Source organism: Bradyrhizobium sp. SZCCHNR1043 (assembly GCF_032489675.1).
Lineage (GTDB): Bacteria > Pseudomonadota > Alphaproteobacteria > Rhizobiales > Xanthobacteraceae > Bradyrhizobium.
The window spans coordinates 112,962-225,391 of record NZ_JAUEYN010000004.1; the positions used below are offsets into that span (position 1 = coordinate 112,962).

Consider the following 112,430-nt stretch of genomic DNA (forward strand, 5'->3'; position numbering starts at 1 on the left):
GGTTGCACAAGCCCAACATCGTGAAGGATCTGATCGCAGGTCCGCAGCGTATCCAGGCGGTGCTGCAGCACTTCAAGCAGGCCGGTCGCGGCGTGCTGATCTATCTGCGCGACGGTGCGGCCGGCGTTCCCGTCGAGCCGGTCGAAGAGCCGCACACCGCGGAGGCCGATCGCCATCGTCAGTGGCGCGAGGTCGGCGTCGGTGCGCAGATCCTGCGTGATCTCGGCGTGACCTCGATCCGGAACCTGACGTCGTCGGCGCATGACTACAAGGGCCTGTCGGGTTTCGGCATCGAGATCGTCGCCAACGAGCGGCTTGAAGGCTGAACTTCCAGGATTTAACCTCTAGACTGCTGCGACCCGTGCGCAGCGAGACGCGAAAGGACCATTCATGAGCGCGCGCCCTCAGGCAAAGGACAAGCCGGCCCAGTCGAGCTTCCAGTGGGACGATCCCTTCCTGCTGGACGATCAGCTGACCGAGGACGAGCGCATGGTGCGTGACACCGCGCGCGCCTACGCCCAGGACAAGCTGCTGCCGCGCGTGACCAAGGCCTATCTCGAAGAGAAAACCGACCGCGAGATATTCAACGAGATGGGCGAGCTCGGCCTGATCGGCATCACCTTGCCGGAGGAATATGGCTGCGCCAATGCGAGCTACGTCGCCTATGGCCTCGTGGCGCGCGAGATCGAGCGGGTCGATTCCGGCTATCGCTCGATGAACTCGGTGCAGTCCTCGCTGGTGATGTATCCGATCTACGCCTATGGCGACGAGAGCCAGCGCAAGAAGTATCTGCCGAAGCTCGCCAGCGGCGAATGGGTCGGCTGCTTCGGCCTCACCGAGCCGGATGCCGGCTCCGATCCGGCCGGCATGAAGACCCGCGCCGAGAAGGTCGCCGACGGCTACCGCCTGACCGGCAGCAAGATGTGGATCTCGAACGCGCCGATCGCCGACGTGTTCGTGGTGTGGGCCAAGTCGGCCGCGCATGACAACCAGATCCGCGGCTTCATCCTCGAGAAGGGCATGAAGGGCCTGTCGGCGCCGAAGATCGGCGGCAAGCTCTCCTTGCGCGCCTCGATCACCGGCGAGGTCGTGATGGACGGCGTGGTGGTGCCGGAGAGCGCGCTGCTGCCCAACGTGTCCGGTCTCAAGGGGCCGTTCGGCTGCCTCAACCGCGCCCGCTACGGCATCTCCTGGGGCGTGCTCGGCGCCGCCGAGGACTGCATGCACCGCGCCCGCCAGTACACGCTGGACCGCAAGCAGTTCGGCAAGCCGCTCGCCGCCACCCAGCTGGTGCAGAAGAAGCTCGCGGACATGGAGACGGAGATCGCGCTTGGCCTGCAGGCGAGCTTGCGCGTCGGCCGCCTGATGGACGAGGGCAAGATGGCTCCGGAGATGATCTCGATCGTCAAGCGCAACAATTGCGGCAAGGCGCTCGACATCGCCCGCGTCGCGCGCGACATGCACGGCGGCAACGGCATTTCGATCGAGTATCAGGTGATGCGCCACGCTGCCAACCTCGAGACGGTCAATACCTACGAGGGCACGCATGACGTTCATGCGCTGATCCTGGGCCGCGCCATCACCGGCATCCAGGCGTTCTTCTAGTCTTCGTCGTTGCGGGGGCTCTGCAGGAGTCCCCAACGTCATCGTCCGCCCCGGGTCTCGCCTTTGGCGAGCTTGAGGACAGGCTCCAGCGGACGATCCGGTACTCGGAAACAACAGGATCAGTCGAGATGGTGCGGCGTACCGAATGCCCCGCCTGCGCGGGGCATGACGTCCGAGAAACGGGTCATCAAGTGCCCGTCGAAAGATGAGGCAAGCGATGGCCGAGGAAGACGTCCCGTTCAACCGTCATTTCCCGCTTCCCGCGGGCGTCGTCGAAGAGGTGCGCCCCGGCATTCGCCGCGTCCTCTGCAACAATCCGAGTCCGTTCACCTTCACCGGCACGGTCAGCTACATCGTGGGCACCGGCAACGTCGCGATCATCGATCCCGGCCCGGACAACGAGGCCCATGCGCAGGCGCTGCTCGATGCCATCAGAGGCGAGACGGTGACGCACATTCTGGTGACGCACACCCATCGCGATCACTCGCCGAACACCGGCCGGCTGAAGGCCGCGACCGGCGCCACCGTCTATGCGGAGGGCCCGCATCGCGCCTCGCGGCCGCGCTACGAGAGCGAGAAGCACAATCCGGAATCCGGCGTCGACCGCGACTTTGCGCCGGATGTCACCGTTGCTGACGGCGACGTGATCGAAGGGCAGGGCTGGCAGCTCGAAGCCGTGGCGACGCCCGGCCATACCGCCAACCATCTCGCCTTCGCCTGGGGCGAGCGCGGCACCACTTTCGTCGGCGATCACGTGATGGGTTGGGCGACCTCGATCGTGGCGCCGCCCGACGGCGCGATGGTCGACTACATGGCCTCGCTGGAGCGGCTCGCCGCGCGACCTGAGGAGCTGTATTTCTCAGGCCACGGCCCGGAAATTCTGGAGGGACCACGCTACACGCGCTTCCTGATGCGCCATCGCCAGGCGCGCGAAGCCTCGATCCTGCATCGTCTCGCCAAGGGCGAGGCTGACATCCCGACGATGGTGCGCGCGATCTACATCGGCATCGACCCGCGGCTCACCACGGCGGCGGGCTACTCCGTTCTCGCCCATCTGGAAGACCTCGTCGCCCGCGGCATCGTCGCAACGGAGGGCGATCCGGTGATCGGCGGGACGTATCGGCTGGTGTAGCGAATAGGGAATAGGGAATAGCGAGTAGGGGAAGAGTGCGAGCCGGGAAGACTTCATTCCCTATTCGCTACTCCCTATTCGCCATTCGCCCCGCTCACTTCTTCACCGTCTTCGCATTCCCCTTCGCCGCCACCGGCGGCGGCGTGACCTTCTTCACCGGCTTCTGCGCCTCGGCCTCGCCGGCGTTGGACAGGTCCTCGATCAGCTTGGTCACGCGCGCGGCGTTGCTGCCGATATCGGACTCGAAATAGCGCGAGGCGGAGCGGACGTCGACGCGGGAATCCTCGCCGTCGGGCTGGATGCGGATCGAGATGTCCTCGCGGAAGCCCATGATCGGTGTGCGTGCGACCGCCTCGATGCGGCCGACGCGGCGCGGCGGCTGCGGCGCGCGCTCGTCGACCACGAACCATTTGCGCCGGTTGACCAGCTTCAGGGCGATCGCGTAGGCGCGATCGGGCGGCAGCTCGATCTGCACCGGCTCGATGTCCGGATAGAATTTCTGCTGCTGCTCGGCTGAATACAGCCCGGCATAGACGGCCGTGTTGGTACCGTCGCCGTTGCGGAGCGGCGCCAAAGCCTCGAAGCGCGGCGGATCGATCGGGTCGGTGGTGATGTCGTAGATCTTCGGCAGCTTGCGGTACTGGAGCGCGAGGTAGGCCGGATAGGCCAGCACCACGGCGTCGATCATGAAGGCGAGCAGAATCCGGCTCATGCCGCGGCTGCCGTTGCGCCAGATCGCGACGAAGGCGGCAAGTCCGAGCAGGATCGACAGCGCGGCAAGCCCCAGCGCGCCGAAGAACGTCGCCAGCGCCGGCTTCATCTCCAGAAAATCGAAGCGCAGGATCAGGATCGAGACCAGCACGGCGACGACCGAGAACACCGCCAGATTGCGGGTCCAGGTCGCGAGGCTGGAGATCGGCTCCGACAGATAGGGGGCGTGAAACCTGCGTGCCATCGTGTCAGGAACTGCCGGGTTGGGCCGCTGCCTGCATTGCGCCGGGCGGCCGGGTCATCCGTGTGAGACCACGCGGATGGGGTAAATTCAAGAGGCGTCTGGTCCGGAGAGGGCGGATGATCCGGACACCGTCTCAGGTGCTTTCGCTGGGGCGGATACGCAAGGCCGTCAGCATCAACAGGACGGTCGCGATGGAGAATGCTGCGCCGGTCGTGAACGTCGCCTGCGGCCCATAGGCGTGCCACAGCCAGCCCGCCAGCAGGCTCGCGACGAGCAGCGCACCGCCGGTGACGAGGTTGAAAAGTCCGAAGGCGGTGCCGCGCAAGTCCGGTGGGGCGGTATCGGCGACCATCGCCGAGAGCAGCCCCTGCGACAGTCCAAGATAGAGGCCCCAAAGCGCGACGCCGATCGCGGTGCCGATCAGGCCGGGCAGGAATGCCAGCGTCAGGTCGGCGGCTGTCAGCACGACGAGGCCACAGGTCAGCACGTTGCTGCGGCCGATATGGTCGGAAAGGATTCCGGCCGGCATGGCCACGCCGGCATAGACCAGGTTCATCAGCACGTAGACCAGCGGGATCAGGAATAGGGGAAGGCCGTCGGCCTGCGCCTTGAGCACCAGGAACGCCTCGCTGAAGCGGGCCAGCGCGAATACCGCGCCGATGGCGACCACGATCCAATAGGCGCGTGGTAGCCGGCGCAGCTCGCGCGCATGGATCGGCCAATCGCGGCGCGGCACAGGCGCGGTCTCCACCGGTTCGCGCAGGCCGAACAGGATCAGCAGCACGGCGAGCGCGGCCGGCAGTGCCGACCACCAGAACACCGCGCGGAAGTCGTTGGCGTAGAGCGCCATCAGTGCCACGGCGAGGAGGGGGCCGGCAAAGGCGCCGACCGTGTCGAGCGCCTGGCGCAGGCCGTAGCTCGCGCCGCGGATGCCTTCCGGCGTCACGTCGGCGATCAGCGCGTCGCGCGGCGCCTCGCGGATGCCCTTGCCGATGCGGTCGACGAAGCGCGCGGCGAGGATCTGCCACGACGTGCTGGCGAGCGGAAACACCGGCTTGGTCAGTGCCGCCAGCCCATAGCCGATTCCGACCAGAAGCTTGCGCTTGCCGATCCGGTCCGACAGAGCGCCGGAGAACACCTTCGTCACCGCCGCGGTGGCCTCGGCCACGCCTTCGATCAGGCCGATGGTCACCGTAGAAGCGCCGACCACGGTCGCGAGGAAGATCGGCAGCAGCGCGTGGATCAGCTCCGAGGAGATGTCCATCAGGAGCGACACCAGCCCGAGCGTCAGCACCGTCGACGGCACGTCGCGCCATGTCGTGCGCGCGGTCCGTGGTCCTGTCGTGTTCATCGCGACATTGTAGCGATTGGATCTCGTCGAGCCTTGCGCCACGTCAACGCTGTATGCCGGCTGCAATGCAGAACGGCCTCCCCGGTGATGGAGAGGCCGCTCGTAATGATGCGCCGTTGGACGTGGCCTGCTCAGGCCGCGGCGTTGGGGAAGCGATAGCTCTTGAACTGGTCGCGCAGCGCGGTCTTCAGGATCTTGCCGGTTGCCGTGTGCGGAATGCCGTCGACGAAGGCGACGTCATCGGGCATCCACCATTTGGCGATCCTGCCTTCCATGTATTTCAGGATGTCCTCGCGCGTCGTCGTCTGGCCGGGCTTCAACTGCACGATCAGCAGCGGGCGCTCATCCCATTTCGGATGATAGACGCCGATGACGGCAGCCTCGGCGACGGCGGGATGGCCGACCGCGAGATTCTCCAGGTCGATCGAGGAGATCCATTCGCCGCCGGACTTGATGACGTCCTTGGAGCGGTCGGTGATGCGCATGTAGCCATGTTCATCGACGGTGGCGACGTCGCCGGTGTCGAAGAAGCCTTCCTCGTCGAGGATGTTGCTGTCGACCTTGTAGTAGGCCTTCGACACCGCGGGACCGGACACCTTGAGCCGGCCGAAGGTCTTGCCGTCCCACGGCAGCTCGGTGCCGGCATCGTCGGTGATCTTCATCTCGACCCCGAACGGAGGGAAGCCCTGCGTCTGCAGCACGTCGAGCTTGGCGTCGCCGTCGGCGCCGAGGAATGGCGGCTTCAGGGTGGCGAGCGTGCCGATCGGGCTCATCTCGGTCATGCCCCAGGCGTGACGCACGCCGATGCCCATGTCGAGGAAGGCCTGGATCATCGAGCGCGGCATCGCCGAGCCGCCGCACACCACCATCTTCAGATGCGGCAGCTTGAGGTTATGCGCCTGCATGTGCTGCAGCAGCATCAGCCACACCGTCGGCACGCCGGCGGTGTAGGTCACCTTCTCGGTGTCGAGCAGCTCGTAGACGGACGCGCCGTCGAGCTTGGGGCCGGGCATCACCAGCTTGGTGCCCATCGAGGGAGCGGAGAAGGCAATGCCCCAGCTGTTGGCATGGAACAGCGGAACCACCGGAAGCATTGTGTCTGCTGCGGACGTACCGAGTGAATCCCGGCTATTGGCCATCAACGCATGCAGCACGTTGGACCGATGCGAATACAGCACACCTTTCGGATCGCCCGTGGTGCCGGACGTGTAGCACATCGCGGCTGCGGTGTTCTCGTCGAAGGTCCCCCAGGCGAAATCGCCGTCGGCCTCGCCGATCCACGATTCGTAGGCGACGGCGTTCTTGAGCGTCGTCTGCGGCATGTGTGCGGCGTCGGTCAGCACGATGTAGCGCTCGACGCTCGGCAGCTTGTCGGCGAGCTTCTCGAGGATCGGCACGAACGTCAGATCGGTGATGACGATGCGGTCCTGGGCATGGTTGATGATCCAGCCGATCTGCTCGGGAAACAGGCGCGGATTGACCGTGTGGCAGATCGCGCCGATTCCCATGATGCCGTACCAGACCTCGAGATGACGGCCGGTATTCCAGGCGATGGTGGCGACGCGGTCGCCCAGCTTGATGCCGTCGCGCGTCAGCTTCTGCGAGACCTTGAGAGCGCGGTCGTGGATTTGCCGATAGGTGGTGCGAACGATGGGGCCTTCGACCGAGCGGGTCACGACCTCCTGGGAGCCGTGGATTGTCGCCGCATGCTCGATGATCCGGTGACAAAGCAGGGGCCAGTCTTGCATCAAACCAAGCATCAGGTCGTTCCTCCGGTATTCGCTTGCAGCGAGGGTCTTTTGGTCTCTTTGGTCAATTTTAGCGCGTGCCGCATCCGACGCAAATGGACTTGTGATGGCCACGACGTCGCGCCGGGCGTGATGGTTAGCGCTGTGGCCGTGGCGATCGCATTGAGCTGGCTCATGGCGGCGCCGGCGGCGGCCGCGAAATCAGCGCACGGCAGCCCGCCCGCCGCCTCTGAGCCCGCTGCGAAGCTGGCCGATGGCGTTGCCAAGGTGCCGCTTCCGCAGCCGCGGCCGGCCGACGCGCCGGCGCGGGAGGCGGCCAAGGGCGAGGATGCCGCTCCGCGCGACGAGGCCAGCACCGGTCCAAAGGTGGATGCCAAAGCCCCGCCGCCGCCTTCGGCTTGCAGGCTGGCCCTGACCGAAGAGGTCGCGATCGCGCCGTCGATTCCGCCGATCAAGGGTCCTGGCGGCTGCGGCGGCGAGGATCTGGTGCGGCTGGAGGCGGTGGTGCTGCCTGACAAGCGCAGGGTGGCGCTGACGCCCGCGGCGACCATGCGTTGTCCGATGGCGACTGCGGTCGTCAATTGGGTGCGCAACGATGTGGCGCCGCTGGCCGAACGGCTCGGCAGCGCGGTCACCGCGCTCGACAATTTCGATTCATATCAGTGCCGCGGCCGCAACAATGTCAGCGGCGCGCAGCTATCGGAGCACGGCCGTGCCAATGCGCTGGACGTCCACGGCTTCAGGCTGGCCGACGGCCGCATGATCGATCTCACCGACCGCACCCAGCCGCGCGATTTGCGCGAGGGGGTGCTGCACGCGGTGTGCACCCATTTCTCCACCGTGCTCGGCCCCGACTCCGACTGGTACCACGAGGATCACATCCATCTCGACCTGATGGAGCGGCGGAACAATTACCGGATCTGCCAATGGGACGTGCTCGACCCGCTGCCGAAGGTCGCGCCCTTGATGCCGGCCGCCCGGCCTGACGATGCGCCGCCGCGCGAGACCGAACAGGCCGGCACTGAACGCTCCAGGAAGACCGCGAGCACCCCGGCCGAGCGCAACGGCACCAGTCGCGGCGTCTCGGCGGAGATGGAGGCCGGAACGTCTACCGCAGCGGACGGCACCGCTCCGTCAGCTGACGAGGGGACCGAACGGTCCGCCGTGGAAGAGCGCTCTCCCGCGCAAAAACCAGCTGATTCGGCCCGCAATCGGCGCACGGCGTCAAAGCCGGCGCCCGAGCAGCAAAAGGTCGGAGCCGCTGCGCCAGAGGCGCGATCCTCGACCGCCAAGCCGCCGGCAGGCGGTCCATCCGCAGCGTCGGACAAAACCCGCGATGCAGCCGGGCGCGACCAGCGCGCGCAGACGAGCCAGAATGGGGAGCGAGCCTTGCCCTCGAAGCCGGCGTCGCGGAAGCGCCATCACAGTCGCCGAAGCTGGGATCCGTTCCGTGGATTGTTCTAGCGCGTGATGAGACGAGGTCTGGTTGCTAGCTGCGAACGAAGGTGCGCTCCCTCTCCCGTTTGCGGGGGAGGGCTGGGGTGGGGGTGTTGCCGCGATTGAGGCTGCCCGAGCGGAGAGAGCCCCCACCCGGCGCTTCGCGCCGACCTCCCCCGCAAGCGGGAGAGGTGAAGCGAGCCTGCGGTTAAGTCGATTCAACCAAGAGGCATCGCGCTCTAGCGCCCAAAACAAAAGAGCGCCGGTTGCCCGGCGCTCTCAAAGAAGGATGCTAAACGCGTTTCTCGGCTTTTGAATTTCGTCCGCCGCAGCCGAGGCTCACTGCATCGCAGCGTAGGTGCCGCCGCCCTGCAGCGCCATCTGCGGCTTGTAGGGCGAATCACCCTTCTTCGGATCCAGCACCACGACGATGGTGCCGACCTTCACCCGGTTATAGAGATCGATCGCATCCTCGTTCGTCAGGCGGATGCAGCCCGAGGAGATCGAAGCACCGATATATTCCGGCTGGTTGGTGCCGTGGATGCGGAACAGCGTGTCCTTGCCGTTGGCATAGAGATACATCGCGCGCGAGCCCATCGGATTGTCCGGACCGGCCGCAACGTAGGTCGGGACGCCCAGGCGCTCGATCTCGCTCTTGGTCGGATGCCAGGCCGGCCATTCGGTCATGGCCCCGACCTTGGCGATGCCCGACCACGCCATCGCCTCTTCGCCGACGGTGATGCCGTAGCGAATCGCCTTGCCGCCATCGAGCACGTAATAGAGGTAGTGGCTGTCGGAATCGACCACGATGGAGCCCGGGGCTTCCTTGCGGTGATAGTCGACGATCGCGCGCCGATAGGGCTCTGCCACCGGCGTGTTGGTGTAGCGGATCTTCGCGAGAAGCTCCTTGTCCTTCGGCTTGAAGGCCTGGGTGTTGGTCGCCTCGTACGTCGTGGCCTGCATGCAGCCCGACAGCATCAGGCCGGCGGCCAGGAGTCCGAGTTTCACCTTCAGCGACATGTCACCAATTCCAATCGACAGCTGACGTTGCAATGACACGGCCGCGCCACTGCAGCGCGATTCCACATGTCCCATTATCGTCAAAATCGTTCTCAATTCCAGCCGCTACACGCACAGGTCACGCTGCAGCGCCGCGATTGTTGCTTTTTTGCCGCAAAGTTGCGGGCAGTCATCCACAGCTGTGCTCCGAATGGCACGGTCATGCCCCCCTGGGCGCTGCGCGAGAGGCCGCGGAGCATGGGCCTGAAAAGTCCATGGACCGGGCCCGCAAGCTGCGTCACAAGGCAGCAGCATCCCACCGCTAAGTCCCCGAAATTCACGTTTCGCGATTCGGAGTTTGTCCATGTTCTCGGTGTTCGTCCCGTCGGAAGCCGCGCTGAAGAAGGTGGCGGTCACCGATCCCGCGGCTCTGCCCGAGAATGCGGTGTGGGTCGACCTGGTCAACCCGAGCAATGCCGAGGATCGGGCCGTCGAAAAGCTGGCCGGGATTGCGGTACCGACCCGCGAGGACATGCAGGAGATCGAGATCTCCAGCCGTCTCTACATCGAGAACGGAGCCCGTTACATGACGGCCACGCTGATGTGTCACTCGGATTCCGATATGCCCAGGACCACGGCCGTCACCTTCATCCTGGCTGGCCACCGTCTCGTGACGGTGCGCTACGACCAGCCGCGCCCGTTCGCCGTGGTGGAGGCCAAGCTCGCCCGCAACTGTGCGCCCGGGATCACCGGCGAGATGGTGCTGATGGAGTTGCTCGATGCCGTGATCGACCGCTGCGCCGACATTCTCGAGAAGGTCGGGGCTGATATCGACCAGGTCAGCCACGAGATCTTCGAGCCTAACAATGAGCGTCACGGCCATGCCAAGCAATATTCGCAGATCCTGATCGCGATCGGCCGCAAGGGCGACCTGACCTCGAAGGTACGTGAGAGCCTGGTGTCGATCGGCCGCCTCGTCACCTTCCTGTCTGCGGTGGTCGAGGGCGTGAAGTGGTCGAAGGACATGCGCGAGCAGCTCAAGACCATGCAGCGCGACGTCGCCTCGCTGACCGACCACGCGTCCTACCTCGCGAGCAAGATCACCTTCGTGCTGGATGCGATGTTAGGCGTCGTCAACCTCGAGCAGAACAACATCATCAAGCTGTTCTCGGTGATGGCGGTGGTGCTGATGCCGCCGACCTTGATCGCATCGATCTACGGCATGAACTTCAAGATGATGCCGGAGCTCGAATGGGTGCACGGCTATCCGATGGCGCTGGTGCTGATGCTGATCTGTGCGATCGTGCCGTACTACATCTTCAAATTGAAGAAGTGGCTGTAGTGCCGCTGGCCTGAAAATCCAGGCTCTACGCGAGAGGGACGAATCTGCGCGAGGCCTGCGGCATTGTGCCGTCATTCCAGGCGATGCCTCATTCGCGCCCTGTTGTTAGCAGCGGCGTAGACATGTCATTGATCGATCGTCATGCTGTCCGTCGCTATGCACTTAAGGTGACACAAGCGGTGAGATGCAACACATAATAGGAAATACTTGTTAGGCCGGCTGCAATGCCGCTGCAAAGCCGCCCCAATTCCTCAGGTAAAATTTGATGGGAACGCTGAACGTTTGATCGAAACTTCTCTGCGATAAATCTGCACCAGCATGACAAACAACGAGCGCCTCGGCGCGTGGCATGCAAGGCAGAGCTCGAGGGCGCGTTCATCGCGCCTTATCCAAGAGGCGGCGGCAATGGTTGAGAAACGCATAATGGCATCGAACAACGTGATCGATCTTGCCAGCTATCAGCGCAGCCGCGCCGACATTGTCGTGGCGTTGTCGCCGCGTACCTGCCGCTACTGCGGCGCCGAACTCGAGGACGACGAGCGCGATGATGATTGCTCCAGCGCTCTCAACGTCGAGTCCGACCGCCTGCGCTGGCGCGCCGCGCAGATTCTGCGCGGTTTGGTGTGCGAAGGCTGAACGACCGTTCTCGACCGGGCGGTATTCAGGCAATGCCGCCCGCGCTGCCAATGATCGGAAATTCGGTGCGCCGATCCCATCCCATGAACAGCGTTCCCTCCGGGAGCGCTGTCTTGTTTGTGGTGGTCGGTAGGTTCCGTAGCGATCTTCGGAGATGGCGTTAATCACGCCTTCGCCCGGTCATCCAGAACTTGCCGAACGTGGCAAGCCGCTATGAACCAAATCGCCGCTATGAACCAAATCGAAGACGGGCAAGCGTCTCTGCGTCGATTGCCTCAGACGTGCTGACCGCCGTTGATGTGGATCTCGGCACCGTTCACGTAGGAGCTGGTCTCCGAGCACAGCACATAGATGATCTTGGCGACCTCGTCGGGGGTGCCGAGGCGCTGCATCGGGATCTGCTCCTGGACGATCTTCTCGGTGCCCGGCGACAGGATCGAGGTGTCGATCTCGCCGGGGGCGATCGAGTTGACGCGGACGCCGACCCGGCCGAAATCCGACGCCATCTCGCGGGTCAGGGCGGCCAGCGCCGCCTTGGAGGTCGCGTAGGCCGCGCCGGCGAAGGGATGCACGCGCGAGCCCGCGATCGAGGTGACGTTGACGACGGAGCCCCTGGCCGCCTTCAGCTCCTTGATCAGGCCGCGCGCCATCATGATCGGCGCAAAGAAGTTGACGCGGAAGACGTGATTCCAGGTGTCGAGGTCGGTGTCGACGGTGCCGAGCCTGGCGCCGCCGGCGCCCTTCGGCGAGATCGCGGCGTTGTTGACCAGCGCGTGCAGCTCGCCGCCGTCGATCCGCTGTTTGATCTCGGCGATCGCGCGCACGGTGTCCTCGGGATCGGACAGGTCGACCTGGACATGGTCCTCGGGGCCGGCGCCCCACGGGCATTCTTCGGGAAAGGGGTGCCGTGAGCAGGTGAGGACGCGCCAGCCGGCAGAGGAGAAGCGGATCACGGTGGCATGGCCGATGCCGCGGCTGGCGCCGGTCAGCAGCATCGTGCGCCGTGGCTGGTTGGAAGAGGTCGGCATGAATTGCGTCTTTCACGATCCCGGACGGATCAACTTACCACAATGGTTGGTGTGTTCGGCGCCTGATTCACGCGCGCGATGGCGATTCGTTGGCGCGTCGGACGCCTAGAGGCCGGGCGCAAGCGCGCGCGGCGATCCCCCTACGGATACATCCGCACTTTGGTCCAGGGCTGGCCCGAAGCCTCGCGCCGGAATTCGATGCGGTCGTGCAGGCGGAATGGCCGGTCGTGCCAGAACTCCATGCTGACGGGCGTGATGCGCCAGCCGCTCCATCCTGGCGGGCGCGGCACGTCGCCGATGATGTATTGCGCGGCGACCTTGGCGATCGCCTGCTCGAACGCGAAGCGGCTTTCCAGCGGCTGCGACTGCTTGCTGGCCCAGGCGCCGAGCTGCGCCTGCTTCGGCCGGGTCGCGAAATAGGCGTCGGCCTCTTCGTCGGTCACCGGCGTCACGAGGCCGCGGATGCGGACCTGGCGGCGCAGCGACTTCCAGTGAAACAGCAGCGCGGCCTTCGGATTGGCGGCGAGCTCGCGGCCCTTCTGGCTGGCCTTGTGGCTGTAGAAGACGAAGCCGTCCGCGTCATAGCCCTTCATCAGCACCATGCGCACGTCAGGCAACCCACTGTCGTCGACCGTTGCCAGCGCCATCGCATTCGGATCGTTGGGCTCGCTCTTGCCGGCTTCGGCAAACCACGCCGCAAACAGCGCAAACGGCTCGCCGGCCTGGGTAAAATCGGCCGATGTACCGGATGTTAAGGTTGTCTGGTGTTTGATGCTCGTGGGGTCGGTCATGTGTATGGGGAGTCCGAGTTTTGCGTTCACCCGCGGCCAGGCGCGTGCAAGTCCATTCTGGTCCGGCCCTATATAGGGCATCGGTCCGGCTTGGCCTATCCGCGATCGGTCATGCCGGCACCGCTTTGACACTCATTCTAATCGGCTTGTCCGGCAGCGGCTGCAGCCTGTCGCACCCTGAAACGGCCTTTGCCAAGATGGACGATGCAGAGGTCACCGGCGCGATCAGCCCGCCGCCCGAGCGCGAGCCGACCGAAGCCGATCTCGCTTTTGCCCGCAACGCTGCGTCGGACGTGCTGACCAAGGGGACCAAGGATTCCAGCCAGCCCTGGCAGAATCCGCAGACCGGCGCCCGCGGCTCGGTGACGCCGATCGCCAAGTCCTACACCGCGGACAACGGCCGTACCTGCCGGGATTTCCTGGCGAGCTACGTCAACGGCAAGACCGAGCGCTGGCTGCAGGGCTCGGCGTGCCGGATCGAGCGGGGGCGATGGGACATCCAGACGCTCAAGCCCTGGCAGCAAAGCTAGCTGGGATCGTCTGAAACCCGTTGCAAAAATACAACGGACTCCCCAGATGAAATGCAAAGCGGGCGGGGAGCCCATAGGTTAGTATCTGACTTTCTGTAAGGAGACGTGACGGATGCGCGACCCCTATGAGGTCTTGGGGGTGCCGCGAAGCGCCAGCGCTGCGGCCATCAAGAGCGCCTATCGCAAGCTCGCCAAGAAGCACCACCCCGACAGCAACAAGGATGATCCGAAGGCATCGGCAAGGTTTGCCGAGATCAGTTCTGCCAACGAGATCCTGGGCGACGAGGAGAAGCGCAAGCAGTTCGATCGCGGCGAGATCGATGCTGACGGCAAGCCGCGCTTCCAGGGCTTTCCTGGTGGCGGCGCCGGGCGCGGCGGTCCAGGGGGCGGCTTCGAGAACTATACCTTCCGCAGTGGCGGCGGGCCGGGCGGCGGCTTCGGCGGCGGCGGTTTCGAGGACATTCTGAACAGCATGTTCGGCGGCGCCCAGCGCGGCGCGCGCGGCGGGGGCAGCCCGTTCGAGTTCGACGCCGGCGGTGTCGGCCTCGATCTCGATCTGAAGGTTGCGATGTCGGTCTCGCTCGAGGAGTCCGTCAAGGGCGGCGAGAAGCGCGTGCGGCTGCCGTCGGGCAAGGAGCTCAACGTCAAGGTCCCCGCCGGCGTCACCGCCGGCCAGCAGATTAGGCTGAAGGGGCAGGGCGAGAGCGCGCCCGGACACCGGCCGGGTGATCTCCTGATCACCATCCAGATCGCGCCGCATCCGTTCTTCAAGGTCGAGGGCAGCGACCTCAGGCTCGATCTGCCGATCACGCTTTACGAGGCGGTCCTGGGCGCCAAGGTGAGGGCGCCGACGCTCGGCAGCGCGGTCGAGCTGTCGATCCCGAAGAACACGTCCAGCGGCCGGACCTTCCGGCTCAAGGGCAAGGGCTTGCCCAAGAGCGATGGCTCGGCCGGCGATCTGTTCGTCACCACCCGGATCGTGCTGCCCGACGGCAACGACGCCGAGCTCGAGGCGCTGATGACCAAGTGGCGCGATCGCCATACCTACAATCCGCGCAGCAACCTCTCCTGAGGTTGCAAATTGCGGACATGTCGGCTAGAAGTTGAAGTGCAAGCTGGAAAGCCGAGAAAAAAGTGCGGCCTCGAAAGGGGGACCAGCGCGGTACAAAACCCCAATCGAGGCCGCTTCCGTGTCGATCGGCGGATCGAACACTCCTCATTTTTTCGTGAACATTTGGCGCTATATTGAGACGTGCCGGTGACCGGATTCCAGATTTCCGGTGACCGAATTGCGGCGCCGACCTTGGCGTGTCCCGCTGCGCGGGAGGACGCAGGCACCGCTTCCCCTCGCTCCTCTCCTGCAGCCTGCGAGCAAGCCCTTCAGATCGTATCGGGAATTGTGACGGTACTCGTGGGGGCCACGATCTCCGGCGTCTCGCCGCTAGCCGCCCGTCCGTTCGGACTGATCATAAACAAGGCGCGCAACCTGGGTGAGACGCGTCCGGTCGCTGCTGCCGCTGACGACGTAGCTGACGCCGCGCTCCGCCCAGGACAGCGCAGCGGTGGTTCCCTGCGCCGTATAGCGCATCTCGGCCGCCTCGATCCCGACCTTGGTCGCATACACCGTGAAGCGCTCGCCGGAGGTGCTCTCGTACATCAGGAAGGACGCCGGGCCGGTCGGTCCCGGCAGCAGCCGGCCGCCGACGAGCTTCAGTCCGGTGGTTTCCAGCTCCGGCGCCTGCACGGTGCGGCCGCAGCGCCGCGTCAGCCATTGCTGCAGATGGGCCTTCTCGTCGCCGGGGACCTCGACCGGATGGCGCACCTCCACGACGTAGAGCCGGTGCGCATCGAGCGCCTCGCCGGCGAGGGCCTGCAGCGGCGACGGCGAGGACGCGGCGCCACGCGCGACCCAGCCGACCGCGCCGCCGACCGCGAAGGCCGCCACGCTTGCCGCCATCGCACCGATGACCCAGCGCCGCGGCCGGCGGTCCAGACCGTCGAGGTCGAGCCGCGGCGGCACCGGCTCGTTGACGATCGAATCGTAGCGGGCGTGAAGCGCCTCGGCCATGCTGCGCCAGGATTGCACCCGCTCGGCGTCCGCCGGATGCTCGGCCAGCCAGCGCTCGACGTCGCTGCGGCGCTCGGCCGGCAGCTCGTTGTCGACATAGGCGTGCAGCTCGTCTTCGGTGACGGGAATGGTCGGGTCGGTCATCATCGGGATCTCATGGCAATCGAGCGGCTGCGGCGATGCGCGGTCGCTGCAGGCTTGAGCAGGCGAACATGGCAGGGCGGCTTTTGTGCAGTGGTCATTTCACCCTCCGCAGCGCCGGCCGCTCGCCCTCGAGCACGGCACGGACATGGGCGCGAGCGCGGGCGAGGCGGGACATCACGGTGCCGATCGGGACACCCTGGATGTCGGCGACCTCGCGGTAGCTCATGCCTTCGAGCACGACGAGGAGAAGCGCTGCGCGCTGCTCCTCCACCAGGGTCGCCAGTGCGCGCTCGATGTCCCGGCCCTCGGCCTCGGTGCCGCTGGCGTCGGGATTGTCGTCCCGAAGCGGCATGAAGTGGGGCCGCCGCGCCAGTGAACGCCGGCGGTTCTTGTTCAGATTGGTCAGGATCGTGTACAGCCAGCTCCTGATGTCGCCGCCCAGGAACAGCCGTTCCGAGCGCAGCGCCCGCACCAGCGTGTCCTGGACCAGCTCGTCGGCCGCGTCCATGTCGCGCGCCAGCGCCCGGGCATAACGGCGCAGTGCCGGAATCATGGCCTCGACGCTCTGGCGGAACGCGTTCATGGAATGCCCTGCGGCTGTTCGCTGCGATGACACGGGCGCAGGCCGCAGCCTGTGCCTTGCAAAGATCATAACACCGCGATGACGCGCCTATTCCGGGCCGCAAGCCCTGCGGGGAGTTTGCCACAGAGCGGGCGGAATGGGGCTGTACCGGGCCAGACCGGTGGTGTACGTCCAGTCCTTAATAATCAGTTCGATGGGAAGCCGCATGGCGCAGATTTCAGGTTTGATGCAGGGCAAGCGCGGGGTCGTTCTCGGCGTGGCCAACAACCGCTCGATCGCCTGGGGCATTGCCAAGGCGGCGCGTGCGGCCGGCGCGGAGATCGCGCTGACCTACCAGGGCGACGCGCTGAAGAAGCGGGTCGAGCCGCTGGCGGCCGAGCTCGGCGGCCTCGTGCTCGGCCATTGCGACGTCACCGATCCCGCCACCATCGATGCGGTATTCGACGTGCTCAAGGAGAAGTGGGGCAAGATCGATTTCGTCGTCCACGCCATCGCCTTCTCCGACAAGGACCAGCTCGACGGGCGCTACATCGAGACCACGCAGGACAATTTCTCCAAGAGCATGCTGATCAGCTGCTACTCGCTGACCGCGATCGCGCAGCGCGCCGAGAAGCTGATGACGGACGGCGGCTCGATCATCACGCTGACCTATTACGGCGCCGAGAAATGGATGCCGCACTACAACGTGATGGGCGTCGCCAAGGCCGCGCTGGAGGCCAGCGTGCGCTATCTCGCCGCCGATCTCGGCGAGAAGAACATCCGCGTCAACGCGATCTCGGCAGGACCGATCAAGACGCTGGCCGCCTCGGGCATTGGCGACTTCCGCTATATCCTGAAGTGGAACGAGTACAACGCGCCGCTGCGCCGGACCGTGACCATCGACGAGGTCGGCGACAGCGCGCTGTATCTCTTGTCCGACCTGTCGCGCGGCGTCACCGGCGAGGTGCATCACGTCGATTCCGGCTATCACGTCGTCGGCATGAAGCGGCCCGAGGCGCCCGACATCTCGCTCAGCAATTCCGTCGGCGCCAAAGAATAGCGTTCAAGGAATAACGTCAACGCGCAATGCCACGGCCCACGATCTACTACATCCGCCACGGCGAGACGGAATGGAATGCGCTCGGCCGACTGCAAGGCACGCAGGACATTCCGCTGAACGCGCTCGGGCAGGTGCAGGCGGTCCAGGCCGGCAACATCCTGGCCGAGATCGTTGCGCGCAACGGCCATGATGCGGCGCGCCTGCCTTACGTCGCGAGTCCGCTCAGCCGCGCCCGCGCGACCATGGAGCTGGTGCGGGAGACCCTGAGGCTGCCGGCCGAGGGCTATGCGCTCGATGCCCGGCTGCGCGAGATTGGCTACGGCAAATGGGAAGGGGCGACGCTGCCGGAAATGCAGGCGGCAGATCCCGCCTTCTATGCCAGGCGTCTGACCGACAAATGGTCGCTGGCGCCCGAGGGCGGCGAGACCTATGCCGACGTCGAGCGCCGCGTGCGCGACTGGTACGATGGGCTGTCTGGCGATATCGTGGCGGTCGCCCATGGCGGCACGGCGCGGGCGCTCATGGTCGCCTTGGGCTTCGAGACGCCGCACGGCGCCGTCGACCTGCCGATCCAGCAGGGCGCGGTCTATGTGTTCGGCGAGAACGGGTTCGAGAAGTACAGTTAGTTATCCCCGTCATTCCGGGGCGCCTCGCAGAGGCGAACCCGGAATCTCGAGAGTCCGGGTCTGGTTCTTCGGACCATCCCGGAATGACGGTTTTTCCGATTGGGTGATCAGATCATGTCCTTCAACACCTTCGGCCACATGTTCCGCGTCACCACCTTCGGCGAGAGCCATGGCGTCGCCATCGGCTGCGTCGTCGACGGCTGTCCGCCACGCATTCCGCTGACGGCCGAGGAGATCCAGCGTGATCTCGACCGCCGCCGGCCCGGCCAGTCGCGCTTCACCACCCAGCGCCAGGAGCCGGACCAGGTGAAGATCCTGTCCGGCGTGATGGCCGATCCCGACACGGGAGCGCAGGTCACCACGGGCACGCCGATTGCGCTCCTGATCGAGAACACCGACCAGCGCTCCAAGGACTATTCCGAGATCAAGGACAAGTTTCGTCCGGGTCACGCCGACTTCACCTACGAGGCCAAATATGGCCTGCGCGACTATCGCGGCGGCGGCCGCTCGTCGGCGCGCGAGACCGCGACGCGCGTCGCGGCCGGCGCCGTCGCGCGCAAGGTCCTGCCGGACGTGAAGGTGCGCGGCGCGCTGGTGCAGATGGGCCCGCACAAGATCGACCGCGGCAACTGGGACTGGGACGAGGTCGCGCGCAATCCCTTCTTCTGCCCCGACAAGGACAAGGCGGCGTTCTTCGAGGACTATCTCGACGGCATCAGGAAGTCCGGCTCGTCGATCGGCGCCGTGCTCGAGATCGTCGCCGAGGGCGTGCCGGCGGGACTTGGCGCGCCGCTCTACGGCAAGCTCGATGCCGAACTCGCCGCGGCGATGATGAGCATCAATGCCGTGAAGGGCGTCGAGATCGGCGCCGGCTTCGGCGCCGCCGAGCTGACCGGCGAGGAGAATGCCGACGAGATGCGCTCGGCCAATGACGGCACGCGCTTCCTCTCCAACAATGCCGGCGGCATCCTCGGCGGCATCGCCACGGGGCAGCCGATCGTGCTGCGCTTCGCAGTCAAGCCGACCTCGTCGATCCTCACCCCGCGCCAGACCGTCGACCGCTCAGGCCAGGAGACCGAGATCCTGACCAAGGGCCGGCACGACCCGTGCGTCGGCATCCGCGCGGTTCCGGTCGGCGAGGCGATGATGGCCTGCGTGTTGGCCGATCACCTGCTGCGCCATCGCGGCCAGGTGGGGTAGAGGCACGCGGCCGCCGCGGCTGTTTGCTGTTGTCATGCCGCTCGCTTAATGTCGTCCCATGGACATCCTCAAGCTGCAGGAGATCAAGGACTGGCTGGTCGACGGTGCGCGTTCCGCAGCGACGCCGGGCCAGATGATGTCCGAATGCTGCGAGCGGCTGGTCGGGCTCGGTGTGCCGTTGTGGCGCGTCGGCGTGTTCGTCCGCACCCTGCATCCGGACATTGCGGGCCGCAGCTTCATCTGGCGGCCGGGAGCGGAGGTCGAGACCTCCACCGTTGATTTCGGCTTTGAGAGCCGCCCGATTTACAGGAGCAGCCCGCTCGCGCTCGTGTTCGAGAGCGGGGCGGAATTCAGGGCTGATCCTCGCGGCTCGGAGGCCGAGCGCTTTCCGATCCTGATGGATGTGCGCGCCGAGGGGGCGACCGACTATCTCGCGCTGCCCTTGACCTTCGTCGATCGGGCGATCCATGCCTCGAGCTGGACCACGAGGGATCCCCGTGGCTTCAGCGAGCAGCACGTGAACGCAATCCGGTCGCTGATGCCGGCCCTGGCACGCTACACCGAGATCGTCACGCTGCGCCGGACTGCCTCGATGCTGCTGGACACCTATGTCGGCAACAGCGCCGGCGAGCGCATTCTCGGCGGCCAGATCCGTCGCGGCCATACCGATACGATGGATGCGGCGATCTGGCTGTCGGACCTGCGCGGCTTCACGCCGTTGTCGGACCGGCTGCCGGCCGAAGACGTGGTCGAGATCCTCAACAACTACTTCGACTGCCAGGTTGCCGCGATCCGGGAGCAGGGCGGCGAAGTGTTGAAGTTCATGGGCGACGGTCTGCTCGCGGTGTTTCCGATTCCCGAGCAGGACGGTGATCCGAGCGCGGTCTGCGGGCGCGTGCTCTCGGCGGCGCGGACCTCGCGCGCCAGTGTCGATGCGCTGGAATATGCGGTTGGCGGCCGGGTCGAGCGCTTTCGCTTCGGCGTCGCCCTGCATGTCGGACGGTTGCTCTATGGCAATATCGGCGGCGGCAACCGGCTCGACTTCACCTGCATCGGCCCGGCCGTCAATCTCGCCGCACGGTTGGAGAAGATGGCCGCGCGGCTGCAGCGGACGGTGGTCGCGTCTGAGGCCTTTGCCGGCGCCTGTCCCGAGCCGCTGACCGATCTCTGGACCGATCTCGGTGAATTTCCGATCGCTGGCCTCGCGACCGCACAACGTGTGTATGGGCTGCGTGAGGAAGGGAATTAGTTCGCCGCCGGCTCAGGTCTCCGGCTCGGTAGTGAACAGCAGCGGGTATCCCTTGGCGCGGCCGGCATCGGTCGCGCGGGTCGCCTTGGTCTCGGCAACGTCCTTGGTGAATACGGCCACCACGCAGACGCCGAGCTTATGCGCCGTGATCATGACCTTGTAGGCCTGGTCCTCGGTCATGCGGAATTCCGCCTTCAGGATCATCACCACAAAATCGCGCGGGGTGAAATCGTCGTTGACGAGGATCACCTTGTAGAGCCGCGGACGCTCGGCCTTGGTGCGTACCTTCGTCTTGGGCTTGGTGACGGCATCGTTCATTCTAAGGGCGCGCCTGTGTTCCTGATGCGGCAGTCGGGCCACGATACAGGCTTCGGCTGCTCCGGGAAACCACGGGCTGCATGCCTTGCGCGATGGGCGCACGCAGCTGCCTGACATCCGGGCAACCCCCGGGGACTAACCGGAATGTGAATGGATGTGTGCGTTCCCGCTTTGCTGTCTGCGGATTGCATGTCACCATCATCAGACGCGATTGGAGGGCAGCTCATGCGCTGGTGGATCTCGATCGGGGTGGCGTGTCTGGCGGGCGCCTTGGCCGGCGGCGACGTCGCCACCGTCGTGGCAGCGCCGAGGGCCCAGCCGGCGCAGCAACTGAGCGAGAAGGAAGCGTCCGTCGACGTCGAGCTGATCCTCGCCGTCGATGTGTCCTACTCGATGGATCTGGACGAGCTGGCGATCCAGCGCGAAGGCTACGCCCAGGCGCTCAGCTCGCGCGAGTTCCTGCAGGCGCTGAAGAGCGGCGTGCACGGCCGCATCGCCGTGACCTATTTCGAATGGGCGGCTTCGAGCGACCAGAAGATCATCATTCCCTGGCGCCTCATCGACGGACCTGAAAGCGCCGACGCCGTGGCCGCCGAGATCATGAAGACGCCGATCCGCCGCGCGTCGCGCACCTCGATCTCCGGCGCGATCTACTTTGCCATGCCGCTGTTCGATGAGAATCCCTATCGCGGGCTGCGCCGCGTCATCGACATCTCCGGCGACGGGCCCAACAACAATGGTCCCTCACCGGTGACGATCGCGCGCGACGAGGCCGTCGACAAGGGCATCACGATCAACGGCCTGCCGATCATGGTCAAGGAGCCGTCCTACTCGACCATGGATATCGAGAATCTCGATCTCTACTACAAGGATTGCGTGACCGGCGGCCACGGCTCGTTCGTGGTCACGATCAAGAGCCGCGACGAATTCAAGGAAGCCATCCGCACCAAGCTGCTGATGGAGGTCGCCGGACGTACACCGCCGCCGCGCATCGTGCCGGTCGCCGACGATGCCGACAAGGAGCCGCGCGTGTCCTGCACGATCGGCGAGAAGATCTGGCAGGACCGCTGGGGGCGGTGACCAGCTGGCCCGGGCTGCCGAGCAGACGAGCGCGTGGGGAGGCTTGATTGGTAAGGCGCCGCGATCTCAGCCGGCCGTCGCAGCATGGACCAACGCCTGTTTCAATTCGGCCTCGACCTCCCGCAGGCTGCGGAGCGCCGCACCGAATTCGCCATTGCCGATCGATTGCCAGATGAGCTCCACGCGCGCCGCGAGACCGCCGAGCGCCAGTCCAAACGTCGCGGCCTCCTTGAGCGCACCCTTCTCGTTGATCAGGTAGCGCCCGTTGACCGCAAACAGCACCTGCGCAAGGCAGGCGAGGGCGCGATAGGCGCAGCCCGCGACGTAGGTATGGTCGCCACGCCCGACAGCCAACTCGGCATTATCGATGCTGAATGCGATCTCCCACTGGAAGCGCGCAATAATCGCGTCGCGCAGGCGGCGCGGATAGGGCGTGCAGCGCGACTTCAGTCTCGCCAGCAGTTGCGCGGGATCGTGCAGCGGGCGGCAGAGCGCGACCTCGCCCATCCAGATCGCCGACACGAAGCCATGCGGATGGCCTGGCTGGTAGTGCATCTCGATCCGCCCCTTCCGGCAGTCGTCGATCACGCCGCCGACCGCATCGATCTCGCGATAGAGCAGGTCGACCTTGTGCCCGTCGATTCTGAGCCAGCCGCCGCCGACGACCCACTGTCCCCAGCCGCCGACCGCCGTCAGTTCGACCGTTTGCGGGTCGTCGACGAGCCGCCGCACTGCTTCGCGCAGCGCGTCGGTGTCGAGGTCGTGCCTGGATGCGATGTAGAGCCCGACGTCGTAGTCCGAGCCCGCCTGCGCGGTGCCGCGCGCACGTGATCCACCGAGCGCGATGGCGCGCAGTCCCGGGACATCGGCAAGTTCGCCAAGGATGCGGGTCAGCAGCGGGTCAGGCATTCACGTGTTCTCCCAGCATGACAGTATGAAGTTCTTGCGTGGAAAAACTCCACAGGGCCGCCGTTCAGGCTGATCTGTTGCCATTAAGCCACAATCTTCCAAAAACCATAGGTTGCACCTATCGCAAGTTTCCCTTTGCCACCGTGCTGCCGCGATTGGGCCGCGACCATGAGCGGGTTGAGGCGGAGGCGCACAGAACATGCGTATCATCGACCGGACAGCCCATCCCGCGCAGCGCGTCAGGCGCTCGTCAGTCATCCAAGGTCCGCGTGCAGGGCTCGCTTGCCAACTTCTCAGGGCAGCGCTGGTGTGTGCGGCGGCGGCTTCGCTCGCAGCCTGCGCGCAATCATCGGCGGTCCGGCAGGCGCGCTGGGCGGCGCCGACGAAGCAAGCCGGAGCCGAATTCCGGCCGCAGGTGCAGCGTGCGGAGACGGCGCCGGAGTCAGTGGTGCGCGTCCGGCGGGCCGAGCTCAGCCCGCCGCCGGCGCACTCCGGAGCGTCCGGTCTCGCCAGCTACTATTCGGAAGGCCAGAAGACCGCGAGCGGCGAGCGCTTCAATCCCTCCGAGCTGACGGCCGCGCATCGCAGCCTGCCGTTCGGCACCCGGCTGCAGGTCACCAACGTCAAGACCGGCCGCTCCGTGGTGGTGCGCGTCAATGATCGCGGACCATTCGTGCAGGGGCGGGTGGTCGACGTGTCCTACTCAGCCGCGCAGGCGCTCGGCATGGTCACCTCCGGCGTCGCGCCGGTGAAGGTCAGCGTGGTCAGGTAGACATGTCCTCGTCATCGCGAGCGTAGCGAAGGATCCAGGGCCAAGAAGAATGCCTGCGTTGCTTCGCCGCTTCGCTCGCGATGACGTGCAGGCATCGAGATCAGCTCACCGCACCAGCCGTGCCACCAGCTCCACATGCGGCGTGTGGCGGAATTGGTCGACCGGCACCACGGTATCGAGCCTGTAGCCGCCGTCGATCAGCATGCGCACATCGCGCGCGAACGTCGTCACGTTGCAGGACACCGCGACGATCACCGGCACCTTGCTGGCCGCGAGCTGCCTGGCCTGCGCCTGAGCGCCCTGGCGCGGTGGGTCGAATACGACAGCGTCGATGTCGCGCAATTCCGGCGGCATCAGGGGACGGCGGAACAGGTCGCGCGTTTCGGCCTTGATCGGCTTCAGGCCGGGCGTACCGGCCGCCTTCTGCAGCGCCGCGACCGAGCCGGCATCATTGTCCATGGCGGTGACGCGCACCCGCGTAGCGAGCCGGAGCGCGAACGGGCCGACGCCGCAGAACAGGTCGGCGACGTGCTTGGCTTTGCCGATCCGCTCCAGCACCAATTGCGCCAGCGTTTCCTCGCCTTGCACGGTGGCCTGCAGGAACGAGCCGGGCGGCAGCGTCACCTGCGCCGTACCCATCGTGACCACGGGCGCATTGCGCATCAGCACCAGCTCGCCATGGCGGGTCAGCCGCGCCAGCCGGTGCTGTTCGGCGAGGCGGGACAGGGCCGCGATGCGCGGCGGCGGCAGCGGGCCGGAGCCGCGGATGTCGATGTCGAGGCCGTTGCTGGTCGCGGTCGCCTGGATGTCGAGCGGCTTGCCGGTCGGCTTCAGCGCCTCCGCCAGCGCCCATGCGGCTTCCAGCGCACCGTCCAGCGCGGGATCGAGGATCGGGCAGCGGTCGATCGGCACGATGTCGTGGCTGTTCGCGGCCGAGAATCCGACCCTGAGGACGTCGTGCGTGCCCATCCGGGCGTGGAAGGTGGCCCGGCGCCGGCCGGCGCCGTGGGCATCGATCAGATCGGCCACGTCGCAATCAACCTTGGCGGCCCGCAGCGTCTCGACGACGATGTTGCGCTTCCACTGCTGATAGGGCTCGGGCGCCCAGTGCTGGATGGCGCACCCGCCGCAGACGCCGAAATGCGGACAGAACGGCGCGATCCGCTCGGGGCTCGGAATTTCCACCGCGAGCAGCTTGCGGCGATCGGGATGGCCGGGAACGACGGCCGCCTCGACGGTCTCGCCGGCGAGCGTATAGGGCACGTAAAGCGCCTCGCCCGATGACAGCGAGGCGCCGTCGCCGCGATGGCCGACGTGGTCGATGACGAGACGCTCAACCATGGCGGCGTGCTCCCAGGAAGAATTCGGCGTTGCCGTCGCCGCCCTTGATCGATGATGGGAAGATCTCGATGTCACTGCAGCCGAGCGAGGCGGCGAAGGTGGCGATGTCGTCGCAGACGGCGGCATGCACCGCTGCATCCTTGATGATGCCGCCCTTGCCGTGTGCGCCCTTCGCCTCGAATTGCGGCTTGATCAGCGCCAGCAGGCTCATCGGCGAGGCCGCGAGCGACAATGCGACCGGCAGCACTGCCTTGAGCGAGATGAAGCTGCAGTCGATCACGACGATGTCGGGGCGCTGCGGCAGGCGCTTGCCGTCATAGCTGCGGATGTCGGTCTGCTCCATCGACACGATCTTCGGATGATTGCGCAGCGAGGGATGCAATTGGTCGCGGCCGACATCGATGGCGAATACGACAGCCGCGCCATTGGCCAGCAGCACCTCGGTGAAGCCGCCGGTGGAGGCGCCGACGTCGAGGCAGACATGGTCCTCGACCTCGATGCCGTAATGCTCCAGTGCTGCCGCAAGCTTGACTCCGCCACGCGACACCCAGGGATGCGCCGGCTCCGCCTGCAGCACGGAATCAACTGGGATGCTCTCCGAGGCTTTGCCGACCTGCTTGTCGTTTGCGAACACGAGCCCAGCCTCGATCGCCGCCTGCGCCCGCGCGCGGCTCTCGAACAGGCCGCGTTCGACGAGCAGGATATCAGCGCGTTTGCGGGCAGGGGGCATGAGTTTGATCAGTCGTCATGAATTGTTGAGCACGCACACCAAATTCAGTGTCGTCCCGGGCAAGCATCAGCGCGCATCGCGCGTTGATGCGCCGACCCGGGACCCATAACCACAGGACTTAGTTTGTAGGGAGATGGCAACTACGAGTCTGCCCAACATGACGTCCTGTGGTCGGGTCCCGGCGCCGCGTGCGCAATTGCGCACTAGGCCGGGACGACAGTGGTGTGAGGCGAGATCGCGCCTCATATAGTGAGTTCGTAGGGTGGGCAAAGGCGCGTGCACCGGCCGCTCCGCAAGCTCGTATCGCAATTGACGCGCCGTGCCCACCATTTCGATTGTGGGCGCGGATCCACGGTGGGCACGCGTCGCCTGACGGCGCCGCTTTGCCCACCCTACGGCGTCTTGCCGAGGAGCCGCTCCGCCGCCAGCTTCACGCAGATCTCGAACGCCGCCAGGTCGTGCCACACATCCCCCGACCGCTCGCGCGGGAGGACCAGCGGGGCACCGTACAGGTCGAGCGCGTGGATCATCATCAGGTTGTCGGGCAGGCCGAAATCCTCGACCGTCAGGCCCTCGGCATCGACCAGGCGGCCGTCCTGCTCCGTCACCGTCGTGAAGCGGCGGGCGCAGTCGGCATAGACGGCGGGATCGTTGCAATAGCCCAGGCAGAGCTTGCCGCGGCCCGCCATGTAGCCGAGCTCGTAGACGGTGCCGGCATCGGCGCCGGGCCCGCGGAACGGCGTGAGATTGGCGATGATGGCATCGGCGTCGTCCATCATCGCCTCGTTGCCATGGAAGATCTGGCGCGAGGCGTCGGAGGAGGCGAGGTCAACGCTGTTGTCGAGGGGGTAGCGGCCGATCAAGCCATGGCGATCGCAGATCGCGACTTTCCGCCGGCCGATTTCAATGGCATCCGGCAGGAACACGTCGGGACCTGCCAGATAGATCTTCATGGCTCACCACCACGGCGGGACGCAAGCTCGCCTCAGGCGAGCTTGACCGACTCGGTCGTGTAATCCTTGCCGAGCGCCTCGAACACCTTGCGGACGATGCCCTTGGCGTCCAGCCCGGCGCGGGCGTACATCGCCGCCGGCGTGTCGTGGTCCTGGAACTCGTCCGGCAGCACCATGGTGCGCATCTTCAGGCCGCCGTCGAGCATGCCCTGATCGGAGAGATACTGCATTACGTGCGAGCCGAAGCCACCGACAGAGCCTTCCTCGATCGTGATCAGGATGTCGTGCTCGCGGGCGAGCTTCAGCACCAGCTCTTCGTCGAGCGGCTTCATGAAGCGCGCATCGGCGATCGAGGCGGACAGGCCGTGTGCGGCGAGCTCGTCGGCCGCCTTCTCGCACTCGGCGAGCCGGGTGCCGAAGGAGAGCAGGGCGACCTGCTTGCCCTGGCGGATCATGCGGCCCTTGCCGATCGGCAGCGGAACGCCAACCTCGGGCATTTCGACGCCGCGGCCTTCGCCGCGCGGATAGCGCACCGAGCTCGGCCGGTCGTTGATCGCGACCTGGGTCGCCACCATGTGCACCAGCTCGGCTTCGTCGGAGGCCGCCATGATCACCATGTTCGGCAGGCAGCCGAGATAGGCGTTGTCGAAGGAGCCGGCATGGGTCGCGCCGTCGGCGCCGACCAGGCCGGCGCGATCGATCGCGAAGCGGACCGGCAGGCTCTGGATGCAGACGTCGTGCACGATCTGGTCGTAGCCGCGCTGCAGGAAGGTCGAGTAGATCGCGCAGAACGGCTTGTAGCCTTCGGCCGCGAGGCCGGCGGCGAAGGTCACGGCATGCTGCTCGGCGATGCCGACGTCGAAGGTGCGCTTCGGGAACGCCTTGGCGAAGATGTCGATGCCGGTGCCCGAGGGCATCGCGGCGGTGATGCCGACGATTTTGTCGTCCTTCTCGGCTTCCTTGACCAGGCTCTGGCCGAACACGTTCTGATAGGCCGGCGCGTTCGGCTTGGCCTTGGCCTGGGTGCCGGTGGCGATGTCGAACTTGGCCACCGCGTGATATTTGTCGGCCGCCGCTTCCGCGGGCGAGTAGCCCTTGCCCTTCTGGGTCACGACGTGGACCAGGATCGGGCCGGTCTCCATGTCGCGGACGTTCTTCAGGACGGGGAGCAGATGGTCGAGGTTGTGGCCGTCGATCGGGCCGACGTAATAGAACCCGAGCTCCTCGAACAGCGTGCCGCCGTCCATCATGAAGCCGCGGGAATATTCCTCGACGCGGCTGGCGCGGTTGGCGATCACCTTGGGCAGATGCTGGCCGAGCTGCTTGGCGGCGTCGCGCAGGGTGCGGTAGGTCTTGCCCGAGTAGAGGCGGGACAGATAGGCCGACATCGCCCCGACCGGCGGCGCGATCGACATGTCGTTGTCGTTGAGGATCACGATCAGGCGCGAGTTCATCGCGCCGGCATTGTTCATGGCTTCATAGGCCATGCCGGCGGACATCGCGCCGTCGCCGATCACGGCGATCACGTTGTTCTTGCCGCCCGACAGGTCGCGCGCAACCGCCATGCCGAGGCCGGCGGAAATCGAGGTCGACGAGTGCGCGGCGCCGAACGGATCGTAGTCGCTCTCGGCGCGCTTGGTGAACCCGGAGAGGCCGCCGCCGGTGCGCAGGGTGCGGATGCGGTCGCGGCGTCCGGTCAGGATCTTGTGCGGATAGGCCTGGTGGCCGACGTCCCAGATCAGGCGGTCGCGCGGGGTGTCGAACACGTAATGGATGGCCGTGGTCAGCTCGACCACGCCGAGACCCGCGCCGAAATGACCGCCGGTTACCGAGACCGCGTCGATGGTCTCCTGGCGCAATTCGTCGGCGACCTGCCGGACCTGCTCGACCTTCAGCCGGCGCAGATCTTCCGGAGTCTTGATGGTGTCGAGAAGCGGCGTCTTACTAAATGTGGTCACGGTGACATTCCAATTTTGCAGGTCGGGTTCAAGGGCCGACATCTGAGAGGTTCATCGTAACGGGCGGCGAAACCTGAAGTCTTGAAGGTGACATCCGCGCGGATCGAAGCCGCAGTCCGGAGACTAGCCGGGTTTCGGATCGATCTATGTGATGTAAGTCACTCTTGGTGGCCTTGCCGTCCTCGTTAGTCGCCCAAGATCGCCAAGTCGTTCAGCCAAGTCAGTTTTGCTAGCTCCTGCAAGCGCTTAGTTTCCTCTCTCCAGAGAGGATAAACACTTCCAAAAACCCGCAGTTGCGAGAAGCTTTACACCAAAGTGCGTCTTAAAGCCAACCCGATGGGAGTTGGCAAGCCCGCAAACGGTACCCTTGCGCCACCTCTCAACCGCGGCGGCGTGCCGGAGGTTCCATTCAACTGCTCAAATCGACGGCAGCCGGCGCTCCGGAATAGACCGGGGAAGCCGGCTCGGTCCAGGCCTTTTCCCGCGGCGCAAAATCCGCCGATGCGGTGATTGCGCACGCCGCGGCGCCGTGAGCCATGCGTTCGCGTAAGGGATTGGTCCGTAGACGATCATGAAGAAGTCGTCGGCGTGCGGCCTTTCGTTGGCCGTCAAGTCGATGCGAAAGAGCTGCGAGCGAAGCACGTCGTCATGATTGCGCCGGATGATCGCGGACCCCGAGCGGCACGATCACAGGATCAGGGGCGAACTGCCGATTCAAATCGTGTCGCATGGTAAACGAAGGACGCACCTCTGGGTCTCAAGTGGCCAACGCGGCGGCCGAGACTTCGCCGAGGGCCACCTCGCGGCCGAGCTCTTCGATGCAGTTGCACCGATCTGCGGCTGAATTGCACGATTGAGAGGCGCGCTTTGCCCGCGTCAACTCGCGCCCGGCGGTAGCGAAATAAATCCGGACTGTTGCTCGGAGAGGGCCGTTCAGCCGCAAGCCGCTATTGCACGTCGAGCGGCACGGTTCCCGTCGCATGGCCGCTGGCGTCGGTCGTGATCTTCTCGACCCGGGCCTCCGCCTGGCGCAGCAGCTCCTCGCAGCGCCGCTTCAGTGCTTCGCCGCGCTCATAGATCGCCACCGACTCCTCGAGCGGCACCTTGCCGTCCTCGAGCCGCTTCACGATCGATTCCAGCTCCTCGATCGCGCGCTCGAACGACAGCTTCTTGACGTCGGTTACGGTGTTGTCCGCCATGCGGGTTCCCTGCAGCTCACTCAACTCCGGGGCCGTGCTTTTACACCCCGGTCGCGGCCATGTCAGGCCCCGCCGAGGGTGGGATCGGCTGGAACCTGGGGATCACGCCCCGGTCAGGGCCGCAACGTGGGCCGAGACGGATTCTTTAAGCCCCTGAAGGTCATAGCCGCCTTCCAGGACCGAAACGACCCGCCCGCCGGCGGATTTGTCGGCGAGATCCATCAGTTTGCGGGTGACCCAGCCGAAATCCTCCGCCCGCAGGTTCAGCGACGCCAACGGGTCGCGATAATGGGCGTCGAAGCCGGCCGAGATCATCACGAGCTCGGGGCTGAACTTGGTGAGCTGCGGCAGGATCAGGTTTTCGAAGGCGGAGCGGAACTCGAGGCTGCCGTCCTCGGAGGCCAGCGGCGCGTTGACGATGGTGTCGTGCTCGCCGCGCTCGCCGCGGGCGCCGGTGCCCGGGAACAGCGGCATCTGGTGGGTCGAGCAGTACATCACGCTCTTGTCGGCCCAGAAGATGTCCTGGGTTCCGTTGCCGTGGTGGACGTCGAAATCGACGATGGCGGCGCGCTCGATGCCGAAGGTGCGCTGGGCATAGCGTGCCGCGATCGCGACATTGTCGAAGAAGCAGAAGCCCATCGGCTTTGCGATCTCGGCATGGTGCCCGGGTGGGCGCACCGCGACGAAGGCGTTGCGGTGGCGGCCGGACATCACGGATTCGGTTGCCGCGACGGCGCCGCCGACGCCGCGCATCACGGCTTCCCAGGTGCCCGGCGACATCGAGGTGTCGCCGTCGAGATAGATGATGCCCGAGGTCGGGGCCATCTGGCGCAGCTCGGTGACGTAGTGCTCGTTGTGGCAGAGCAGGGCCAGCTCGATATCGGCCTCCGGGGCCTCGTCGCGGTCGAGCAGGGCGAAGCGCTCCTCGGTCAGGGCCTCCTCGACCGCCCGCAGGCGGTCGGCGCGCTCTGGGTGGCCGGACGGCGTGGCGTGATCGAGGCAGGCTTCATGAGAGAGATACAGCGTCGACATCAGGGCTCTGCCACTCGCGCGTTGCGGGAGTGCCCAATCTATGCGCTGAACGCAGCCTCGGAAAGAGCCCCGCGGGCGATATGACCGGCTTTCCGGCGGGCGCGGCAGGCGTCACGAAGCCTTGTTGATGATGCGGCCGCGCGGCGGCGGGGCCAGCGGGCTATTGGACTTGAGATAGGCGAACAGCGCCTCGTCGTCATAGGGTCCCGTGATCGGATCGCGGCCGCTCTTGAACGCGGTGAAGCCGTCGCCGCCGAGCGCAAGGTAGTTGTTGATGGTGACCCGGTAGGACGCGGCGAGGTCGATGGCCTTGCCGTCGAGCATCATGCTGGCGGCGTCGATCCGAGCGCCCGCGGACTGTTTCGCATCGAAGGCATAGGAGAAACCGCTGGAGACCTGCAGGATGCGCGGCCGCGCCGGGTCGAGCCATTGCTGCTCCAGCGCGGCCTTGATCTCGGCGCCGGTCAGGGTGACCGTCGTCAGCTGGTTGCGAAACGGCTGGCTCGCGAACACGTCGGCATAGGTCACCGCGCCGCCGTCGCGGCGAACGAGATCGGTCCGGATGCCGCCGGGATTGGTCATCGCGATGACCGCGCTTCCCTTGTCCGCCGCGGCTGTCGCTGCGAGTTGGGCATCGGCGATGACGTCGCCGAGCACGCTCTCGCCGGAGGCGTTCGGCAGCCGCGACAGTGTCGCGGCGAGCACGCCGGCGGGGCGGTTGGCGTAAGGGGCGGAGAGCTTCTCATAGGCGTCGATCAGCGCGGTCTGCGCCGGATCCTTCGGCAGGGTGGTGTCGACGACGATGTTCGTCGCGGTGGCGCTGATCACGTCGCGCGTGGTGCGGTCGAGCTTGACGTCGATCGCCGTCACCAACGTGCCGAACTTGTCGCCCGAGGTGACGAGCCGCTTGTCGATGGTGCAGACATAGGCCTGATGGGTATGGCCGGAGATGACGATGTCGACGGCGCTGTCGAGCTCCTTGACGATGTCGACGATCGGTCCGGACAGTCCGGGGCATTCGTTCATGCCGCCCGAGGGCCAGCCGCCCTCGTGGATCAGCACGACGATCGCCTGCACGCCCTTGGCCTTCAATTCCGGGATCAGCGCGTTGACGCTCTCGGCCTCGTTGCGGAAGTCGAGGCCGGCCGCGCTCGCCGGCGAGATGATGCCGGCGGTCCCTTTCAGCGTCAGCCCGATGAAGGCGACCGGGATGTCCTCGAAGGTGCGGATCTCATAGGGCGGAAACACCGTCTTGTCGGTGCCGGCGAGGAACGTCGACGCCGCGAGATAATGGAATTTGGCGCCGGTGAACGGCTGCGGCCCGCCGCAGCCATCGGTCGGATGGCAGCCGCCGTTCTGCATCCGCAACAGCTCGGCCTTGCCCTCGTCGAACTCGTGGTTGCCGACCGCCGACAGCGCGAGCCCCATCTGCGACATCGATTCGATGGTCGGCTCGTCGTGGAACATCGCCGACAGGAACGGGCTCGCGCCGATCAGGTCGCCGGCGGCGACGAAGATCGTGTTGGGCTGGCCGTCGGCGAGCAGCTTGACGAGGCTCGCCATGTGCTCGGCGCCGCCGGCAGGAACGACGGTGGTCTTGGTTGGATCGGCGGGATCGGCGACGCGGATGCCGGAGGCGGGCGGCTTCAGATTGCCGTGGAAGTCGTTGATGGCGAGGATGCGCAACGCCACCGGCTCGTCCTCGGCCGATGCCGGCGGGCCGGCGATGCTTGCAACGGCGGCACCGGTCAGCAGGCAGGCGAGGGCGAAGCGGGAGAGACGGCTCATGGCAGGGTCACGTGTGATGAAGGGGCCGCGGGACGAAGCGCGATTGCCCCGCCGCGGTCGCAATGACATAAAATGATTTCATAACAACAATACATCGGGAGGCCGGAATGAAAAGAATGATGCTGCTCGCCGCCACACTGTCGCTCGTGGCCGGCTCCGCTGCAGCGCAATCGCTGCCGGACCTGATGAAGCAGATGGTCGCGGCGTGGAATAAGCCGACCGAGCCGTTCAAGGTGATCGACAACGTCTACTATGTCGGCACCAACGGGCTCGCCTCCTACCTGATCACCACACCGCAGGGCCACATCCTGATCGATACCGTGATGCCGGAATCGACCGCGCAGATCGAGGCCAGCATCGGCAAGCTCGGCTTCAAGGTCGCCGACATCAAATACATCCTGAACACCCACGCCCATATCGACCACACCGGCGGGCTGGCGCAGGTCAAGCAGGAGACCGGGGCGCAGATGGTGGCGGGCGCCAGGGACGTTCCGCTGCTGGAAGGCGGCTTCTATCCGGGCCGCGAGGAGGAGCGCTATCTCGGCTTCCCGCCGGTCAAGGTCGACCGCGCTGTGCGCGAGGGTGACACCGTGACGCTCGGCGGCGTCACCTTGACGGCGCACGAGACGCCGGGCCATTCGCCGGGCTGCACCAGCTGGACGACCGACGTGAAGGATGGCGACGCCACCCGCAGCCTGATCTTCTTCTGCAGCGCCACCGTGGCGCTGAACCGGCTGGTCGGCCGTCCCACCTATCCGGGCATCGTCGACGATTACAGGAAGACTTTCGCCTGGGCCAAGACGGCGCATCCCGACATCCTGCTGGCGCCGCATCCGGAGATGTACGACATGGCCGGAAAGCGAGCGAAGATTGCCGACGGCGCGCCCAACCCGTTCGTCAAGCCGGGTGAATTCAACGCCTATCTCGACAAGCTCGAGACGCAGTTCAACGAAGGCCTCGCCAAGCAGACGGCTGCGCTGCAGTCCGCAAAGTAGTTGCGGCGTCCGCTATGCTGGATCGGCGGCGGCGAGCCGGTCCAGTGTGAAGCCGTCGAGGTCGACGCACGGCGTCTCGCCCCGGGCCATCGCCGCGAGCGCCTCGCCGACGGCCGGCGAATGCTTGAAGCCGTGGCCCGAGCAGGCCGAGGCGTAGATCACGTCGGCGTCACCCGGATCGTGGTCGATGACGAAGCGGCCGCCCGGCGCGTTGGTATAGAGGCAGACCTCGCTGCGCAGGCAGCGCGGGCCGAGATCCGGCACGAAGGGGCGGACATAGGTCTCATAGGTCGCTGCGATTTCGTCCGCGGTCACCTCGCGCGCCACGTCGTCGGGATCGGTCTCGCCGGTCATCACTTCATTTGCGATCTTCACGCCATTGTCCTGCGAGCCCAGCCAGGGAAAGCCATAGATGTCGGAGGCCGCGCGATCGCGGCCGGTGACGTCCCAGATGAACACCGGCGTGCCCGGTCCAAAATGCTGCGGATTGGACAGGAGCTCGAACCAGTACAGCACTTGCCGGGTGACGTGGACGCGGCGGCGCAGCGGCGCGATCATCTCGGTGATCCATGGTCCGGTGGTGACGATCAATTTGTCGGCCGACGCCGTCGTGTCGTCGTCCATGGTCACGGTGAGGGCGCCCGCGGCACGGCGAAACGCTGTCACGCGCCGGCCGGTCAGCAACTCGGCGCCATGGCGCGCGGCGACCGCGAGCTCGGTGCGCACGCAGTCCTCGACCAGGAGATAGCCGCCTTCTCGATCGAGAAAGGCGCGATCGCCGGGCGCGGTGGCAAAGGCCGGATAATCCGCGCGCAACCGCTCCGCGGAAAGCGTCTCGCCGTCGACGCCGTGCAGCCGCGCCGCGGTTTCGATGTTGCTGAAGAACTGCGCGCTGCTGACGCCGTGGACCTCGCCGCCGTGCTGGCTCGGAATGAACAGGCAGCCGCATTGTTCGAACAGCCGCGTGCTGGTTTCTCGCTCCAGCGCGCGCCAGATCGCGTGCGAGCGCTGCGCCAGCGGCGTGTAGTCGACGCCTTCGCCGATTGCCGCGCGGGTGATGCGGGTCTCGCCATGGGTCGAGCCGAAGCGGTGCGGCGGCTGGAAGCGGTCGATGCCCAGCACGCGCCTCCCGGCCTTGGCAAGATGCAGCACGGCGGCGCTGCCGACCGCGCCGCAGCCGATCACGATGACATCAAACTGCGCCATGCGCGCCCGCCGCGGCCTCGCTCATTTCTTCTTCTTGCGCGATAGGAACGCCTTGAACGCGCTGACCGCCTCCTCGGAGGTCATGCGCTCGGCGAACAGATAGGCCTCCTGGTCGATGCGCCGGGTCAATTCGTCCGGCGCGGTGCGGATCAGCTTGCGCCCGATCGCCACCGCCTCGGCCGGCAGCCGGCAGATGTCGCGCGCCACCTTGTGCGCCTCGACCTCGGTGTGGCCCGGCGCCACCACCGTGTTGACGAAGCCGGCGATCTGCGCATCCGTCGCCGTCATGGTGCGCCCCATCACCAGCATCGCGAACGCCCGCTGATAGCCCATGGTCTGCGGCATCAACAGGCTCGAGGCGCCCTCGGGCACCAGGCCGAGATGGATGAAGGGCGTCGAGAACGTCGCCGTGGTGGAGGCCAGCACGTAGTCGCAGTGAAACAGCATCGTCGTGCCGATGCCGATCGCGACGCCGTCGACCGCGGCGATGATCGGCTTGACGTTATGCGCCAGCGAATACAGGAACTTGGTCGCCGCCGAGGTGCGCGCGGCGTCGTTGCCGGCCGACCCCGCATGCAGGAAGTCCTCGAGATCGTTGCCGGCCGTGAACACGCCGGAGCCGCCGGTGATGATGATGCATCGCACCAGCGGATTGTTCTGCGCGGTGTCGATCGCATCGCTCATGCCGAGATACATGGCCTGCGTGATCGCGTTCTTCTTTTCCGGGCGCCTGAGCTTGATCGTCCGCGTCTCGCCCTCGTCGGTCACGATCAGATGGTCGGTCATGGGCCCCTCATGCGTGTGCGCCGGCCGCTGCGTTGCCGCCGATCAATTTGTCCAGTCCTGCATCTCGCCGCAGCCTACATCATCCGCTGGTCGCGCCAAGGGCTGAAGCGGTCATTGGTCGCGGAGGGAATGCGGGCGTGATCGGAGGCGAGCGCTCGCCATGATTCTCGTCGTGGTTTACGACTGGTTTGCAACAGCATCGGCGTCCGCTATCGTCCCGCGCAGAACTGCGATCTTTTGCAAGGCAATTCGATGACCAAGGTCTTTTCAGTGCTGCTGTCGCTGCTGCTGCTCTGTCACGCCTTCCCGGGGATCGCTGAGGCTGCCGCCGCCAACCGCGCGCTGCTGTCGCTGTTCTGCGCGCCCGGCGCGATCGCGGGCACCACCTGCAAGCGCGCCAGATCCTATCCCGACTCCGAGGGGCGCCGCTGTGACGTCACCCTGAAGCCGGAGCGGCAGCAGGGACGTTTCCTGGCCTCCAGCAATCCGCTGCTGGTCGTGAGCTATGGCAGCGGCTGCGAGCCGCACGCGACCGATTTCGGCGGCGCGGTCGTGTTCGAGCAGGTCGGCGGCGCCTACAAATTTCGCGGCTTCCAGCCGGGCATGCAGGTGAATGAATGCGTCGTCTCCACCGCCAGGGACGAGGCGCAGGACGTGCTCGTCTGCCTGACCGGGCATATGGGGCAGGGGGTGGTCGAGACCGGCGTGGCTCGCGTCGGCTTCGCCAGTGCCAGCGGCGGGTCCGTCGAGATGTCCTACGATTTTCTGCTGCAGGCCGAGGACACGACGGGAGCCTACCTGACCAACATCGTTAGCTGTTCGGAGCAGCTCAAATATTTCGGCCTGTCGAAGCTCGCGGCCGGGCCAACCCCCGGCAGCGTGGTCGCCGCCGTCAGCTACGCCGATCGCGAGACGATCAGCACGGCCTGCGCCAAGGGCTTTCCGAAGCCGAAGGACGCGGAGGACATGCGCGAACTCGCACCGGGTGAAGCCTTTGTGCCGGACGGTTACGCCAAGAGCGGCAGCGTCATCATCGAGATTGCAAGCCGCTCGGCAAAGTTGCGCTGAGTCTGCCGCGGTCCAGTTGTCGCGCCTCAGCGTGATCCGTCCGGGCGGGGCGGGGCAGCCGGCGGGCGCGGGCCGGCGGCCGGCGATGCCTGCTGTCGGACAGCCTCGCGCCGCAGTGCCTGCTCGAGCACGATCAGCCGCGTCGCCATGCGGGTCAGCTCGTCATGCACGGAGCCCTGAACGCCCTGCACGGCATGCTGCACCTCGCGCAACGCGTCGCGCTGGGTCTCCGCCTTGAGCACCCTGAACTCGGCCTCGATCGAGGTCAGGCGGTTGTTGACCGCCCTGATCGCCTCGGCGATCTCCTTCTGGCCGTCCTGCAGCGCGCGGACATGATCGACCAGCCGCAGATGATCGGTCAGCTCCTCGACCGTCTTGCCGATATTGCTGCGGCCCCACATTACTTCACCGACCTCAGCAGGGTCCTGATCGTCGCCAGATGGTCCTCCGGCGATCCGAGCCGCGCCGAGATCGCGCTCATCAGATCCTTGCGCAGTTCCGACAGTTCGTCCTCGGGCACGATGCGCTCGACGGCCTCATCATAGGCCATCCGCCGCGGCTCGACCTCGACGGGGCGCGGCGCGACGTCGAAATAGGGTGGCCGCTCGTACACCGGGATGTGCGGCGCCTGGCGCGATGACGTGACGCGCGCGAGACTCGGAAACCGTGGTGGCGGCGTGCGCGCCGGACGTTCGATCTGATCGATCAGCGCCGCCAACGCGACGTCCATATTGCTGTCGTCAGGCTCATCGTCGACAACGTAGGACGGCTTCCGCAGTGTCGCCCCATTCGCGGGCGATGATGACGTGAATGACGATGCGTGGTCGCGGAGTCGCGCGATGACCCGGCGGACTCGCGCGCCGAGACCTGGCTTCTCCCTGGCCGGTGTTCGCATCAACATGTCACTCTCCAGCTGAACAGCTTAGGCGAGCAGGGAAAAGCTTAGCAAGAGGCAGTCGTCGAGCTGCCAACAGGATGTATGGCGGTAGCCGGCGCAGATGCTTGCGCGCGCCGGTCCCGCACGTCCGTTGCCGGGGTGTCGTCTGCGCCCGCCTATAGTGCGACAGTGTGCATAAGAAGCGGCCGGCGCAGGCAGCCGGCGCTCGGGTTCCGGGGCGAGAGGTAAGGAACAACCGTGTGGTCGGGCCGTTCGGACATGACTGCGTCCCCTCCAACGCTCCGAGGTCCCCCGATGTATCACCACGTCAAGAAGCTGATGTTCACCGTTCGTGTCGACGAGCCCGATCCGCGCTTCGGCAACATGCTGCTCGAGCAGTTCGGCGGCGCCAATGGCGAGCTCGCCGCCGCCATGCAGTACTCGATCCAGGGCCTCAACTGCGAGGATCCCGACCGCAAGGACCTGTTGATGGACATCGGCACCGAGGAGCTCAGCCATCTCGAGGTCGTCGGCACCCTGGCGCGTCTGCATCTGAAGCCGTCGAAGTTCGATCGCGAGGCCGCCGAGGCCGATCCCTTGATCGCGATTGCCGGCGGTGGCGGTGTGAACCTGTTCAACTCGCAAGGCAATGCCTGGACCGCCGATTATCTGAAGATCACCGGCGAGCTCGACGTCGACCTGCGCAGCAACATCGCCGCCGAGGCGCGCGCCAAGATCGTCTACGAGCGGCTGATCAACTTCACCGACGATGCCGGCACCAAGGACGCGCTGCAGTTCCTGATGACGCGCGAGATCACCCACATGAAGGCGTTCGCGGTGGCGCTGGAGAGCATGGGCAAGCCGGCCTTCAGCATCGGCCGCCTCGCGCCGACGCCGGGCCTGGTCGACCAGTTCTTCAACGATTCCACGGGGGCCGGCGATCATGGCGAGATCGATACCCGCGGCCCCTGGAACGAGGGCGGCGACTGGGTCTTCACGGAGTCGCCGGCGATCCAAGCCGGTGAGCCCGGCGCGGCGTCGTCGATCGTCACCGAAAGCTCGCCGCCGGCCGACGAATCCGGCCTGAGCGATCTGCTGATGGACGAGCTGCGCGACCTCCTCCATGCCGAGAAGCAGCTCACCAAGGCGCTGCCGAAGATGGCCGAGGCCGCGCGCTTCGATCAGCTGCGCGAATTGTTCGAGCAGCATCTGGTCGAGACCGAAGCGCAGATCGAGCGCATCAACGAATGCTTCGAGCTGCTCGGCAAGACGCCGCGGGCAAAGCCCTGCAAGGGCATGATGGGCCTCATCGAGGAGGGCCAGGAGATCATGACCCAGGCCGAGGACAAGGAGGACGCCGCCGCCGATCTCGCGCTGATCGGCGCCGCGCAGCGCGTCGAGCACTACGAGATGTCGGGCTACACGACCGCGCGCAATCTCGCCTCCCAGCTCCGCCACAGCGCCGTCGTCGCGCTGCTGTCGAAGTCGCTGGCCGAGGAGGAGAATGCCGATCAGCTCCTCAACCAGGTCGCGCGCTCCTTGATGTCGGTCGCCAAGATGCCGGCCGCGATCGAGCAGGCGTGAGGCGGGGAGCGGCACCTGCGCGGCGCTTGCGCCATGCAGGCCGCCGTGGCGCGCAGACGCCACCGTGGAGCGCAGCGCAGACATTGCGTCACAACAACTGTCATCGCCCGCGCAGGCGGACGATCGAGTACTCCGAAACGGTCGACTTCAGTCGAGACGCCGCGGCGTACTGGATACCCCGCCTGCGCGGGGTATGACGACCACTTTCAGGGCGCCGCGTGTGCCCTGAAGGAGGGGGCGAGCGTCACGCCTTCGGCCGATATGCTCTGCATCTTGCGATGCGCCGCTCTCTCCCCAGCCGTCATCCCTGGCATTCACGCGCGAACGGCGCAGCCGTTCGACGCAGCGCGCGGGAGCCCGGAATCCATAACCACAGGCGATCATGGCTGGACGAGAGCCATCCCTTGCGAATCTTTCGCCCGCTTACTCCGTATAGCTGTGCACCCGCTCCGCCCTGCGGAAATGGTTCGTCGACAGGCAGCGCCGCGCCCGGCTGATCTGCGCATCGGTGGCGCCGCGGCTGCGCGCATACATCTCGGCCACCTCGGCCGTGTATTTCTCCACGTAGTAGCGCACCTCCGAGCAGGACATCCGGGTCTCAGGACCGGCCTCGTTGGCCGCCTGCACCTCGGACCCCATCGCCAGGATCAGAATCCCCGCGCCGATCACACCCCGCAACATCGACATCCTCCCCATTGTCGCAGCTGCCTGCTAACAGGCGTGACTCGGAGCGAGGGCGCAAATTAACAATGACACGCGCGTGACATCGTCAGCGCAGTGTGGCTTCGCGGTGTCACCGGACGTGACGGTTGAGCATCGCCTGCAACCGTCGCCGGGCGGAATGGCCTGTCCCCCGTGCCGCCCTGACAGTGTTGAGAGATCGAACGGTTCCGGCTTCGGAACCTACGCCTCCGGTCGAGACGGCATCATCAGCCCTGAGCGAAGGCGTGTCGCGCGTCCTGCGAGGCCTCAGGTCGTCACGGTCGTGCTCGCCGTGCCCGCGCTGCCCGAGACGCCGCTGCTCACGGCGCTGTTGGTCGCGCCTTGCGCGTTGTAGGTCTGCGCGCCCTTGCTGCTGCCGTCCGAGCTGGCGGCAGTCTTGGTCACCTCGGTCGAACCGTCGGAATAGGTGATCGTCGTGGTGGTGACGCCGTCGAGCGTGATCGAGACCTCGCTGACGACGGTCTTGCCCGACGACGAGCCGCCGCTGCCGGAGGAGCTTTCCGACGTGCTGTCAGCCGAGCTCGTGGCCGACGAGGATGACGTCGTAGACGTCGTCGAGGTGGATGATGTGGCCGAGGTGGTTTGCGACGAAGGCGCCGCGAGGGGCGTCGTGACAGAGCTGATCGACATGGGACTCTCGCATGAAGAAAGGGCAGGTGCCGCACGGGGCGCGGCACGCTTCTTCAACGCAGCCTCCGCGCCAAGCTGGCGCAATGAGTTGCGTCTGAGTGTGTCCGGATGCTGCGGTCTTCATGCGGGGTCATCGCAACTTGCGGCCAGCCGCGCCGTCCGCGGTATAGTCTTCTGTCGCAGGGTGGCACACCGAGACGTTGCGGATCACCTTCGCGCCTCTCTTGCTCTCCCGGCGCAAGTTCGGACTGATGGCGAAGAGCGGGGAGAGTGATTGCCAAGCGCCGGCGCCGCGCTCTAGTCTCCCTCACGCATGACCGTCGCACTCTCTCCCCAGCAAGCCTCGCTCGTCGCGGAAACGGGTGCGCTGCACATCGCGGCCGCGCTCGATGCGTCCGCCCTGCGCGCTCTCTTCGAGGCGCTGTCCGGCCACGCACCGGAGCAGGCGGGCAGCCGGCTGCACGGCGTCGCGGCGCTCAGGCCGTTCCTCGCCAATGCCGGACCGGTCGGCGCCGCCGCTGCCGCGGTTCTCGGTGACGCCACTCGCCCGGTGCGGGCGGTCTATTTCGACAAGACGGCCGCGTCGAACTGGGCCGTGCCCTGGCATCAGGACCGCACCATCGTCGTCCGCGAGCGCATCGATGTCACCGGGTTCGGGCCCTGGACCATCAAGGGGGGCCTACAACACGTCGCGCCGCCCTATGAGGTGCTCGCGCGCATGGTCACCCTGCGCGTCCATCTCGACGTCGTGCCGGACGGCAACGCGCCGCTGCTGATCGCTCCAGGCTCGCACCGCCTCGGTCGCATTTCGGAAGGCGATGTGGCCGCGACGGTCGCGCGCTGTGGCACGGCGACGTGCTGCGCCGACGTCGGTGACATCTGGCTCTACGCGACGCCGATCCTGCACGCTTCGGAGCCCTCAACCCAGCCCGGCCATCGCCGGGTGCTGCAGATCGATTTTGCCGCGGACGAACTGCCGGGCGGGCTGGAGTGGCTCGGGGTCTAGACGAAGAGAGGGGCCGAGCAGCCGCAAAGTCACCTGCGGTGGCGTGCGTGCGGAAAGCGTGTTCATTCGCCTGCGCGCTGACGATCCGCAGCCATCCTATTTGCCTATTTGCCGAGGATCTTCTCCGCCGCGGTGACGATGCTGACCGTCGGATGCTCGGCGCAGTACTTGCCGAACTTCTTGGCGTTCTCGAGGAACACCTCGGTGTCGAAGATCGCCTCGTCCTGGTCGCCCTTGTACCAGCCGTCGAGCCAGATCAGCACCATCTTGATACCGTCGTCGCCGCTTTCGACGAACTGCTTGCAGCTCATGGTGGAGAGATCGAGAACGACGGCCGACGCCGGCGCGGACGACAGCATCAGGGCCGCGGCAAACAACGTCGCAACGACAGATTTCATATTCTTGCTCCGAATGGATTTGGTGAAAAACAACGAACTATGCAGAGGCTTCGCGAATGAGGAGCCGAACTGCGTGACCACGGTCGAGCCGGCACCTGAGCAGATAGAACTGGCTGGATCGATGGCGGAAGTCAAGAACGGCAGCGGCCTCAATCAGAGGAAGCGCGGCGGGCTACGCCTTCGGCTAGCTGGCCCATGCTCGCTCCATCTCTCCGAGGTAAGTGAGCACAGTTGAAGGCGAAGTTTTCGATTGACTCAATTGCAAGTAGATCAATGAGCAGCTAAGGTCTTCGTGCTGAACTTTGGGAGGTGCCGATGGAAAATCGCGAAGTACTCCTCGAGCAGGTCAGGCGCGCATACAAGGCGCGCGACACGGGGGCGTTGGACGACCTGATGGCAGAGTGTCATCCGGACGTGGTGTTCACACTGGCTGGCGACCGGAACGCCACCAAAATGTTGGGGTGCATGTGTGGTCACCCCCAAGTCAAGGAGGGCTTGGCCAAGCTCATCGATACGTTCGAGTTCGCGCAGCGAAATATCCTGACCGAACTGGTGGACAACGATCGCGTGGCCGTGCGTTCCCGCCTCACCGTGCGAAGCTGTCCGACGAATATGACGCGGGAAACCGAGATACTCGACCTCTTCAGAATTCAGGATGGGAAGATCGTCGAACTAATAGAGTTCGCCGACACGGCGCTCATCCAGACGATGGCGTCGTAAGCCGGTTGAGCGCTACGTGGCGACCACCAGAGCGGCTCGCACTGCGACCTGCGTGGTGCGGCGTCGGATCATTGTCCCGGAAATGAACATTGTCCCGGAAGTGAATGGCTGACTGGGGCAGGGCTTGAACTTTATCGGCAATCGACCTGGTTCCTTCCGGTTTGCCGGAGTGCAGGGAAGCGCGCTTCCGACCCGTCGGCCAAATCAGCTCGGTCGGGCCAACCCCTGTCAAGTCGTTCTGAAAAACATAAATCGCTTTGCGGCTTGCCCAAATCAGCATTATGGTTCGCGCATCCCGTTGCACGGTAGGGGACGGTTCGCGGTCGTCACGGACGTTGGCAGCGGGATGCGGTGGACGCGGGCGGCGCAGTGCTGTTGGCACGGACGAACGTTAGCCTGCGGACGGTGAAGGCGCGTGGTTCCGATACTCCGATGCTAGTATCCAGCGCAATGCGCGAGAAGCGCATTGTCGCGACATGGTGGCCAGAAAGCCCGGTGCACCAGGAAGAGCGCGCTATAGCCCGTTAAAACCATCGCGCGGGGAAGGCCGGGTGTTCTCGGCCAGACCTGTGGTGACTGCCGCCTGCTTTTTTTCTGCAGGCGGGCCACGGGCGCGGCCAGCGCCCGGCCTTCCCTGCGCCCTCCACTCGGTGAGGGCGGGTTTCGAGAGCATAGCTCGGGCGCGGAATGCGTCGCGAGGACGCGGATGCTCATCTCATCGCGACAGGCTGTTCGGATAGATGTTTGAGATGTGGATCAATGAAGCGGCGAACTCGGGACACCCTCCCCTGGAGGGGGAGGGTCGATCGCGTGCGTAGCGCGGGATCGGGATGGGGTGATCTCTCCGTTGGCACAAGCATCCGCGGAGAGATCACCCCACCCCGCCTCACGCGTCGCTGCGCGCCCCGCGAGGCGACCCTCCAGGGGAGGGTGGGAGCCCGGCAGCGAGCTTTGGTGCGGGAGGCTGAACTCGCTGGTCTGGGTCGCGACGCTCGCCGCTCACGCCACCAGCACGGCCTCCGCCGCGAGCACGGCGTCGGCGCCGTCGGTGACGGTCTTTTCCAGGGACGGGGCCTGCACCGCGAAGGTCTCGGCGAAGAACCGGGCGAGCGCGACGTGACGCGCCCCCTCGGTCTCGTTCTCGCTGCGCGCGGCCAGCGCCTCGTTGGCCAGCATGCAGCCGCCGAGCGCCGAGCCGAACAGGCGCAGGTAAGGCGTGGCGCCGGCGAGCGCATCGTTCGGCGCGGTGCCGAGCTTGTCCAGCAGCCAGCGGCTGGAGCGGTCGAGCGCGCCGAGCGCCTCGCGCAGCTTGGCGCCAGTGGTGCCGAAGGCCGGATCGTTCGAGGCCTCGACGCGGCGGACGATCTCGGTGAGCTCGTCGAGCAGCTTGAACACCGAGGCGCCGCCGTTCGCACCCAGCTTGCGGGTGACGAGGTCGATCGCCTGGATGCCATTGGTGCCCTCGTAGATCGCGGTGATGCGCGCGTCGCGATAGTGCTGCGCGGCGCCGGTCTCCTCGATGAAGCCCATGCCGCCATGGATCTGGACGCCGAGATAGGCGACCTCGTTGCCGATGTCGGTGGAGAACGCCTTTGCGATCGGCGTCAGCAGCGCGCCGCGCGCGGCGGCTTCAGTGCGCACCGCCGGATCCTTGGCGCGCACGGACACGTCGAGTGCGACGGCGGTCGCGTAGCAGATCGAGCGAGACGCGGCGGTGAGGACGCGCATCTGCATCAGCATGCGCTTGACGTCGGGATGGGCGATGATCGCGTCCGAGCCAGTGCCCTTAGCTCCCACGGCGCGGCCCTGTTTGCGCTCCTGCGCGTAGGCCAGCGCCTGCTGATAGGCGCGATCGGCGACGCCGACACCTTCGAGGCCGACGCCGAGCCGCGCCTGGTTCATCATCGTGAACATGCAGCGCATGCCGGCGTTTTCTTCGCCGATGAGATAGCCGATGGCGCCGCCGTGATCGCCCATCGTCATGGTGCAGGTCGGCGAGGCGTGCATGCCGAGCTTGTGCTCGACGCCGGTGGCGTAGATGTCGTTGCGGGCGCCGAGCGAGCCATCGGCGTTGACGAGGAATTTCGGGATCAGGAAGAGAGAGATGCCCTTGGTGCCGGCCGGCGCGTCCGGCAGCCGCGCGAGCACGAAATGCACGATGTTGTCGGTCATGTCGTGGTCGCCATAGGTGATGAAGATCTTGGCTCCGGTGATGCGGTAGCTGCCGTCCGCGGCCCGCTCGGCGCGGGTGCGCAAGGCGCCGACGTCGGAGCCGGCCTGCGGCTCGGTGAGCTGCATCGTGCCGGTCCACTCGCCGGAGATCAGCTTGCCGAGATAGATGTCCTTCAGCTCCTTGCTGCCGTGGGCGTCGAGCGCCTCGATGGCCGACAAGGTCAGCAGCGGGCACAGGCCGAAGGCGACGTTGGCCGCGCTCCAGATCTCGGTGCAGGCGGCGTTGATGGCGAGCGGCAGGCCCTGGCCGCCATGCGCCTCGGGACCGGACACCGCGTTCCAGCCGGCCTCGGTCCAGCGCTTGTAGGCGTCCGGCCAGCCGGGCGCGGTGGTGACCTTCTTATCGGCGAGCTTGACGCCGTTCCTGTCGCCGATGTGGTTGAGCGGGGCGAGCACGTCGCTCGCGAATTTGCCGGCTTCCTCGAGCACGGCCGCGGTGATGTCGGGGTCGAAATCGCCGTAATGGCCGGCCTCGACCGCCGCCTTCAGCCCGGCGCCGTGGTTGAGGGCGAGCAGCATGTCGTTGAGCGGGGCGCGATAGGTCATGGCGTGTCCTCGGGGCTCGATGTGGCCGGTTTGGCCGCCGTCATCCCATGAAACCGGTCGGGTCTCAACTTTTTCGCGTGGCGCTGCGGCCGGGCGCCGCGGCGGCTTCCAACGAGCAGGATAAGGGCTTGCCGGCATTGACGAATTGGCCTGGGCGGCGGATCACCGGAGGGGCCTGCAAAATTCCTGCGGCGGCGCGGTTGAAATGGGCGGGCGCGCTCTGTAGACCACGGGCGCCGACCCGGAATCGCATGGCGCCCGCGCGCCACGTCGATCCGCCGGGCCTGATGGGGCGTAGCCAAGCGGTAAGGCAGCGGATTTTGATTCCGCCATACGGAGGTTCGATCCCTCCCGCCCCAGCCAAAATTCCGCTAGAAAATCAATTTCTTACAAATTCGACGATTTTTCATTCTGAACGGGATTCCGCTGCGTATTCTGAATGGATGTTTCTGGTGCGTTCGCCGGGACCTCGGTGCAACGCCGCGCGGCCGTCGCTGCCTCAGCCATTGATTTCCCTTAGGGGTTGCATTTTGATGGCACATTCGACCGGAGGGGATGTCGCATGGACGGGCTAATGGAATACCTTACAGACGCAAAACTCGCGGTTGATACTATCAAGGGCATCATCGGCTTGTTGCCTGCAGGACAGCAGAGAGACAAGGCACAAGCCGACCTCGCGAAAGCAGAGACCGCGCTTGATACGAGCAAAGCAGAAATCGCCAAGGCGTTAGGCCACAAGCTTTGTAAGTGCACGTTCCCGCCGCAGATCATGCTGTGGAAGGAGGACTTGAAAACGAATGTCTGCCCGGAATGCGGACATCAAAACCCGCCTCGTCACGATCCGCCCCAACTCAAACCGGGGCGCTTCGGCGGTGTGGCGTAAGGCTTGTAACGGTGCATCGGCGGTTTGATTGACGGCCTGCAATTTCGCCTGCCCTCCGCCCCAAGCGCCCGCTTTCGGTGCGTTCGCAAGGCGTGCGCTCGGCTCTTCCCATGATCAGGTCGTCTCGACCTTGAGAATGAAACGGAGCGCAGGAAGGCCGGAAACGCTGTCGGTGATCTGTTCCGGCTCACGCGATAGGACTGCGGTTGCAACCTTCTTGGACGGCTCATTGTCCACGCTCACAACGGCTTCAACGTAGAACGGGGGATATCCGTTGCGGCCGAATCCCGCCGCGAGTTCGCGGATCGCAGCCTCCACCGTGCTTTTCGCTAGTCCCTTGTTGCGATGTCTTTCCGGGACGGCCACGCCAATCGCAAGACAAGGACTGCCATCGATTGGTTCGACGCGAGCGAAATTGACGAAAGCCGTGACAATGCCGTTATCGATACGGACATAAGTCATGCGCAAGAAGCCGTGCTCAGTATCCGTGTGCAGATAAATGTTGGGATCAAGTGTGCCCCGATGGAGGTCCAGCAGGCCAGCAGAAAAAGCTTGCTGAAACGAAACCAAAGCAACGTGGGGATCGGTCATGCTTGGCAATGTCGCTCTCCGTTTTCAGAAGCGATGAAAGAGTCTACCATCATGGGCTGTACTACGACAGTCCTAGACTCTGGATCGAAGGCGCTCAGGGGAAAAAGCTATCGAGGAAGGCACACACAACGCCGGCTTTGAGTATTGTAAAAAACTCCCGACCGCCCCGCACGATGATACCAGCAAAAAAGGCATGCAGTCTTCCGTGGTCCATCCCGATAGCAAACGCTGATCCGCCGCTCATGCCGTCAGGATGCGTATCGAGAGGACGCGTCACTTGAACGGTTAGCAGCGCGGCGTCGCTCGGTTGTGAGTGAGGTTGGCAGGTGACTTGCCGACGCGCGAGACCGAGGTGGTTATTTTCATGAATTTCGTATGCCTGGTCATCTGATGGGTAACCAGTCAACGACATCGCTAGGACGTTGGAAGCAAGCACCTCGGGTGGCACTTTGGACAGCTCAAAGAAGCACTTTTTGAGTTCAGGCCTGTCCTTGCACGGCTCTGTAAAATCAAACGCCACAATGTCATAGGCGTCTGTCTCAGGGTGAAGATTATAGCGACGGACGCCGCCGGACGTTATGATATGGCTACCCGTTTCGGTTAGCATGGCTACTTGCGTAACATCGATTCCGCGAAGCTGATGCTGCGTCGTGAGCAGGATTTCGCGCCCATGACGGCGGACCGCCGTCGCAGAGCCAACAAGGGAAATCTTGAATGTTTCGTCGTTGTTGTTGACTACGAGGTTGAAAGCATGACGCGCTAGAACGCCTTCAATCTGGCGGCCGGGGATGATCAAGCCGTTTACATCGACGCCAACCGCAGCGAAATGGCCTAAAACAGTGCTAATCGTTTGGTTTTCGCGATCCAAGCAACCCGCCCGCCTCGTTATTGGCCGTTCTTTCAGCGCGCGGCCCGGCTGTCGTTCTGCAATTCAATTCGCTGATCGTTCTGGGCGTCTTTTTCCGGTGCGTTCGCCAAGACGTGCGCCCGGCGCTTCCTAGTCGCGGCCAAAACTCGCGGTGCCGTCCGCTTCGCATACCCCGCGTAGCTCTCCTTGGTGCGGTGAGCCGACAGCGCCCGGCCTTGCCCCTCCGTCAGCTCGGCTTCTTCTAGTTCGGTCATGCCGCCATGCCGGCAGGCGTCCAGCGTGAAGTGCGTCGGGAGGCCGATGTCCTTCCGAAGCCGCTGTACAATCTTCTGCATTCCCGAAAAGCTATAGGGCTTGGCGAAGGCCTTGGCGCCGGGTTTGACATGCCGCTTGTCAGTGGCGGGTAGCACCTCGCGAAGGATCAGCGGCACGCCTAAGCGCTTCAGGTGTGCAAGGACAGCCTCGGCCTCGGGATAGAGCTGCACGGCGGTGCCGTCATCTAGAATGTCCTCCAAGGGATGGTCGATCTTGGCGCCGGTCTTGTGGTGCTCAATCTGGATCACGGGAGTCCCGCTCTTATTCGCCCGGTAGCCGGTCCAGCGGATGTGCCCTGCCAACACGTTTTCCGGCCTCTGGAGCCATTCGAAGCAAATGACCGCTGCGGCCGCTGCGCCGACTTCGCCGCGCTCCACGGCCCCGTTGGCGAACGTGTAGACCTGTTCTCGGGTGACGGCGGGCTTGCTTGCCTTGACGCGCGTCTTCATCGTGACGCCCGGCCACGGGTTCGGGACATCCTTGGCGAACTCGGCCGGGTACAGGCGGTGCACCACACGCCACGCCTTCCGGCATAGACCCACGAACTTCTCGCCCCGGCGGTACAGGACCGATTCGTCCTTGTCGTTCGTGATGAACTTCTCATAGAGCAGATCGGCAGCGCGCGGGCTGATGCTCTTTATCGGCAGGGAGCCGATGCGCTCGCCTTTCTTATTCAGGAAGTCGCCGATGGCCTGCATGCTGTGCTCGTAGCCGGGCCGCGATCGTTTGGAGACCTTTTCTAGGTAGGCTTTTGAGCGCTTGTACTCGCGAAAGAGCCAATCAACCGTCCCGACGCGGGCGCCTCCAAGCGTCTCCTTGCTTGGCTTGCCCATCATCTTGTCAAACCATTCGTCAAAGAGCGCGTTCAAGACGGCAGCTCGGCCACCCTCGCCATCGGCGCCACACGCGGTGACATAGTCGCCAAGCGGTTCGTTGGGGATGGTACAGCCGAGCTTTCGATATTTTGTAGGCACGGTGTAGTAGAACGCTTGCCGGCCGCCTGCGAGCGACTTGGGCAGGACGTAGCGCGGCAGCTTCAGCGCCACAGTCACAGATCCTCTGCGGCGTCGTATTCGATCGACACCGGTGCAATTGCGCGGTCCAGGTCCTCTCTTAGCCATAGCTGCCGGCGGCCCTCTTTCACTCGGGGCCATGGATACTCTTTCCCGACCCGGGTCAAGAATCCCTCAACCGTCGTTTCTCCGCAATAGCCGGCGGCGAGCGCCGCTGGCATTCGGCGGGGCCATGAGCCATGCGGAATTTCTGAAGGGCGTTTCGGGCGGGTCATTTGGGCAGCCAGCTGTCGGGCATGGATGCTCAGTCCTCGACGTGATGGGCGGTTACGATCTCGATTTTGCGGGCGGGGTAACGGAAGCCGAGCGGCGTCAGCTCCACTTCCACCAGGTGCCAACACGACTTGCCGCAGCGCTCGATCTCGACCCGCATCTGAGCGCCGGTAGGGTTCACCTCGACTCCGTCGCGCCGGACAATGGGAAGGGTCTCGAAAACCTGCCGGGACATCACGATGGGCTCTCGGAATTCGAAGTGCGGCTGAAAGGGTCGCGGCTCGATTACGATCATCGGCTCGCCTGCAGGGGAATCGCCGAGAAAAGCTGGGTGCGGGCCAAAGGTTCTGCGGATATAGCGCCGTTCATGTTCTCACCAATCAAACTAACATAATTGGTTAGATTGAGTCGGTCGCGTACTCAACTACCTTCGCTAGATTTGCACAAAAAATCGCGCCGTCCGACACCATCGATGCGCGCTCTGCTGCGCACACAAAAGCCGGCGAGGATGACTGCGCCGGCTCTGCTGCTCGCGTGATCGGCGCTGCCGATGTTTCAATCATCTTCGCGGGAAAACACCCTGCGAACTCGGCCCACAAGTTCGATGTGGGCGTTCTCCGTATCATCCAGTCGCGCCCACTGTTGATGGTTAGGATGATCGGACTCGGGCTTGAGCCAGTAGGACCCATCTGCGGCTTGGCTTAGGAGCTTGATGGAGTCTTCCACCATGCCATCCTTGCGAGTCATCCTGACGTGGTACCGCTTGCCGGCTGCGATTTCGCCGGGCTTCTGCTCGACCTTGGACAAGATGACAATGGAGCGGGGTGGATAGCGCAGGTTGTTCGATGGCCCCCTGATCTCACCCGCATAAAGCGTTGCCCCTCTTAATTTTTCATCTTCCTGTACCATGAGGTCGAACTGCTTCGCTTCGGGCAGGGTGCTTGTCTGATGCCATTTCCCTCCTTCGAACGCATGGGTGACGCGCACTCGAATGTGGTTCTTGGCAGCTGGCGGAGAGATGATTTCGGCCGGCGGCACTCCGAAGACTTCGCCGAGCACGTTCATCCACTCTTGCGAGAGCGTGGTGCTGCCTATCGCGAGCCGGTTGACCGACACCTCGTGAACGCTAGTCCTCCCGGTATCTCCGCGCTCTGCTGCGAGCTTTCTGATGCGCGCTGCAACCTCGGCGTAGGTCCACTTCCTCTCTTTGATCAGCTCGGCAATTCGGTTTGGGTAGGCCTTCGGCTTCCTGGCTTTGCGCACGGGGGCGGGGCTCTCTGCGAAAGAAATTTCATCACTCATTTCAAGACGATACTCGTTATGATTGGAAAATACACGCAACTCGCAAGACATAAATGTTGACTAAAATCTAGCGAATCAGGTTAGGAATTGCCACTACCAAGACGGAACCCCCGTCTTGACCTGTAGATCGCTGGGCGCGCCGGCATGTTTTGATATCGGTGCGGAAGGGTTTTCAGATGGTTGGCCTGACGCCGGGCGGCATCGCCGTTTCCGGAGACGCTATCGCTTTGTCTTCCGTGGTCGCCGGCTTGCTCCTGCTCGCGTTTGTCGTGGGTGTTTGGGCGAGTCGGCGGCCGGTGGATGTCCTCGATCTGCTTGAAGGTCCGCCGGACATCACCCCGGATGCGCCGGGGCCTCTGATCATTTTGGGCTGCTGCTGCTCGGCACGCCTGCCGTCCTGCTTCTGCGCGGTTGATGGCTTTCGCAATCCTCGCGGTGCCGGTCGCGGCCGATGCCGCTCCTTCCGTCCGCATCACTGATCCGGGGCAACAGCATGCGCGCAATTCGATTATCGGCCGAAAAGACCACTGAAGTTCAACAAGCATGGCACGGGACAATGACCCGCGCTCGGGTGGCGCAGGAATACGGGCTTTCTGAGAAGGCCGTTCGCACCATTTGGAAACGCGCCCGAAAGGCTGGCCTGTTGCCAATGGCAAGCCGCCCGCACTTTGAGCCGGCGCCGTCATCGCCCGTCCATCTCGGCACAGACCCCGCCGCGGACCTGACTGATGCGGAGATCGTGTTTGAGGCGGCAGAGATGCATGAGGCCAACGTCCGATGTTCCGGCGGCCTGCTCGCTGCGCTCCGCAGGCATCACAGCGGGGACCCCGCTGCGCATGATCGGCCCTCCGACTACGCGTTGCGTTGCGAGCTGAAGGGCGAGGCCGTCCCGACGCCGGCTGACATCATGGTCTTGTGCCGCATCCACGACCTCAACTCCAGTAACTAACAGGCCATTACCATGAAGAATGAGCGCCAAATCCCGGCGTGCGTCACCGTGCGCGGCTTCCGGGTGAACTCCACGGGCGTTTTCCCGGTCGCGCATTTGGCGGATGCCAACGTCGCCCGGATCGATATGGACGGCCTCCCGGCAGGGCTGCAAATCGACATCAGCGGTAGCGAGGGCTCCGGTCGCTTCTGGTGGATCATGCGCGCGATCAGCGAGGCCTATGCCCTCGGGAGCGACAACGGCTTTCAGAATGGACGCCGTGACGTCATCGACAAGGTTGGAAAGGTATTTGCCAATCCGCGCGTGCCGTCCAGTGGTCGGGGCGCGTGATGATCCGTGTTGTTATCCGCATCCGCGCGATTGCCGCCACCGTCACGGCGTGGCTGTCCCGCTGCAACGCCATTCGCACTCTTCGTGGCGCCATCGAGCGCAAGCGTGAGCGGCATCAGGCGCTGATCAATCTCGACATCCCGGGCCTGCTCGGCGGGCTCGCTCTCGGCGGCGCTGCTGTTGCCGTCGCCCTGTACGTCATCCCGCAAATCGAAGGCTCGATTGCGATTTTCAACTATGTGCTTGGGGGAATGTGAAGTGAAGCCGACCGTTTATCTCGCGGGTCCGATCACAGGCGAAACCGTCGCCAGCGCCAACGATTGGCGAGGGGACATGACCGAGCGCCTTGCACGTCACGGCATCGTCGGCATCTCTCCTCTGCGCGCTCAACCCGTGCAGGGCGAGCGCTACGACCTGCATTTCCCGGACCCTTGCTTTGGTATGCCCAAGACCATTGTTTCCAAGAACTACTTGGACGTGAAGCGTTGTGATTTCGTGCTCGCTTATTTCCCGGAGCCGCCGGAGGTCGCGGAGCTTGATGGAATCCTCGATCGCATGGGCGATCTGGTTGAGCAGATTGAAGAGCGGTTCGGGCCGCTTGATAGTGAGACGCAAGACGCGGTTGTCTCGGACGTCGCTGCTCTGAAGCGTATTGCTCGCCGTGGCCTTCTGCGGACGCTCGGCACCACGGGTGAGGTCTCCTGGACCAAGCCTCTCGGGAAGCCCTGCGCCATTGTTACGGATGACCCGTTCATTGAGGATCACCCGTTCATGTCGGTGCAGGCCGACTACATGCTTTCGACGTTCGATGAAGCCGAGCGGCTGATCGTTGGCCTTTTTGCGGACTATGCCCGATGAGCGCCCCTTCGGTCACCATCGCGCCCCGGGAGGCTCGCCCGTGTCGCCTTCGCGCCGCACCCCTGCCAATTCGCATCACCGAGCAGGAAAGCGGCTCCAAGATCGAGCTACGCCTCGGCGTTGTCACGGTCGGGCTGATCACTCCGAACCCGGCGAGCAACGGTTACTTCTACGCTGTGAACCTGCCGGGCTTCTCTCCGGCTCCTGTCCCGGCGCGCGATGTAGAAACGGCTCGCCGCGCGCTGCAACGGAAGGTCCGCGAGTGGTGCGAGGCCGCATCCTTGGTGACCGAGCGGCGGGGGCGGCAATGAGTGGCGCTTCCTACACGCCGGAGGAGCTGGCTGAGTTCGACCGGCTTACGCGGGAGATGTCCTCCACGGATCAGGTGACCCGCATCATGGGCCGTCTGCATACCAGCAAGTTCGTGTCGTCGCACGGCAAGGCCAAGTGTGACGTGATGTTCGCCGAATTGAAGCGCCGGGAGGCTCGCAATGCCTGAAGCGCCTGCAAAGCCGGCCTCAAAGCGCAAGGTCGTTGCCGTGGGCTGGACTGAGATGTTGGCCGCGGTGAAGAGCGAAACTGCGCGGTTCGATGCCCGCCTGATCTCCTTGAGGCAGGAACTATCGGACCCCTCCTTGACTGACCGCGAGCGCGACACAGTGCAACGGGTCATTGAGCAACAGGAGCGGCACGCGGAAGTGTTCGCGGCGGCTTGGCGCGTCCTCTGGAGCGTCCGCAGCGATGAGCGCCTGTTGAAGCGTCTCCACGAGGTGCGCCGCGCTGAGCAGGTTTCCGACGATAACCAGCCTGATCACGTTCAGTACGAATAACCAATGATCACAGATGACGCGCTGAACGCGCTCAAAGACCGCATCTCGGTTGATGCGGTTGCGAGCGAATGGGTGACTCTGCGCCGAAAAGGCAAGGGATACGTCGGACCGTGCCCCATATGCTCGGATGACCCGCACTCGAAAACCGCTATGCGGTTCGAATGCACGGGAGACAAATGGATTTGTGCCGTCTGCCCGGACGCAGGCGACGTCATCAAGCTGATGATGAAGCGCGAGGCCATCGGCTTTCGCGACGCGATCGAGCGGCTTGGTGGCGCGAAAGAAGAGGCGCCCACGCCCAAGCTCGCCCGTATGGCCGGCAAAAGGGCTTTCAACTCGGCTGATGGTCGGTCGATGCCGGACGTTCCCGCGCCCTATGACGCAGATGCGGCACTCCGCGTGGCTTGGTGCGCCGGGTGGAACGATGGCCGCAAGGCGGACGAAACGAACGCGCTCTATCGCGAGCGCGAGCGCAAGAGGCTCCATGATGCCTTTTGGCTTCCTGCCAAGCATTGGCTCGGCACGCCGGTTGAGACCTATCTGAGAGGCCGGAGCGTGATCCTGCCGCGCAATGCGCAGGTGCGCTATCACCCAAGCATGCCGATGTTTGCGGATGGCCGAGAGAACCGGCCGACACTCCTGCATCGCGGCCCCGCGCAACTCGCCGCGTTCTTTGACGCCGGGCAGGTGTTTCGCGGGTTGCATATCACCTGGCTGGACCCGAGCGGTCCGAAGGGCAAGGCCGCAATCATCAACCCGGAGACGGGCGAGCTGATGCCGGCAAAGAAGATGCGCGGCACGAAAGCGGGTTGCTACATCGACCTGGGCGGCGCCGTAGCGCCTCGGCGCATCATCGCGGGGGAGGGCATCGAGACGGTAGCGGCTGTCTGCACGGCTTTGTACCGCGCCGGCCGCGATCTCTCCTCCACGGCCTTCCGTGCGGCTGGTGACCTCGGCAATCTCGCCGGCAAGGCCTCCGTCTCCCTCCCGCACCCAACGCTTAAAGACGGGAGCGGCAAGCCTCGCAAGGTCCCCGGACCCGAACCCGACATGTGCTCGCGGGCAATGCCGGTGCCCGATGGCGTCTCCGAGCTGGTGTTGCTCGGCGATGGGGACAGCGAACCAATCCTCACGCGCCTCGCGCTGGAGCGAGCTTCACACCGTCACGCCAAGGAAGGCCGAACGATTCGAGCCGCCTTCGCGCCTGACGGAACGGACTTCAACGATTTGATCAAGACACGGCGGACAGCCTGATGGACTACCATGGATATGACGATATCGTGCGCGCCGTTGAGGGCGATGGGGATTTCCCCTCCGCACCTCCCGCGCCTCCGGGGGAGCCCTCGCACACCCCCGCGCCCCCCTCAAGAGCAGAGCCAAGCGATAAAACCATCGCGGAATGCGCCCTCTTGGATGAGAGCGACACGTCAAACGGCGTGCGCCTGATGAGCTACTTCCCGGATCAGCTTCTGGTCATGAAAGTGTCCAGCGTCGCAGGAGGTGACAAGCTGATTTGGTCGGGGACGCACTGGGACATTGACGAAGGCGAGGCGGGCGCGGCTCTGATCGCGCAGAAGGTGGGCGACTACATCCAAAAAGAGGCGGCCTATCTGGTCGCAACGGAGGACGAAACACGCGCTATGGCGGCCGTAACCGAGGCTGTCCTAGACGAGTTGGACGCGCTGAAAGCCATCTCGGCCAAGGAGCGCACGTCAGAGCAGCGCAGGCGGCTCCGGGAGGTCGATGCTATTGCGAAGGCTGGTCACAGCGCGGCTGCTGCCGTCAGGCGTCGTCAGGAGCGCCGTCAAAATTTCGGGGTGCAGTCCAAAGATCAAGGCCGCATCGAGAAAATGTTGGAAAACGTTTCGCCACGGCTCCGCAAGAACATTGAGGAGCTGAACGCCTCCGCGCTGTCGGTGGCAACGCGGACGCACACGCTCGTGTTCCATCAGGAGATTGACCCGGAGTGTCCGGACCCAAAGGCGACGCGCTACAAGTCTTGGATCGAAGCTCGGAAAGGCCATCGTCAGGAGGACTACATCACGGCGCTCGTGCCTGTGAATTACGACAAGAAGGCCAAGGCCCCACTATTCGAAGCCTGGATTGAGCAGATGATGCCGGACGCGGAGACGCGGCGAACACTGCAACAATTCTGCGGCTGCTCGATCCTCGGCATTCCGCTGCAGTTCTTCATGTTTCACTACGGTGAGGGCGCGAACGGAAAATCGGTGTTCCTTGAGATGCTGGTGCGGCTGCTCGGCAAGAGCTTCGCGGTCGGCCTGCCCACGGAAAGCATCATCGGCAGCGGCGAGCGCGCCGGAGGCGGTGCATCGCCCGACCTTATCAGGCTCTTTGGCAAGCGCATGGTGCGTGTTCTGGAGCTCCCGGAGGGCAAGCCGCTGCAGAGCGAACTAATCAAGAAACTGACGGGCGGTGAGGAAATCCCGGTGAGGACGCTGTACAAGGGCTATATCGACTTCATGCCTCGGGCCAAGCCTCACATGAGCGGAAACGGCCTGCCCAAGATCCTCGATACCTCAAACGGCATCTGGCGCCGAATGCTGTTCGTGAAGTGGCCAATCATGATCGCGGAGGAGGATCGGCGCGACCCCGAGGTGATGGTGCGGGAATTCCTTTCCGAGGCCCCGGGCGTGTTCAACTGGCTTTGCGAGGGAGCGCGCGACTTCCTCTCGGGCGGCCAAATCTACATCGCGCCGAAAGTGAGGGCGGACGTGCAGGCGTACAGGAAGGAAATGGACATCGTGTTGCAGTTCGTTGAGGACTGCGTTGAGAAAGCGGAGGGGGAGACCGTGCAGGCCCGTGACATGTACTTGGCGTTTAAAGATTGGTGTATTGTCAACAGCAAGAATGTGGTATTCGAGACTCGTTTCGGCCGAGATATGAAGCGGCATTGTCAGAAGGACGACAAGTCCCGGGTCCGCAAGTACCTTGACGTGAAGCTTCGCGATGATCGGCCGCGGCCGACTGAAAGCGAATTGCGGGCCAACAAGGCCGCTGAAATCAATAGCGATGTGGTGCCATAGCGCATTTGCGTCGGGTGTTGCCGAATGGCCGCCGAGGGTTGCGAGGGTTTTGCGAGGGTTTCGGTCCAACCCTCGCAGCTAAAAAACCGAGTCGCGCCAACTACTTCCCGAACTGAGCGAAGGTCGCGAGGGTTTTCGCGCACACGCATGTAGGCGAGCTGAAAATTCGCCAGCCGTCAAAATTTTTGAACGGCCTCATATGACACGCGTACAAACCCTCGTACCCTCGCATCATGATGTAGTTACATGCATTATGTGTATGTAATTTATAGCAAATATTGTTTGCGATAGTTTTTCAAAAACCCTCGCAAAACCCTCTCACACTATCGGTTGCATAATAGCAACATTGAGAACAGCATGAAAAAGCCGATCGATATCGAAAAGCTCTTGCAGTGGGCGATCAGGGATGAGCTGCCCAAGGGTCAACGCGTTGCAGCGTCCTCATGGGACGTGATCGAGCAGTTTGGGATGCTCGGCACCAAGGTACAAACCAGCGGTTTCAATGCGGACTCGTTCGGCATGGTCCCGGGCGAGCCCGACGAAGATGCGTTGGTGATTGCCGGCGCTGTGAGGGCGCTGGAGCGCGAGGCGAGATTTGATCATCTCGCGGACGTCCAATCGTTGTTTGGCGAATGGGCGGCCATCGCTGGCGATGCTCCGGGCCTTCTGCTGATGAGCACGTTCGATCCGGCCGCGCTGGTGATCTCATGCGCGACACAGGGCACGCGTCCGAAATGGGCGTTCGAAAACCCGACGCCTCGTCAGCAATTCGCGCAGACAGCCACCAAGCCGCGTCCGATCGTCCATGGGATCGATCGCAGCGGCGAAGTGATGGAAATCAGGCCGACCAGGAAAACCGGCAAGTATCCAGTGACCATGCGCCCGCGCTCGCCGCTGCTCTGGCATGATCCGGCGCCGCTTCACGTTGGCGAGTGTCGCGCTGAATGGGTCTGCTGGCACGGTGCGCTCAACACGTTGGCCGCCGCGCTCTCCGGCAAGCTGCGGGCCTACGAGCCCGCGCCCACCACTTTGCCCCTGATGCCGTGGATCACAGGCATGGATGAGCCGCGCATCCTGCAGGGCCGCGATCTGTCGGCAGTGTCGGCCTTCGATCCTCGCCTAGCCCCGGTGCGGAATATCGTGACGCCCGAACCTGTTTCGTCCCCGATAGAGGCGCAAACGGCCGCCTCATACGCAAAAGCGTCCCGCCTGAAAATGAAAAATGCGAAAGCAGCGTAATGGCTTACGGGACACATGGGCCAGCCTCCCTTTGACAGGGGGGTGATTGCTTGACATAGCTCCGGACGCCTCAAAAGGTCTCAGAGAAGAAACAAACCCATCGGTGCCCCGGCGGGTTTTGTGTTTCGTGCGATACAAAGCGAGGACGGACCAATGAAGTAGCAGCCGGGTTATCGGTTCATGGCTGTAGGTCGGGCGCTGGTGCTCGGCCGGGAGACGGCACTGCCGCACATGGCGGTGAAACATAGCAACCCTAGCCGCAAGGCCTGTTGCATCCTACTGACGACGCAACGCGCTTGCCTATGAGCAGCGCAATCACCCCTGACGGGCGACCAATCGCACGGTCGTAAAACACGGCGAGTATGCAGGGCGCTTTGATCCTGCCGACCAGCCCGGGGCGCACGCCGGGCACCCTTTCGCCCATGTAGCTCAATCGAGAGCAGCCAAACGCGGCGCGTGATGGCCGTATCCATCCGTGGGCAATCCAACATCGTCACGGCGCGGCAGGCGACCGATAGCAAACAACGCAGCGCAAGAGCGCGCGCGTGACGATTCCATTCGAGGTGCAGACATGAGCAGCCAGCCAAGCAAGCGCTATGTTCTCCATCCCGGTCACGTCCGCAGCGCGTATGATGGCGAAACCCACTTCATCGACGGCCTGGCGCTCGCTGGCCTCTACCACGTAGACCCTCGGGAATGCGTGTCGTGGTATCCCGGCATGCTGCCGCTCGCTGGCGCGGTGCATCTCTATCCGCGCGATGATGGCCGCTATTCGCTAGAAGCGGCGGCTGCATCATGAGCGGTTTCGACGTCAAAGTTGCGGGCAACATCGGCACCATCCTTGGACCGATATCGAGCCTAGCAGCCGGCGGCGGCAGGCAGGCCCTGCAAGAGGGATTGAGCGACGGCGGCGACAAGGTGCGCACCAAGGTCCGCAAGGCAGTGAGGGCGCAAACCAACCCGCTCAAATACGAAACCATCACGTCTCGCGTAGACGGCAAGCGGTTTGGGCTCGCCTACATCATCAAGGGCGATGGCAAGAAAACGCCAATCGCGTTGTTCCCGCACTCTGTCGCGGGGGCGGTGACTGCAGCACCGTGGGGGGTCTCCCGCACATTCAAGCGCTCGTTCGTCCGCCCTGACACTGGCGCGCTCTCGGCGCGAACGACTTCCAAGCGCTTCCCTGTTCGCAAGCTCTACGGGCCGAACATGGCGAAGGAAGTCGTCAAGGGGCAATCGCTGGCAGCGTTTGAGGCCGGGGCAAGCACTGATGTGCTGCCCGCGATCGAGCGGCGACTAGCGCGGCTGCTCGCCAAGGGGTGAGGGCAGGCGTTCCGACGTCGGCGGCGGGTGTTCTCGCCGTTCGGGCGCGGGTCCTTCCCGAGCCCGGGGGGGCCGCGCGGCGCGCGCAGTCCGGGACTTTTCCCAATTTCGGTTTTGAAAATCAGGGTTGACGACGTTGACAGAGCACCCCCCAAAAGTTGACGGGTCGGGCCTGCCGGCGGACCCCGCGCCGTTCGCGCCGTTCATGACCGTTTCTGAAATCGCTGAGCGCGATGGCGTGTCGAAACAGGCCGTTTCGAAGCGCGTCAAGGCCATGGTCGAGATGCACGGGCTTGAGGTTGAGCTTGACGGGCAAGGCCGCGTGGCTCGCATCAACGTTGCCCAATACGACCACCTCCGCGACCGTCACGGTGACCCATCGAAAGACCAGCGGCCGGAGATGCCGGAGCCGGCGGCGCCTGCCGCGGATAGCTACGAGGAAGCCCTACGGCTCAAGACCCACTATGAGGCCGTGCGCCGGGGATTGGAGCTTGATGAGCACATTGGGAAGCTTGTCCGCGTGGATGAGCTGGTCAAGGTCGGTGACGAGATCGGCGCGAAGGTCGCGCAAGTCATCGGCTCGCTCGACAACGAGGCGGAGGCCTTCGCCATGGCGCTCGATCGCGACGGCGCGCACGGCCTCCGCGTCCTTCTGAAGCAAACACGATATCGGATGCTGACCGAGGTGGCTGACGCGCTCTCCGCGCTCGCCAAGCTCGCCGCGCAGAAGGCGAGAGCGTCCGCAGAGGACTAACATACCATGCGTTCGCATCCGTCCGCGCTCGCCCTGGTCGCCGAGCGGATGGCGAACGTGATCAGGCCCCCGACGCCCGTTCCCGTCGCTCAATGGATGAGCGAAAACATTGTTCTCGTTGACGGCCCGGAGCAGGGCAATCTCTGGAACGCGAAAGGCGCGCCGTACCTTACGGAAATCGCCAACTGCCTTTCGGAGGACCATCCGTGCAACTTCGTCACTGTGCGGAAGTCGCAGCAGACCGGTGCGTCTATCTTGGCGCTGGGATGGTGCCTGTACGTGGCCGACCGCGAGCCGGCAAACCTGCTCTACGCGGTGCCCGGTATCGACGCGCTCAAGGAGGTGAACAACGGCAAGCTCCAGCCGCTGATTACCGCGTGGCAAAAGAAGATCGGCCGCAAGGTCCTAGAGTCGAAACAGGACGAAAAGGAATTCGCTGGCGGGCGGCTGATCCTTGCGAACGCTAACAGCGTCTTGGACCTCTCGTCGGTGACCATCAAGAAGGGCGTTCGCGACGAACTATCGAAGTGGACGGATATTCCTGGCTACGGAGATCCTGAGAACCTGTTCTTTGGCCGGTTCACGGCGTTCCGGCGCAAGAAGACGTTCAAAATTCTGGACATCTCGACGCCGGAAATCGACACGGGAGACGAAACGGGCGAGACCGAGGGCCATTGCCGCATTGACCGGCGCTTCAAGCTATCGGATCGGCGCTTTTGGCACTGCCTCTGCCCCGAGTGCGGGCAGTTGTTCGTTCATCGGGATGAATTCCTGATCGTTGATGAGCAGCATCTGCACAAGAGCCGCTATCAGTGCAGTTGCGGGCACCATATCAGCGACGCGGAGCGCATCTTCGCTATCGACAACGGCGAGTGGATACCGACCTACGCTCTTGGCGACCATCCGGGGTTTCATATCGACGCTTTCATCAGCAAGATGATGTCGTATGAGGCTATCGCGGAGGAAAAGCGCAAGGCCAAGACCGAAACCGGCCGGAAAGACTACTCAAACCTTGTGCTCGGGCTAGCTTTCAGGCTCCGGAGCGACGCGCCGGAAGTCGAAAAGCTGATGATGCGCCGCGTTGAGTGGATGAAGCGCGGGCATATCCCGCCCAAAGGCATCCTCTTGACCGCGGCAGCCGACGTTCAGATGCGCGGCATTTGGCTGGAGATCGTCGCCCATGGTTCGAACCGCGAAACGTGGCTTGTTGATGCGCTTTACATCGACGGCGACACCGCGAACCATCGCGGCGAGGTGTTCAAGCGTCTCCGCGAGCTGACGCTTGATCGGAAATTCCCTGACGCCTTCGGGCGGGAGCGGACGATAGACGCGCTCGCGATCGATACCGGCTACCGGGCGAACACGGTCTATGGCTGGGTCAGGGAAAACCAGCGGCTGCACCCTGACACGGGCTATGAGCTGATCCTTGCGACAAAAGGCATACCGGGTTGGGGCAAGCCTGCAATCGGAACCCCGACGCTGCAGGACATCGACCTCGGCGGGCGCAAGATCAAGCAGGGCGCGAAGCTTTGGGGCGTCGGCATCTGGCCGCTCAAGGCGGATTTCTATTCGTTCCTGCGCCAAGAGGGCATGAAGGCCGGCGCGGAAAGGGACCCTGACGGCTACTGCCATTTCGGCATGTGGGTGGATGAGGTCTATTTCAAACAACTAACCGGCGACCGCCTTGAGGACGTGAAGGTCAAAGGCCGCGTCGCCGGCAAGAAGTGGGCGCAGATCAAGGACAACCATTTCCACGATTGCCGCATCTACAACGTGGCAATGGCGGAATATCTCGGCATGTCCTCCACCACGGATGAGCAATGGCGCGACCTCGCCTTGCGCCGCGGTCTGCCCGACGAACTAAGCGAGCCGAGCCTATTCGGAGGCTCGATCGCGCCGGTTGCTGATACGTCGAACGCACCTCGCACAAATGACAGTGACGGGACGCAGCAACCGGCAAACACCCGCGACCCCGAGCCGGAGACCGATCAGCCGCATGGCGGCGAGGTCTACGAGACTTGGTTAGGTCGCGATACGAGCAATTGGCATCGCTGATTGCTCGCCGTTCGCGCTGGCGACTTGGTCGCAGCGCGGTAACCGCATCACCTGATGGCAGCCGGGTGCGCGATGGGGCGCGGCGCCTGGCGCTCGGTGATGCGGGTCAAGGCCGCTCGGACAAGCGCATGGTGGGCGCGCTGTCCGGGCGGCCTTTCTCTTTTGGAAAGGCCCTCGGGAATGTGGACGAAATCCGACCTCGACAAGCTGGATGCGGCGATAGCGACCGGCGCGAGCAGCGTGCAATTCGGCTCCGGCGACAACGCTCATAGGACCGAGTTTCGCAGCCTCGATCAGATGCTGACCATCCGTCGGCTGATCATTGCCGATGTCTACGGCACTGCGTCGCCCGTCACGTTCGTCTCTCACACCAGGGACTGACCGCATGTCGATGTTTTTGAAGGCGCTCGCGTGGGTGTCGCCGCACGCCGCTGCATCGCGCATGGCGGTCCTCTCCGCGATTGATGTCAAGCGCTCCTATGACGGCGCGACCATGGGCAGACGCGGTGCCAGCTTCAAGGGCGCGAAGGCTGATAGCGCGAATGGGGCGCTCGGTCCGTCCCTCGCCAAGCTTCGCGAACGCTCCTCCGACCTCGTGCGCAACACGTGGATAGGCTCTCGTGCCGTTGACGTTCTCACGGCTCACACGATCGGCACGGGCATCACCGTGGCTTGGAAGGATAAGCGCCTTCAAGACCTATGGGATGAATGGTGCCTCGTTGCGGATATCGAGGGCGAGAAGAGCTTCCCCGGTATTCAGAACGTTGCCTATCGGTCGGCGCTGGAGCGCGGAGACTCGGGCGTCCGGATGGTGCCTCGCAAGATCGGCTCGGGTCGCGCTGTGCCGCTGGCGCTGCAATGCGTTGAGGGCGACGTGATCGCAACGGAACGCGATGGCGTGTTTGACGGAAGGCGGTCGCGGCTCGGTGTCGTGCTTGGTGATTGGAATGAGCGCCTTGGATATTGGCTCTACAAGGATCATCCCTCCGAACCGACGCTCTGGAAAACGCCGCAACTGATACCGGACTTCGTTGAGCGCCGGGACTTCTGCCACATATACCGGCCGCTGCGCGCCGGGCAGGTTCGCGGCGTCCCGCTGCTCGCTCCGGTAATGCAGAGCACGCGCGATTATTACGACGCTCTTGACGCCATGGTGGTCAAGCTCCGGATGGAAGCTTGCTACGGCATGATCATCAATTCCAATGATCCTGTTGCGGGCGTGGCCGCTGCGGCGGCTCGGAAGGATCGAGACGGGCGCAATATCGAGGGCATGGCGCCGGGGATGATTTACCGGGCGGCGCTTGGCGAGACCGTGACTGCGTTTTCTCCATCGGGGGCAGGGCAGTTCGAACCAGTCGGGATGACGGCGCTCATGGGCATCGCCTCGGGCGGCATGATCACTTACGACCAACTGACCGGGGACCTCCGGCAGGCGAGCTATTCGTCAATGAAGGCGGGCGAAAGGATTTTCAAGCGCCTCGTTGAGCAGCAACAGTGGCTAACGCTCGTGCCGATGCTGATGCATCGGGTGACGGAGCGGTGGCTTGATATCGCCATTGCCGCCGGCAAGGTGAAGGAGCGCAAGGCCCCGTACCTCCGTGAATACGTCATGCCGGCGGTGGTGCCAATCGATCCTTTGAAAGACCTGAAGGCCGATATTCTTGCCGTGCGCGCCGGGCGCATCTCGCCACAGGAATTCATCAACGAGTGGGGCCGCGACTGGCGCAAGGTCTTGGCCGAGACCAAACAGTTTTGGGCCGATGCCGACAAAGACGGCCTGGTGCTCGATATCGATCCTCGCCGCGTTGACCAATTGGGAGCGGCGCAAAAGGACCCCGACGCAAAGGAAGATGTCGCGTCGGATGACGACACGCCGGCTGGCGGCACAGAGAAGCAGCCGGCAGATAGCGAGGCTTGATGAAGAAACACAAGACGCGGATGCGCTCAATGGCGCGTCCGCGAATGACGCCTGATGGCTTTGAGCCCGGATTGGTGATCGCGCGCGCCGCGACCGATGACCTTTCCGCCCGGTTCACGGCATCAAGCTACGACGCGGAGACGCATACGGTTGAGGCGGTGTTCTCGGCCGGCTCGCGCGTCGCGCGATGGGGCGCTTACGAAGAGCTGGAAATCTCCGTTCTTGCCATCGACCTCAACCGCGTGGCGCTCGGACAATGCAGGCTCCTCGACACGCACAAACAGGACTCGGTCGATAGCATTCTTGGCATCGTCGAGTCCGCACGGATCGAGGGCGGCTTGCTCGTTGGCCGCATTCGGTTCGCTGATACGGACGCCGGCCGACGCGCTGAGGGCATGGTTGCCCGCGGCGAGCTGACGGGCATTTCGGTCGGCTATCGGGTGACGACTTGGACGCTCGCGTCACTTGAAAACGAGGTTGAGGTTTGGCGCGCGGTCAAATGGGAGCTGCTTGAAGTCTCCCTTGTGGCCGTGCCTGCCGACCCACAGGCGTCAATTCGATCGACGCCGGTTGAAACGCAACGGGTCGATGACCCAAATCCTACGGAGAATGACGACATGCGGCGTAATGCTGCCCCGACCGCCGAGCCTTCGGCAACGACCACGACCGTGCCCGCGCCGGAGACCCGCTCCGCGCCGGCTCCGCAGCCTGCGCCCTCGGTGGCCGCGCCTGCGCCGACCCTCGACCTGACTGCAGAGCGCAGCCGCGTGGCCGACATTATGACCATCGGCACCCGCGCCAATATGTCGAATGACGATATCCGCGCGGCCATCTCCGGCGGCGTCTCGGCCGATGCGTTCCGCGCCCGAGCCTTCGAAGCGCTCGCCGCTGCGGCGGACGCAACGCGCTCCAGCCCCGGCCTTTTGGTGCAGGTGACGCAGGATGAGACCGAGACCCGTGTTCGCCAGTTCACGGATGCGCTGACCGTCCGCATGGGCGGTGTCTCCGCGCTCCGCGACGAAGAGGGCAATGTGCGCCCGCTGGATGCCGGCGCGCGCGCCTTCCTGAATTATTCGTTCGCCGAAATGGCGGCCGTGGTGACCGGCTCGCGCTCCATGCTGCGCACGTCGGCCGATCGCGAAGAAGTCCTCCGCCGCGCGATGCACACGACCTCGGATTTCCCGGTCATTTTTGAGTCAACCATCAACCGCGTGTTGGCCTCGCGCTATCAGCAGGCGGCGGCAACCTATCGCGAGATTTCGGTCCGCCGGAACTTCGTGGATTTCCGGCCGCACACTCAGGTGCGCGTCGGCGACTTCCCGCAGCTGCAGCCGGTCAACGAGTCGGGCGAGATCAAGTTCGGCACGTGGGGCGAGAGCAAGGAAAGCATCTCGGTTGCGCCTTACGCCATTCAGTTCGCTATCTCCCGGCGCATGCTGATTGACGACAACATCGGCGCAATTGACCAGATGCTCGGCAGCTACGGCGACAGCGTGTCGCGTTTCGAGGAAGGCATCTTCTACAAGATGAAAGCCCTCAACGGCGGCGCCGGGCCGATGCTGCAGGAAGGCAAGAAGCCGGTCTTTGATGCCTCCCGCGAAAACCTCGCCGCGGTCGGCGGTGACATCTCGGCGGACGGCCTGTCGATCGGCCGCGCCGTGATCCGCAAGCAGACCAATCAGAGCGGAGCAAAGCTCAACCTGAAGCCGGCAATCCTGCTCGTTGGTGCGGATCAGGAAACGAACGCGGACAAGGCGCTTGCGATCATCACCCCGACCAGGGAGGGCGATGTCAACCCGTTCGGCGGCAAGCTGCGGACCGTGGTTGCGCCGCTGGACGGTGATCAGTGGGAGCTCTACGCGGAGCCCTCCGCTGCCCCGGTGTTCGTGTGGGGCATGCTGGACGGCTACGAGGCCCCGCGCATGCGCATCGAGAACCCGTTCGGTGTGCAGGGCGTCGGCATCTCGCTGGAGCATGACTTCGGCTGCGGCGCTATCGATTACCGCGGTGCCTATCGCTCGCCGAACGTCGCGAAGTAATCGGCTCGCGCAAGCGGAAACCATCGGGGGCGGCCTTCGGGTCGCCCCTTTGCGTTCTCGATCAAGGAAACAACGGAAGTGAAGAACAAAATTCAACACGGCAAGGTGCTGACGTTCACTGCGCCGGCCGGCGGCGCCGTCTCGGGCAACGGCTACCTCATTGGCGTCATCTTCGGCGTCGCTGCCATCTCGGCCGACGAAGGCCAGCCCTTCGAACTGGACCGTGAAGGCGTCTACACGCTGCCCAAGAAGACCGGCGAGGCCTGGACCGAGGGCGCGGCCCTGTATTGGGACGCCGCAAACGGCGTGCTCACGGTCACCGAAGGCGTGTTGCCGCGCGTCGCTGCCGCAACCGCCGCCGTTGCCGCCGCGGTGACGTCGGGGCCGGCGCTGATCCTGCCGCCCGCATAAGAGGGCGCATCATGTCTCTGTTCATGGCCTTGGTGCAGATTTCGTCAAACACTGTCGATGCTGTCATGGGCGAGCGCATCCGCATCACGCCATGGACAGAGGCGGTTTACTCGGCCGGCAGCGTGGACACGACGCGGTCGGTTGCCGATGTCACGGGCGCCTATCGAGAGACGGACAAGCAAAAGCGCATCACCAATTCGGCGCCGGAAGGGCGCGATTTCGCGCGCCGCTTCGTCACGCCCAAGATTTGGTTCTCCGTGCAGGGCTCCGAGCTGAAGGGCGTTGAATATCGCCAAGGTGACCGCATCACCCGGCTGGAGTTGCCGGGCCTGCCCGAATTCACCATTTCGCTGATCGAGCCGCTTGATGATGGGCGGCTGGCAATCAGCGTCCAGACACTGGAGCCCGCCGCATGAGCCTTGCAGTCTGCGCCGTTCGCATCTGCGCCTACATGGCGTTGAAGAACGCCACCTCTGTTGGCGATCGCGTTTTTGATAGCGTGGTCGATCCCCGCGCGTTGCTCGGCAAGGATGCGTCGCCGACCATCGTTGTGCTCGCCGAGCAGGGCAAGAAAATCATCATGGGGCGGGACCTTCTCGCCGCGGAACACTCGGTTGATTTGGCGTTTGAGATGTTCGTCGCGAAGGCGACCACCATCACAATCCCGGCGGCGCACACGGACAGCGGCGAGGATGAGCCGGCCGATATCATCGAATACGCGGCGACCGATGCGGCCTATGAAAATCGGCTGCGCCGGATCGCCTACGAAATCGACGCAGTCCTGACCGGCGACCCCGGGCCTTGGGCCGAGATGTTCCGCCGCCTTGTCGTGCGCTTCCTGCCGGATGCCGGTTGGGGCCGTGGTGCCGATAGCGACGGCGGGCGCAAGTTCAACTTCATCCGCGAAATCTATTCGGTCGAGCCGGTGGCCGATCCGGTGCGCGGCGCGCCGCTCTCCGAATTGTGGTCCGATCTTCTCGACCTGATGGCGACTGTCCCAGACCTGAAGCCGCTCTCGCTCGATTGGCGCTCGCTGATCACAACCCTGACGCTGCCCGCATGGCGCTTGGCTGCCGCGACGCTCGGCCTGACCTATCGCGAGCTGCGGAGCATGGGCTTGGCGCCGGCGCTCGATCATCAGGCAACCGACGTCGCGGAGCCCGCCGTGCTGGCCTCCGTGACGCTCGATCCGGAGGATTTCGCGATCTATCAGGATGCGGCGGGTGGCAGCGCTACATGAGCAAATCGTCTCGCTGATGCGGGATGTGGCGGACCTGAAGCGACGCGCCGACACGATGGTTCGCCATGGCAAGGTCGTCAAGGTCGATGCCAAAAAGCACGTGGTCAAACTCCAGATCGGCGGCACGGATGAGGAGCCGCAGGAAAGCCCGTGGGTGCCTTACGCGCAGATTGCCGGCGCGCTGAAGGTGCACACGCCTCCGAGCGCCGGGCAGCAAATGACGCTGTTCTCGCCCACGGGCGACTTTCGGCAAGGCCTGTGCCTGCCGCTGACATGGTCCGACGATAACCCGTCGCCATCGGACGCGCCGGACCAACACATTCTGACGTTCGAAAACGTCAACATCACAATCAAAAAGGACAGCGTGAAGCTCACGGTTGGTGATGCCTCGATCGAGGTCACGAAAGACTCGATCAAGAACATTGCCAAGGAAGTCATCAGTTCGAAGGTAGGCGATGGCAGCGACATCGAACAGAAGAGCGACACGATTACCTCAACCGTCTCGGGCTCCGAGATCGAGCAAACGGGTTCGGCCGTGAACGTGACGGCCTCCGCCGTCCGCACGGTCGGGCGGACGTATCTCGGTGTCGATGGCAAGGGCGAGTCTCCGGAAATGCAGGTACTGCTGATCGGCGACATCCCCGCAAAGCAAACCTTATCCAAGCAGTGAGAAAGACATGGCGAACAAGAATTACAACCTGACCGACACCGCCCCGCGCGAGCTGAGGCGCAAGGCGGGCAAGGCCGGCACGATTATGTTGAGCGATCGTGCCGCGCGTTTCGAGCTGAGGCGCGGTACGATCGAGCTTCCGGGCGACACGGCCGGGTCGGCTCCGGACGTGCAGGCGGCATCAAGCGATAGAGTCGGCTCAATCTGATTGCTTTGGAAGCTTGTTCAGTACCGCGCGAAGCAGTTCGATGAGCATGCGCGTTTCACGTACGAGTTCGATCGCTTCTCCGGGCGTCATCTTTTCATCGTTTGAGTGCGCCACGGCATTTCGGGCCTTTCGAATAGTATTGAATAGACCGATGACGCTCCCGCTAATCAGTCCCGCCTTGTTCAATTGTGCAAGGACTTCGTTCAGATTTCGATGAGGTCTGTTGTCCGGCAACCGCGACCGGATTTGCAAGAGAACCGACTCCAGTTCTTTGTATTCTTGAAGCACTGCCGCTTCTGGGAATTTCTGCGCCAATTGAAGTACCGTGGGATCCAGGACGACAACGTCAGGTGGCGGTCCTTTCGTTTCGGCCTCCACTCGTTTTGCCTGCTCGGTGACCTTCTCCAACTGATCGGCAAAATCTACGTTCACACCTGCGGCAGCGAGTTTTTTGATCTGCCCAAGCAGGCGCCCCACCTGAGGCCGAAATAAAATCAAAATAATAACAGTAGCCACCGGCCAGGCAAGTGACCCGACCAAGCTCGCAAAAAACTGCTTCCAGTCCATAACCAGCCCCCGTGCGACTCTAACGTAGTGTAGTCGCTCACCTGAACCATGCACAACAGAGGAATTGATATGGACCTCATCTTGACCGTGCTCGGCATTCTTGCCGTCGCGTGCTATTTTATCTTCCGCAAGATGTCGCCTAAAAAGGTCGCGACAGTTGCGCCGAACTCAGCGTCTGTTCCGTTCGATACAAATTCAGCCTCCGCTCCGGCATTCGCGCCCGGGCCCGTTGCTCAGACCGGGACCTCGGCGGCGGGCTGATGGCAGGCATCAACCGCGCCACCGGAAAGGCGCTCGACGGTTGGGGTCATGTGGTGCAGTCGCTGCACGTTCTGTTCACAACGCATATCGGCGCACGTCTTATGCGCCGATATTTCGGCAGTGAGGTGCCGCCGCTGCTCGGCGAGAACCTGACCGCACGGACGGTGACGCGCTTTTGCTACGCAATCGTTGTGGCGATCGAGCTATGGGAGCCGCGCTTCCGAGTGACGCGGGTCTACTTCAATCCAGCCGGCAACAAACCCGACCAACTGCGCTCCGGCAAGCTCTCCATGGCTATTCATGGGCAGTACCTGCCGCGCGGCCATCTCGGCGACCCGACACCTGCGCGCGGTGACTACATCCTCGCGATCGGCGCCGGAGATGGAAGCATAACGGTGCAACCAGCATGACCCGCTTTACCAAGCTCGATCTGTCCCAATTGGCCCCGCCGGCTCTCATTGAGACGGTGGATTACGAGGCCATCCTCGCCGATCAAAAGGCCTGGGTACAATCAACCTGGGACGCTTACCGCGTGGGGCGTCCCGACCTTCCGCCCCTCGACACGCTGATGCTCGAGACCGAGCCGATCGTGATCATTCTGGAAGCGGTAGCCTATCGCGAGACTTTGTTGCGGGCGCTGGTGAATGACAAGGCCCGTGCGTTGCTCCTGGCCTATTCGGTCGGAACCGACCTCGATCAGCTGGGCGCGCTCTTTGACACGCCGCGGCGCCTGATCGACCCTGTGAACAAGATTTATCAATCGGATGCCGAGTACCGCGAGGAAATCCAGATGGCCCCGGAGGCGTTCTCCGTCGCTGGCCCGGAAGGTTCCTATGTTTACTTCGCCCGGCGTTCGCATCCGTCGCTTAGTGACGCGGTCGCGCTCAATCCGCAATCCAACCGGGTTGACGTTGTGGTGCTGGCGCGCGACGGAAACGGCGTTGCGACATCGGAGGCGGTGACGGCGGCCTATAACGCGTTGTCGCCCAGGACCACGCGGCCCCTGACTGATGACGTGCACACCATGTCGTCAAAGCCCATTGATGCCGCGGTACGCGTCTTGATCCAGATCGGGGGCGGCCCTGCGCCTGAAACGGTGCGAGCGAACGCAACCAAGGCTTTGGACAACTACCGGCTCTTGCGTCGGCGCATCGGTATAGCGCTCCGGACTGACGGGCTGATTGGTGCGGCTCGATCCGGGGCGACGGGTATCGAGAAAGTCATCGTGGAAAGCCCGGCGGCGGACGTGATCCCGGATGGCTACAGCCACGTGAATGTCACCTCGATAACGGTTGACGTCGAGGTGATCGATGACTGACCTCGCGGAGATTGACGACCCCGACATCCATCTATTGCCCTCGAATGCCTCTCCGCTTGAACGGCTCATGTCGGCAAGCGCCCAAAGGCGGTTCGATGGCATCCCGACGCCCATTGAGACGATCAAGCGGCCCTTTGATGCGCCTCTCAACTTTCTCCCGCATCTGGCGTGGGAGGTGTCGCTAGACGTTTGGGAGGAAGATTGGCCCGAATGGCAGAAGCGGAGGGCCATCGCCAATTCGGTCCATCTGCACAGGATCAAGGGCACGCTGCCGGCCTTCGTCGGATGGCTGGAGGTGATCGGCGCCGAGCTGCAAAGCTACGTCATTCCGCCGGTTGGAGCCTATGCCGCGCCGAGCGCAACGCCGGAGGAGAAGGCCGCCTTTGCGGCGCAGTTTCGCGAGCTGCGGATTTATCTGGAAAGCGACTACGGCACTGCGGATGCCGACCTCTACACGGATGACGGCTTTTCCGATGATGAGTTCTTCACGGTCTCAACCGCCGCTGATCGCTACGGCAACCGGGCGTGCCTCGTTGACAAGGGCGTAAGCACTCCAGTGCCGATGCTTCCGGTGACCTGGGCGGGAGCCAACGCGATCAACGAGGGCCTAATCGGGGTGGTCATCCCCGGCGAGGATGACGGCGGATTTTTCATCACTGATGCGCCGGTTGATGCGGCTTTCGTGACGGCAGCAAAGATCACGTCAAAGCTGCTGACCATCGCGGCCGATCGCTCCTATGTGCCGGTGACACCGCAGCCGGTCATCTTGCCGAGCGACACCCCGCCGATGACGCTCATGAACGTCATTCCGGAAAGGATCGCGACCACGGGCACCATCGGCCCCGACGTGCTCCACGTGGAAGCCGGCTATGTGGGAGACTATCTGGGCGACAAGGATAGCTCGCTGCGCATCTATGATCGGTATTACCTCTACGACGCGACCCGCGTTGTGGGGACGCCGGGCAGCGATGGCGGGTTCTTCCTCGATAGCACGCGGCTGGAAATCCCGCCGTTCTACGCAGAGATGCGGGTCCACTTCGGGGGCTCGGCTCCGGTGCCGTCGTTCATGCTTGATGACGGCTTTGTTGATGAAGCCTGCACTGTCCCGGTTCAAGGCCAGTTAGACCGCGTCGCTGCAGCTCTGCGCGCCGCGAAATCCCATCGTGATCAGATCTGGTTCACAACGCAAATCTCACGCCCCGTTGAATTTGACGACGCGGTCCCGCTGGACGGCTCGATCGCGTTTGACGCTGAAATTCCGCTCTACGACTGACAGAGGTAAAATGGAACAAATCGTAAAGTTCGGCGCGCGCCAAAAGGTGACCGTCGATGACATCAACAATCTCGGCCTCTACGCACGTGACAGCATGGACCATGTCGTCAGTGACGCGCTTGTCCCGACCGCGAAGTACGCCGGCGGGGACGTCTCGATCAGCGGCACCACCACCATCAAGGTTGCAACGCCATTCCGCCTCTGGAGCCAAGGCCGCGTTTACGGCAACGAGACTGACAACGGCGTCACCATTGACCTGATCGGCCAGCTTCCGACCACGGGTTTCAAGCGCATCTGCGCTATCTGCCTCGTCGGCCTTGATCAGGCGGACAAGGTTGAGGAGCGGGACTTCCTCGTTAATGCCACGACGCGCGAGACGCAGGCGCAGCCCACGGCGACCCGCGACATTCGCACGGCCTCGGTGCAGGTGGTTGCTGGCGCTGCGGCTGTTGACCCGGCTGCGCCCGCGGTGCCGATCGAGGCCCTGGTTATGGCCTATGTTACGCTGACCCCGAGCGCGGTGCAGGTGGTGACGCAGGTGACCGCCAACCGGCTCGCGTCGCTGGTGGACGTGGATGGCCGGCTCGTTGTCGTCGAGCAGTGGAAGGACATCACGCAGCCGATCATTGACGGCATGCGCTCGGACATTGCCAAGCTGCAGCAGCAGGCGCAGGGCAACCAGTCCAAGGGAATGACCGTCTACCTGCTTGAGCAGGTGGCGCGCCTCTCCGACATGGTCGGCGTCGATGACGCGGCGAGCTACAGCAAGACCGATTGGTTCCTCGATCAGCGGGACTCCGACATCACTGACCCGCGCTATGTGGCGAAGGTGGAGGAGGGGTTGCGCTTCGCCGATGCCAACGCGGAAACGTCGTCGCCCGTCCTGTCCAACCCGGCCGATACCAAGTTTGTGGTTGGCTCGGATGGCTTGCTGTTGCCGGCCTTCACGTCGGTGCCGCTGGTCTCGAATATAGGCAAGGACAGCGAGGTCGCGCTTTCGAATGCCGGCGCGCAAAACATCACCTCCGTGCAGCGCACGGTTTCGCAGACCCGCATTCGTTGGGGCACCACCTATCTGATTTGCACCAACTCGGCGATGTGGCAGAGCGGCCGTTATGACCCGGTGTCGGGCATCTTCACAGACGCGGCCGGCAATACCTATCAGGTGCTGGACCCGCAGCTCGCGCTAATCAATCACCAGATGATCCGGATCGAACAGTTCTGGACTGACACGTATCAGGAAATCTATTGGGATACGATCGTCACCACGGCAGCTTTTGTCGGCAACGTCTGCTCGCAAACCTTCATGGCTCCGCGCGCCGCGTGGTTGACCAAGGTGCGGCTTGGCTTCAGCCGGTTGGACACGCAAGGCGACCTCCGCATCCTCATTGCGAAGGTGACCCCGTCGTCCTCGCCTGATCCGGTCAACGTCCTGCAAACGGTCACGGTCCCGGCTTCGCAGTTGAAGCTTTACCCGACCATCACGGACATCCCCATTCCGCCGGTCTATGTGGAGGCGGGGCAGCGGGTCGCGGTGATCATGATCACGCCGGGCAATCACTGGCTCGCGATGTGCGAAAACAACAAGTACGCGCAGGGGACGTTCTTCACCTCGACCGATGGCGCATGGTTCCAGGGCGATATCTCGCGTGATGCCTGCTTTGAAATCCAGGCTGCAGCGTTCTCCGCGCCGCGCGTGGTTATCGATCTCGATCCGTGGTCCTGCAACGGCGGCATGACGGATATCGACATGATGCTGACGCAGATTGCGCCGGACCCGACCAACATCGTCTTTGAGGTGAAGGTCAACAATGTCTGGTATCCGATTGCGGCGCCTCCGACCGCTACGACGCCGCATCCGCTGACCGGGCAGCCGGCCTCGGTAGGCGCGCGCATGACGCTCAACGGCACCACGGAAGTGATGCCGGGCATCTATCTCAATCTGTCCAAGGTGACGCGCTCGCGGCCGCGCACGGATGGCGTGCACGTTTCGACCGAGCGCGACGTCCCGGGACCGGTGACCGAGGTGCAGGTGATCGCGACGCTGGAGGACTTCCAGGCCGATTACAACAAGGTGGACGTGAAGCTCCTCACGGGCGGCACCTTCGCCAACCAGATCACGGCGAGCACCGTGGCTGATGTGCTGCAGCCGGACGGCTCGGTCCGGCGCACCTTCACGTATTCGGGCCTCCCGAGCCTGACGAAGTTCAAGCGCATGATCAGCATCGGCACCGACTCGCCGTTGCGGACCTTCCATGTCGCTTGCCTCACTGACGTTGCTATCCCGTAAGGAGCGGAAGACATGGCAGACACCAGCACGACCGGCGCGCAGGCCCCGGTTTCCACGGCGACCATCGTTCCCGTTGTGTCGTACGTTACAACGGCGACCAATACGGCAGAGACGGCCACACAGGCGTCATCCGTTGCGCCGGCGCCGAACGCTGCTCCGGTGGCGGAGAACGCATCAGCGCCCGCGGCTATCGATCCGGAGGCGCAATATCGGGTGAACCTCCGGACCTCAATTCGCGTCGGGCGCGCGAAGGTGCATCCCGGGCCTCGCGTCCTCCTGCGCGGTGACATCCTGTCATCGGTGCTCGCTTCTGACGGCACCATCGTCACCGGCTACGCGAAGGCCTGACACGATCGGCCGGGGCCTGGTGCTCCGGCCGATTTCGTTCAAGGGGGACAGATGAGCGATTACACACCCTTCCTGAGCAGCCAAATGAAGGTCTTGGGCGGCGCGGCCTGGGACCGGCTGATCAGGCAGATTGCGGCCGACCTCGCCGCGCTCTTCGAAAAGGAGGACGTGCAGACGCAATTGGCGAACTCGCTGCTCGCGCGCGGCCTGCAGGTGATCGAGGATTTGGTGTCTCCGGTCGCGCTGGATGCGCAGACTCGCGTTTCGGCGATCGATGCGCTGATCAATGCCGGGACCGAGACCGTCAACAGGTTCACCAAAACCTCGCAGGATCAGCTTGACGAAATCAGCGGCTATCTTTCGACCATCGAACACGGCGGCATCACGGCCAACCTTGTGGTTGAGACCGCGGCGCGCGTATTCGTGGATGCCGTGCTCAAGGCCAAGTTGGCAGCGATGTTTGCCAGTGATTTCCCGATTGCCCCGACGCCCGGCGCGAATGCTCCAGATGAGCAGATAGCGAATATGGCGGCCATTCGTGCTGCGCTTTCCTCGCTACTGGTCTCGCCGACCTTCACGGGGGCGCCAAAAGCGCCGACCCCAGAAACGGGCACGTCGGACGACACCATCGCGACCACGGCGTTTGTGCATGCGAACGTCGATGATGTGAAGTCTAAGGCCTTCAACAAGGCCGGCGACACGATGACCGGCAACCTCAACTTTGATACCCCGGCCGGAACCCCAATCCTGGTCACCTCGGGGCACGGCGGTACGGACGGATGGGGCTTCGCGCTGGACGATGGGGCGGGAAATTGGGGCCTCACGCATGCCGGAGCGGCGGTGCTGAAGCTCACGGCAGCCGGGGCTCTTTCGCTCACCGGCTCGCTGTCGGTCAGCGGAGCTGGCACGTTCGGGAGCGCGCAAGTCAATGGTGATGCCCGGCTCACGCGACCGAACACAAACACGGGTTATGTATTCTTCGGAACGGGCAGCAACTACATCGGCTTTGATGGGAGCAACATGGTGTCGCCCAATTGGCTGATATCGCCAAACGGGCAGCGGTACGCGGCTTATAACGAGCTGGGAGCGACTCAAGCGCGCTATGTCTTTGTTGGCGACATTGACACAGCGCGGTCGGGGAGCGCAGAGAGCGGGTCAGCCTGCGTGACAACGTGTTGGTCTGGCGTTAGTACGTGGACAGGTGAAAACTCCATACATTATCGCCTCCGGGCGCTTCAGTACTACATCCCCAGCGTTGGTTGGGTCGGTTTCGCATGGAGTTGACATGAATGTCTTTGATCATGGCACGTGGTCGCGATATCAGCCCGACACGATGCCGGATGGCTTCCCGGCGGGGCTGTTCGTCGGAGCGATCTTCATCAGGAACGACGTCAGCGGCGTCGATTGGTACGACTATCTGCGAGGTGGCAGTCTCGATGCCGTAAGCGTCAAGGCCGTGTGCCGCCAGATGAGCGGCGGGCATTGGATTGTGAGCGTCGCGACGGTTGAGCAATCGCGCCTGCTGCCGGATGGCTGCCGGGTGGTCGAGCTGTTTGACGCCATAGACTTCACGGACCCGAACGCCCCGGACCCGCAAAGCCTCTTTGGCGGGAAGATGTATGATCCCTCGACGAATACGCTCGTCGATGCTCCGGCTCCTCCGGTAATGATTCCGGACTCGGTGACCAAGCTCGGGCTCAAGCGGTCCTTTGATGAGCTTGGACAATGGGGCACGGTCAAGGCTGCAATCGCTGCCGATCCCAAGACGCAGGAGGAATGGGACCTCGCGACCTCAATCAAGCGAACTGACCCGTTGGTGCAAGGCGTCATCGCTGTACTCAACCTGACGAGCGATCAGGTCGACCAACTGATCATCCGGGCACATGCCCTCACGGCATAGCCGAACACCACACAACAACTGACCCCTTTGAAGGCCGTCCGTTCGGGCGGCCTTTTTCTTTGGAGACGAAATGACCGATCCGGTTTTTGGCATTACCATTACCCGCGACAATACCGACCCGAGGCCGGTAGTCGCATCTGACCTTTCTGTGGTGGGGCTTATCGGTCCCGCGCCCGCGGCGGACCCGCTCATCTTCCCGCTTGATACGCCGGTCTATATGGCGTCCTCCGACCCCGCCATGCTGACGGCGCTGGGCGCCGGGGATCTTCAGGAACAGCTTTCGCTGCTCAACGACCAGTTGGCCGATTACGAGGTTGCCGCCAAGACCGTCATCGTTCGCACCGAGGAAGGCAAGACCGAGGCGGAGACCATCGCCAACATTCTCGGCGTTGAGGCCGATCGGAGCGGCCTTTACGCCTTCCTGCTCGCCGGCCCCGAGCTGGGCGTCATCCCCCGCCTCATTGGCGTCCCGGGCTATACCCATCAGCGCAACGGCACCGACGCAAACCCCATCTGTGTTGCTCTGCCGGGCATCTTGGACAAGCTCATCGGTCACGCGGTCGTGGAAGGCCCGGGCACCAACGCCACGGCAATCAAGGCGTGGCGCGAGACGATGAATTCCAGCCGGCTCGTTCCAATCGATGCGTGGGTACGCATTCAGGCGGGCACCGAGGCTGTATCGGCTCCGGGCGTCGGCGCGGTGCTCGGCATCGGCGTGCGCCGGGATTACGAGAACCGGGGCGTTCCGGGGAAGTCCTTCGCCAACCAGGCGGTGCAAGGCATCCTTGGCCCTAACCGCTTCGTGCCGTTCTCGCTCACGGACGGTGCGACAGAGGGGCAGGACATCTTGAGCGCCAATGTCGGCGTCCTGCTGCGCGGCGAATTGGGCGTGGAAACCGCCATCGCGGACAGCGGTTTTGTGTTCGTGGGAACGGACAACGCGGGTACGGACCCGCTGTGGCAGTTCTACAGCGTCACCCGCATGCGGGATTACATCCACCTCGGTTTGCTGAAAACGCTGCGGCTGTATCTCGGCGGGAACAACATCACGCGCCAAACCGTGCAGGCGCTGCTCAACACGGCCTCGCGCTTCCTGCGCGATCTTGTCGCGACCGATGACATTCTCGGCTTCAAGGTCGGTTTCGAGCCGAACAAGAATTCGCCGGAGAACCTGCGCCTCGGAAAGCTGCGTTTCTACTTCCAGGCAGAGGAGCCGCCCGTCCTGCGCCGGATCGACATCGACTCACGCCGTTACGAGCACGCGTTGGAAATCCTGATCGCCGATCTTGCGGCCGACACCAACGACTTGACGGGCTGATCGGCCTGCGCCTCGCCGATCGCGGCGGGGCGCTTCCTCATTCCGGAACACCAATAAGGATCACGCCACATGGCGAATACCGTCTACGTCCAGACCGCGGCCAACCTGTTTTGCGGCGACGACGACCCGACCAAGTCCAAGCACCTCACGCTTGAGGAAATGCGCCTGCCGTCGCTGGAGGAGAATTACGGCGAGCACACGCCCGGCGGCGCGCTGATTGGCGTTGAATTCTCGCTCGGCATCAAGAAGCTGGAGGCCGGCTTCAAGCTGAAGGGCTTCGACCCCGACCTGTTGTCTCAGTTCGGCCTCGGGAGCAAGCAGCGCAACGTCTACACGTCCTATGGCGTGATCGTTGACAAACGCACCGGGCGCGCGATCGAGAGCAAGGCGATCATTGAAGCCCGGCTCGGCCGGATCAGTCAGGACGCATTCCAGCGCGGGCAGTTGGCCGGCTGCGACTATGCGCTCAACGAAATCGTGAGCTATCAGCTTTGGTTCGACAACAAGGAAAAGATCGCCTGGGATTTCTTCACGAACGTGTGGCGCATCGACGGTATTGACCAGAATGCCGACGAAAACACCATCCTCCGCATCGGGACGGCTTAACAGGCCGTCTACTGCACGCGCTGTCCCATCCGAAAATTCACGGACCATCACCCATGACTGACGAAGTTGAGACCCAAGCCGCTCCGGTGGCGCCGAGCTTTGTTGACGGCCGCACCAAGACCATCCCGCTTGAATGGCCGCTCGAATACGACGGCGAGATTTATACCGACGTCACCGTGAGGCGCATGACCGGTGCGGAAGTGTCGGCGTTCTTCGCGCAGCCGGAGGAGACGCGGCGGTTGCCGATGTTCAATTGCCCAGCGGAGGTGATTGACGCGCTGGACGCTGACGACGCGGCCACCGTGAGCAAGACGGTGATGGATTTTTTGCCCCGCTCGATGCGACCGGCGAGCGGATAAATCCGCTCGCTGTTCGTTTCTATGTGAGCTTCACGGCCCATTGGCTTCACACGCCCATTGACCGGCTGCTCGCAATGGATTGGCTCGAATTGATCGGCTGGTTTCAGCAGGCGGTCGAAATACGAAAGATGGGATAGCCGATGGCAAATCTCGTATCGAGCTTGATCATCAAGCTTGTAGACGGCATCAGCGGCCCGGCAAAGGGCGCGGCCGCATCGCTCAAGCAGGTTGAGCAAACCGTCGCGCAGGTGGGCAAATCTGCCGGCGGCGCCGAAAAGGTCGCCAAGTCAATCCAGGACATAAACAAGGCCGCGTCCAACAACGCGGCCATCGGTTGGTCAAAGGGGTTCGCGGCCGATATCGGCAAGCTCGGCCTGTCGGCTGACAAGGTGAAGGAGCTGGAGCGCACCTTCAAGGATTTCTATTCGACGCTCGGCAAGGGCAAGACGCTCCTAGACAACCTGCCCAAGCTTGATGTTTGGGAAAAGGACACGCTCGGGCATCTGCGCCGGGTTGAGAAAGAGGCAAGGAAGCTCGGCGGCGGGGGCGGCTCCGGCGGAGGCGGAAACGGTTCCGGCGCGTCGGCGGGGGGCGGACAGGGCAATATCGCGGGCCTGCTTGGCCTGGCTCGCGGCGCGCTGCCGACCATCGGGGCGGGCTATGCCGCCTATAGGCTCGGCAAATTCACGGTCCACAACGAGGCGGATTGGCAGCGGGAGAAATGGCGCGGCGCGCTGTCGGGCATGACGCCGGAGGAGATCGCGGAGGCTTCTGCGAAGGCGCATGAGCTGTCCATGAAATACAAGAACGTCGGACAGCAGACCGCAATGGAGCATATCCGCAAGCTGCGCGGCACGCTCGGCGACCAGCATCATGCCTTGGAATTTGCCGAGCAGATCGTGCAGGCGCAAAGCGTGCTGTCGTCCGGCCCCGGCGGCGCCGAAGGCGGCCAACACGACCTTGAGCAGCTGACAAAGGGCTTGGAGGGCGCGGGTTATGCCGGTTCGCCTGACAAGTTCGGGCGCATGCTCAACGCCTTCGTGAAGGCGAAAAACCTCTACGGCGAGACGTTGAGCGGCGAGGACTTCCGTACCTATCTGCAGCGCTCGAAATCGTCAAAGCTCGGTCTTGATGAGGAATACCTTGCGCTGGTTGCGCCGACGATGATCCAGCATGAGGGCGCGGACCAGTTCGGTACGGCGCAGGCGACTACGTTTAGCTCGCTGATCGGCAAGCGCCAAACGGATGCGGCAAAAAAACGGCTTCACGATTTCGGCGTGCTCGGCAAGGGCGATGAGCTGAAGGAAAAGGAGCTGTTTATCCGCAATCCCTACGAATGGGCGACAAAGTTTCTCAAGCCCAAGATGGAAGCGGCGGGCATGAAGCTGGAAACTGATGCCGGTTCGGCGGAGCGCAACAAGGCGGTTGACTTTCTGACGACGCATTTCAGCAATCGGAACGCGGGCGAGTATTTCGCCTCGCTCCTCGCCAATCAGGGCGTCATCGAAAAGGACAAGCTGAACCTGCAGAAAGCGAAGGGTATGGAAGCGGCGCAACAGACGACGCGGAATGACCCTTATCAGGCTTGGGCGGCCGTGGTTGAGCAATCGAAGAACCTTGCAACGAACATCTTCGAAAACGTCACCATCATCACCAACGGCCTCAATGGTTTGGCTTCCGCCCTGGCGACGCTCGCGGACTACTTCAAAGGCGATTGGTGGCAGAAGGTCAAGCCGGAGGACAAGAAGGCCTATGAAGACAAGGCATCGACCGGCTATCCGGGCGAGGGCCTGACATTCAGCCCCGATGACGCGGACAAGGTGGAAAAGGCGCGCAGAGACGCGGAGGCCGCGGAGCGTGACAAGCGGCGATCGGAGAACCCAAACACTTTCAATTTCGGCATGTTCGGCGATCAGCAGGGCACCGAGGCCGCGGCGGCCGGCGAGAAAACCGGCTCCAGCTTCCGCGAGAACCTGCAAGGCCAGCTCAAGGGCGCGGAGGACGACATCAACGCCTTTGTGGCGAAGGCGCTGAATAGTTTGAGCTTCAGCGCATCGCCAACGGTGACGCCGCAGATTGGCGGCGTACCGGCAAGCTCCGGCCCCGCGCCGGCAACGGCACCATCAGGCCGCAAGAGCAAGAAACAGAGCGCCTATGACGCGTCGATGCATCTCGGCGCGCTGACGGATGATCACATGCTCGGCAGCCTCCATGACCATGAGTTCGCATAATGCTGTACGCACTCGGGCCGCTCGATTTCGAGGTGGCGCCCTTCAATACGCATCAGTTCGGCCGCGACCACGCGGCCGACTTCGCGCCAAAGGACTTGCTCGGGTCGCGTCGCGGTCATGAGTTTGTCGGTGACGGCGAGGAAATCATCAAGATGGTGGGCAAGCTGTTTCCGCACAAACTCGGCGGGCTGGACTCGCTCGATATGCTCGGCGCGCTCCGGGAAAGCGGCGCGCCTCAATTTCTCCTGCGCGGCGATGGCGTCCCACTCGGCTGGTATCTGATCACGCACGTAAGCGAGACGTCGACCCATCTGGACGGGCAGGGCGTCGGGCGCATGATCGACGTTGAGATTGAGCTTGTGAAGGATGATCCGCCGGACCCGGCTGATTACGTCGCCTCGCTCTTCACGCTGTTCGGGTGACGCATGGCCGCAGCAACTGAAACATTGGTCGTGACCCGCGAGGGCATGACGCTGGACCTTGTCCTCTGGCAACACTACCGGCGCGAGGCCCCCGGGCTCGTTGAGCAGACGCTGGACCGAAACCCGACGCTGCCGCGTCAAGGCGTGGTGATGGCTGTCGGCACGAGAGTGGTTGTCGTGGTGCCGCGACCTCCGGAGGCGACGGCAACGAAGGTCATCTCGCTTTGGGATTGACGACATGGCTGTAAGACGCAAGGCCGCCTTCATGGTGACGGTTGGCGGCCGACCGGCTAGCTCTGCCTTCAATAGGCTGCTGACCGAAATTCAAGTGACCGACTCGGCGGGGCAGACGGCGGACACGGCGGCAATCGTGCTGTCGGACAAGGGCGGTGTGATCCTGCTGCCGTCAAAAAATGACCCGCTGCAAATTGCACTTGGCTGGGAGGGCGGCACGCTCGGGGTCGTGTTCGATGGCAAGATTGAGGAGGTGCGATCGACGGGCGGGCGGTCGCAGGGCCGAATGCTCTCGATCAGCGCCAAGTCTGCCGATACGGACAGCAAGATCAAGGAGCATCGGGAAAAGCACTGGGACGATAGCACGCTCGGCGACGTCTTGCAGGATGCCGGCGGCTATGCCGGCGTCTCAGTGCAGGTGCATCCGTCGCTGGCCTCGATCAAGCGCGATTGGTGGGGCATGAACGGGCAAAGCTTCATCGCGTTCGGCGACAAGATCGCCCGCGAGGTCGGCGGAATGTTCAAGATCAGGAACAACCAAGCCATCTTGGTGCCTCGCAATGAAGGCATTGGCGCCGGAGGCGCCGCGCTGACGACGATCACGGCACAATGGGGCAGGAACCTCATCGAATGGGACCTGACCCCGGCGCGCGGCCGGCCGCAGTTCTCCAGCTTCGCGACGCGCTGGTATGACTACGCGAAAGCCAAATGGAATAGGAAATCGGTAGAGGGGCAACAGGAGGCGCAGAGCGCCTCAACCGACCGATATTCCGAGTATGACGAAGACACGGCAGGCAACCGCGCAGGATCTTCGAAAAAGGGCGGAGACCGCGAAAAGGGCGGGGGCACTGTGGTGATTGACGGCGAGCCCAACGCCAAGGCTGAAGCCAATTGCAACATCATCGGAGCTCGTCCCGGTATTGACGGCACCTACCGCATTGACAGCGCAAAACATCAGTACAGCCGCAGAGGCGGTTACGTCACGTCGCTAACGGTCAAGGAGCCGGACGGCGACGCGGGCACCGATGGCCGGACGCCAACCGATGGCGGCGGCGGATCATCAGGCGGCACCCCGGAAGCCGGCCAAGCGGCCGGCGCGGGCAACGTCGGCTAACTCAACTCACGTTCAGATCACAGGACTGACCATGCGAATGCTTTTCGCAATGGTGGTGCTTTGCCTGATCGCAAGCACCGCCAGCGCTCGGCCGCGCGTGCATCACGCCCGGCACCATCACACGCATCACCATCATCACCACAAGCGGCATCACAAGGCGATGCCCTCGGCGGTCCCGGCGCATCGGGAGGCTATCGGCGTACGTCCGATGGCCTGCGCCGGCATCCCCTGGTGTGGCTGCTGGCTGCGGCTCCGTCACGGCCTCAATGACGTGCGGCTCAATCTCGCGGCGCGATGGGCGAGGCTGGGAAGCCCGGCAAGCACGTGTCGGCCGGGTCTCATTGCCGTGTGGCCGCATCACGTCGGCGAGGTCACGGCCTGCCTGAGTGGCGGCTTGATCCGGATGATTTCGGGAAATGACGGACACGCCGTGCGCGACCGCGTGCGGCCGTTGGGGCGCGCCGTTCTTCGCGACCTTCAGTGAGGGGGACCATGAAAATCCGATTGGTTGAAGATTGGGAGCGCGTGCTGCGTCACGCGTGGTCAGTCCGGTTGCTCGCGCTGTCGTTCCTATTCGACGGCCTTGAGGCGGCGTTCTCGGTGCTTGCCGACAACCCGCCGTTACCTCGCGGGACCTTCGCCCTGCTGTCGTTTGTCACGACCGTTGCAGCCGGCGCGTTCCGCTTCATCTCGCAGAAGGAATTCAGAAATGGCGAAGATTAAGAAGGTAGCGGGCCTGTCCGCTGCCGGCGCCGTGCTTGCGGGCGCGCTGGTGTCGCATTGGGAGGGTATGAGTCTGACTGCGGTTCATTTGCCTTTCGATCCGCCGGGCGTCGTTACTGTCTGTGGCGGCATCACAACCTATGACTGGCCTTGGCTGAAGGTCGGCGACAAGTACAGCAAGGAGGATTGCCAGAAGGCGTTGCAGGAAGCGGCTGAGCGCTACGCTGACAAGGTGGTGGTGTGCGTCCCGTCGCTGCCGACCATGCCGCCGCACCGACAAGCCGCTATCGCGTCGTTTGCGGTGAACCTTGGGCCGGCGAAGGTCTGCGGCACGTCTATCGCCGCTGATCTGAATGCCGGGCGCGTCAAGCAAGCCTGTGACGCGATGGTGAAATACGTCAACGCGAACGGCAAGTTCCTGCAAGGTCTCTACAACCGCCGCACGGATGCCATGTGGGGCGAGCGGCCGTGGTGCTTGCGTGATGACTGATTTCCTTTGGTCGCTCGCAACCTCAAACCTGGTGCTCGGCATCGTCGGCTGTGTCTTGGCGGTGGCGTTGGTCATCGGCTTCATGCCGCTGCTGTCCTACTTTCCGGTGATCGGGCCTTACGTCCCGGCCGCCAAGCTCGTTGCGTTTCTCCTGTTCGGTCTCCTCTGCGCTCTGATCGATCGGCGTTCGGCCGATAGCCGCGAGCAGATAGCGACGCTGCAAAAAGACCTCGCGTTTTCGCAATTCCAATTGAACAACTCAATCGCCGCGGCGGCGGATAAGGCGCGCCTTGAAGAGGCGTCGAAAGCCGCTGCCGCAGCCGATGACCTGAAAGCAAAGACCTATGAGCAATGGCTTAAGACGCAGCCTGCCTCTCCGGCTGGTTGCGATGACCTGTCTGACGATGATGTGCGGTGGTTGCGCGACATCCAACCTCGTCGCGCTGCAGGCCCCATCAAAGCCAGCCATTAACCTGCCTCGCGATTGCGAGGATTTGGCGAAGGACCCGACCATTCCGCAGCCGGTCAAGGGGCAGAGCCGTAAGGTGCTGTTGATGCGAACGCGCAAGGCGCTGGTTGAGGCGGCCGATAGTATCGGCGACACGCGGGAATGTCAGGCGCGGCAACGCCAGCGGCTGGCGAAAGGCGTATGGTGATGACGACGCACGATAATGCCGCGCTCGCGGCGGACGTTGCCCGATTGGAGGAAGGGCACGCCGCGGTGCGCGGCGAGGTCCGAGAGCTGAAATCCGACATGCGCTCCTTGGAGGGCAAGGTTGACAGCGGGTTCGCAATGCTCGGGCAGAAGCTGGACGCGAAGACAACGCCGCAATGGCAGCCAATCACCATCGCGGTGACGGTGCTGCTGTTTATCGGTGGCGTGTTCATTTCCTCGATCAAGGAAGCTCTCAACAAGAATGAGAACGCCTTGGCGGAGCTGCGCCGGGAGGAGGAGGCGCGCGTTATCAAGCTCTGGGATGCGGAGAACGCTACGGCGAGTGCGGTAGCGAAGTTGCAAGGTCAACTTAACCCGCTGCCCGTGAGGCCATAAAGTAGCTATTGCACGTTGCCGAGGAGCAATGCCGCCGCTGCAGAACGCGTCCATGAAGAGCTATAGACGGGCGGCGGCACAACTCTGTCACATCAGCGCTCGTGAACCAGTGTGAACAGCCCCCTACAATAGTACCGAGCTGCGCGTCTCTGACATCCAGGGACTAATCTTCTTGAATCGATACATTCGGTTCACAATTCCTGGTTGTTCTGTCAGGATGGCTGTGTTGTTCACGCTCATACGCCATTCCAGATGCCGGCCAGAATGCATTCATGTCGATTTTGAAGATAGATCATATTGGTTCGGTGGGGCGTTTCAAAAGCTATTCAGCTCGCGGCGACGTCACCTTCAAAAAATACACTCTCATTTTCGGCGAAAATGGGCGGGGAAAGACAACGTTCTGCTCTATCCTTCGTTCGCTGCAACTGAATGAGCCTGCCTACATCGTAGGTCGGAAGACACTTGGATATGATAAGCCGCCTGCGGTTGTTATTACTCTCTCCGGTGGAACTGCGCGGTTTAAGGACGGCGTATGGTCTAACCACGAAAGTGGAATTCGTATCTTCGATGAACGATACATCACGGAGAACGTATATTTCGGCGACTCAATTGCGACCGAGCAGCGGCGGAATTTGTGCAGGCTGATGTTGGGGGAAGAAGGTATTTCCTATCGGAAAGCTTACGAGGAAGCGGATGAGGCCATAGAATCAATTAACGGCGCCTTGCGTACGCTACGGCAGACGTTAGAGGCGCAAAATGCAGTGAACGACATCGAAGAGTTTCTATCACTGCAACCCGAGCCAGATCTAGAAGCAAAGATTGCTAGCGTGCAGAAGCAAGTCGCTGGCTTTCGCGATGTTGCGACACTTGGTTTTCGTGGTGGATTCGAGACCATCGAAATGCCTGTGCTTCCGTCGCGACTTGAGCAGATGCTAGGTCGTACCTTTGAGTCGATATCACAAGAGGCAGATCGGCAGGTTCGTGAGCACTTGGCTGCCCATCAAATGGAAGGAGATCAAGATTGGATCGCGCGTGGAATGCCGCATCTGCGCGACGCTTGCCCATTTTGCGGTCAGTCCATCCGTGGCATAAACTTGATTGAGGCTTACAGGGATTATTTTAATACTGCATATATGCAATTTCGTGAGGAGCTGCAGCATTACATTGGGCTTCCACAAAAGTACTACGCAGACGCGAGTATCGAATTGCTCCTGAGCAAGCTGGAGAACAACAGAAAAACTTTAGCTATATGGCGGCGCTATCTTGATATCCCCCATCTCGATGAAAGTGGCGTTCTGCCTATACGAGAGGTGGTGGTGAATTTCAGAGATCAGATGATTGCGCTATTGAAGGAAAAGAGCGCAAATCCGCTTGTTGCGACTGTGTTAACTCAAAGTTTTTTGGACGCGCATTCATCGATGCATAAACTTGCTGAAGCAATTGCGACATACAATCATAACCTAATGATTGCTAATCAATTGATTGCTGGATTTAGGCGCGCGGTGACGTCGCGAGAAGAATATCTCGCTGCAGAAGAGGAGCTTCATAGACTTGAGCTGATCAGAGCTCGATATAGCGAGCCGCTTAAAACGACCGCAGACGAGTTCGAACGGAATACGCTAGATAAAAAGCAGCATGAAGCGGCCAAGGCGCAGGCGCGGTCTAGCTTGGAGAGTTATAGTAGCGCTGTTGTTGCCCGGCATCTGCGCGTAATAAACGCGCACCTTGATAATTTCAACGCAGGATTTTCGATAGCAGAATTGAAGGTTGAATATACCGGGCGAGAGCCAAACTCGACTTTCTGCGCTGTAATCAATGGCAAGACGGTGAATATGGGGAGTAGCAAGACTCCGCTTGATCAGCCAAGTCTCAAAAATACGTTGTCTGGCGGTGATCGCAGTGCATTGGCGTTAGCATTCTTTCTTGCACAAATTGCGGAGGAGGCCGACGGAGAAAATCTAATCGTTATATTCGATGATCCGTTTAGCAGCCAAGATAAGAATCGGCGTACATATACGATCAATGAGATAGTTCGTTGCGGTGACCATGTAGGGCAAGTCATTGTGCTGTCGCATGATGGTTCATTTTTGCGAGAGATGTGGGACAAGCCGCTTCCAGACTCGCAGCGAAAGGCACTCGGACTATGCGCTTGTGGAATGGAAGACACGTTGTTGTGTGAATGGGATATTGAAAAAGATTTTGATGGGGAGGACGCCGCGAATAAAAGAGCGTTGGCGCAATTCTACCAGCATGCGACTGGAGACCCGCGGGATATTGTCAAGCGTATTCGGCCGGTAGTAGAAACGCATATGGTTCGGGTTGTGCCAGAACTCGCAAAGAAGAAGAGTTTAGGTGACAAGCTGGCGGCGCTTCGTGACGCCAATGGCGCCCCAGCCAACTTATTGTTGCAGCATTATTCCCGAATCGACGACATCAATGCGTTTACGCGCAAATATATGCATGGCGAGGGACGTAACCCTGAAGCTGAACAGTTGTCAGTAGCCGAGCTGCGGGGCTTCGTGAAAAAGACACTTGAATTGACAGGTACTCTTTAGCTGCGGCTCTCGGCAGCGTGGCGGCCGGCCAATGGCGGGCCGCCGCTGCCTGGGCCTAGCCCCCCTTGGAGAAGTTGAGCGCGGCGACCGTGAGGCCTGCGGTTGCGCCGATCAGCGCGGTACAGGCAGGGTGGGCGGAGATAGGGTGCGGGCGGAAAAGCTGCGCGCGAGAAGCCAAGCGCCTGAAGGCGCGATAAAACTGACTCGACTCGGCGTTCTCTTTATGTTCTCATGGCCCGATCCAAGCCGGAAGGGATTTTCGACCATGGCGGACATCGACCGCATCCGTGGCGAGATCGAGCGCGCACGTAAGAACGTCGCTCGGTTGCGCCGGGACATTGCGGCGCTTCAGAAGGCCGGCAGGTCAACGAGGGTCGCGGAAGATGATCTGCGCTTGGTGCTCAATCGCGTGGATGGGTTGATAGGCGAGCGCAACAGGCTGCGGGCAGGCCAGCCTAGTGCGATGCAGGGGAAGGTCTTGGGTGGGCGGAAATGGTGAGGCGCTTTGACACAGACCAGCACACCACGCCGTTCCTCAGGGCCTTGGATACCTTGCGCCGCGAGGCGTCGCGGCAGGTTGAACATCCAGAAGCGTTCTCGCGTCCCGGCCTGGACACCAATCGTTAATGCTGCTGCCTGTGGATAGCTAACGCGGAATTAATGAGCGCTTCTAGCCCCTTGAAGGCGACGCGGCGCAACCGTACATCGTTTTGGTCGTGACTGTACATGTACGGTTCCTCGTGGAACCGGCGCCCCGAAAGATCGTTGCAGAAGGGCCGTATGTGTGGTACATGCACGTACAGATCGCTGGTCTTAGGGCGTGAGACAGCCAGCGCCGTCTGATGGGAAACCATTAGAACCACTCCGAACGGAGGGGTAACCCGTAAGGGTCAGGAGCTTCGCCCCAGACATCCTTCGGATGTCGCGCGGCGCCGAAAGGCGCCGTTCCTTTTTTACCACGGCGTTTTTCGGTTTCGATCATAGTTGCGCCGCGGCTTCGCGCCCTTCAAAGCCAATACGACCAGCGTGTTGAATTTCACCACGCCGAAAGTCGCGGGCCGTTCGCTTGGATCGTCCCAAAGAAAGGCGCTTCTGACAAGCATCTTCAATTTGGCGCGCCGGTCGCCTTTTGACCGCTCAAGCGTAAACGGAATCACGTAGTGCAGCGACGGCGTGTCATCGGTGGCTTCCAGCTTCACGACCAAGCACCGATCGTGCTCCCCGAGCCAAACCCAACCGCGCACAGCGAGATGGATATGCTCCCAAATGTCTAGGGAGGCTTTCCATCGCTCTTCGCAGAACCTCCCGTCCTTCCGCGAGCACGGAGCGAATTTGGGCCTGTCGTCGTTCGGAAGGGCTTCTTCGGTGAAGCAATGATCAGTGAACTCGACCAGGATCCTGTGCTCCTCGCCGCCAATCGTGATTGAGATCACCTTTTCATCAAGATGACCAAGATCGAACGATTGCCCGTTCGCTTGAAAAACACCGTAAGCCAAAAGCGTCCCATCACATTCCCAAACCTTTGCTTCTTACATGAAGTTGCAGAACGAAGCCAACGCACCTTGACGCAATATCCTCCGATTCCTCCGAATGTCCCGCGCCTGCGATAGCGAGCGCACTCGTGAACGCTCAGCGAGAGTCATGCGGACAGTGCAACCCGAATCGACTATTCCTCGATCGGTATGCCGAATGTGGAACCTCTGCTGCTTTGCGACATCGCGAGGATTTATGGAGTGGAAAGCGCACGGATACCGGGTTGGAGCATCGAGCGAGACCTTTGATAACATCCCGGAAAACGCGGACGAACTTGACCGCTTCGTCGCGCTGCATCGTCGCAAGATCGAGCCTTGGCTGTCAGCCGTATTCCAGGCCGAACATCTGAATTTGCTGCTTGGCAGCGGTTTCACGACTGCGGTGGGCTTCGCTGCCGGAGTCAGGGCGACGGGAATGGAGATCGCAGCGGGCAGCTCAGACTATGCCAAGGAAATTTTAGAGCACGCAACTGCAAGCGCCAAAAAGATGGGGCGCGGGCAAGCAAATATCGAAGATCAGTTGCGCAGCGCTATCGCCGTACTCGATGGTCTCGATATCATCGACAAGGAGGCGGCGAAGGGCGTTCGTCATGATATAAACTCTGCGATCGAGGCCTTCTTGGCTTCGTTGCTTGCCACCGAGCGGGGTATCGAGGAGGCAAATAGCGTGCTCGCGTTGGCACTGCTGCAGTCCTTCCTGCTCAGTTTCGCGAGCCGAGCCGCCTCTCGCGAACGTCTGCACATCTTTACAACTAATTATGATCGCTTGATCGAGCATGGCTGCGACCAAGCCGGATTACGGATCATCGATCGTTTTGTCGGAAGCTTGCGTCCCCTGTTCCGCAACACGCGCATTGAGCTAGACTATCACTATAACCCACCGGGCATCCGCGGTGAGCCTCGCTTTATGGAAGGCGTCGTCCGTCTGACAAAGCTGCACGGCAGCCTTGATTGGCGGTTCGACGTCACCGCGCACCGCATTTATCGTTCTGAGACACCGTTTGGCGCTGATTCTGATCATCCGAGCCTGCCGGAATCGCCAGTTGACACCGTGATGATCTATCCGAATCCGGCAAAGGACGTTGAGACCACGCAGTATCCCTACGCGGAGCTGTTTCGTGACTTCGCGTCCGCGACCTGCAGGCCGAACTCCGTTGTGGTGACCTATGGGTATGGGTTCGGTGACGACCACATCAACCGCGTCCTGCTCGACATGTTATCGGTTCCGTCAGCGCATTTGGTGATCATGGCATTCGATCTAGACGACCGCATCAAGGGTTTCCTCAACCAGACCCGTGCGGCGCAGGTGACCCTCCTCGCTGGGAGGCATTTCGCAAGCCTCCAGCATCTCGTCGACGATTATCTGCCAAAACCCGCTCTTGACTACATTACTGGGCGTATGTCCGAACTCCTTAAAAATCGCGCGTTCGTGGACGAAGCTACCGGGCCGTCGGCGGCGGAGACGGCGTCTGCGCGCCCAGTAATATGGGGAGACGAAACGTGAGCTCTCCAATTGAACGGCTCTCCGAGCTAGTCATAGGTACGGTCGAATCTATTTCCTCGGACGAAATTCGCGTGCTGCTCGATCTCGATGCGCCGCAAACAACAGCACTCAACACTGGCACGCCAATGAGCTTCCCACGGCTCAATAGCTATGTGCTGATACCAAACGAATCCGGTGCTACAGTCGCTTACGTCACTTGGATCGGGATTGAGCGTTCGCCATATCCTAAGCGGTCGGGGCTGAAGGATTTCGGACTTATCGATCTACCGTTTCCTCTGCGGAAGATGTCGCTCAGTCCGATCGGTACGCTCACCGTCAGCCGAGATCGACGCGACGGCACCAGCGTTTACGAGCTTAGTCGAGGAATTGTTGCTTTTCCGTCCGTGGGCGATCAGATCTTGATCCCCACACCGGAGCAGATCGCGGCGATCGTCGGGGCAAAGGACAAGGATCGGCGCGTCCGCATCGGATCGTCTCCGCTTGCCGCGAATACCTCAATCATGGTCGACCCCGACAAAATCTTCGGGCGCCATGTCGCCATACTTGGCAACACCGGCAGCGGCAAATCCTGTTCCGTTGCTGGACTGATCCGCTGGTCGCTCGATGCGGCGCAAGCCGCGCTCGAGCAAGGCGCTGCCGAGCCGAACGCGCGGTTCATCATACTCGATCCCAACGGCGAGTACGCCAAGGCCTTCGCCGACAAGGGCGGAAATGTTCGCCTGTTTCGCGTACCTCCGGTGGATAGCCAAAGGGGTGAGCGCGCTCTGCGCCTGCCCGCGTGGCTGTGGAACGGTCACGAGTGGAGCGCCGTCTCCTTCGCGCGGCCCGGTGCGCAGCGACCTTTGCTGCTCCAGGCACTTCGCGAATTGAAGAACGGAAAGCAAGAGGGGACGCCACGTACGACGATCGTCAGGAGATACCTGTATTCTTATCGAGTAATGATCGACGCCATGTTGACCGAGGGGGCCGCGACTTTCGCCGGCAGCGCTACAAATCGGCGCCGATGCGGCGAACTGCTCGACAACATATCAGCAGACTGCGAGGACTTGGCAAAATCGGTCGATGGCCAGTATTGCGCAGCTTTAGAGGAGATTAGTGCTACCATCGGGGGGGTCGCTCAATCTCGTCGGTCGAGTAACGGGTGGTTCAACGCATTCTCGGTGCAGGACATGGAGGCAACCCGTGATGTTCTGCGGAGCTTCGAAAATCTAGTGGAGGATACTTCCGCCGCGGCACAGCTTACGGAAGATGCGCCAATACCGTTCGACGTCCACATGCTTCCGGAGCACCTGGAAAGGATCGCGGCGACGGAAGGAGGCGCGCTGGCGGGATTTATCAGCACGCTAGGGATGCGCATTCGTGGCTTAATGGCAGATCCTAGGCTCGGTCCCGTCGTCGGCAGCGAGCCGGAAATCACATTCGATGCTTGGCTCGACGACCTCGTGGGCAGCAACGCGGCAGCAAACGGGCAGGTGGCGATCATCGACCTTTCGTTAGTCCCGTCCGAGATAATCCATGTGGTTGTTGCGGTTTTTGGACGGCTGACCTTCGAGGCATTGCAACGCTATCGGCGCAAGCATCCCGAGGGCAAACCTCTGCCGACGATCCTCGTTCTAGAAGAAGCGCATAACTTCGTCAGGCGAGGCTCCAATGAAGATGGTCCACCAGAAAACCCGACGCAACTCTGTCGCGAGACATTCGAAAAGATCGCGCGCGAGGGCCGCAAGTTCGGGCTTGGGTTGATGCTCTCGTCACAGCGCCCCTCGGAGCTTTCACCGACGGTTCTGGCGCAATGCAATACTTTTCTGCTCCATCGAATCGTGAATGATCTCGATCAAGCACTGGTTGCGCGCCTCGTTCCCGACAATGTCGCCGGTTTGCTCAAAGAACTGCCTAGCCTACCATCCCGTCAGGCCGTTCTGCTGGGATGGGCCACTCCGATCCCCTTGCTCGTCGAGATGGACGAACTTGCTGAGGCTCACCGGCCGCAATCGTCGGACCCTGATTTCTGGGAGGTCTGGATTGGTAGGAGTCCACGCGCGATCGACTGGCCGGCGCTCGTCGACGACTGGACGGGTAAGCCGGAGAGTTGACCACGTATCTGAGCTGCGGAGCGGAGTCGTACAATCAAAAAACTGAACTTAGTACTTAGGCACTTGTGCCTAAATGGGGGTTGCACATTCCACAGTTACCTGCCTTCGCCCCAATACGGGCGGCAATCGTTTCCGCGTTCGCCAGTGCGTCGCGATAGGTTTTCGCACCAATCCAGTCGTAAGTGTCGCCTCGGCCCGCATCGATTTTTCCGCGGTGCATGCCCTCGCCATTGTTGCACGCTCCACAGTTGGCACGGTGTACGCGTACCCGCTTGCGGATTCGATTCCAATGGACGAAAAATGCCGCCATAAACAATCCTATGGTATCTTGAGCCCCATGCGCTTAACGATCTCGCGCGCCAAATCGTCAAACTCGCTCGCTGCTTCTTCGATCTGCGGAATGTAACCAGAGTTTGTGTGGCCACGAAGTTTTCCGATTGCCAAACCGAGGTTTTGAGCTTGAGGGGCCAAGCTTTGGAAATTCTTGATCACACCGACTTTGTTTCCAGTGTGAGGCACCAGAGCTGGATCGACGCGGCGAAGATCAGCGACTATGCGGTCGCGAACACGGGGTGCAATTTTAGCTTCCCAATATTCGTGAGGTATTGTTGCAGCTCGCCCGGAAGCCACCTTGTAAGCTGAGGTTATATAGCCCAAATACTCCGGCTTTCCGTGAAGCAAGCCACGCCTATCTGCAGGGCTAGCCAAGGATCGGATCGTTTTCCAGTCATCTATCCACCTCGCCAACGAGCGCCCAACAGTGGACAGCGCTCGCAGCGAAAAAAGATCGGCCGCAACGGGCGTCGCAAAATAGTCCGCGTCTAGTAGGATGGTTCGATTTAGCGGGCCTACGTTGGGACCCACGTCATAGATTATGATATCGGCGTTACACTTTTGGCCCAGCATGCGAACCGCCCGAGATAGAACGCACATAACATCGTAGTCTCGCGATCGGCGAGCGAATGAGCCTGTCCATGCGGCCGGAAGCCCTTCTTCGTAATCCGCTAGTAGCACGTCGCCGGGACACAGAAATACGTTGTCGCGTACCTCGACAAGATTGACATCTTTAATTGGTCCCTTGCCGTCGATCACCGGCTTTATTGCCGACCAGATAGTGCCGCCCTCTGCGTCGTCGGACTCGCCTAGCAATTCATCAAGCTCCTTCTCCCTCATATAGAAGGCGCTCAGATTGCACTGCGGATCGGCATCGACAACTAAGACACAAAATCCGAGATCGGCGAGTGAATCCGCAATATTGACGGATAGGGTCGTCTTACCGACACCCCCTTTGTGGTTGAAAAGCGCAAGGGTTTTCATTTTTTTGGGTGCTTTGCTCATGAGCTAGCGAATAGCACGCTAGTGAAATAAAACGATATGCAATCTCCCTACTGTAGTACGTGGAACTGTACCGCCGCAATACGTGTAAACCAGAAATAATGTTGATCACGGATTGTGGTTGCTCTACAGACGTTCGATCTCATCGCCTCCGGATGACGCGCTTGCCTGCGCCGCTATCCCACCTGGCAGAGGAGGACCCGTTCGACTTCACTCCGGCCAAGGAGTTAGGCATGGGAGAGCGCTTAGAACGTGGCGGCATTTACAAAGTAGACCTGACAAGCGGCCGTCTCACAAGGCAAACAGGCTGAGGGTCGGCCTCGGGTCACTTGCGAACATCAGTCGCTGCCGGACCTATTCTGAATCGTCCCCTAACCTATTGATATCGCTAGGGGCGAATTTCGACGCATATTCAGAATGCGCGTTTAAATCATTGAAGATACGCGCAGCTTTTGATTCCGCCATTCGGAGGTTCGATCCCTCCCGCCCCAGCCAGATTTCTGGAGCCCAGTCAGTATTCTAAATTTTCCCGATTTTGTTGTTCTGAAACCCTCAGGCGTGCCAGGAGTCTGGCCCTCCGAAGGCGGTTGCTGCGAAAAGATTGCCCTGCACTCTCATGATGCCCGCTTGTTTCTGGCAGCCGATTTACTTGGAGCTGAGCGAGAGTCTGTGCTTCGCCCAGGTCGTCTTGCCACTTCTCGCGCAGGCATCAGACGCTGGCGAGCGAGATTCCGTCGACCGATCCACACCGAGGCCCGTCACCTCAATCCGGGTCGTCCAGCAGGGATCGGCGGACAGCATCCTCGGACAGGAGCCGGTCGAAATAGGCGATGGTCCTGGTCAGGCCTTCGGTAAGGCCAATCCTCGGCTGCCACGACAGGACAGCTTCGGCGCACGCAATGTCGGGCCGTCGCCGACATGGATCATCCACCGGTCGCTTCCCGCATACGATGGCAGACCGCGAATTGCACAAGTCGATGATGGTCCTGGCGAGTTCCTGGATCGAGATCTCGGCGGGGTTGCCGAGATTGACCGGTCCGGTCACATCGTCGGGTGTCGCGGCGAGGCGGACGAGCGCATCGACCATGTCGTCGACATAGCAGAACGATCGCGTCTGCGATCCGTTGCCATACAGGGTGATCGGCTTGCCGAGCAGCGCCTGGACGATGAAGTTCGAGACGACGCGCCCGTCGTGGGGGTGCATGCGAGGCCCGTAGGTATTGAAGATTCTGGCCACCTTGATCTGTAAGCGGTGCTGGCGCCAATAATCGAAGAACAGCGTCTCGGCGCAGCGCTTACCTTCATCATAACAGGACCTCGGACCGATCGGATTGACGTTGCCCCAATAATCCTCCGTCTGTGGATGCTTCTCCGGGTCGCCGTAGACTTCCGAGGTCGAGGCCTGAAGGATCATGGCCTTGAGCCGTTTCGCCAGCCCTAGCATGTTGATGGCGCCGTGAACGCTGGTCTTGGTCGTCTGCACGGGATCGTGCTGGTAATGGACCGGCGAGGCGGGGCAGGCGAGGTTGTAGATGCTGTCGACCTCGACATAGAGAGGAAACGTCACGTCGTGCCGAAGCAGCTCGAAATTCCTATCGTCGAGAAGGGGCTCGATATTGCGGCGTGTGCCGGTGAAGAAATTGTCGACGCAGACGACCTGATGGCCGTCGGAAATCAGTCGCTCGCACAGATGCGAACCGATGAAGCCGGCGCCGCCCGTAACCAAACTGTTCTCGCTGATGCGCCTGGACGCTCTTCTCGACACGACCCTTGCTCGTTAGAATGTTCAGCAACCAATAACAACCATAAGATGAGTCGAAGGGCAAGGCGACGGTCCTGCGGGACTTTCGGCACAAGGAATGAACCGGCCGATGGTGAATTGTCTTTCGCGGCGCTGGCCGCCGCTTCACCCGCCTGCCGGCGCGTCGGTCTGAAGTCATGGCGCGCATTCTCTATGGCGTGCATGGGACCGGCCGGGGGCACGCGATCCGCGCCTTGACCCTGGCTCAGCATTTTTCCCAGCACGACTTCCTGTTCGTCTGTCATGGAGAAGCGGCGCGCCTGCTCGGGGGCCAATTCCGGGTATTCGAGTGTCCCAATCCGGTTACGCCCGTGGGCTCGCATCGGGTCGATGCTCCGGCGGCGTTGCTGCGTACCGCGGCGACACTCAGCAATGGCGCACATTGGCGCCGCCGGGTCGAGCAGGCGGCCGAGGCCTTCGTCCCGGACTTTGCCATGACCGACTACGAGTTCTTCGTGCCGCGGGTGGCGCGCAGGATGGGAGTGGCCTGCCTGTCGCTCGACAACCAACATGTCATCACCATGGGACGGATCGCATGCCCTCTGGGCCAGATGTCGAGCCGGTTAGCGACGGCTGCGGCGGTCCGGCTTCTGTTCAGTTCGGCCGACCAGTACCTCGTTTGCAATTTCTTCGACGTTCCCGCGCGGGCGGCGAGCCCCTGGCTTCGGCAACTGCCGCCGCTGCTGCGGCGCGACGTCGTTGCGCGCCGGCCGACGACGGGTGACCACGTCGTCGCCTATCAGGGCTATCCGACGTTCCCGGCCTTCGTCGAGCATCTCGCCACGCTTGGCCGGCCTGTCCGCGTCTACGGCCTGGGCGAGCGCTGCAGCCTGGGTCGCGTCATCTTCAAGGCATTCGACGAGCAATCGTTTCTCGATGATCTGGCGTCCTGCGCCTTCGTCGTCTGCGGCGGTGGCCATACGCTCATCTCCGAGGCGCTGCATCTCGGCAAGCCGGTGTTGTCGATTCCGGTCCGTGGCGCCTTCGAGCAGTTTCTCAACGCGTACTATCTGGAGCGGCTCGGTTACGGCATGCGTGCCGATCTGGCGACTTTCTCGTCGCGGATCCTGCACGAATTCGAGGTGCGGCTGGAGAGCTATCGCGCCCGGATCGGTCACGGAGATTTCTGCGGCAACGATGCGGCCTTTGCCGCGATCGACGCGTTCATCGACGGCCGTTGGCGCCGCTCCCCGCGCTCCGGGCCTCGAGCACGGACTTGAACAGCGTTTCGTAGGCTTCGACCACGCGATCCGAGCCGTATTGCGACAGCGCGCGGATCGCGCCCGTCGCGGCAACGCGGGCCCGTTCCTCGGGATGGGCTATGACGTGGCCGATGACCTCGGCGAGCGCGTCGGGATTGCCGGGCGGCACCAGCCAGCCGTCGACGCCGGAGGTGATCAGGCTGCGAAGCCCATCGACCGGCGAGGTAATCACCGGTTTGCCCATGGCCATGGCCTCGAGGACCGCGAGCGGCAGACCCTCGAAATAAGTCGGATGAACGAAGATATCCATCGCGGCGATCCAGTCGCGAACGTTGCCGCGGTCGCCGGCGAAGACCACGCGATCGGCGATGCCGAGCGCGCGCGCCTGCTCCATGAGTTGCGCGCGATCGGGTCCGTCGCCAACCAGCCAGAGGCGAACGTCCGAACACGCCAGCTTTGCGAACGCCTCGAGGAGATCGGGGTGGGCCTTCTGTGGGTGCAACCGTGCGACCATGCCGAGGATGGTGGTGGCGCCGCCGCCATGGTCCCGGCGCAGGGCGGATGCTGCAACGGAACGGTCACGGTCGTCCGCATCGACCCCGTTCGGAATGACCTGAACCTGGTCGCGCCGGACACCTTCATGCGCGAGCGAGAAGGGAACGATTTCGGCGCTCTGGAAGGCCACGCGGTCGGCCCAGGCCGCGGTCTTGCGATCGAACCACAATTGCAGCCGCGGCTTGTCCGCGTAGCGGGCGGTCACAGTCGAGACAATCGGGGCGATGCCGGCGACGCGGGCGGCGGTACGTCCGATCAAATCGCCCCACGGGAGTTCGGTGTGGACGAGATCCGGCCGGCGCCGCCGCAATTCCGCGGCGAGGTGCCAAAGACCGATCAGGCCGTACAGGCGCGGCCGCCCGATGATCTCGACGCTGGCTCCGGCGGCGCGCATGGTAGCGACGACCTCTTCGTTGAATATCTCGTTGAGGCAAATGATGTGCTGGATGTGGCCGCGCGCCGTGAGGCCGGCCACCACGCTGCGCAGCATGGTTTGAGCTCCGCCGCGGTCGAGATTGTCGAGGATATGAACGATCTTCATCGCAACGGGGCTCCCACGCGCAGTGCCGCGTCCTTCAGGCCGTCGCGATACAATGTCGCGTAGGCATCCGCCATGCCATCCAGTGAGAAATGCTCGCGAACGTGCCGCAAGCCTGCCTGGCCGATGTCGGCTGCCCGGGCGGGATCCGCCAGGATATCCATCATGCAACGTGCAAGGGCGTCGGCGTCGCCCGGCCTGACCATCCAGCCGGTCTTGCCGTGGATCACCAGTTCGCGGATGGCGTCGACATCGGAAGCGACCACCGGCCGGCTCGCGGCCATGGCCTCCATCAGTGCATTGGGCATGCCTTCCCACAACGAGGGAAGCGCGAAGAGATCGATGGCATCGAGGATGTCGCGCACGTCGCGCCGGGTGCCCGCGAAGCGGACGAACGTCGTTATCCCGAGCTCGTCAGCTTCGCGCTCCAAGGCTGCTCGACACTCACCGTCGCCGACGAGCCACAGAACCGCGCCGGGGTAGCGCTCGCGAACGAGACGGAAGGCGCGCAACAGATATTGTTGTCCCTTGGACGGATGGAGGCGGGCGACGGTCGCGAGCACGGTCGCTTCCGCGGACGTCTGTAGTTCCCTGCGCACGTCGCCGGGTGGCCGGCGCGCCGTCGTGATCGAAACGCCATTGGGAATGTAGACGACTTGGCCTGCGCGTATACCCTCGTGGCGGATCGCAAACGGCACCGCCTCGCGGTCATTGAAGACGACCGCTCTGGCCAGATGTGCAGTGCGGCGATCAAGCCACCTCTGCCAGCTTGGTTTGTCGACGTTCCGGCCGCGGATGGTCGAAAAGATCGCCGGTACCCCCGTCAGCCATGCCAGCAAGCGGCCGATCATGTCGGAGGTCGGCAGCGCCGTCTGCACGACCTGTGCCGGCCAGGTCCGGAGTTCCTGCGCCAGCCGCAGCAGTCCGGGTCCTGCCCACAGGCGGCCTTCGCCGATGATTTGAACTTCGGCGTGAGGCGCCAGACGTTCGAGGATCTCGGGATGTGCGATTGCACGCATGCCGTAGACGCGCACTGCGAAACCGCGCGCGGCCAGCGCCGGCACCAGGAGAGTCAGCCAGTTCTGGGTCCCGCCGACACCAAGATCGTCGATGAAAATCGCGAGATTGATGAGCTTCTGCATTGCTGCTCAGTGAGCCTACGCTTCGTGACGACAGTACCGCGTCGGTCGGTTCCGTCGGCGGTTGGTCGGGGCGTCCACACGGCGGGGTCGGATGGCTGTGGACGTGGAAAATTGTCCAAAGACGTCATTGCCGCGAACCATTGACCGTATTCGGCCGCTGCCCGCAAGAGCGGCGCGAAATGTGGACGGCCGGCGGCGTTTTCATGACATGCTCGCCAAGATAGTATAATTTTCGTATGTCTAGTGTCGGCGGTAAGAGACAGTCGCCGGCAATACGGCTTTGGGGGCCGTGGTGGGAACGATTCCTAGGAAGGACCGTCCCCCCGGAGTGGAACTGCTGCCAGGGGCGAAGCGTGCTAGTTGGGGTCATTGACAGATATCTGACACGGCAGATTTTGCTTGCTTCGGCCGTCGCCGTTGCGGCTGTCGTCGCGCCGGTGATTCTGATCTCTCTGATCAGCCATCTGGGCGAAGAGGCGCTCTATACCAGCTTGGTGTGGCCCGCGCTCGCCAGCACTGGGCCGATGATCCTCTTCCATGTTCTCCCGGCGTTGGTTGCGATCGCGATCGTCTGGTCCTACGGCAGGTTTGCAGCAGATGGGATCCTGATCGTGATCTATTCGAGCGGTCGCTCGACCTTCGCTGCGCGGTTGCCGGGTTTTGCCGTCGCGTTCGCCGCGGTGGCGCTCGGCTATTTGCTGACCTGTTGGGTCGTTCCGCTAACCTCAGGGCATCTCCACGACGTGCTGTTCTCGCTGCGGCGCGGGGTAAATCCGGCGTTGCTCAAGGTCGGCGTTTTCAATCAGTTCGATCATGGTCGTCAGGTCTTCTATTTCAGGAACTATATCAAGGGCAACGAGCTTGCCGATGTCTTCATCCGGCAGGAGATGTCCGACGGCGAGGAGCGGGTCTTCAAAGCTCGTTTCGCGGTGTTCGAAAGGCAGGGGGACGAAAGCGGCTTAGTGCTGCTCGACGGGACCGTTCAGAGCTTGCGGAACGGACAGTCGGAGGTCAGGGGCGTCGCCTATGCTCGTATATTCGTACCACTGAACGAATATGGCTTCGGAGGCGTCAAGCGTGACTATACGATCATCGACGAAGTGCCCCTGCGGGACTTCCTCGATGGCCGCTCCAAGGCCATGGCCGCCCCGGGGACGGCGCGCGAATGGATTCATGAGGCTCTCAACCGCCTGGGAATCCCGCTTCTCGCGCTCCTCCACACCTGGCTCGGCCTCGAACTGCTTCCCGTCTGGCGCAGCTTCGGCGACCGCCGAGGTCCGCGTGCCTTGCTCGTCTGCGCCGCGATCGGGGCGCTGCATTTCTTCATGGTGCTCACCATCGAGCAGACGCTGGTGGACTTGCGGACGACATGGGCGGTCGGCGGGCTCTTTCTGGCCGAGTTGGCGCTGGCACTCATCCTCGCCCTCAGGCGCCGCGGCGGGGCGATGGCCGCACCGTCCGCCACGCCCGCCGTTTCGATGCGGCTCGGAATGACCGGCGTGCCGGCGCTGCACGCCGGACTAGCTTTGTGGGACGGGGGCGCCGCCGTTCTTGCCAATGGACCGCACGATCAATTGCCGAACGCGATCGCGCCGCCGTGTCCTTGACAGGTAGTTCGGGCGACTCATCGATTACTTGGACGGATCGGCTTATGGACAACGGCGGAAACGGGATATTGGCGCGTGCAGATCGCCTCGGCAACTCGCTGGAGAGGCTGGCCGATTCGCGAACCAACCCGCTGAGCATCGTCGTCGATGATGTCGTGGACACCGTCACCGCTATGGTCGCAGGCCGCCGAACGTTGATGTTCGGTACCAACAGCTATCTTGGGCTCAACTTCAATCCGGCGTGCATCGAGGCCTCGGTCGAGGCTGCGCGACACTACGGGACGGGCTCCACGGCTTCGCGGGTCGCTGCAGGCAATCACCGTCTCCACGTGATGCTCGAGGAGGACATCGCGACCCTCTATGGTCGGCGCGACGCGGTGATTTTCAGCACGGGATTCATGGCCAATCTGGGCGTGACTTCGGCGCTCGCCCGCAAGGGCGACATGATTTTTGTCGATGCCCATTGCCACGCCAGCATCTTCGATGCCTGTCGGTTGAGTGGCGCCCAGGTGGAGAGCTTCGCTCACAATGACCGCAGCGATCTCGACAGCCGATTTGCACGCAGCAATGTTCCCGGACCGCAGACATTGGTGATCTGCGAGGGGCTCTACAGCGTTCGAGGCGACCTTGGCGAGCTCAAGGGGCTGACGGCCGTCGCGCGGCGCCATGGAGCGGTGGTCATCGTCGACGAGGCCCATTCGCTCGGCATCTACGGGCGCTACGGCCGCGGCATCGCCGAACATCTCGGCGTCGAAGCCAATGTCGATGTGATCGTCGGCACCTTCAGCAAGAGCCTTGGCGGAATCGGTGGCTACGCCGTGAGCGATTCGAGTGCGTTGCGCGCGCTGCGCTTCATGAGCAGGCCGTATCTCTACACCGCATCGCTCCCACCTCCGATCGTGGCGGCGGCGCGGCGGGCGCTTCACCTCATCGGAGGGGAGCCGAAATTGCGGGACGACCTCTGGCGCAACGCGCGAGCCATGCATGACGGCCTCGCCGGGATCGGCGTCCGGCCTTGCGCGGACCCCGGCCCCGTGGGGAGCATCCGGATGCCTGGGTTGGCCGCTGGCTATGAATTCTGGAAGGCACTGCTCGATCGCGGCATCTACGTCAATCTGCTGGTGCCGCCGGCGACACCCGACGGAGACGTGGTGTTGCGCTTCAGCGTCTCCGCTGCCCATACGCCGGATCAGATCCGGGCGGCGGTCGACGCCGTAGCCGAGGTGTCGAAGTTGGTGAAGCTGGCTTGATTGGAAGATGATGCTGGCGCCGCACGGCGTCGCGGCTTCGGATCGGGCTTGATGGGACGACGACGGTCGGGAAGTCATGGCAAAGACGAGCAGTCTGGGGATACTAACTGCGGCGCGCTACGCGCGACGAGTCCTTCCGCATCCATGGATCGCAACCAAGCTGATCCAGATGGAGGCTGACAAGCGGATTTTCAGCAAGTTCCGGATCAGTCGTGCGGAAGGCGAGGCCGGTAGGATTCGCCAAGCGAGCTTCCGTCTGACCGACCGCTGCAATCTGCGCTGCCATACCTGCGGCCAGTGGGGCGACAATGGCTATCTGCTCAACTCCAGCCTCCGGCATCTGAAGGAGCGCGAGATCCCGACCGGTCGCTATCTCGAATTGCTGCACGACCTCGTCGACCATGGTCATGGCCCGCTGGTCTACTTCTGGGGCGGCGAGCCGATGCTCTATGACGGCATCCTCGACCTGATCGAGGGCGCTACCGAACTCGGGCTGCCGGTGAGCATCGCGACCAACGGTACGCGGGTGGCTGCCTCCGCCGAACGGCTGGCCAAGGCGCCGCTCTTTCTGTTGCAGGTGTCGGTCGACGGCCATCGCGCTGACCTGCACAATGCGCTGCGACCGGCCGCGGGGGGCGGCGGCGACAATTTCCACGAGCTTTGCCGCGGGCTGGATGCGGTTGCCGAGGCGCGAGCGAAGCACGGCCGCGGGCTGCCCTTCATCGCCGCCCTGACCGTGATCTCGCAGGCCAACTGCAAGCATCTGGTCGACATCTACGATGCCTTTCGGGACAAGGTCGATCTGTTTGTCTTCTATCTGTCATGGTGGATCGACCAGGGTAACGCGGAGGCGCACGAGAAGGATTTCTTTCGCCGCTTCGGCTTCTATCCGACCCGCCACCACGGCTGGGTCGGAAACTGGAAGCCCAGCAGCACGGAGGCGCTGGACGATCAGCTACGGGCGGTGATGGAACGATCGTCCGGCTGGTCATCGCCTGCGGTCGCGTTGATTCCGCCGATCTCCGGCTCTGACAAGCTGACGACGTATTACACCGATCACCAGGAGCACTTCGGCTATGACGAATGTGCGGCGATCTTCCAGGCGGTCGAGATCAACAGCAACGGCGATGTCTCGCCGTGCCGCGACTACCACGACTACGTCGTCGGCAACGTCAAGACGTCGACGATCACCGAATTATGGAATTCCGAGCCGTACAGGAAGTTCCGGGCGAGCATCGGTCGCGACGGGCTCATGCCGGTCTGCGCCCGCTGTTGCGGTCTGATGGGATACTAGGCGGCTGCGGTCGGCAGGATCTGGAGGGAGTTCATGGCAGCGACACGATGCAACGTCCTCCTCGTTTATCCTCGCTTCGATCTGACGTCGTTCTGGAGCCTGACGACGACGTGCCGGATCGCCGGCAAGCGGCGCATGGAGCCTCCGCTCGGCCTGATCACCGTCGCGGCGATGCTGCCGAAGGAATGGTCGGTCCGCCTCATCGATCGCAATGCGGAGGAGGTCGGCGAATGCGATCTCGCCTGGGCCGACATGGTCATGACCGGCGGCATGATCCCGCAGCGAGCCGACACGCTGCGCCTGATCGAACTCGGTCAATCCCGCGGCAAACCGGTCGTCGTCGGCGGGCCGGACATCACCTCCAGTCCGGATGCCTACAGTCATGCGGACTTTCGCATGCCGGGTGAGGTCGAAGCGACGATGGCCGCCTTCATAGAGTCCTGGGATGCGGGCGAGCGCCGCGGGCTGTTCGAGGCGGAGAAATTCACCGTCGATGTGACCAAGAGTCCGCTCCCGCGTTTCGACCTTCTCAAGCTCGACCATTATCTGGCTTTGTCCGTCCAGTTTTCGCGGGGCTGTCCGTTCATCTGCGAGTTCTGCGACATCATCGAGCTCTACGGACGGGTGCCGCGCGCCAAGACCGTTGAACAGTTGCTCGGCGAGCTGGAGAATCTCTACCGGCTCGGTTATCGCGGCCATGTCGATTTCGTCGACGACAATCTGATCGGCAACAAGAAGGCGGTGAAGCAGTTTCTGCCGCATCTATGCGCCTGGCAAAAGGCGCACGGCTATCCCTTCACGTTCAGCACGCAGGCCTCGATCAACCTCGCCGACGACGACGTCCTCCTGCACTTGATGCGCGACGCGAATTTCGGGGCGGTCTTCATTGGGATCGAAAGCCCCAACGAGGACGCACTGCTGTCCACCCAGAAGAAGCAGAATATGCGGCGCAATCTCGCCGACTGCGTCCACAAGGTCTACCGTGCCGGAATGTTCGTGACCGCAGGTTTCGTGGTTGGATTCGACAACGAACACGAGCGGATCGCCGACGAGATGGTCTCCTGCATCGAAACGGCCGGGCTGCCGATCTGTATGGTCGGCCTGCTGACCGCGCTGCCGCAGACCCAGCTCTCGCGACGACTCGAACGCGAGGGGCGGCTGAACCCTGACGTCGATTTCAGCTTCGTCAGCAGCGCCGATGGCGGCGATCAATGCACCGAGGGCCTCAATTTCCGAACCGCCCGGGCGCGGCGCGACGTGTTGGGCGACTACCGCTCGATATTGGAACGGGTCAATCGGCCTGCGGCCTTCTTCGGCCGGATCCGGGCGGTCGCCCGCCTGCTGGTCCCGGCTCGCATCAATGCCTCGGTGCCCTGGCGGGTGGTTTTGAACGATGCGGCGACGGTCGTGCGCCTGCTCTGGTTCGTGGCCGCGCGGCGGCCGGACCTCCTGAGCGGATTCCTTGCGACCATTGCCGAATGCGCAATCCGCAATCCGAGGGCGCTCAAACAGGTGGTCTCGCTATTTCTACTCTACCTCCATGTTGGGCCGTTCTCCAAAGAGGTGATCGCAAGCCTGAACCGGCAGATCGGATCAATCGATGCCGGCCTTGCGCGGCGGCATGAACCGCCGGCGGCGATCGGTCAGGCGGCGGTCCGATCGGGCCTCTGATCAGCCGGTCTTGGCGGGAACGTCGAACGGCAGTCCGGCCCAGGTCACACGGCGGTCGAGCAGCGCCTTCAGCCACATCACGGGAAGCAGGACTTCCCGGCACAATCCAGAGAGTGGGGACATCCAGGACCAGCCCCAGCCTTTGGCCGCGAAGAAGGTGACGTCGAGCAAGACCCAGCCGAGCAGGGTCCCGCCCGCCATCAGCCACCATGGCATTCCGAAGGCTGCAGCGCCCACGGCGCCGCACAGGGCTGTGAAAGCGCCACTGACCAGCGGCTCGCCGCAGAAGGCCAGCGGCGCCTGGATTCGACGAATGACCATCCAGCGCTGGTGGCGGTCCCAGACTTCGCTGAACGGCCGCCGGCCGATCGCCTGACGGATCTCCTTGGCTGCGAACACCGTTCGCAGGCCGAGGCGTGCCAGCCCTTGCGACAGCGCGTGATCGTCGCCGAAGGCCGAAGCCATCAATCCGATGCCGCCCGCCCGTGCCAGATCTCGCCGGTCGAACAGCATGACCTTGCCGAAGCCGACGTTTGCGCCGGCGGCGGACAGTGCCAGCGTCAGCGGAGCGGCCTGCCCATTGAGGAATGCTCGCTCGAGTTCGGCGGCGAATCCGGTCGGGGCGACGGCAACCGGGATCGCGCAGACGAGGCCGACGCCGGCGGTCAGGTTCGTCATCAGATCGGCGAGTTGGTCGGGGCTCAGGAGAATGTTCGAATCCTTGATCAGGATCAGGTCGTGTTGCGCCGCTGCGATGGCCGGCGCGAGATTGCTGACTTTCGGGTTCGGAGTGATGCGCTTGTTTCCGGTCAGGATCCGCGCGCCGACCGCCGGGAATTGCGCAGCGACCTGCCGGGCGATCTCGATCATCGGCGAGTGGTCTTCCGCGGCGGCGACCAGAATCTCGCTTTGCGGATAGACTTGCGCGAAGGCGGACGTGAAGGCCGCTTCGGCTTCGAACTCCAGCCGGCGGATTGGGATCACGATCGAGACCGGCGGTCGATCATGTCGTGTAGCCAACCTGTGCCGTAAGCGAGGGTGCGCCAATGCGGCCGAGATGGTCGTGATGCGAAGAGCGCAGGAGATCGCCCACCATGCCGCTGCGGCGACCGGGAGCATCGAGAGCGCGTCCATCGCCGGCGCCTGTCACTCGTTGTAGAGTTCGGTGCGCTCGGGCACGTCGACATGGACTGCGGCGAACGCAAGGTCGGTCAAGCGCCGCGGCAACAGGCGGGTCAAATGCAGACCGAAGGCCAGCAGGCGGGGGAATGCGATGACCGCATCGCCGCGCTCCAGCCGCCGCCGTATGATGGCGGCTGCACGGTCGGCGCTCATGATGAGGGGCTTCGGACAGACGGTGTCGCGGTTGAGCGCCGTGTCGACGAATCCAGGCGCAATGGTGCTGATGGTAACGCCCTGGGCGGCAAGAGTGGGACGAAGCGACTCGGCATAGGCGTGAAGGCCGGCCTTGCTGGCGCTGTATGCGGGACAGGAGGGCAGGCCGCGCAAGGCGCCGATCGACCCGATGACGGCGATCGTCCCGCGCCCGCGCATGCACATCCGCTCCGCCAGGGGATCGATGGTGTTGATGGCGCCGATCAGGTTGATTGCGATCACGTTGCGCACGACGGCCGGATCTTCCCGCAGCCGGCCGATGCCGAGCCCAGCGGTGACCCCGGCGCCGGCGATCGCGAGCCCGATCGGGGCGGCGTCGTCGATGGCGCGGATCCATCCCGCCATTCGATCGCGATCCCGGACATCGATTGATGCGGTCGTGACGGCTGCGCCTTTGGCCCGGCATTGTGCTGCCGTTTCTTCCAGGCGGCCCTCGTCCCGACCGGACAGCGCCATGTGGATCCCCGGCGCGGCATAGTTCATCGCGAGCGCGCGGCCGATGCCGCTGCTGGCTCCCGTGATGACGATCGAGCTGGGGGCGGACATGATGTGCGATCCTCAGCCGTCGTGGCGCGCCGCGATTTCAGCGACGCATGCTGCGTACCCCGCATCGGTCGAGACGATGACGCGCAGGATCAACTGCTCGGCGCGACCGCTACTCGGCACGTCCGATGGCATTCGCTTGACAACACGACCGGAGAAGAGGAGGCGGCTGCCAACTGGAACGGGCAACAGGAAATTGCCATGGATGCGATTGATCCGCAGTGCCGGCATCCAGTCGCGGAGCGCGCCTTCGATCTGCCCCATCGCCAGCATGCCGTGGATTATCAGGCCGTCGAGACCCGCGGCGCGAGCCGTCGCGGGATCGCTGTGGAGCGGATTGTCGTCGAGCGATGCCGCCGCGTAGCTCTCGGTCTGCGCGATGTCGATCGGCCCAGTCTCGATCACCGGAAAGCTCGAGTCCGGCATCGGGCGCGAGCGGAGTGCGGCGTCGCGTGCTGCGTCGGGACGAAACGTGCGCAACAGCGTGTCGAGCGTTGCGACGATCCGCCCTTCGGAATCGCACACGGTCCCGCGCAAGAGCGTCCGGTCCGTTGGGGTCCGCTCGCGACGGGCTTCGACTGCGAAGCCGTAGTCGCGATCGGGGCCGAGGCCTTCATGATAGGTGAAGGTCTGCGATTGCTGCACGACGATTTCATCGGTGAGCCCGAGCCTGCCGATCACGGTTGGTCGGATTGCGGGAAGGCTGAGCCAGCGGATCGGAAAGGCAAACGGTACGGGGCCGAAGCGGCGCTGCAGCCCCAGCGCGGACACGAAGGCAGCGACGTCCGCCCTGTCAGCGCGGACCGCAATCGGGCCGATGCTGACCTGATCCTGCGCGCTGTCCGGCCCGCTCACATCAGATCCCTCAGGGTCAATCCGCCCGCGCGACGGCGAGGCATGCGTTGACGCCTCCGAAGGCGAAGGAGTTCGAGATCGCGACGCGGATCGGCATTGCGCGCGCCGCATTGGCGACCGGGTCGATGCCGCATTTCGCATCGGCACCGAGCCAGTTGATGGTCGGCGGCGCAATGTTGTCGCGCATCGCCATGATGGTGATCGCCAGCTCGATCGCCCCGCCGGCGCCCAGTGCGTGGCCGTGGATCGGCTTCGTGGACGACACTGCGAGGCGGGGCAGCCGGTCGCCGAACACGCGCTGCAGCGCCTCGGCCTCGGCGATATCGTTGGCGACGGTGCCGGTGCCATGGGCGTTGACATAGTCGATATCGCCGGGCGTCAGCCCGGCGTCGGCGATGGCCTGTTCGATCGCGGACCGAGCGCCATTGGGGTCAGGACGAACGATGTCGAAAGCATCGCTCGACGTGCCATAGCCGACGATCTCGGCCAGCGGTTCGACGTTGCGTCGGCGCGCGGTCTCGAGTTTTTCGATCACCATGATGGCGGCGCCCTCGCCGAGCACCATGCCGTTGCGGCCGGTGGAGAAGGGCCGACAGGCATCCGGGGTCAGCACCCGCAGCAATTCCCAGGTGCGGATATTCAGCGCGGTCATTGACGATTCGCTGCCGCCAACGATCGCCCGCTCCACCGCGCCGGACCGGACCAGCGAGGTACCTACTCCGATCGCCTGGGCCGATGAGGCGCAGGCGCTCGTGATGGTGAAGGTCGGGCCAGTGCAGCCGTAGCGTATGCTCAGGTGCGAGGTGGCGGCGCTGCTCATGATGCGCGGAATGGCCAGCGGATTGAGACGGGACTTCGTCGCGTAGGCGCTGTAGCACTGCTCGTCGATGGTGGTGATGCCGCCGACGCCGGTTCCGAGAATCACGGCGGTCGTCGGCCCCTGGCGCTCCTCGCGCGCAAGGCCTGCCTGGGACAGGGCTTCGTCCGCAGCGACGATGGCAAGCTGCGCATATCGGTCGCAGAACGGCAGAACCTTGGCCTCGACATAGCTCTCCGGGGCGAAGGATTTGATCTGCGCTGCGAGCTTGATCTGGTTCGAGCCCGGCCGCTCGAACTCGAGCGGTCCCACGGCGCTTTGTCCGTCGCGGGCTGCGCGCCAGAGGGCGTCAATGCCCTTGCCGGTCGCGCAAGCCGCGCCCATGCCAGTGACGACGACGCGAGGGCGCGACACGTCAGCTGCGCTCCACCAGAATGCGGGCTTCGATCTGTTGCACGAATCCGCTCAGGTCCTTGACGTCAGCGATGCCGCCGTCGATCGGCACATAGACGCCGAACTTCTCCTCGATCGCCATCAGGATCATGACGACGTCGATGGATTGGATCTCGAGACTCTCCAGCGTCGCATCGGGGGTCGTCTTGGCCGGGTCGATCTTCCCTTCGCTGACAATGACTTCAAGGATCTGGTCGGCCAGGGAGGCGGCAGGAGCGGCCTTTTCCACATTCGATTGGGTCAATCGTGCCTCCGATTGCGTGCCAAGTTGCGCTGCCTAGTTACGGCAACTTCAAGTCAGTCTACAATGCTCTTCTCGTAGACTCCATAGGTGTGGGACTGTCGCAATCCGATCCGGGTCAGGGATTGCGCCAGGGGGTTGTTGTCGAGAACCCACCCGGCTATTGCCCGGTCGATGCCCAGCGTCGATCCGCGCTTCCAGAGTTCCTCGACCATGACGGCCGCAATTGCTGCGCGGAGAGCGCTGCTGCGGTATTTCGAGGCCATGCCGAGCAGGACAATTCTGAAGGAACGGTACTTCGCGCGTTTGATGCGGATCAACAGCTTGAGCCAGCCGACGAGGCTCGGGACAGGCCCGAGCCCGGCGGCGACATCGAACAAGTTGGGAATCGCCAGCATGAATGCTGCGGGCTCGCCATCGACCTCGATGAAAAATCCAGCGTCCGAAAACAGCATCGGCTTGAATTGGGCCGTCAGTGCACGCACATCGGACTGCGTGGTCGGGGTGAAGCCCCAATTGTCCTGCCAACCATCATTGAAGATCTGCCTCGCCAGCTCCATGTCGGCGTCGAGGGCGTCGAGATGAATGTCGCGCGTGGTGATGCCGGCGTGACGTCGCATGGAGGAGAATCGTTCGAAACGACTCTCGGTGCCGACGTCCATTCTATTGTACTCGAAGCAGAGCAACTCTCGGACGAGCGCGTATCCGGCGTCGCGAACGCGACCATCGAGATAGCCGGGATGCCATGGGAACAGCGTCATCGGCGGCTCCTGTTGCCCTTCCAGGAGGAGGCCAGATTCGCCATTGATCGACAGCAGGAACGGTCCCCGAGCCACCTTGCGCCGCTGCCGACGCAGCCAAGCCTCCGCGGCCACGAACAGCGCGTTGACGACGTCGCCGTCGTCGATCGCGTCGAGACACCCGAACAGTCCGATGTCGGCCGCTTCCGGCCCGGTGGCAGCGTGATCGATCTGGGCCGAGATGCGTCCCTGCGGCCGACCATTCCGCATGGCGATCCAATAGGCTGCCTGCCCATGCGTGAAGAATGAGTTGTGCCGGGGATCAAGCATCTGCCGCCGTTCGTAGTCGAGCGGAGCGACGAAACCCGGCATCCCGTTGTAGATCACTCGCGGCAGGACGATGAAATCGTGTAATTGCGCGCGGGTGTGGACCTGCTCGATCGTCAGCGGCGACGAGGTCGTGCGGCGATGCACCACCGCAGAAGAGGAGCGGCTGTTCTCGCCGGTTGCGGTCATGTGCGGTCTCGGGGCAAGGCAGCGGGATGGGGGCTGCCGTGGCGGTCGGGCCCTTCGGCCCCACCGCCGAGGAACCAAAGCCACTGGGCCGCGGTTCGAGCCGTATTGTAATGCGCGCGCATTTGGGCATGTCCCTGACGCGCAATGCGATCCAGCCGCACATCATCGTTCAAGATTTGCCCAATCGCGTCGCGCCATTGATCCGCGGTCTGCGCCGACGGCATGCCGCAGACCTCGCTGAAGGCGACAACATCCGGCGACCGGGCGTCGCCGATGGCCGGACATCCCCGGGCGAACAGACCACGCATGCGGCCGGCAGACTTGAGATAGGAATCGGGAACTGACGGCCGCGCCGGGACGATGCCCAGCCGGGCCTGGGCTGCCAGCGCGCACAGCGCTTTGGGCGACCAGGGGGTGTAGCGGACCGGCAGAGCGCCCCACCGTTCGCTCCGCTCCGGAAGGTTCGTGAGGATGACGAGTTCGGCATCGGTGTCGCGGCCGAGCGAAGCGAGCGCGTCCTTCAGGGCGACGAGACCATCGAGGCTTTCCCGCGTACCATGCCACAACAAGAGTGGCGGTCGTTGCGAGGGGGCCACAGCGTCGAGCGCGGCGCCGCCGCTTTCGATGAGATCGACCGTTTCGGTCTCTTCGATGAACCAGGTGCGGGAATGGGCAGTCCCTAAGAACGATGCGAATACCGGAGAGGAAACCGAGACGACATGAGCGAAGCGGTCGAGATCCGCCCAGACCCGGTCCGCGTCGTCGGGCTGCAGCAGGACGGTACGATGCGGTGAGCACAGGCCACGCGGCGGAACGGCCTTGAGGCAGAGCAGCCAATCCACCGGCGCGGTGGGGAGGCCTCCGGCATCGATCTGCCAAGGCAGACCGAGAGCTGCGACTTGACGGCGCAACTCCGGTACGACCCGATCGACATGGATGGCGGTGCTGGGCCACGGATTGGGTGTCCAGAAGTGAATGCGGAGTGGCGCGCGGAGCGGGTCGGGCGGCGGTTCCTCCGGGACAGCCACGAACCGGCCCGTTGTCCGTCCGCCGTGATGCGCCGCCAGCATGTGCCGGAAGCGAAGCTTGGCCGGCAGAAGCGGCGCCCAGCGGGGCAATGTGTTGTCCCAGATCAAGAAAGAATACCGGTACGAATTGTATTCAACGATTCTGTCGTTCTTCTCTACCGTTCTTCGCCCCGGATTGATAGATATCGGACATCTTCAAGGTTGCAATTGCCATGGCCTGCTCGTTGATGTTTGATGGCATGGCCTTCGTCCGCAGTCTGCGCAGATGCCATCACTCGCCATCAAAGTCGAGAACGTCTCCAAAGCCTATACGGTTTGGTCGTCGCCGGCGGCGCGCCTACATGGGCCACTGCTCGGGCGACTTGGCCAACTGCCGTTCCTGCCGGCCGCGGTGCGAGACACCTGCGAGCGATTGTCGCATGGCGCCGTTCGCAACTACTACGCCCTGCATGACGTCTCGCTCGAGGTGCGGCGCGGCGCCAGTGTCGGCATCATCGGCCGCAATGGTTCAGGCAAGAGCACGCTCTTGCAGCTGCTCGCTGGGACGCTGACGCCGAGCCAGGGCGAGATCGCCGTCGTCGGCAGCATTGCCGCCATGCTCGAGCTTGGCAGTGGCTTCGATCCGGACTTTTCGGGGCGTGAGAATGTCTATCTGAATGCGGCCATCCGCGGTATGAGCCGGCGGCAAACCGACGCGAAATTCGACGAAATCGCCGCGTTTGCGGACATCGGCGACTTCATCGACCAACCGACCAAGACCTATTCCAGCGGCATGACCGTCCGTCTGGCGTTCGCCACCTCCGCCTGTCTCAAGCCGGAGGTGCTGCTGGT

Annotated in this window: 117 protein-coding genes and 1 tRNA gene (2 of these 118 cut by a window edge); 76 read left to right on the forward strand and 42 right to left on the reverse strand. The window is 63.3% G+C overall.

The annotated features are described in order from the left end of the window. From ribB to QX039_RS08110, 3 genes are all read left to right on the forward strand, one after another. Positions 1-326 carry the final stretch of a 3,4-dihydroxy-2-butanone-4-phosphate synthase gene (ribB, locus tag QX039_RS08100; protein ID WP_315774180.1) on the forward strand. It extends 751 nt beyond the left edge of the window, so 326 of the gene's 1,077 nt are visible here — the last part of the coding sequence; its start codon lies beyond the left edge, outside the window; its stop codon occupies positions 324-326. Positions 327-390: 64 nt separating this feature from the next. Beyond that, entirely contained in the window at positions 391-1,605 is a 1,215-nt protein-coding gene (locus QX039_RS08105; protein ID WP_315715517.1) for an acyl-CoA dehydrogenase, read from the forward strand. Between the two features lie 217 nt (positions 1,606-1,822). Continuing rightward, positions 1,823-2,737, forward strand: a complete 915-nt coding sequence (locus QX039_RS08110) for an MBL fold metallo-hydrolase (protein ID WP_315774179.1) — start codon at positions 1,823-1,825, stop codon at positions 2,735-2,737. A 94-nt stretch (positions 2,738-2,831) separates the two neighbouring features. Here QX039_RS08110 and QX039_RS08115 read toward each other — a convergent pair whose 3' ends face one another. The 3 genes from QX039_RS08115 to QX039_RS08125 form a co-directional block, all read right to left on the reverse strand. Continuing rightward, on the reverse strand, positions 2,832-3,692 hold the full coding sequence (locus tag QX039_RS08115; protein ID WP_315758050.1) for a DUF1499 domain-containing protein: 861 nt from the start codon (positions 3,690-3,692) through the stop codon (positions 2,832-2,834). A gap of 133 nt (positions 3,693-3,825) precedes the next feature. Continuing rightward, the gene (locus QX039_RS08120; RefSeq protein ID WP_315774177.1) at positions 3,826-5,043 is read right to left on the reverse strand and encodes an MFS transporter; all 1,218 of its coding nucleotides are present in this window, start codon (positions 5,041-5,043) and stop codon (positions 3,826-3,828) included. Between the two features lie 131 nt (positions 5,044-5,174). After that, positions 5,175-6,803, reverse strand: coding sequence for a fatty-acid--CoA ligase (locus QX039_RS08125; RefSeq protein ID WP_316219511.1), 1,629 nt, complete (start codon positions 6,801-6,803; stop codon positions 5,175-5,177). Between the two features lie 162 nt (positions 6,804-6,965). On the opposite strand from QX039_RS08125, the gene QX039_RS08130 reads away from it, so the two are divergent. Beyond that, positions 6,966-8,255: an extensin family protein gene (locus QX039_RS08130; protein WP_409998901.1), complete on the forward strand. Its 1,290-nt coding sequence runs from the start codon at positions 6,966-6,968 to the stop codon at positions 8,253-8,255. A 312-nt stretch (positions 8,256-8,567) separates the two neighbouring features. On the opposite strand, the gene QX039_RS08135 is transcribed toward QX039_RS08130, so the two are convergent. Continuing rightward, positions 8,568-9,248 (reverse strand): L,D-transpeptidase, encoded by a 681-nt coding sequence (locus QX039_RS08135; protein WP_315758048.1) that lies wholly within the window; start codon positions 9,246-9,248, stop codon positions 8,568-8,570. A 343-nt stretch (positions 9,249-9,591) separates the two neighbouring features. Between QX039_RS08135 and QX039_RS08140 the strand changes: the two genes are divergently transcribed. Next, positions 9,592-10,569, forward strand: a complete 978-nt coding sequence (locus QX039_RS08140; protein WP_315740897.1) for a magnesium transporter CorA family protein — start codon at positions 9,592-9,594, stop codon at positions 10,567-10,569. Positions 10,570-10,974: 405 nt separating this feature from the next. Continuing rightward, positions 10,975-11,205, forward strand: coding sequence for a hypothetical protein (locus QX039_RS08145; RefSeq protein ID WP_315740931.1), 231 nt, complete (start codon positions 10,975-10,977; stop codon positions 11,203-11,205). Positions 11,206-11,480: 275 nt separating this feature from the next. On the opposite strand, the gene QX039_RS08150 is transcribed toward QX039_RS08145, so the two are convergent. Beyond that, on the reverse strand, positions 11,481-12,233 hold the full coding sequence (locus QX039_RS08150; RefSeq protein ID WP_315758045.1) for an SDR family oxidoreductase: 753 nt from the start codon (positions 12,231-12,233) through the stop codon (positions 11,481-11,483). 140 nt (positions 12,234-12,373) lie between these two features. Next, a complete protein-coding gene (gene pdxH / locus QX039_RS08155) occupies positions 12,374-13,024 on the reverse strand; it encodes a pyridoxamine 5'-phosphate oxidase (protein WP_315740895.1) in 651 nt (216 codons plus the stop codon). Between the two features lie 125 nt (positions 13,025-13,149). Between pdxH and QX039_RS08160 the strand changes: the two genes are divergently transcribed. Beyond that, positions 13,150-13,554, forward strand: coding sequence for an RT0821/Lpp0805 family surface protein (locus QX039_RS08160; protein ID WP_315740894.1), 405 nt, complete (start codon positions 13,150-13,152; stop codon positions 13,552-13,554). A 112-nt stretch (positions 13,555-13,666) separates the two neighbouring features. Then, positions 13,667-14,626, forward strand: a complete 960-nt coding sequence (locus QX039_RS08165; protein WP_315772904.1) for a DnaJ C-terminal domain-containing protein — start codon at positions 13,667-13,669, stop codon at positions 14,624-14,626. A gap of 369 nt (positions 14,627-14,995) precedes the next feature. On the opposite strand, the gene QX039_RS08170 is transcribed toward QX039_RS08165, so the two are convergent. Both QX039_RS08170 and QX039_RS08175 read right to left on the reverse strand, forming a co-directional pair. Next, positions 14,996-15,769 (reverse strand): anti-sigma factor, encoded by a 774-nt coding sequence (locus QX039_RS08170; RefSeq protein ID WP_315772906.1) that lies wholly within the window; start codon positions 15,767-15,769, stop codon positions 14,996-14,998. Positions 15,770-15,860: 91 nt separating this feature from the next. Beyond that, positions 15,861-16,349: a sigma-70 family RNA polymerase sigma factor gene (locus QX039_RS08175; protein WP_315740891.1), complete on the reverse strand. Its 489-nt coding sequence runs from the start codon at positions 16,347-16,349 to the stop codon at positions 15,861-15,863. 205 nt (positions 16,350-16,554) lie between these two features. Between QX039_RS08175 and fabI the strand changes: the two genes are divergently transcribed. The 4 genes from fabI (at position 16,555) to QX039_RS08195 (ending at position 20,463) form a co-directional block, all read left to right on the forward strand. Beyond that, on the forward strand, positions 16,555-17,388 hold the full coding sequence (fabI, locus tag QX039_RS08180) for an enoyl-ACP reductase FabI (protein ID WP_315740890.1): 834 nt from the start codon (positions 16,555-16,557) through the stop codon (positions 17,386-17,388). A 26-nt stretch (positions 17,389-17,414) separates the two neighbouring features. Continuing rightward, positions 17,415-18,014, forward strand: a complete 600-nt coding sequence (locus QX039_RS08185; RefSeq protein ID WP_315772909.1) for a histidine phosphatase family protein — start codon at positions 17,415-17,417, stop codon at positions 18,012-18,014. Positions 18,015-18,128: 114 nt separating this feature from the next. Continuing rightward, positions 18,129-19,214: a chorismate synthase gene (gene aroC, locus QX039_RS08190; protein ID WP_315740888.1), complete on the forward strand. Its 1,086-nt coding sequence runs from the start codon at positions 18,129-18,131 to the stop codon at positions 19,212-19,214. Positions 19,215-19,272: 58 nt separating this feature from the next. Next, a complete protein-coding gene (locus tag QX039_RS08195) occupies positions 19,273-20,463 on the forward strand; it encodes an adenylate/guanylate cyclase domain-containing protein (RefSeq protein ID WP_315772911.1) in 1,191 nt (396 codons plus the stop codon). 12 nt (positions 20,464-20,475) lie between these two features. Here QX039_RS08195 and clpS read toward each other — a convergent pair whose 3' ends face one another. After that, entirely contained in the window at positions 20,476-20,781 is a 306-nt protein-coding gene (clpS, locus tag QX039_RS08200; protein ID WP_315772913.1) for an ATP-dependent Clp protease adapter ClpS, read from the reverse strand. 225 nt (positions 20,782-21,006) lie between these two features. On the opposite strand from clpS, the gene QX039_RS08205 reads away from it, so the two are divergent. After that, positions 21,007-21,861: a DUF1194 domain-containing protein gene (locus QX039_RS08205; RefSeq protein WP_315772915.1), complete on the forward strand. Its 855-nt coding sequence runs from the start codon at positions 21,007-21,009 to the stop codon at positions 21,859-21,861. 66 nt (positions 21,862-21,927) lie between these two features. On the opposite strand, the gene QX039_RS08210 is transcribed toward QX039_RS08205, so the two are convergent. Continuing rightward, positions 21,928-22,770: a nucleotidyltransferase domain-containing protein gene (locus QX039_RS08210; RefSeq protein WP_315772917.1), complete on the reverse strand. Its 843-nt coding sequence runs from the start codon at positions 22,768-22,770 to the stop codon at positions 21,928-21,930. A 199-nt stretch (positions 22,771-22,969) separates the two neighbouring features. Between QX039_RS08210 and QX039_RS08215 the strand changes: the two genes are divergently transcribed. Further along, positions 22,970-23,542, forward strand: a complete 573-nt coding sequence (locus tag QX039_RS08215; RefSeq protein ID WP_315772919.1) for a septal ring lytic transglycosylase RlpA family protein — start codon at positions 22,970-22,972, stop codon at positions 23,540-23,542. Between the two features lie 105 nt (positions 23,543-23,647). Here the strand turns inward: QX039_RS08215 and QX039_RS08220 are convergent, their stop codons facing one another. The 7 genes from QX039_RS08220 to QX039_RS08250 all read right to left on the reverse strand — a co-directional run bounded on the left by QX039_RS08220 (position 23,648) and on the right by QX039_RS08250 (position 32,543). Then, entirely contained in the window at positions 23,648-24,883 is a 1,236-nt protein-coding gene (locus QX039_RS08220) for a class I SAM-dependent RNA methyltransferase (protein WP_315772921.1), read from the reverse strand. Continuing rightward, positions 24,876-25,613, reverse strand: a complete 738-nt coding sequence (locus tag QX039_RS08225) for a TlyA family RNA methyltransferase (RefSeq protein ID WP_315772923.1) — start codon at positions 25,611-25,613, stop codon at positions 24,876-24,878. Before QX039_RS08225 ends, QX039_RS08220 begins: the two co-directional genes overlap by 8 nt. 392 nt (positions 25,614-26,005) lie before the next feature. Next, a complete protein-coding gene (locus QX039_RS08230; RefSeq protein ID WP_315740879.1) occupies positions 26,006-26,566 on the reverse strand; it encodes a nucleoside 2-deoxyribosyltransferase in 561 nt (186 codons plus the stop codon). A 32-nt stretch (positions 26,567-26,598) separates the two neighbouring features. Next, the gene (gene dxs, locus QX039_RS08235) at positions 26,599-28,524 is read right to left on the reverse strand and encodes a 1-deoxy-D-xylulose-5-phosphate synthase (protein WP_315740878.1); all 1,926 of its coding nucleotides are present in this window, start codon (positions 28,522-28,524) and stop codon (positions 26,599-26,601) included. A gap of 947 nt (positions 28,525-29,471) precedes the next feature. Beyond that, positions 29,472-29,723 carry an exodeoxyribonuclease VII small subunit gene (locus tag QX039_RS08240; RefSeq protein ID WP_315740877.1) on the reverse strand — a complete coding sequence of 84 codons (252 nt, stop codon included), beginning with the start codon at positions 29,721-29,723 and terminating at the stop codon, positions 29,472-29,474. A gap of 102 nt (positions 29,724-29,825) precedes the next feature. Beyond that, positions 29,826-30,755, reverse strand: coding sequence for a histone deacetylase family protein (locus QX039_RS08245; RefSeq protein ID WP_315740876.1), 930 nt, complete (start codon positions 30,753-30,755; stop codon positions 29,826-29,828). A gap of 111 nt (positions 30,756-30,866) precedes the next feature. Then, entirely contained in the window at positions 30,867-32,543 is a 1,677-nt protein-coding gene (locus tag QX039_RS08250) for a bifunctional metallophosphatase/5'-nucleotidase (protein WP_315740875.1), read from the reverse strand. A gap of 107 nt (positions 32,544-32,650) precedes the next feature. Between QX039_RS08250 and bla the strand changes: the two genes are divergently transcribed. Continuing rightward, positions 32,651-33,538 (forward strand): subclass B3 metallo-beta-lactamase, encoded by an 888-nt coding sequence (bla, locus tag QX039_RS08255; protein ID WP_315740874.1) that lies wholly within the window; start codon positions 32,651-32,653, stop codon positions 33,536-33,538. Between the two features lie 12 nt (positions 33,539-33,550). Here bla and solA read toward each other — a convergent pair whose 3' ends face one another. After that, positions 33,551-34,744, reverse strand: a complete 1,194-nt coding sequence (gene solA, locus QX039_RS08260; RefSeq protein ID WP_315772925.1) for an N-methyl-L-tryptophan oxidase — start codon at positions 34,742-34,744, stop codon at positions 33,551-33,553. Positions 34,745-34,765: 21 nt separating this feature from the next. Then, positions 34,766-35,530 (reverse strand): crotonase/enoyl-CoA hydratase family protein, encoded by a 765-nt coding sequence (locus tag QX039_RS08265; RefSeq protein ID WP_315758028.1) that lies wholly within the window; start codon positions 35,528-35,530, stop codon positions 34,766-34,768. Between the two features lie 252 nt (positions 35,531-35,782). Here QX039_RS08265 and QX039_RS08270 point away from each other — a divergent pair, with 252 nt between their 5' ends. Beyond that, positions 35,783-36,598, forward strand: a complete 816-nt coding sequence (locus QX039_RS08270) for a hypothetical protein (protein ID WP_315772927.1) — start codon at positions 35,783-35,785, stop codon at positions 36,596-36,598. Between the two features lie 26 nt (positions 36,599-36,624). Here the strand turns inward: QX039_RS08270 and QX039_RS08275 are convergent, their stop codons facing one another. Together QX039_RS08275 and QX039_RS08280 are read right to left on the reverse strand one after the other, a co-directional pair. Continuing rightward, a complete protein-coding gene (locus QX039_RS08275) occupies positions 36,625-36,999 on the reverse strand; it encodes a hypothetical protein (protein ID WP_315772929.1) in 375 nt (124 codons plus the stop codon). Next, positions 36,999-37,328 (reverse strand): hypothetical protein, encoded by a 330-nt coding sequence (locus QX039_RS08280; RefSeq protein WP_315772931.1) that lies wholly within the window; start codon positions 37,326-37,328, stop codon positions 36,999-37,001. The genes QX039_RS08275 and QX039_RS08280 overlap by 1 nt, the downstream gene beginning before the upstream one ends. A gap of 462 nt (positions 37,329-37,790) precedes the next feature. Here QX039_RS08280 and QX039_RS08285 point away from each other — a divergent pair, with 462 nt between their 5' ends. Beyond that, on the forward strand, positions 37,791-39,059 hold the full coding sequence (locus QX039_RS08285; RefSeq protein ID WP_315772933.1) for a DUF892 family protein: 1,269 nt from the start codon (positions 37,791-37,793) through the stop codon (positions 39,057-39,059). Positions 39,060-39,482: 423 nt separating this feature from the next. Here QX039_RS08285 and QX039_RS08290 read toward each other — a convergent pair whose 3' ends face one another. After that, complete coding sequence (locus QX039_RS08290; RefSeq protein ID WP_315740867.1) at positions 39,483-39,740, reverse strand: hypothetical protein; 258 nt, start codon at positions 39,738-39,740, stop codon at positions 39,483-39,485. 288 nt (positions 39,741-40,028) lie between these two features. Beyond that, positions 40,029-40,412: a hypothetical protein gene (locus QX039_RS08295; RefSeq protein WP_315772935.1), complete on the reverse strand. Its 384-nt coding sequence runs from the start codon at positions 40,410-40,412 to the stop codon at positions 40,029-40,031. A gap of 313 nt (positions 40,413-40,725) precedes the next feature. Here QX039_RS08295 and QX039_RS08300 point away from each other — a divergent pair, with 313 nt between their 5' ends. Continuing rightward, positions 40,726-41,418 (forward strand): phytanoyl-CoA dioxygenase family protein, encoded by a 693-nt coding sequence (locus QX039_RS08300; RefSeq protein ID WP_315772937.1) that lies wholly within the window; start codon positions 40,726-40,728, stop codon positions 41,416-41,418. Positions 41,419-41,522: 104 nt separating this feature from the next. On the opposite strand, the gene QX039_RS08305 is transcribed toward QX039_RS08300, so the two are convergent. Beyond that, positions 41,523-41,816, reverse strand: coding sequence for an HdeA/HdeB family chaperone (locus tag QX039_RS08305; protein WP_315772939.1), 294 nt, complete (start codon positions 41,814-41,816; stop codon positions 41,523-41,525). Positions 41,817-42,131: 315 nt separating this feature from the next. Between QX039_RS08305 and QX039_RS08310 the strand changes: the two genes are divergently transcribed. Next, on the forward strand, positions 42,132-42,536 hold the full coding sequence (locus QX039_RS08310) for a nuclear transport factor 2 family protein (RefSeq protein ID WP_315740864.1): 405 nt from the start codon (positions 42,132-42,134) through the stop codon (positions 42,534-42,536). Positions 42,537-43,535: 999 nt separating this feature from the next. On the opposite strand, the gene QX039_RS08315 is transcribed toward QX039_RS08310, so the two are convergent. After that, positions 43,536-45,314, reverse strand: a complete 1,779-nt coding sequence (locus tag QX039_RS08315; RefSeq protein ID WP_315772941.1) for an acyl-CoA dehydrogenase — start codon at positions 45,312-45,314, stop codon at positions 43,536-43,538. A gap of 288 nt (positions 45,315-45,602) precedes the next feature. On the opposite strand from QX039_RS08315, the gene QX039_RS08320 reads away from it, so the two are divergent. Together QX039_RS08320 and QX039_RS08325 are read left to right on the forward strand one after the other, a co-directional pair. Continuing rightward, positions 45,603-45,677 (forward strand) — tRNA-Gln (locus tag QX039_RS08320). Positions 45,678-45,876: 199 nt separating this feature from the next. After that, positions 45,877-46,197: a hypothetical protein gene (locus QX039_RS08325; protein ID WP_315772943.1), complete on the forward strand. Its 321-nt coding sequence runs from the start codon at positions 45,877-45,879 to the stop codon at positions 46,195-46,197. A 114-nt stretch (positions 46,198-46,311) separates the two neighbouring features. Here QX039_RS08325 and QX039_RS08330 read toward each other — a convergent pair whose 3' ends face one another. The 3 genes from QX039_RS08330 to QX039_RS08340 form a co-directional block, all read right to left on the reverse strand. Further along, the gene (locus QX039_RS08330) at positions 46,312-46,788 is read right to left on the reverse strand and encodes a GNAT family protein (protein ID WP_315772944.1); all 477 of its coding nucleotides are present in this window, start codon (positions 46,786-46,788) and stop codon (positions 46,312-46,314) included. A gap of 94 nt (positions 46,789-46,882) precedes the next feature. Then, positions 46,883-47,656 (reverse strand): hypothetical protein, encoded by a 774-nt coding sequence (locus tag QX039_RS08335; RefSeq protein ID WP_315772945.1) that lies wholly within the window; start codon positions 47,654-47,656, stop codon positions 46,883-46,885. A gap of 32 nt (positions 47,657-47,688) precedes the next feature. After that, positions 47,689-49,017, reverse strand: a complete 1,329-nt coding sequence (locus tag QX039_RS08340) for a hypothetical protein (RefSeq protein WP_315772947.1) — start codon at positions 49,015-49,017, stop codon at positions 47,689-47,691. A gap of 199 nt (positions 49,018-49,216) precedes the next feature. Between QX039_RS08340 and QX039_RS08345 the strand changes: the two genes are divergently transcribed. Beyond that, on the forward strand, positions 49,217-49,651 hold the full coding sequence (locus QX039_RS08345; protein WP_315772948.1) for a hypothetical protein: 435 nt from the start codon (positions 49,217-49,219) through the stop codon (positions 49,649-49,651). A 161-nt stretch (positions 49,652-49,812) separates the two neighbouring features. On the opposite strand, the gene QX039_RS08350 is transcribed toward QX039_RS08345, so the two are convergent. Further along, positions 49,813-50,559: a helix-turn-helix transcriptional regulator gene (locus QX039_RS08350; RefSeq protein ID WP_315772951.1), complete on the reverse strand. Its 747-nt coding sequence runs from the start codon at positions 50,557-50,559 to the stop codon at positions 49,813-49,815. Positions 50,560-50,735: 176 nt separating this feature from the next. Here QX039_RS08350 and QX039_RS08355 point away from each other — a divergent pair, with 176 nt between their 5' ends. The 23 genes from QX039_RS08355 to QX039_RS08465 all read left to right on the forward strand — a co-directional run bounded on the left by QX039_RS08355 (position 50,736) and on the right by QX039_RS08465 (position 68,427). Then, complete coding sequence (locus QX039_RS08355) at positions 50,736-51,038, forward strand: hypothetical protein (RefSeq protein ID WP_315772953.1); 303 nt, start codon at positions 50,736-50,738, stop codon at positions 51,036-51,038. Positions 51,039-51,052: 14 nt separating this feature from the next. Next, a complete protein-coding gene (locus QX039_RS08360; RefSeq protein ID WP_315772955.1) occupies positions 51,053-51,508 on the forward strand; it encodes a helix-turn-helix domain-containing protein in 456 nt (151 codons plus the stop codon). 12 nt (positions 51,509-51,520) lie between these two features. Beyond that, complete coding sequence (locus tag QX039_RS08365; protein WP_315772957.1) at positions 51,521-51,838, forward strand: hypothetical protein; 318 nt, start codon at positions 51,521-51,523, stop codon at positions 51,836-51,838. Continuing rightward, positions 51,835-52,095, forward strand: a complete 261-nt coding sequence (locus QX039_RS08370; protein WP_315772959.1) for a hypothetical protein — start codon at positions 51,835-51,837, stop codon at positions 52,093-52,095. Before QX039_RS08365 ends, QX039_RS08370 begins: the two co-directional genes overlap by 4 nt. 1 nt (position 52,096) lies before the next feature. Then, a complete protein-coding gene (locus tag QX039_RS08375) occupies positions 52,097-52,696 on the forward strand; it encodes a hypothetical protein (RefSeq protein WP_315772961.1) in 600 nt (199 codons plus the stop codon). Then, positions 52,693-53,007 (forward strand): hypothetical protein, encoded by a 315-nt coding sequence (locus QX039_RS08380; RefSeq protein WP_315772962.1) that lies wholly within the window; start codon positions 52,693-52,695, stop codon positions 53,005-53,007. The genes QX039_RS08375 and QX039_RS08380 overlap by 4 nt, the downstream gene beginning before the upstream one ends. Next, positions 53,004-53,195: a hypothetical protein gene (locus QX039_RS08385; protein ID WP_315772963.1), complete on the forward strand. Its 192-nt coding sequence runs from the start codon at positions 53,004-53,006 to the stop codon at positions 53,193-53,195. The genes QX039_RS08380 and QX039_RS08385 overlap by 4 nt, the downstream gene beginning before the upstream one ends. Further along, positions 53,188-53,526 carry a hypothetical protein gene (locus QX039_RS08390; protein ID WP_315772965.1) on the forward strand — a complete coding sequence of 113 codons (339 nt, stop codon included), beginning with the start codon at positions 53,188-53,190 and terminating at the stop codon, positions 53,524-53,526. Before QX039_RS08385 ends, QX039_RS08390 begins: the two co-directional genes overlap by 8 nt. Positions 53,527-53,529: 3 nt before the next feature. Beyond that, positions 53,530-54,780, forward strand: coding sequence for a CHC2 zinc finger domain-containing protein (locus tag QX039_RS08395; protein WP_315772966.1), 1,251 nt, complete (start codon positions 53,530-53,532; stop codon positions 54,778-54,780). After that, entirely contained in the window at positions 54,780-56,570 is a 1,791-nt protein-coding gene (locus tag QX039_RS08400; protein ID WP_315772967.1) for a phage/plasmid primase, P4 family, read from the forward strand. The genes QX039_RS08395 and QX039_RS08400 overlap by 1 nt, the downstream gene beginning before the upstream one ends. 357 nt (positions 56,571-56,927) lie before the next feature. Beyond that, positions 56,928-57,809, forward strand: coding sequence for a hypothetical protein (locus QX039_RS08405; RefSeq protein ID WP_315772969.1), 882 nt, complete (start codon positions 56,928-56,930; stop codon positions 57,807-57,809). 571 nt (positions 57,810-58,380) lie between these two features. Further along, the gene (locus tag QX039_RS08410) at positions 58,381-58,608 is read left to right on the forward strand and encodes a hypothetical protein (protein WP_315772971.1); all 228 of its coding nucleotides are present in this window, start codon (positions 58,381-58,383) and stop codon (positions 58,606-58,608) included. After that, complete coding sequence (locus tag QX039_RS08415; protein ID WP_315772973.1) at positions 58,605-59,132, forward strand: hypothetical protein; 528 nt, start codon at positions 58,605-58,607, stop codon at positions 59,130-59,132. The genes QX039_RS08410 and QX039_RS08415 overlap by 4 nt, the downstream gene beginning before the upstream one ends. A 127-nt stretch (positions 59,133-59,259) precedes the next feature. Continuing rightward, entirely contained in the window at positions 59,260-59,886 is a 627-nt protein-coding gene (locus QX039_RS08420; protein WP_315772975.1) for a winged helix-turn-helix domain-containing protein, read from the forward strand. A gap of 6 nt (positions 59,887-59,892) precedes the next feature. Continuing rightward, positions 59,893-61,941, forward strand: a complete 2,049-nt coding sequence (locus QX039_RS08425) for a terminase gpA endonuclease subunit (RefSeq protein ID WP_315772977.1) — start codon at positions 59,893-59,895, stop codon at positions 61,939-61,941. A 180-nt stretch (positions 61,942-62,121) separates the two neighbouring features. Next, positions 62,122-62,322, forward strand: a complete 201-nt coding sequence (locus QX039_RS08430; RefSeq protein ID WP_315772979.1) for a phage head-tail joining protein — start codon at positions 62,122-62,124, stop codon at positions 62,320-62,322. 4 nt (positions 62,323-62,326) lie between these two features. After that, positions 62,327-63,859, forward strand: coding sequence for a phage portal protein (locus tag QX039_RS08435; RefSeq protein ID WP_315772981.1), 1,533 nt, complete (start codon positions 62,327-62,329; stop codon positions 63,857-63,859). After that, positions 63,859-65,898: a prohead protease/major capsid protein fusion protein gene (locus QX039_RS08440; protein WP_315772983.1), complete on the forward strand. Its 2,040-nt coding sequence runs from the start codon at positions 63,859-63,861 to the stop codon at positions 65,896-65,898. The genes QX039_RS08435 and QX039_RS08440 overlap by 1 nt, the downstream gene beginning before the upstream one ends. Before the next feature lie 78 nt (positions 65,899-65,976). After that, positions 65,977-66,309, forward strand: a complete 333-nt coding sequence (locus QX039_RS08445; protein WP_315772985.1) for a DUF2190 family protein — start codon at positions 65,977-65,979, stop codon at positions 66,307-66,309. Between the two features lie 11 nt (positions 66,310-66,320). Continuing rightward, on the forward strand, positions 66,321-66,725 hold the full coding sequence (locus tag QX039_RS08450) for a hypothetical protein (protein WP_315772987.1): 405 nt from the start codon (positions 66,321-66,323) through the stop codon (positions 66,723-66,725). Next, positions 66,722-67,549 carry a hypothetical protein gene (locus QX039_RS08455; protein WP_315772988.1) on the forward strand — a complete coding sequence of 276 codons (828 nt, stop codon included), beginning with the start codon at positions 66,722-66,724 and terminating at the stop codon, positions 67,547-67,549. The genes QX039_RS08450 and QX039_RS08455 overlap by 4 nt, the downstream gene beginning before the upstream one ends. Beyond that, positions 67,533-68,219 carry a phage baseplate assembly protein V gene (locus QX039_RS08460; protein ID WP_315772989.1) on the forward strand — a complete coding sequence of 229 codons (687 nt, stop codon included), beginning with the start codon at positions 67,533-67,535 and terminating at the stop codon, positions 68,217-68,219. The genes QX039_RS08455 and QX039_RS08460 overlap by 17 nt, the downstream gene beginning before the upstream one ends. 7 nt (positions 68,220-68,226) lie before the next feature. Continuing rightward, on the forward strand, positions 68,227-68,427 hold the full coding sequence (locus QX039_RS08465) for a hypothetical protein (protein ID WP_315772991.1): 201 nt from the start codon (positions 68,227-68,229) through the stop codon (positions 68,425-68,427). Here the strand turns inward: QX039_RS08465 and QX039_RS08470 are convergent. Continuing rightward, entirely contained in the window at positions 68,419-68,994 is a 576-nt protein-coding gene (locus QX039_RS08470; protein ID WP_315772993.1) for a DUF4145 domain-containing protein, read from the reverse strand. The two genes, QX039_RS08465 and QX039_RS08470, sit on opposite strands and share 9 nt — an antisense overlap. A gap of 69 nt (positions 68,995-69,063) precedes the next feature. Here QX039_RS08470 and QX039_RS08475 point away from each other — a divergent pair, with 69 nt between their 5' ends. The 23 genes from QX039_RS08475 to QX039_RS08585 all read left to right on the forward strand — a co-directional run bounded on the left by QX039_RS08475 (position 69,064) and on the right by QX039_RS08585 (position 87,986). Then, positions 69,064-69,255: a hypothetical protein gene (locus QX039_RS08475; RefSeq protein ID WP_315772995.1), complete on the forward strand. Its 192-nt coding sequence runs from the start codon at positions 69,064-69,066 to the stop codon at positions 69,253-69,255. After that, a complete protein-coding gene (locus tag QX039_RS08480; RefSeq protein ID WP_315772996.1) occupies positions 69,255-69,665 on the forward strand; it encodes a GPW/gp25 family protein in 411 nt (136 codons plus the stop codon). Before QX039_RS08475 ends, QX039_RS08480 begins: the two co-directional genes overlap by 1 nt. Then, positions 69,662-70,573 carry a baseplate J/gp47 family protein gene (locus QX039_RS08485; protein WP_315772997.1) on the forward strand — a complete coding sequence of 304 codons (912 nt, stop codon included), beginning with the start codon at positions 69,662-69,664 and terminating at the stop codon, positions 70,571-70,573. Before QX039_RS08480 ends, QX039_RS08485 begins: the two co-directional genes overlap by 4 nt. Then, positions 70,566-71,846, forward strand: a complete 1,281-nt coding sequence (locus QX039_RS08490) for a phage tail protein I (RefSeq protein WP_315772998.1) — start codon at positions 70,566-70,568, stop codon at positions 71,844-71,846. Before QX039_RS08485 ends, QX039_RS08490 begins: the two co-directional genes overlap by 8 nt. Positions 71,847-71,856: 10 nt before the next feature. Further along, on the forward strand, positions 71,857-74,136 hold the full coding sequence (locus QX039_RS08495) for a hypothetical protein (protein WP_315772999.1): 2,280 nt from the start codon (positions 71,857-71,859) through the stop codon (positions 74,134-74,136). A gap of 12 nt (positions 74,137-74,148) precedes the next feature. Further along, positions 74,149-74,484, forward strand: a complete 336-nt coding sequence (locus tag QX039_RS08500; RefSeq protein WP_315773000.1) for a hypothetical protein — start codon at positions 74,149-74,151, stop codon at positions 74,482-74,484. Positions 74,485-74,535: 51 nt separating this feature from the next. Beyond that, positions 74,536-75,768, forward strand: coding sequence for a hypothetical protein (locus QX039_RS08505; protein ID WP_315773002.1), 1,233 nt, complete (start codon positions 74,536-74,538; stop codon positions 75,766-75,768). A 1-nt stretch (position 75,769) separates the two neighbouring features. Further along, a complete protein-coding gene (locus tag QX039_RS08510) occupies positions 75,770-76,384 on the forward strand; it encodes a hypothetical protein (RefSeq protein WP_315773003.1) in 615 nt (204 codons plus the stop codon). Positions 76,385-76,454: 70 nt separating this feature from the next. Beyond that, on the forward strand, positions 76,455-77,702 hold the full coding sequence (locus QX039_RS08515; protein WP_315773005.1) for a phage tail protein: 1,248 nt from the start codon (positions 76,455-76,457) through the stop codon (positions 77,700-77,702). Positions 77,703-77,771: 69 nt separating this feature from the next. After that, a complete protein-coding gene (locus QX039_RS08520) occupies positions 77,772-78,308 on the forward strand; it encodes a phage major tail tube protein (RefSeq protein WP_315773007.1) in 537 nt (178 codons plus the stop codon). A gap of 53 nt (positions 78,309-78,361) precedes the next feature. After that, complete coding sequence (locus QX039_RS08525; RefSeq protein WP_315773008.1) at positions 78,362-78,667, forward strand: hypothetical protein; 306 nt, start codon at positions 78,362-78,364, stop codon at positions 78,665-78,667. A 140-nt stretch (positions 78,668-78,807) separates the two neighbouring features. Continuing rightward, complete coding sequence (locus tag QX039_RS08530; RefSeq protein ID WP_315773010.1) at positions 78,808-80,898, forward strand: hypothetical protein; 2,091 nt, start codon at positions 78,808-78,810, stop codon at positions 80,896-80,898. After that, complete coding sequence (locus QX039_RS08535) at positions 80,898-81,320, forward strand: phage tail protein (protein ID WP_315773012.1); 423 nt, start codon at positions 80,898-80,900, stop codon at positions 81,318-81,320. The genes QX039_RS08530 and QX039_RS08535 overlap by 1 nt, the downstream gene beginning before the upstream one ends. 3 nt (positions 81,321-81,323) lie before the next feature. After that, positions 81,324-81,554, forward strand: coding sequence for a tail protein X (locus QX039_RS08540; RefSeq protein ID WP_315773014.1), 231 nt, complete (start codon positions 81,324-81,326; stop codon positions 81,552-81,554). Between the two features lie 4 nt (positions 81,555-81,558). Then, the gene (locus QX039_RS08545; protein WP_315773016.1) at positions 81,559-82,668 is read left to right on the forward strand and encodes a late control protein; all 1,110 of its coding nucleotides are present in this window, start codon (positions 81,559-81,561) and stop codon (positions 82,666-82,668) included. A gap of 31 nt (positions 82,669-82,699) precedes the next feature. Beyond that, positions 82,700-83,152: a hypothetical protein gene (locus tag QX039_RS08550; protein WP_315773018.1), complete on the forward strand. Its 453-nt coding sequence runs from the start codon at positions 82,700-82,702 to the stop codon at positions 83,150-83,152. A gap of 8 nt (positions 83,153-83,160) precedes the next feature. Next, a complete protein-coding gene (locus QX039_RS08555; protein ID WP_315773020.1) occupies positions 83,161-83,391 on the forward strand; it encodes a hypothetical protein in 231 nt (76 codons plus the stop codon). Continuing rightward, positions 83,378-83,881, forward strand: coding sequence for a lysozyme (locus tag QX039_RS08560; RefSeq protein ID WP_315773022.1), 504 nt, complete (start codon positions 83,378-83,380; stop codon positions 83,879-83,881). Before QX039_RS08555 ends, QX039_RS08560 begins: the two co-directional genes overlap by 14 nt. Further along, positions 83,874-84,353, forward strand: a complete 480-nt coding sequence (locus QX039_RS08565) for a hypothetical protein (protein WP_315773024.1) — start codon at positions 83,874-83,876, stop codon at positions 84,351-84,353. The genes QX039_RS08560 and QX039_RS08565 overlap by 8 nt, the downstream gene beginning before the upstream one ends. Before the next feature lie 22 nt (positions 84,354-84,375). Then, positions 84,376-84,537: a hypothetical protein gene (locus QX039_RS08570; protein ID WP_315773026.1), complete on the forward strand. Its 162-nt coding sequence runs from the start codon at positions 84,376-84,378 to the stop codon at positions 84,535-84,537. After that, the gene (locus tag QX039_RS08575) at positions 84,537-84,932 is read left to right on the forward strand and encodes a hypothetical protein (RefSeq protein WP_315773028.1); all 396 of its coding nucleotides are present in this window, start codon (positions 84,537-84,539) and stop codon (positions 84,930-84,932) included. Before QX039_RS08570 ends, QX039_RS08575 begins: the two co-directional genes overlap by 1 nt. 272 nt (positions 84,933-85,204) lie before the next feature. Further along, entirely contained in the window at positions 85,205-87,487 is a 2,283-nt protein-coding gene (locus QX039_RS08580; RefSeq protein WP_315773029.1) for an AAA family ATPase, read from the forward strand. 265 nt (positions 87,488-87,752) lie between these two features. Further along, on the forward strand, positions 87,753-87,986 hold the full coding sequence (locus QX039_RS08585) for a hypothetical protein (protein WP_315773030.1): 234 nt from the start codon (positions 87,753-87,755) through the stop codon (positions 87,984-87,986). A gap of 454 nt (positions 87,987-88,440) precedes the next feature. Here the strand turns inward: QX039_RS08585 and QX039_RS08590 are convergent, their stop codons facing one another. Continuing rightward, positions 88,441-88,983: a hypothetical protein gene (locus QX039_RS08590; protein WP_315773032.1), complete on the reverse strand. Its 543-nt coding sequence runs from the start codon at positions 88,981-88,983 to the stop codon at positions 88,441-88,443. A 232-nt stretch (positions 88,984-89,215) separates the two neighbouring features. Between QX039_RS08590 and QX039_RS08595 the strand changes: the two genes are divergently transcribed. Continuing rightward, positions 89,216-90,523 (forward strand): SIR2 family protein, encoded by a 1,308-nt coding sequence (locus QX039_RS08595; protein ID WP_315773034.1) that lies wholly within the window; start codon positions 89,216-89,218, stop codon positions 90,521-90,523. Then, complete coding sequence (locus tag QX039_RS08600) at positions 90,520-92,616, forward strand: ATP-binding protein (RefSeq protein WP_315773035.1); 2,097 nt, start codon at positions 90,520-90,522, stop codon at positions 92,614-92,616. Before QX039_RS08595 ends, QX039_RS08600 begins: the two co-directional genes overlap by 4 nt. Positions 92,617-92,934: 318 nt before the next feature. On the opposite strand, the gene QX039_RS08605 is transcribed toward QX039_RS08600, so the two are convergent. Together QX039_RS08605 and QX039_RS08610 are read right to left on the reverse strand one after the other, a co-directional pair. Further along, positions 92,935-93,954, reverse strand: coding sequence for a ParA family protein (locus tag QX039_RS08605; protein ID WP_315773037.1), 1,020 nt, complete (start codon positions 93,952-93,954; stop codon positions 92,935-92,937). Positions 93,955-94,714: 760 nt separating this feature from the next. After that, a complete protein-coding gene (locus QX039_RS08610) occupies positions 94,715-95,716 on the reverse strand; it encodes a UDP-glucuronic acid decarboxylase family protein (RefSeq protein ID WP_315741074.1) in 1,002 nt (333 codons plus the stop codon). A 173-nt stretch (positions 95,717-95,889) separates the two neighbouring features. Between QX039_RS08610 and QX039_RS08615 the strand changes: the two genes are divergently transcribed. Further along, positions 95,890-96,972 (forward strand): glycosyltransferase family protein, encoded by a 1,083-nt coding sequence (locus QX039_RS08615; RefSeq protein WP_315773039.1) that lies wholly within the window; start codon positions 95,890-95,892, stop codon positions 96,970-96,972. Here QX039_RS08615 and QX039_RS08620 read toward each other — a convergent pair. Together QX039_RS08620 and QX039_RS08625 are read right to left on the reverse strand one after the other, a co-directional pair. Next, entirely contained in the window at positions 96,917-98,050 is a 1,134-nt protein-coding gene (locus QX039_RS08620; RefSeq protein ID WP_315773040.1) for a glycosyltransferase, read from the reverse strand. The two genes, QX039_RS08615 and QX039_RS08620, sit on opposite strands and share 56 nt — an antisense overlap. Continuing rightward, complete coding sequence (locus tag QX039_RS08625; protein WP_315741077.1) at positions 98,047-99,189, reverse strand: glycosyltransferase; 1,143 nt, start codon at positions 99,187-99,189, stop codon at positions 98,047-98,049. The genes QX039_RS08620 and QX039_RS08625 overlap by 4 nt, the downstream gene beginning before the upstream one ends. Before the next feature lie 353 nt (positions 99,190-99,542). On the opposite strand from QX039_RS08625, the gene QX039_RS08630 reads away from it, so the two are divergent. From QX039_RS08630 to QX039_RS08645, 4 genes are all read left to right on the forward strand, one after another. Next, a complete protein-coding gene (locus QX039_RS08630) occupies positions 99,543-100,796 on the forward strand; it encodes an LptF/LptG family permease (protein ID WP_315741078.1) in 1,254 nt (417 codons plus the stop codon). Between the two features lie 44 nt (positions 100,797-100,840). Then, a complete protein-coding gene (locus QX039_RS08635; RefSeq protein WP_315741079.1) occupies positions 100,841-102,046 on the forward strand; it encodes a pyridoxal phosphate-dependent aminotransferase family protein in 1,206 nt (401 codons plus the stop codon). Positions 102,047-102,122: 76 nt separating this feature from the next. After that, entirely contained in the window at positions 102,123-103,340 is a 1,218-nt protein-coding gene (locus QX039_RS08640) for a radical SAM protein (protein WP_315717191.1), read from the forward strand. 171 nt (positions 103,341-103,511) lie between these two features. After that, a complete protein-coding gene (locus QX039_RS08645; RefSeq protein ID WP_315741080.1) occupies positions 103,512-105,011 on the forward strand; it encodes a B12-binding domain-containing radical SAM protein in 1,500 nt (499 codons plus the stop codon). On the opposite strand, the gene QX039_RS08650 is transcribed toward QX039_RS08645, so the two are convergent. The 7 genes from QX039_RS08650 to QX039_RS08680 all read right to left on the reverse strand — a co-directional run bounded on the left by QX039_RS08650 (position 105,012) and on the right by QX039_RS08680 (position 111,707). After that, the gene (locus tag QX039_RS08650; protein ID WP_315741081.1) at positions 105,012-106,145 is read right to left on the reverse strand and encodes a glycosyltransferase; all 1,134 of its coding nucleotides are present in this window, start codon (positions 106,143-106,145) and stop codon (positions 105,012-105,014) included. A 12-nt stretch (positions 106,146-106,157) separates the two neighbouring features. Beyond that, positions 106,158-106,952 (reverse strand): SDR family NAD(P)-dependent oxidoreductase, encoded by a 795-nt coding sequence (locus QX039_RS08655; protein WP_315741082.1) that lies wholly within the window; start codon positions 106,950-106,952, stop codon positions 106,158-106,160. A gap of 12 nt (positions 106,953-106,964) precedes the next feature. After that, entirely contained in the window at positions 106,965-107,915 is a 951-nt protein-coding gene (locus QX039_RS08660; RefSeq protein WP_315741083.1) for a MaoC family dehydratase, read from the reverse strand. Continuing rightward, complete coding sequence (locus QX039_RS08665) at positions 107,821-109,035, reverse strand: beta-ketoacyl-[acyl-carrier-protein] synthase family protein (protein ID WP_315741084.1); 1,215 nt, start codon at positions 109,033-109,035, stop codon at positions 107,821-107,823. Before QX039_RS08665 ends, QX039_RS08660 begins: the two co-directional genes overlap by 95 nt. Position 109,036: 1 nt before the next feature. Next, complete coding sequence (locus QX039_RS08670) at positions 109,037-109,303, reverse strand: acyl carrier protein (protein ID WP_315741085.1); 267 nt, start codon at positions 109,301-109,303, stop codon at positions 109,037-109,039. A 68-nt stretch (positions 109,304-109,371) separates the two neighbouring features. Continuing rightward, positions 109,372-110,571 (reverse strand): hypothetical protein, encoded by a 1,200-nt coding sequence (locus QX039_RS08675; protein ID WP_315741086.1) that lies wholly within the window; start codon positions 110,569-110,571, stop codon positions 109,372-109,374. Then, positions 110,568-111,707, reverse strand: coding sequence for a hypothetical protein (locus QX039_RS08680; protein ID WP_315741087.1), 1,140 nt, complete (start codon positions 111,705-111,707; stop codon positions 110,568-110,570). Before QX039_RS08680 ends, QX039_RS08675 begins: the two co-directional genes overlap by 4 nt. Before the next feature lie 157 nt (positions 111,708-111,864). Here QX039_RS08680 and QX039_RS08685 point away from each other — a divergent pair, with 157 nt between their 5' ends. Beyond that, positions 111,865-112,430 carry the 5' end (the start) of an ABC transporter ATP-binding protein gene (locus QX039_RS08685; RefSeq protein ID WP_315741088.1) on the forward strand. Its footprint extends 859 nt past the window's final position, so the window shows 566 of its 1,425 coding nt (coding positions 1-566); the start codon lies at positions 111,865-111,867; its stop codon lies beyond the right edge, outside the window.

Bases quoted from the DNA above. Each gene is read 5' to 3' on its own strand.
- QX039_RS08105 (WP_315715517.1), top strand. From the start codon at position 391: ATGAGCGCGCGCCCTCAGGCAAAGGACAAGCCGGCCCAGTCGAGCTTC.
- QX039_RS08110 (WP_315774179.1), top strand. From the start codon at position 1,823: ATGGCCGAGGAAGACGTCCCGTTCAACCGTCATTTCCCGCTTCCCGCG.
- QX039_RS08115 (WP_315758050.1), bottom strand. From the start codon at position 3,692: ATGGCACGCAGGTTTCACGCCCCCTATCTGTCGGAGCCGATCTCCAGC.
- QX039_RS08120 (WP_315774177.1), bottom strand. From the start codon at position 5,043: ATGAACACGACAGGACCACGGACCGCGCGCACGACATGGCGCGACGTG.
- QX039_RS08125 (WP_316219511.1), bottom strand. From the start codon at position 6,803: ATGCTTGGTTTGATGCAAGACTGGCCCCTGCTTTGTCACCGGATCATC.
- QX039_RS08130 (WP_409998901.1), top strand. From the start codon at position 6,966: ATGGCGGCGCCGGCGGCGGCCGCGAAATCAGCGCACGGCAGCCCGCCC.
- QX039_RS08135 (WP_315758048.1), bottom strand. From the start codon at position 9,248: ATGTCGCTGAAGGTGAAACTCGGACTCCTGGCCGCCGGCCTGATGCTG.
- QX039_RS08140 (WP_315740897.1), top strand. From the start codon at position 9,592: ATGTTCTCGGTGTTCGTCCCGTCGGAAGCCGCGCTGAAGAAGGTGGCG.
- QX039_RS08145 (WP_315740931.1), top strand. From the start codon at position 10,975: ATGGTTGAGAAACGCATAATGGCATCGAACAACGTGATCGATCTTGCC.
- QX039_RS08150 (WP_315758045.1), bottom strand. From the start codon at position 12,233: ATGCCGACCTCTTCCAACCAGCCACGGCGCACGATGCTGCTGACCGGC.
- pdxH (WP_315740895.1), bottom strand. From the start codon at position 13,024: ATGACCGACCCCACGAGCATCAAACACCAGACAACCTTAACATCCGGT.
- QX039_RS08165 (WP_315772904.1), top strand. From the start codon at position 13,667: ATGCGCGACCCCTATGAGGTCTTGGGGGTGCCGCGAAGCGCCAGCGCT.
- QX039_RS08170 (WP_315772906.1), bottom strand. From the start codon at position 15,769: ATGATGACCGACCCGACCATTCCCGTCACCGAAGACGAGCTGCACGCC.
- QX039_RS08175 (WP_315740891.1), bottom strand. From the start codon at position 16,349: ATGAACGCGTTCCGCCAGAGCGTCGAGGCCATGATTCCGGCACTGCGC.
- fabI (WP_315740890.1), top strand. From the start codon at position 16,555: ATGGCGCAGATTTCAGGTTTGATGCAGGGCAAGCGCGGGGTCGTTCTC.
- QX039_RS08185 (WP_315772909.1), top strand. From the start codon at position 17,415: ATGCCACGGCCCACGATCTACTACATCCGCCACGGCGAGACGGAATGG.
- aroC (WP_315740888.1), top strand. From the start codon at position 18,129: ATGTCCTTCAACACCTTCGGCCACATGTTCCGCGTCACCACCTTCGGC.
- QX039_RS08195 (WP_315772911.1), top strand. From the start codon at position 19,273: ATGGACATCCTCAAGCTGCAGGAGATCAAGGACTGGCTGGTCGACGGT.
- clpS (WP_315772913.1), bottom strand. From the start codon at position 20,781: ATGAACGATGCCGTCACCAAGCCCAAGACGAAGGTACGCACCAAGGCC.
- QX039_RS08205 (WP_315772915.1), top strand. From the start codon at position 21,007: ATGCGCTGGTGGATCTCGATCGGGGTGGCGTGTCTGGCGGGCGCCTTG.
- QX039_RS08210 (WP_315772917.1), bottom strand. From the start codon at position 22,770: ATGCCTGACCCGCTGCTGACCCGCATCCTTGGCGAACTTGCCGATGTC.
- QX039_RS08215 (WP_315772919.1), top strand. From the start codon at position 22,970: ATGCGTATCATCGACCGGACAGCCCATCCCGCGCAGCGCGTCAGGCGC.
- QX039_RS08220 (WP_315772921.1), bottom strand. From the start codon at position 24,883: ATGGTTGAGCGTCTCGTCATCGACCACGTCGGCCATCGCGGCGACGGC.
- QX039_RS08225 (WP_315772923.1), bottom strand. From the start codon at position 25,613: ATGCCCCCTGCCCGCAAACGCGCTGATATCCTGCTCGTCGAACGCGGC.
- QX039_RS08230 (WP_315740879.1), bottom strand. From the start codon at position 26,566: ATGAAGATCTATCTGGCAGGTCCCGACGTGTTCCTGCCGGATGCCATT.
- QX039_RS08240 (WP_315740877.1), bottom strand. From the start codon at position 29,723: ATGGCGGACAACACCGTAACCGACGTCAAGAAGCTGTCGTTCGAGCGC.
- QX039_RS08245 (WP_315740876.1), bottom strand. From the start codon at position 30,755: ATGTCGACGCTGTATCTCTCTCATGAAGCCTGCCTCGATCACGCCACG.
- QX039_RS08250 (WP_315740875.1), bottom strand. From the start codon at position 32,543: ATGAGCCGTCTCTCCCGCTTCGCCCTCGCCTGCCTGCTGACCGGTGCC.
- bla (WP_315740874.1), top strand. From the start codon at position 32,651: ATGAAAAGAATGATGCTGCTCGCCGCCACACTGTCGCTCGTGGCCGGC.
- solA (WP_315772925.1), bottom strand. From the start codon at position 34,744: ATGGCGCAGTTTGATGTCATCGTGATCGGCTGCGGCGCGGTCGGCAGC.
- QX039_RS08265 (WP_315758028.1), bottom strand. From the start codon at position 35,530: ATGACCGACCATCTGATCGTGACCGACGAGGGCGAGACGCGGACGATC.
- QX039_RS08270 (WP_315772927.1), top strand. From the start codon at position 35,783: ATGACCAAGGTCTTTTCAGTGCTGCTGTCGCTGCTGCTGCTCTGTCAC.
- QX039_RS08275 (WP_315772929.1), bottom strand. From the start codon at position 36,999: ATGTGGGGCCGCAGCAATATCGGCAAGACGGTCGAGGAGCTGACCGAT.
- QX039_RS08280 (WP_315772931.1), bottom strand. From the start codon at position 37,328: ATGGACGTCGCGTTGGCGGCGCTGATCGATCAGATCGAACGTCCGGCG.
- QX039_RS08285 (WP_315772933.1), top strand. From the start codon at position 37,791: ATGTATCACCACGTCAAGAAGCTGATGTTCACCGTTCGTGTCGACGAG.
- QX039_RS08290 (WP_315740867.1), bottom strand. From the start codon at position 39,740: ATGTTGCGGGGTGTGATCGGCGCGGGGATTCTGATCCTGGCGATGGGG.
- QX039_RS08295 (WP_315772935.1), bottom strand. From the start codon at position 40,412: ATGTCGATCAGCTCTGTCACGACGCCCCTCGCGGCGCCTTCGTCGCAA.
- QX039_RS08300 (WP_315772937.1), top strand. From the start codon at position 40,726: ATGACCGTCGCACTCTCTCCCCAGCAAGCCTCGCTCGTCGCGGAAACG.
- QX039_RS08305 (WP_315772939.1), bottom strand. From the start codon at position 41,816: ATGAAATCTGTCGTTGCGACGTTGTTTGCCGCGGCCCTGATGCTGTCG.
- QX039_RS08310 (WP_315740864.1), top strand. From the start codon at position 42,132: ATGGAAAATCGCGAAGTACTCCTCGAGCAGGTCAGGCGCGCATACAAG.
- QX039_RS08315 (WP_315772941.1), bottom strand. From the start codon at position 45,314: ATGACCTATCGCGCCCCGCTCAACGACATGCTGCTCGCCCTCAACCAC.
- QX039_RS08325 (WP_315772943.1), top strand. From the start codon at position 45,877: ATGGACGGGCTAATGGAATACCTTACAGACGCAAAACTCGCGGTTGAT.
- QX039_RS08330 (WP_315772944.1), bottom strand. From the start codon at position 46,788: ATGACCGATCCCCACGTTGCTTTGGTTTCGTTTCAGCAAGCTTTTTCT.
- QX039_RS08345 (WP_315772948.1), top strand. From the start codon at position 49,217: ATGAGCCATGCGGAATTTCTGAAGGGCGTTTCGGGCGGGTCATTTGGG.
- QX039_RS08350 (WP_315772951.1), bottom strand. From the start codon at position 50,559: ATGAGTGATGAAATTTCTTTCGCAGAGAGCCCCGCCCCCGTGCGCAAA.
- QX039_RS08355 (WP_315772953.1), top strand. From the start codon at position 50,736: ATGGTTGGCCTGACGCCGGGCGGCATCGCCGTTTCCGGAGACGCTATC.
- QX039_RS08360 (WP_315772955.1), top strand. From the start codon at position 51,053: ATGCGCGCAATTCGATTATCGGCCGAAAAGACCACTGAAGTTCAACAA.
- QX039_RS08365 (WP_315772957.1), top strand. From the start codon at position 51,521: ATGAAGAATGAGCGCCAAATCCCGGCGTGCGTCACCGTGCGCGGCTTC.
- QX039_RS08380 (WP_315772962.1), top strand. From the start codon at position 52,693: ATGAGCGCCCCTTCGGTCACCATCGCGCCCCGGGAGGCTCGCCCGTGT.
- QX039_RS08385 (WP_315772963.1), top strand. From the start codon at position 53,004: ATGAGTGGCGCTTCCTACACGCCGGAGGAGCTGGCTGAGTTCGACCGG.
- QX039_RS08390 (WP_315772965.1), top strand. From the start codon at position 53,188: ATGCCTGAAGCGCCTGCAAAGCCGGCCTCAAAGCGCAAGGTCGTTGCC.
- QX039_RS08395 (WP_315772966.1), top strand. From the start codon at position 53,530: ATGATCACAGATGACGCGCTGAACGCGCTCAAAGACCGCATCTCGGTT.
- QX039_RS08400 (WP_315772967.1), top strand. From the start codon at position 54,780: ATGGACTACCATGGATATGACGATATCGTGCGCGCCGTTGAGGGCGAT.
- QX039_RS08405 (WP_315772969.1), top strand. From the start codon at position 56,928: ATGAAAAAGCCGATCGATATCGAAAAGCTCTTGCAGTGGGCGATCAGG.
- QX039_RS08410 (WP_315772971.1), top strand. From the start codon at position 58,381: ATGAGCAGCCAGCCAAGCAAGCGCTATGTTCTCCATCCCGGTCACGTC.
- QX039_RS08415 (WP_315772973.1), top strand. From the start codon at position 58,605: ATGAGCGGTTTCGACGTCAAAGTTGCGGGCAACATCGGCACCATCCTT.
- QX039_RS08425 (WP_315772977.1), top strand. From the start codon at position 59,893: ATGCGTTCGCATCCGTCCGCGCTCGCCCTGGTCGCCGAGCGGATGGCG.
- QX039_RS08430 (WP_315772979.1), top strand. From the start codon at position 62,122: ATGTGGACGAAATCCGACCTCGACAAGCTGGATGCGGCGATAGCGACC.
- QX039_RS08435 (WP_315772981.1), top strand. From the start codon at position 62,327: ATGTCGATGTTTTTGAAGGCGCTCGCGTGGGTGTCGCCGCACGCCGCT.
- QX039_RS08440 (WP_315772983.1), top strand. From the start codon at position 63,859: ATGAAGAAACACAAGACGCGGATGCGCTCAATGGCGCGTCCGCGAATG.
- QX039_RS08450 (WP_315772987.1), top strand. From the start codon at position 66,321: ATGTCTCTGTTCATGGCCTTGGTGCAGATTTCGTCAAACACTGTCGAT.
- QX039_RS08455 (WP_315772988.1), top strand. From the start codon at position 66,722: ATGAGCCTTGCAGTCTGCGCCGTTCGCATCTGCGCCTACATGGCGTTG.
- QX039_RS08465 (WP_315772991.1), top strand. From the start codon at position 68,227: ATGGCGAACAAGAATTACAACCTGACCGACACCGCCCCGCGCGAGCTG.
- QX039_RS08470 (WP_315772993.1), bottom strand. From the start codon at position 68,994: ATGGACTGGAAGCAGTTTTTTGCGAGCTTGGTCGGGTCACTTGCCTGG.
- QX039_RS08475 (WP_315772995.1), top strand. From the start codon at position 69,064: ATGGACCTCATCTTGACCGTGCTCGGCATTCTTGCCGTCGCGTGCTAT.
- QX039_RS08480 (WP_315772996.1), top strand. From the start codon at position 69,255: ATGGCAGGCATCAACCGCGCCACCGGAAAGGCGCTCGACGGTTGGGGT.
- QX039_RS08485 (WP_315772997.1), top strand. From the start codon at position 69,662: ATGACCCGCTTTACCAAGCTCGATCTGTCCCAATTGGCCCCGCCGGCT.
- QX039_RS08490 (WP_315772998.1), top strand. From the start codon at position 70,566: ATGACTGACCTCGCGGAGATTGACGACCCCGACATCCATCTATTGCCC.
- QX039_RS08495 (WP_315772999.1), top strand. From the start codon at position 71,857: ATGGAACAAATCGTAAAGTTCGGCGCGCGCCAAAAGGTGACCGTCGAT.
- QX039_RS08500 (WP_315773000.1), top strand. From the start codon at position 74,149: ATGGCAGACACCAGCACGACCGGCGCGCAGGCCCCGGTTTCCACGGCG.
- QX039_RS08505 (WP_315773002.1), top strand. From the start codon at position 74,536: ATGAGCGATTACACACCCTTCCTGAGCAGCCAAATGAAGGTCTTGGGC.
- QX039_RS08510 (WP_315773003.1), top strand. From the start codon at position 75,770: ATGAATGTCTTTGATCATGGCACGTGGTCGCGATATCAGCCCGACACG.
- QX039_RS08515 (WP_315773005.1), top strand. From the start codon at position 76,455: ATGACCGATCCGGTTTTTGGCATTACCATTACCCGCGACAATACCGAC.
- QX039_RS08520 (WP_315773007.1), top strand. From the start codon at position 77,772: ATGGCGAATACCGTCTACGTCCAGACCGCGGCCAACCTGTTTTGCGGC.
- QX039_RS08525 (WP_315773008.1), top strand. From the start codon at position 78,362: ATGACTGACGAAGTTGAGACCCAAGCCGCTCCGGTGGCGCCGAGCTTT.
- QX039_RS08530 (WP_315773010.1), top strand. From the start codon at position 78,808: ATGGCAAATCTCGTATCGAGCTTGATCATCAAGCTTGTAGACGGCATC.
- QX039_RS08535 (WP_315773012.1), top strand. From the start codon at position 80,898: ATGCTGTACGCACTCGGGCCGCTCGATTTCGAGGTGGCGCCCTTCAAT.
- QX039_RS08540 (WP_315773014.1), top strand. From the start codon at position 81,324: ATGGCCGCAGCAACTGAAACATTGGTCGTGACCCGCGAGGGCATGACG.
- QX039_RS08545 (WP_315773016.1), top strand. From the start codon at position 81,559: ATGGCTGTAAGACGCAAGGCCGCCTTCATGGTGACGGTTGGCGGCCGA.
- QX039_RS08550 (WP_315773018.1), top strand. From the start codon at position 82,700: ATGCGAATGCTTTTCGCAATGGTGGTGCTTTGCCTGATCGCAAGCACC.
- QX039_RS08555 (WP_315773020.1), top strand. From the start codon at position 83,161: ATGAAAATCCGATTGGTTGAAGATTGGGAGCGCGTGCTGCGTCACGCG.
- QX039_RS08560 (WP_315773022.1), top strand. From the start codon at position 83,378: ATGGCGAAGATTAAGAAGGTAGCGGGCCTGTCCGCTGCCGGCGCCGTG.
- QX039_RS08565 (WP_315773024.1), top strand. From the start codon at position 83,874: ATGACTGATTTCCTTTGGTCGCTCGCAACCTCAAACCTGGTGCTCGGC.
- QX039_RS08575 (WP_315773028.1), top strand. From the start codon at position 84,537: ATGACGACGCACGATAATGCCGCGCTCGCGGCGGACGTTGCCCGATTG.
- QX039_RS08580 (WP_315773029.1), top strand. From the start codon at position 85,205: ATGTCGATTTTGAAGATAGATCATATTGGTTCGGTGGGGCGTTTCAAA.
- QX039_RS08585 (WP_315773030.1), top strand. From the start codon at position 87,753: ATGGCGGACATCGACCGCATCCGTGGCGAGATCGAGCGCGCACGTAAG.
- QX039_RS08595 (WP_315773034.1), top strand. From the start codon at position 89,216: ATGGAGTGGAAAGCGCACGGATACCGGGTTGGAGCATCGAGCGAGACC.
- QX039_RS08605 (WP_315773037.1), bottom strand. From the start codon at position 93,954: ATGAGCAAAGCACCCAAAAAAATGAAAACCCTTGCGCTTTTCAACCAC.
- QX039_RS08615 (WP_315773039.1), top strand. From the start codon at position 95,890: ATGGCGCGCATTCTCTATGGCGTGCATGGGACCGGCCGGGGGCACGCG.
- QX039_RS08620 (WP_315773040.1), bottom strand. From the start codon at position 98,050: ATGAAGATCGTTCATATCCTCGACAATCTCGACCGCGGCGGAGCTCAA.
- QX039_RS08625 (WP_315741077.1), bottom strand. From the start codon at position 99,189: ATGCAGAAGCTCATCAATCTCGCGATTTTCATCGACGATCTTGGTGTC.
- QX039_RS08635 (WP_315741079.1), top strand. From the start codon at position 100,841: ATGGACAACGGCGGAAACGGGATATTGGCGCGTGCAGATCGCCTCGGC.
- QX039_RS08640 (WP_315717191.1), top strand. From the start codon at position 102,123: ATGGCAAAGACGAGCAGTCTGGGGATACTAACTGCGGCGCGCTACGCG.
- QX039_RS08645 (WP_315741080.1), top strand. From the start codon at position 103,512: ATGCTGCCGAAGGAATGGTCGGTCCGCCTCATCGATCGCAATGCGGAG.
- QX039_RS08650 (WP_315741081.1), bottom strand. From the start codon at position 106,145: ATGGACGCGCTCTCGATGCTCCCGGTCGCCGCAGCGGCATGGTGGGCG.
- QX039_RS08655 (WP_315741082.1), bottom strand. From the start codon at position 106,952: ATGTCCGCCCCCAGCTCGATCGTCATCACGGGAGCCAGCAGCGGCATC.
- QX039_RS08660 (WP_315741083.1), bottom strand. From the start codon at position 107,915: ATGCGGCGCGCGCAATGCCGATCCGCGTCGCGATCTCGAACTCCTTCG.
- QX039_RS08675 (WP_315741086.1), bottom strand. From the start codon at position 110,571: ATGACCGCAACCGGCGAGAACAGCCGCTCCTCTTCTGCGGTGGTGCAT.